General features: G+C 71.0%; 108 protein-coding genes, 2 tRNA genes and 1 riboswitch (1 of these 111 cut by a window edge). Of the genes, 36 read left to right on the top strand and 74 right to left on the bottom strand.

The window, feature by feature from the left end; genetic code table 11:
* The 4 genes in view from KBX71_RS24215 to KBX71_RS24200 are tightly spaced (at most 52 nt apart) and all read right to left on the bottom strand, a layout consistent with a single transcriptional unit that may run on beyond the window.
* Nucleotides 1–705, bottom strand: partial view of a cytochrome c biogenesis CcdA family protein gene (locus KBX71_RS24215; RefSeq protein WP_307847279.1) — the 5' portion only. 198 nt of this gene lie to the left of the window's left edge; the window shows 705 of its 903 coding nt (coding positions 1–705); it begins with the start codon at nt 703–705; the stop codon falls past the left edge of the window.
* Nucleotides 702–1319, bottom strand: coding sequence for a redoxin domain-containing protein (locus tag KBX71_RS24210; RefSeq protein WP_247684021.1), 618 nt, complete (start codon nt 1317–1319; stop codon nt 702–704). The genes KBX71_RS24215 and KBX71_RS24210 overlap by 4 nt, the downstream gene beginning before the upstream one ends.
* A 52-nt stretch (nt 1320–1371) precedes the next feature.
* Nucleotides 1372–2835: an NADH-quinone oxidoreductase subunit NuoF family protein gene (locus KBX71_RS24205; protein WP_210820196.1), complete on the bottom strand. Its 1464-nt coding sequence runs from the start codon at nt 2833–2835 to the stop codon at nt 1372–1374.
* Nucleotides 2835–4481 (bottom strand): ferric reductase-like transmembrane domain-containing protein, encoded by a 1647-nt coding sequence (locus KBX71_RS24200; protein WP_307847278.1) that lies wholly within the window; start codon nt 4479–4481, stop codon nt 2835–2837. The genes KBX71_RS24205 and KBX71_RS24200 overlap by 1 nt, the downstream gene beginning before the upstream one ends.
* 190 nt (nt 4482–4671) lie before the next feature.
* On the opposite strand from KBX71_RS24200, the gene KBX71_RS24195 reads away from it, so the two are divergent.
* Entirely contained in the window at nt 4672–5583 is a 912-nt protein-coding gene (locus tag KBX71_RS24195) for a L,D-transpeptidase (protein WP_210820195.1), read from the top strand.
* 17 nt (nt 5584–5600) lie between these two features.
* On the opposite strand, the gene KBX71_RS24190 is transcribed toward KBX71_RS24195, so the two are convergent.
* The 4 genes from KBX71_RS24190 to KBX71_RS24175 are packed head-to-tail and all read right to left on the bottom strand — an operon-like array spanning nt 5601 to nt 9088.
* A complete protein-coding gene (locus KBX71_RS24190) occupies nt 5601–6233 on the bottom strand; it encodes a response regulator (protein ID WP_196925200.1) in 633 nt (210 codons plus the stop codon).
* Nucleotides 6230–7360 carry a sensor histidine kinase gene (locus KBX71_RS24185; RefSeq protein WP_210820194.1) on the bottom strand — a complete coding sequence of 377 codons (1131 nt, stop codon included), beginning with the start codon at nt 7358–7360 and terminating at the stop codon, nt 6230–6232. The genes KBX71_RS24190 and KBX71_RS24185 overlap by 4 nt, the downstream gene beginning before the upstream one ends.
* 26 nt (nt 7361–7386) lie before the next feature.
* Nucleotides 7387–8187 carry an ABC transporter permease gene (locus KBX71_RS24180; RefSeq protein WP_210820193.1) on the bottom strand — a complete coding sequence of 267 codons (801 nt, stop codon included), beginning with the start codon at nt 8185–8187 and terminating at the stop codon, nt 7387–7389.
* A gap of 1 nt (nt 8188) precedes the next feature.
* On the bottom strand, nt 8189–9088 hold the full coding sequence (locus KBX71_RS24175; RefSeq protein WP_210820192.1) for an ABC transporter ATP-binding protein: 900 nt from the start codon (nt 9086–9088) through the stop codon (nt 8189–8191).
* A gap of 151 nt (nt 9089–9239) precedes the next feature.
* On the opposite strand from KBX71_RS24175, the gene KBX71_RS24170 reads away from it, so the two are divergent.
* Together KBX71_RS24170 and KBX71_RS24165 are read left to right on the top strand one after the other, a co-directional pair.
* Nucleotides 9240–10094 (top strand): alpha/beta hydrolase, encoded by an 855-nt coding sequence (locus KBX71_RS24170; RefSeq protein WP_210820191.1) that lies wholly within the window; start codon nt 9240–9242, stop codon nt 10092–10094.
* Between the two features lie 444 nt (nt 10095–10538).
* Nucleotides 10539–11684 (top strand): site-2 protease family protein, encoded by a 1146-nt coding sequence (locus KBX71_RS24165; RefSeq protein ID WP_210820190.1) that lies wholly within the window; start codon nt 10539–10541, stop codon nt 11682–11684.
* On the opposite strand, the gene KBX71_RS24160 is transcribed toward KBX71_RS24165, so the two are convergent.
* Together KBX71_RS24160 and KBX71_RS24155 are read right to left on the bottom strand one after the other, a co-directional pair.
* Nucleotides 11669–12940 (bottom strand): FAD-binding protein, encoded by a 1272-nt coding sequence (locus KBX71_RS24160; protein WP_210820189.1) that lies wholly within the window; start codon nt 12938–12940, stop codon nt 11669–11671. The genes KBX71_RS24165 and KBX71_RS24160 overlap by 16 nt on opposite strands.
* Nucleotides 12937–13623, bottom strand: a complete 687-nt coding sequence (locus KBX71_RS24155; protein WP_210820188.1) for a hypothetical protein — start codon at nt 13621–13623, stop codon at nt 12937–12939. The genes KBX71_RS24160 and KBX71_RS24155 overlap by 4 nt, the downstream gene beginning before the upstream one ends.
* 186 nt (nt 13624–13809) lie before the next feature.
* Between KBX71_RS24155 and KBX71_RS24150 the strand changes: the two genes are divergently transcribed.
* Nucleotides 13810–14232: a hypothetical protein gene (locus KBX71_RS24150; RefSeq protein WP_124818691.1), complete on the top strand. Its 423-nt coding sequence runs from the start codon at nt 13810–13812 to the stop codon at nt 14230–14232.
* 17 nt (nt 14233–14249) lie between these two features.
* Here the strand turns inward: KBX71_RS24150 and KBX71_RS24145 are convergent, their stop codons facing one another.
* Nucleotides 14250–15179 (bottom strand): LLM class F420-dependent oxidoreductase, encoded by a 930-nt coding sequence (locus tag KBX71_RS24145; protein ID WP_210820187.1) that lies wholly within the window; start codon nt 15177–15179, stop codon nt 14250–14252.
* Nucleotides 15180–15277: 98 nt separating this feature from the next.
* Between KBX71_RS24145 and KBX71_RS24140 the strand changes: the two genes are divergently transcribed.
* Nucleotides 15278–15589 carry a helix-turn-helix transcriptional regulator gene (locus KBX71_RS24140; protein ID WP_210820186.1) on the top strand — a complete coding sequence of 104 codons (312 nt, stop codon included), beginning with the start codon at nt 15278–15280 and terminating at the stop codon, nt 15587–15589.
* A complete protein-coding gene (locus KBX71_RS24135; protein WP_210820185.1) occupies nt 15590–16120 on the top strand; it encodes an SRPBCC family protein in 531 nt (176 codons plus the stop codon).
* 47 nt (nt 16121–16167) lie between these two features.
* On the opposite strand, the gene KBX71_RS24130 is transcribed toward KBX71_RS24135, so the two are convergent.
* The 4 genes from KBX71_RS24130 to KBX71_RS24115 all read right to left on the bottom strand — a co-directional run bounded on the left by KBX71_RS24130 (nt 16168) and on the right by KBX71_RS24115 (nt 19620).
* On the bottom strand, nt 16168–17205 hold the full coding sequence (locus KBX71_RS24130) for a hypothetical protein (RefSeq protein WP_210820184.1): 1038 nt from the start codon (nt 17203–17205) through the stop codon (nt 16168–16170).
* Nucleotides 17205–17474: a hypothetical protein gene (locus tag KBX71_RS24125; RefSeq protein ID WP_210820183.1), complete on the bottom strand. Its 270-nt coding sequence runs from the start codon at nt 17472–17474 to the stop codon at nt 17205–17207. Before KBX71_RS24125 ends, KBX71_RS24130 begins: the two co-directional genes overlap by 1 nt.
* Before the next feature lie 523 nt (nt 17475–17997).
* Nucleotides 17998–18552 carry a Uma2 family endonuclease gene (locus KBX71_RS24120; RefSeq protein WP_210820182.1) on the bottom strand — a complete coding sequence of 185 codons (555 nt, stop codon included), beginning with the start codon at nt 18550–18552 and terminating at the stop codon, nt 17998–18000.
* Nucleotides 18553–18600: 48 nt separating this feature from the next.
* Nucleotides 18601–19620 (bottom strand): aldo/keto reductase, encoded by a 1020-nt coding sequence (locus tag KBX71_RS24115; RefSeq protein WP_210820181.1) that lies wholly within the window; start codon nt 19618–19620, stop codon nt 18601–18603.
* A gap of 138 nt (nt 19621–19758) precedes the next feature.
* Between KBX71_RS24115 and KBX71_RS24110 the strand changes: the two genes are divergently transcribed.
* The 3 genes from KBX71_RS24110 (at nt 19759) to KBX71_RS24100 (ending at nt 22289) form a co-directional block, all read left to right on the top strand.
* The gene (locus KBX71_RS24110; protein ID WP_210820180.1) at nt 19759–20361 is read left to right on the top strand and encodes a TetR/AcrR family transcriptional regulator; all 603 of its coding nucleotides are present in this window, start codon (nt 19759–19761) and stop codon (nt 20359–20361) included.
* A 152-nt stretch (nt 20362–20513) separates the two neighbouring features.
* Nucleotides 20514–20993, top strand: a complete 480-nt coding sequence (locus KBX71_RS24105) for a hypothetical protein (protein WP_210820179.1) — start codon at nt 20514–20516, stop codon at nt 20991–20993.
* 75 nt (nt 20994–21068) lie between these two features.
* Nucleotides 21069–22289: an MFS transporter gene (locus tag KBX71_RS24100; protein WP_210820178.1), complete on the top strand. Its 1221-nt coding sequence runs from the start codon at nt 21069–21071 to the stop codon at nt 22287–22289.
* Between the two features lie 6 nt (nt 22290–22295).
* Here KBX71_RS24100 and KBX71_RS24095 read toward each other — a convergent pair whose 3' ends face one another.
* Nucleotides 22296–22889, bottom strand: a complete 594-nt coding sequence (locus tag KBX71_RS24095) for an HD domain-containing protein (RefSeq protein WP_210820177.1) — start codon at nt 22887–22889, stop codon at nt 22296–22298.
* Between the two features lie 168 nt (nt 22890–23057).
* On the opposite strand from KBX71_RS24095, the gene KBX71_RS24090 reads away from it, so the two are divergent.
* The 3 genes from KBX71_RS24090 (at nt 23058) to KBX71_RS24080 (ending at nt 25888) form a co-directional block, all read left to right on the top strand.
* Nucleotides 23058–24002, top strand: a complete 945-nt coding sequence (locus KBX71_RS24090; RefSeq protein ID WP_210820176.1) for an RNA polymerase sigma-70 factor — start codon at nt 23058–23060, stop codon at nt 24000–24002.
* A gap of 83 nt (nt 24003–24085) precedes the next feature.
* Nucleotides 24086–25273: an NAD(P)/FAD-dependent oxidoreductase gene (locus KBX71_RS24085; RefSeq protein WP_210820175.1), complete on the top strand. Its 1188-nt coding sequence runs from the start codon at nt 24086–24088 to the stop codon at nt 25271–25273.
* Nucleotides 25274–25303: 30 nt separating this feature from the next.
* Nucleotides 25304–25888, top strand: a complete 585-nt coding sequence (locus KBX71_RS24080; protein WP_210820174.1) for a hypothetical protein — start codon at nt 25304–25306, stop codon at nt 25886–25888.
* Nucleotides 25889–26037: 149 nt separating this feature from the next.
* On the opposite strand, the gene KBX71_RS24075 is transcribed toward KBX71_RS24080, so the two are convergent.
* Both KBX71_RS24075 and KBX71_RS34645 read right to left on the bottom strand, forming a co-directional pair.
* The gene (locus KBX71_RS24075; RefSeq protein WP_210820173.1) at nt 26038–27255 is read right to left on the bottom strand and encodes an Imm21 family immunity protein; all 1218 of its coding nucleotides are present in this window, start codon (nt 27253–27255) and stop codon (nt 26038–26040) included.
* Nucleotides 27256–27323: 68 nt separating this feature from the next.
* Nucleotides 27324–28298 carry an AraC family transcriptional regulator gene (locus KBX71_RS34645; RefSeq protein ID WP_210820172.1) on the bottom strand — a complete coding sequence of 325 codons (975 nt, stop codon included), beginning with the start codon at nt 28296–28298 and terminating at the stop codon, nt 27324–27326.
* 673 nt (nt 28299–28971) lie between these two features.
* On the opposite strand from KBX71_RS34645, the gene KBX71_RS24065 reads away from it, so the two are divergent.
* Nucleotides 28972–29955 carry an AraC family transcriptional regulator gene (locus tag KBX71_RS24065; protein ID WP_210820171.1) on the top strand — a complete coding sequence of 328 codons (984 nt, stop codon included), beginning with the start codon at nt 28972–28974 and terminating at the stop codon, nt 29953–29955.
* Between the two features lie 83 nt (nt 29956–30038).
* Here KBX71_RS24065 and KBX71_RS24060 read toward each other — a convergent pair whose 3' ends face one another.
* The 10 genes from KBX71_RS24060 to KBX71_RS24015 form a co-directional block, all read right to left on the bottom strand.
* The gene (locus tag KBX71_RS24060) at nt 30039–31469 is read right to left on the bottom strand and encodes a hypothetical protein (RefSeq protein WP_210820170.1); all 1431 of its coding nucleotides are present in this window, start codon (nt 31467–31469) and stop codon (nt 30039–30041) included.
* Nucleotides 31466–31996: a SigE family RNA polymerase sigma factor gene (locus KBX71_RS24055; RefSeq protein WP_210820169.1), complete on the bottom strand. Its 531-nt coding sequence runs from the start codon at nt 31994–31996 to the stop codon at nt 31466–31468. The genes KBX71_RS24060 and KBX71_RS24055 overlap by 4 nt, the downstream gene beginning before the upstream one ends.
* Nucleotides 31997–32114: 118 nt before the next feature.
* Nucleotides 32115–32306 (bottom strand): hypothetical protein, encoded by a 192-nt coding sequence (locus KBX71_RS24050; protein ID WP_210820168.1) that lies wholly within the window; start codon nt 32304–32306, stop codon nt 32115–32117.
* Nucleotides 32307–32368: 62 nt separating this feature from the next.
* Nucleotides 32369–32677 carry a hypothetical protein gene (locus tag KBX71_RS24045; RefSeq protein ID WP_210820167.1) on the bottom strand — a complete coding sequence of 103 codons (309 nt, stop codon included), beginning with the start codon at nt 32675–32677 and terminating at the stop codon, nt 32369–32371.
* Nucleotides 32678–32849: 172 nt separating this feature from the next.
* A complete protein-coding gene (locus KBX71_RS24040; protein WP_210820166.1) occupies nt 32850–33260 on the bottom strand; it encodes a hypothetical protein in 411 nt (136 codons plus the stop codon).
* A gap of 49 nt (nt 33261–33309) precedes the next feature.
* On the bottom strand, nt 33310–33702 hold the full coding sequence (locus KBX71_RS24035; RefSeq protein WP_124818652.1) for a hypothetical protein: 393 nt from the start codon (nt 33700–33702) through the stop codon (nt 33310–33312).
* A 119-nt stretch (nt 33703–33821) separates the two neighbouring features.
* On the bottom strand, nt 33822–34709 hold the full coding sequence (locus KBX71_RS24030) for a hypothetical protein (protein ID WP_210820165.1): 888 nt from the start codon (nt 34707–34709) through the stop codon (nt 33822–33824).
* A gap of 38 nt (nt 34710–34747) precedes the next feature.
* Nucleotides 34748–35467 (bottom strand): hypothetical protein, encoded by a 720-nt coding sequence (locus KBX71_RS24025; RefSeq protein ID WP_210820164.1) that lies wholly within the window; start codon nt 35465–35467, stop codon nt 34748–34750.
* Between the two features lie 98 nt (nt 35468–35565).
* Nucleotides 35566–38343: a BTAD domain-containing putative transcriptional regulator gene (locus KBX71_RS24020; protein WP_210820163.1), complete on the bottom strand. Its 2778-nt coding sequence runs from the start codon at nt 38341–38343 to the stop codon at nt 35566–35568.
* Nucleotides 38344–38465: 122 nt separating this feature from the next.
* Nucleotides 38466–39260: a hypothetical protein gene (locus KBX71_RS24015; RefSeq protein WP_210820162.1), complete on the bottom strand. Its 795-nt coding sequence runs from the start codon at nt 39258–39260 to the stop codon at nt 38466–38468.
* 213 nt (nt 39261–39473) lie between these two features.
* Here KBX71_RS24015 and KBX71_RS24010 point away from each other — a divergent pair, with 213 nt between their 5' ends.
* Genes KBX71_RS24010 through KBX71_RS24000 form a run of 3 tightly spaced genes read left to right on the top strand, consistent with a single transcriptional unit; the run spans nt 39474 to nt 43670 of the window.
* Nucleotides 39474–42542 (top strand): BTAD domain-containing putative transcriptional regulator, encoded by a 3069-nt coding sequence (locus KBX71_RS24010; protein ID WP_210820161.1) that lies wholly within the window; start codon nt 39474–39476, stop codon nt 42540–42542.
* Between the two features lie 38 nt (nt 42543–42580).
* Complete coding sequence (locus tag KBX71_RS24005) at nt 42581–43201, top strand: dihydrofolate reductase family protein (protein WP_210820160.1); 621 nt, start codon at nt 42581–42583, stop codon at nt 43199–43201.
* Between the two features lie 16 nt (nt 43202–43217).
* Nucleotides 43218–43670 (top strand): hypothetical protein, encoded by a 453-nt coding sequence (locus tag KBX71_RS24000; protein WP_210820159.1) that lies wholly within the window; start codon nt 43218–43220, stop codon nt 43668–43670.
* 20 nt (nt 43671–43690) lie between these two features.
* Here the strand turns inward: KBX71_RS24000 and KBX71_RS23995 are convergent, their stop codons facing one another.
* The 4 genes from KBX71_RS23995 to KBX71_RS23980 form a co-directional block, all read right to left on the bottom strand.
* Entirely contained in the window at nt 43691–44146 is a 456-nt protein-coding gene (locus tag KBX71_RS23995) for a hypothetical protein (RefSeq protein ID WP_210820158.1), read from the bottom strand.
* 579 nt (nt 44147–44725) lie between these two features.
* Nucleotides 44726–45436: a cytidylate kinase family protein gene (locus tag KBX71_RS23990; RefSeq protein ID WP_210820157.1), complete on the bottom strand. Its 711-nt coding sequence runs from the start codon at nt 45434–45436 to the stop codon at nt 44726–44728.
* A gap of 17 nt (nt 45437–45453) precedes the next feature.
* Nucleotides 45454–45642 carry a DUF397 domain-containing protein gene (locus KBX71_RS23985; protein WP_196925155.1) on the bottom strand — a complete coding sequence of 63 codons (189 nt, stop codon included), beginning with the start codon at nt 45640–45642 and terminating at the stop codon, nt 45454–45456.
* Nucleotides 45632–46480 carry a helix-turn-helix transcriptional regulator gene (locus KBX71_RS23980; RefSeq protein ID WP_210820156.1) on the bottom strand — a complete coding sequence of 283 codons (849 nt, stop codon included), beginning with the start codon at nt 46478–46480 and terminating at the stop codon, nt 45632–45634. Before KBX71_RS23980 ends, KBX71_RS23985 begins: the two co-directional genes overlap by 11 nt.
* A 344-nt stretch (nt 46481–46824) precedes the next feature.
* On the opposite strand from KBX71_RS23980, the gene KBX71_RS23975 reads away from it, so the two are divergent.
* The 3 genes from KBX71_RS23975 (at nt 46825) to KBX71_RS23965 (ending at nt 49113) form a co-directional block, all read left to right on the top strand.
* The gene (locus KBX71_RS23975) at nt 46825–48012 is read left to right on the top strand and encodes a helix-turn-helix domain-containing protein (protein ID WP_210820155.1); all 1188 of its coding nucleotides are present in this window, start codon (nt 46825–46827) and stop codon (nt 48010–48012) included.
* 478 nt (nt 48013–48490) lie between these two features.
* On the top strand, nt 48491–48835 hold the full coding sequence (locus KBX71_RS23970) for a hypothetical protein (protein WP_210820154.1): 345 nt from the start codon (nt 48491–48493) through the stop codon (nt 48833–48835).
* 71 nt (nt 48836–48906) lie between these two features.
* The gene (locus tag KBX71_RS23965; protein ID WP_210820153.1) at nt 48907–49113 is read left to right on the top strand and encodes a DUF2795 domain-containing protein; all 207 of its coding nucleotides are present in this window, start codon (nt 48907–48909) and stop codon (nt 49111–49113) included.
* Between the two features lie 50 nt (nt 49114–49163).
* Here the strand turns inward: KBX71_RS23965 and KBX71_RS23960 are convergent.
* From KBX71_RS23960 to KBX71_RS23945, 4 genes are all read right to left on the bottom strand, one after another.
* A tRNA-Ile gene (locus KBX71_RS23960) sits at nt 49164–49240 on the bottom strand.
* Nucleotides 49241–49361: 121 nt separating this feature from the next.
* The gene (locus KBX71_RS23955; RefSeq protein WP_210820152.1) at nt 49362–50600 is read right to left on the bottom strand and encodes an FAD-dependent oxidoreductase; all 1239 of its coding nucleotides are present in this window, start codon (nt 50598–50600) and stop codon (nt 49362–49364) included.
* Complete coding sequence (locus tag KBX71_RS23950; RefSeq protein ID WP_210820151.1) at nt 50590–52707, bottom strand: MMPL family transporter; 2118 nt, start codon at nt 52705–52707, stop codon at nt 50590–50592. Before KBX71_RS23950 ends, KBX71_RS23955 begins: the two co-directional genes overlap by 11 nt.
* Nucleotides 52708–52814: 107 nt before the next feature.
* A tRNA-Asn gene (locus KBX71_RS23945) sits at nt 52815–52887 on the bottom strand.
* Between the two features lie 262 nt (nt 52888–53149).
* Here KBX71_RS23945 and KBX71_RS23940 point away from each other — a divergent pair.
* The gene (locus tag KBX71_RS23940; RefSeq protein ID WP_124818602.1) at nt 53150–53554 is read left to right on the top strand and encodes a hypothetical protein; all 405 of its coding nucleotides are present in this window, start codon (nt 53150–53152) and stop codon (nt 53552–53554) included.
* 64 nt (nt 53555–53618) lie between these two features.
* Here KBX71_RS23940 and KBX71_RS23935 read toward each other — a convergent pair whose 3' ends face one another.
* The 22 genes from KBX71_RS23935 to KBX71_RS23830 form a co-directional block, all read right to left on the bottom strand.
* On the bottom strand, nt 53619–54626 hold the full coding sequence (locus tag KBX71_RS23935) for a sugar phosphate isomerase/epimerase (protein WP_124818600.1): 1008 nt from the start codon (nt 54624–54626) through the stop codon (nt 53619–53621).
* A 214-nt stretch (nt 54627–54840) separates the two neighbouring features.
* Nucleotides 54841–55341, bottom strand: coding sequence for a sensor histidine kinase (locus KBX71_RS23930; RefSeq protein ID WP_210820150.1), 501 nt, complete (start codon nt 55339–55341; stop codon nt 54841–54843).
* A gap of 194 nt (nt 55342–55535) precedes the next feature.
* Nucleotides 55536–57638, bottom strand: a complete 2103-nt coding sequence (locus tag KBX71_RS23925) for a ThuA domain-containing protein (protein ID WP_210820149.1) — start codon at nt 57636–57638, stop codon at nt 55536–55538.
* A 75-nt stretch (nt 57639–57713) separates the two neighbouring features.
* On the bottom strand, nt 57714–60569 hold the full coding sequence (locus tag KBX71_RS23920; protein ID WP_210820148.1) for a PQQ-dependent sugar dehydrogenase: 2856 nt from the start codon (nt 60567–60569) through the stop codon (nt 57714–57716).
* 217 nt (nt 60570–60786) lie between these two features.
* On the bottom strand, nt 60787–61854 hold the full coding sequence (locus tag KBX71_RS23915) for a polyprenyl synthetase family protein (protein ID WP_210820147.1): 1068 nt from the start codon (nt 61852–61854) through the stop codon (nt 60787–60789).
* Nucleotides 61851–63266 carry an alkaline phosphatase family protein gene (locus KBX71_RS23910; RefSeq protein WP_210820146.1) on the bottom strand — a complete coding sequence of 472 codons (1416 nt, stop codon included), beginning with the start codon at nt 63264–63266 and terminating at the stop codon, nt 61851–61853. The genes KBX71_RS23915 and KBX71_RS23910 overlap by 4 nt, the downstream gene beginning before the upstream one ends.
* Nucleotides 63263–64462 (bottom strand): metabolite traffic protein EboE, encoded by a 1200-nt coding sequence (eboE, locus tag KBX71_RS23905; protein WP_210820145.1) that lies wholly within the window; start codon nt 64460–64462, stop codon nt 63263–63265. Before eboE ends, KBX71_RS23910 begins: the two co-directional genes overlap by 4 nt.
* Entirely contained in the window at nt 64462–65319 is an 858-nt protein-coding gene (locus tag KBX71_RS23900) for a TatD family hydrolase (protein ID WP_124818589.1), read from the bottom strand. Before KBX71_RS23900 ends, eboE begins: the two co-directional genes overlap by 1 nt.
* Nucleotides 65320–65928: an EboA domain-containing protein gene (locus tag KBX71_RS23895; RefSeq protein WP_210820144.1), complete on the bottom strand. Its 609-nt coding sequence runs from the start codon at nt 65926–65928 to the stop codon at nt 65320–65322. It lies immediately after the preceding gene.
* 55 nt (nt 65929–65983) lie between these two features.
* The gene (locus KBX71_RS23890) at nt 65984–66937 is read right to left on the bottom strand and encodes a sugar phosphate isomerase/epimerase (protein ID WP_210820143.1); all 954 of its coding nucleotides are present in this window, start codon (nt 66935–66937) and stop codon (nt 65984–65986) included.
* Nucleotides 66934–67788, bottom strand: a complete 855-nt coding sequence (locus KBX71_RS23885) for an SCO3242 family prenyltransferase (protein ID WP_210820142.1) — start codon at nt 67786–67788, stop codon at nt 66934–66936. Before KBX71_RS23885 ends, KBX71_RS23890 begins: the two co-directional genes overlap by 4 nt.
* Nucleotides 67772–68938 carry an inositol-3-phosphate synthase gene (locus KBX71_RS23880; RefSeq protein ID WP_210820141.1) on the bottom strand — a complete coding sequence of 389 codons (1167 nt, stop codon included), beginning with the start codon at nt 68936–68938 and terminating at the stop codon, nt 67772–67774. Before KBX71_RS23880 ends, KBX71_RS23885 begins: the two co-directional genes overlap by 17 nt.
* Before the next feature lie 543 nt (nt 68939–69481).
* On the bottom strand, nt 69482–70657 hold the full coding sequence (locus KBX71_RS23875) for a Gfo/Idh/MocA family protein (RefSeq protein ID WP_374102635.1): 1176 nt from the start codon (nt 70655–70657) through the stop codon (nt 69482–69484).
* A 54-nt stretch (nt 70658–70711) separates the two neighbouring features.
* On the bottom strand, nt 70712–71764 hold the full coding sequence (locus KBX71_RS23870; RefSeq protein ID WP_210820139.1) for a substrate-binding domain-containing protein: 1053 nt from the start codon (nt 71762–71764) through the stop codon (nt 70712–70714).
* Nucleotides 71765–71862: 98 nt separating this feature from the next.
* Nucleotides 71863–72990: an ABC transporter permease gene (locus tag KBX71_RS23865; protein WP_210820138.1), complete on the bottom strand. Its 1128-nt coding sequence runs from the start codon at nt 72988–72990 to the stop codon at nt 71863–71865.
* Nucleotides 72987–74495 (bottom strand): sugar ABC transporter ATP-binding protein, encoded by a 1509-nt coding sequence (locus tag KBX71_RS23860; RefSeq protein ID WP_210820201.1) that lies wholly within the window; start codon nt 74493–74495, stop codon nt 72987–72989. The genes KBX71_RS23865 and KBX71_RS23860 overlap by 4 nt, the downstream gene beginning before the upstream one ends.
* A 193-nt stretch (nt 74496–74688) precedes the next feature.
* A complete protein-coding gene (locus KBX71_RS23855) occupies nt 74689–75867 on the bottom strand; it encodes an ROK family protein (protein ID WP_196925128.1) in 1179 nt (392 codons plus the stop codon).
* 261 nt (nt 75868–76128) lie between these two features.
* Complete coding sequence (locus tag KBX71_RS23850) at nt 76129–77148, bottom strand: YihY/virulence factor BrkB family protein (RefSeq protein ID WP_210820137.1); 1020 nt, start codon at nt 77146–77148, stop codon at nt 76129–76131.
* A 64-nt stretch (nt 77149–77212) separates the two neighbouring features.
* Nucleotides 77213–78022 (bottom strand): ABC transporter permease, encoded by an 810-nt coding sequence (locus tag KBX71_RS23845; protein WP_210820136.1) that lies wholly within the window; start codon nt 78020–78022, stop codon nt 77213–77215.
* Between the two features lie 52 nt (nt 78023–78074).
* Nucleotides 78075–78863, bottom strand: coding sequence for an ABC transporter permease (locus KBX71_RS23840; protein ID WP_210820135.1), 789 nt, complete (start codon nt 78861–78863; stop codon nt 78075–78077).
* A 240-nt stretch (nt 78864–79103) separates the two neighbouring features.
* Nucleotides 79104–79295: a DUF397 domain-containing protein gene (locus KBX71_RS23835; RefSeq protein ID WP_210820134.1), complete on the bottom strand. Its 192-nt coding sequence runs from the start codon at nt 79293–79295 to the stop codon at nt 79104–79106.
* Nucleotides 79286–80089: a helix-turn-helix transcriptional regulator gene (locus tag KBX71_RS23830; RefSeq protein ID WP_307847274.1), complete on the bottom strand. Its 804-nt coding sequence runs from the start codon at nt 80087–80089 to the stop codon at nt 79286–79288. Before KBX71_RS23830 ends, KBX71_RS23835 begins: the two co-directional genes overlap by 10 nt.
* Before the next feature lie 272 nt (nt 80090–80361).
* On the opposite strand from KBX71_RS23830, the gene KBX71_RS23825 reads away from it, so the two are divergent.
* Nucleotides 80362–80568: a flavin reductase gene (locus KBX71_RS23825; protein ID WP_307847273.1), complete on the top strand. Its 207-nt coding sequence runs from the start codon at nt 80362–80364 to the stop codon at nt 80566–80568.
* A 169-nt stretch (nt 80569–80737) separates the two neighbouring features.
* Here KBX71_RS23825 and KBX71_RS23820 read toward each other — a convergent pair whose 3' ends face one another.
* Entirely contained in the window at nt 80738–81670 is a 933-nt protein-coding gene (locus KBX71_RS23820; RefSeq protein ID WP_210820132.1) for an ABC transporter ATP-binding protein, read from the bottom strand.
* 144 nt (nt 81671–81814) lie between these two features.
* Between KBX71_RS23820 and KBX71_RS23815 the strand changes: the two genes are divergently transcribed.
* Complete coding sequence (locus KBX71_RS23815) at nt 81815–84019, top strand: TRAP transporter fused permease subunit (protein ID WP_210820131.1); 2205 nt, start codon at nt 81815–81817, stop codon at nt 84017–84019.
* Nucleotides 84016–85035, top strand: a complete 1020-nt coding sequence (locus KBX71_RS23810) for a TAXI family TRAP transporter solute-binding subunit (RefSeq protein ID WP_210820130.1) — start codon at nt 84016–84018, stop codon at nt 85033–85035. Before KBX71_RS23815 ends, KBX71_RS23810 begins: the two co-directional genes overlap by 4 nt.
* Nucleotides 85036–85044: 9 nt before the next feature.
* Here the strand turns inward: KBX71_RS23810 and KBX71_RS23805 are convergent, their stop codons facing one another.
* On the bottom strand, nt 85045–85581 hold the full coding sequence (locus KBX71_RS23805) for a hypothetical protein (RefSeq protein WP_210820129.1): 537 nt from the start codon (nt 85579–85581) through the stop codon (nt 85045–85047).
* Nucleotides 85582–87471 (bottom strand): DNA primase, encoded by a 1890-nt coding sequence (gene dnaG / locus KBX71_RS23800; RefSeq protein WP_210820128.1) that lies wholly within the window; start codon nt 87469–87471, stop codon nt 85582–85584.
* A 135-nt stretch (nt 87472–87606) separates the two neighbouring features.
* On the opposite strand from dnaG, the gene KBX71_RS23795 reads away from it, so the two are divergent.
* On the top strand, nt 87607–88812 hold the full coding sequence (locus tag KBX71_RS23795) for a low temperature requirement protein A (RefSeq protein WP_210820127.1): 1206 nt from the start codon (nt 87607–87609) through the stop codon (nt 88810–88812).
* A gap of 7 nt (nt 88813–88819) precedes the next feature.
* Here the strand turns inward: KBX71_RS23795 and KBX71_RS23790 are convergent, their stop codons facing one another.
* From KBX71_RS23790 to KBX71_RS23780, 3 genes are read right to left on the bottom strand one after another with little or no spacing between them, the layout of a single operon-like run.
* Nucleotides 88820–89656: a siderophore-interacting protein gene (locus tag KBX71_RS23790; RefSeq protein ID WP_210820126.1), complete on the bottom strand. Its 837-nt coding sequence runs from the start codon at nt 89654–89656 to the stop codon at nt 88820–88822.
* Nucleotides 89657–89680: 24 nt separating this feature from the next.
* Nucleotides 89681–90943 (bottom strand): deoxyguanosinetriphosphate triphosphohydrolase, encoded by a 1263-nt coding sequence (locus KBX71_RS23785; protein WP_307847272.1) that lies wholly within the window; start codon nt 90941–90943, stop codon nt 89681–89683.
* 42 nt (nt 90944–90985) lie between these two features.
* Complete coding sequence (locus KBX71_RS23780; RefSeq protein WP_124819690.1) at nt 90986–91339, bottom strand: VOC family protein; 354 nt, start codon at nt 91337–91339, stop codon at nt 90986–90988.
* Between the two features lie 252 nt (nt 91340–91591).
* On the opposite strand from KBX71_RS23780, the gene KBX71_RS23775 reads away from it, so the two are divergent.
* Nucleotides 91592–92092: a roadblock/LC7 domain-containing protein gene (locus KBX71_RS23775; RefSeq protein ID WP_210820125.1), complete on the top strand. Its 501-nt coding sequence runs from the start codon at nt 91592–91594 to the stop codon at nt 92090–92092.
* A 42-nt stretch (nt 92093–92134) separates the two neighbouring features.
* Here the strand turns inward: KBX71_RS23775 and ppdK are convergent, their stop codons facing one another.
* On the bottom strand, nt 92135–94870 hold the full coding sequence (gene ppdK / locus KBX71_RS23770; protein WP_210820124.1) for a pyruvate, phosphate dikinase: 2736 nt from the start codon (nt 94868–94870) through the stop codon (nt 92135–92137).
* A 317-nt stretch (nt 94871–95187) separates the two neighbouring features.
* Between ppdK and KBX71_RS23765 the strand changes: the two genes are divergently transcribed.
* A complete protein-coding gene (locus tag KBX71_RS23765) occupies nt 95188–96855 on the top strand; it encodes a beta-N-acetylhexosaminidase (protein WP_374102633.1) in 1668 nt (555 codons plus the stop codon).
* A 693-nt stretch (nt 96856–97548) separates the two neighbouring features.
* Nucleotides 97549–98208, top strand: a complete 660-nt coding sequence (locus KBX71_RS23760) for a C39 family peptidase (protein WP_210820123.1) — start codon at nt 97549–97551, stop codon at nt 98206–98208.
* A 588-nt stretch (nt 98209–98796) separates the two neighbouring features.
* Here KBX71_RS23760 and dusB read toward each other — a convergent pair.
* From dusB to KBX71_RS23740, 4 genes are all read right to left on the bottom strand, one after another.
* Nucleotides 98797–99969: a tRNA dihydrouridine synthase DusB gene (gene dusB, locus KBX71_RS23755; RefSeq protein ID WP_210820122.1), complete on the bottom strand. Its 1173-nt coding sequence runs from the start codon at nt 99967–99969 to the stop codon at nt 98797–98799.
* A gap of 64 nt (nt 99970–100033) precedes the next feature.
* Complete coding sequence (locus KBX71_RS23750) at nt 100034–101413, bottom strand: glycine--tRNA ligase (protein WP_210820121.1); 1380 nt, start codon at nt 101411–101413, stop codon at nt 100034–100036.
* A 114-nt stretch (nt 101414–101527) separates the two neighbouring features.
* On the bottom strand, nt 101528–102007 hold the full coding sequence (locus KBX71_RS23745) for a hypothetical protein (protein ID WP_124823385.1): 480 nt from the start codon (nt 102005–102007) through the stop codon (nt 101528–101530).
* Between the two features lie 24 nt (nt 102008–102031).
* Entirely contained in the window at nt 102032–102373 is a 342-nt protein-coding gene (locus KBX71_RS23740) for an antibiotic biosynthesis monooxygenase (RefSeq protein WP_124823386.1), read from the bottom strand.
* 29 nt (nt 102374–102402) lie between these two features.
* On the opposite strand from KBX71_RS23740, the gene KBX71_RS23735 reads away from it, so the two are divergent.
* The 8 genes from KBX71_RS23735 (at nt 102403) to KBX71_RS23700 (ending at nt 107104) form a co-directional block, all read left to right on the top strand.
* Nucleotides 102403–102660: a hypothetical protein gene (locus KBX71_RS23735; protein WP_124823388.1), complete on the top strand. Its 258-nt coding sequence runs from the start codon at nt 102403–102405 to the stop codon at nt 102658–102660.
* A gap of 54 nt (nt 102661–102714) precedes the next feature.
* Nucleotides 102715–103662, top strand: a complete 948-nt coding sequence (locus KBX71_RS23730; RefSeq protein WP_210820120.1) for a metal ABC transporter substrate-binding protein — start codon at nt 102715–102717, stop codon at nt 103660–103662.
* A complete protein-coding gene (locus KBX71_RS23725; protein ID WP_196929961.1) occupies nt 103659–104420 on the top strand; it encodes a metal ABC transporter ATP-binding protein in 762 nt (253 codons plus the stop codon). The genes KBX71_RS23730 and KBX71_RS23725 overlap by 4 nt, the downstream gene beginning before the upstream one ends.
* A 3-nt stretch (nt 104421–104423) precedes the next feature.
* Complete coding sequence (locus tag KBX71_RS23720; protein WP_210820119.1) at nt 104424–105290, top strand: metal ABC transporter permease; 867 nt, start codon at nt 104424–104426, stop codon at nt 105288–105290.
* Nucleotides 105291–105333: 43 nt separating this feature from the next.
* Entirely contained in the window at nt 105334–105633 is a 300-nt protein-coding gene (locus KBX71_RS23715) for a metalloregulator ArsR/SmtB family transcription factor (protein WP_030338189.1), read from the top strand.
* On the top strand, nt 105630–106028 hold the full coding sequence (locus KBX71_RS23710) for a Fur family transcriptional regulator (RefSeq protein ID WP_210820118.1): 399 nt from the start codon (nt 105630–105632) through the stop codon (nt 106026–106028). The genes KBX71_RS23715 and KBX71_RS23710 overlap by 4 nt, the downstream gene beginning before the upstream one ends.
* 79 nt (nt 106029–106107) lie before the next feature.
* On the top strand, nt 106108–106716 hold the full coding sequence (locus KBX71_RS23705; RefSeq protein ID WP_210820117.1) for a hypothetical protein: 609 nt from the start codon (nt 106108–106110) through the stop codon (nt 106714–106716).
* Nucleotides 106717–106936: 220 nt separating this feature from the next.
* On the top strand, nt 106937–107104 hold the full coding sequence (locus tag KBX71_RS23700; RefSeq protein WP_167337361.1) for a hypothetical protein: 168 nt from the start codon (nt 106937–106939) through the stop codon (nt 107102–107104).
* A 9-nt stretch (nt 107105–107113) separates the two neighbouring features.
* Here the strand turns inward: KBX71_RS23700 and KBX71_RS23695 are convergent, their stop codons facing one another.
* From KBX71_RS23695 to KBX71_RS23675, 5 genes are all read right to left on the bottom strand, one after another.
* Nucleotides 107114–109102, bottom strand: coding sequence for an acyl-CoA dehydrogenase family protein (locus tag KBX71_RS23695; RefSeq protein WP_374102632.1), 1989 nt, complete (start codon nt 109100–109102; stop codon nt 107114–107116).
* 104 nt (nt 109103–109206) lie between these two features.
* On the bottom strand, nt 109207–109710 hold the full coding sequence (locus KBX71_RS23690; protein WP_210820115.1) for a DUF6328 family protein: 504 nt from the start codon (nt 109708–109710) through the stop codon (nt 109207–109209).
* 139 nt (nt 109711–109849) lie between these two features.
* On the bottom strand, nt 109850–110599 hold the full coding sequence (locus KBX71_RS23685; RefSeq protein WP_210820114.1) for a sugar isomerase domain-containing protein: 750 nt from the start codon (nt 110597–110599) through the stop codon (nt 109850–109852).
* Nucleotides 110596–111402: an AAC(3) family N-acetyltransferase gene (locus KBX71_RS23680; RefSeq protein WP_307847270.1), complete on the bottom strand. Its 807-nt coding sequence runs from the start codon at nt 111400–111402 to the stop codon at nt 110596–110598. The genes KBX71_RS23685 and KBX71_RS23680 overlap by 4 nt, the downstream gene beginning before the upstream one ends.
* Nucleotides 111403–112233 (bottom strand): alpha/beta fold hydrolase, encoded by an 831-nt coding sequence (locus KBX71_RS23675; RefSeq protein ID WP_210820113.1) that lies wholly within the window; start codon nt 112231–112233, stop codon nt 111403–111405.
* A gap of 107 nt (nt 112234–112340) precedes the next feature.
* Nucleotides 112341–112445: riboswitch (TPP riboswitch) on the top strand.
* A 75-nt stretch (nt 112446–112520) separates the two neighbouring features.
* Here KBX71_RS23675 and KBX71_RS23670 point away from each other — a divergent pair.
* Nucleotides 112521–113108 (top strand): ECF transporter S component, encoded by a 588-nt coding sequence (locus KBX71_RS23670; RefSeq protein WP_210820112.1) that lies wholly within the window; start codon nt 112521–112523, stop codon nt 113106–113108.
* Nucleotides 113109–113179: the final 71 nt, after the last annotated feature.

Here is a 113179-nt window from a genome sequence, read left to right as displayed (position 1 = left end):
GATTACCGGGTCTTTGAGGGCGTCGCGGGGGTTGGCAGCGAGGCGTAGCTCGTACCAGCCGTACCAGGCGACGTAGCCGCCGGCGAGCAGCAGCACCAGGCCACTGAGGCGGGGCACCAGCGCCCCGGCGACGCGCAGCCGGGCCACCAGACCGTCGCGCAGCAGCGCCACCCCGAGCGCGGCAACCGCGACCACCAGACCCATCCCGAGGGCGTACGCGCCGAACAGCGCCAACCCCTGACCGGTCGAGCCGGCCTGGAGGCTGGTCACCACGATGGCCAGGAACGGTGCGATGGCGCAGCCGAGCGACGCCAACGCGTACGCCGCGCCGAACAGCGCCATCGACGGCCAGGTCCGGGTCAGCCGGGGTGCGCGGGCGGACCAGCCGGGGGCGGGCAGCCGACGGCCGGCGAGCAACCAGCAGCCCGCCACGACCAGCAGCACACCGAGCGCCACTGTCAGCCACGGCAGCCGGGGCCGCAGCCAGCCGGCCAGCGGCGCGAGCGCCAGGCCGAATGCGCCGAACACCAGCACGTACCCCACTGTCAGCCCGGCCGCCGCGGTGAGCGCGCGGCCGACCGCGCCGCGGGTGTCCGACTTCCCGGCGACCAACAGCGAGAGGTACGCGGGCAGCAACGCGAAGCCGCACGGGTTGACCGCGCCGAGCATGCCGGCGGTCAGCGCGAGCAGCAGTGTGGCACTCACGCCCCGGCCAGTGCGGCGACCTTGGCGGTGAGCGCCTCACCGTCCAGGAAGCCCTCGTGGACGACAGTGCCGCTCCGGTCGATGATCACGAAGATGCTCTGCTCGGTCACCTTGAACCGCTTCCAGAGCGCGCCCTTGCTGTCCTCGATCTGCGGCGTGCCGCCGAGGTCGAACTCGGTGACGAACTCCTTCATCGCCTTCCGCTCGCCCAGCCCGGCGACGCCGACGATCGGCACGGTGTCCCGATACTTGGGTGCGATCTCGGCAACCGTCCAGGCCTGGCTGGCGCAGGTCGCGCACCACGGCGCCCAGAACCACAGCACCACCGGTTTGCCGGCGAGCTGTGCCGCGTCGAACGCGGCCCCGCCGAGGGTGGTCCCGGTGAAGCGGAGCACGTCCGGGACCTGCGCCGGGGCGGCGGGTGGCCCGCCGGTCGCCGATCCGGTCGGGGCGGGCGGGGCGCCGGTCGAGGCGGGGGCCGATCCGGCGGCGACGGGCCCACCCGGCGCGGTGCCGGTGCAGGCGGCAACGCCGAACAGGGCCACCACGAGCGCCCCGGCGGTCGCCGCGCGGCGTAGTCGCCCGGCCCCTGTCCACGCCATGCCGATCCGCATCCGCTTCTCCGTTTCCGGTCCGGAAGGGACCCTTGCTGGACCTGAGGCTTCGCTACTCGGCCTTGGCCAGCCGCAGCGCCAGCTCCGGGCAGACCTTGACCGCCTTCAGCGCGCCCTCCCGCAGCCAGGTCGGCACCGGGGTGGCGGGAAAGGCGGGATATCCGTTCGCGTCGAGCCGGATGAAGTCCGGTACGACGTGCGCGCACAGGCCGTGCCCGTCGCAGCGCGACCAGTCCAGGGTGAGCTTCTGCGGGTTCGCGTCGGGTGCGCCGGGCAGCCCCATAACGCCCTTGACCCGTCGGCCACAACCGTCGCCGGTGCTGTGCAGCCGCAGGTCCTCGGTGAAGACCTCGATCGCGGAGAGCGCGAACCTGGCGGTGCCGTCCGGATGGCTGCACGCGCCCCGGCCCTTCACCTCGCCGGCGGCAGCGCGCACCACGTCGGCCGGTTGGCTGCCGGCGACGGCCAGGTCCACCGCGCGGGCCAGGTCCGGCAGCCCCATCTTGCACGGGCCGCACTGACCGGCGGACTCGCCGGCCAGGTAGCGCACCACCTGGGCGGCCTCACCGAGCGGGCAGGTGTCGACACCGAGCGGGACGATGATGCCCGCACCGAGGGTGCCGCCGACAGCGGCCAGGCCCTTGCGGGAGACCTCGGCCTTCTCCGCCGCCTCCGGGGTGATCCACTTGCCGTGGTAGCCGCCCATCAGGATGCCCTGGACGTCCGGCACCTCGCAGAGATCGAGGACGTCACGCAGCGGCATGCCGGCGGTGCACTCCACAACGGCCGGTCGGCCCGCCACGCCGGTCACGGTGAGCAGCACGGTGCCCGGCTCGTCGTCGGTGCCGAGCGCCGCGTACTCGTACGGGCCCAGTCGGGCGCCGACGGCGAGCTGGGCGTACGTCTCGGCGTTGGACAGCAGGGTGGGCAGGCCGCTGACCCCGGAGTCGCTGGAACGCTTCTTGGTGCCCGGCGGGATGTGCGGCAGCCCGTTGATCCCGTTGACAAGTGCGCCACCCTCACCGGAGATGAACCGGTGCGGCACTGTGACGATCGTCGTCTGCACCGGCATCCGGCGCTCTTCGAGGGCCTCCATCAGCGAGTCCCGGCCGACCCCGTCGTCCGCCACACCGATCACGATCTCGTCGGCGTCCAGCGCGTACGCGGCGAGCGCCGCGCCGTCCAGGATCAGGTGCGGGGCGCGGGTCAGCAGCACCTTGTCCTTCCAGCTGGCCGGCTCCCCCTCGGTGGCGTTGACCACCACCACGGCCGCGAGGTCCTGCCGCTTGCAGGACTCCAGCACCGCGCGCAGTTTGCGGGCGAACGGGAACCCCGCCCCGCCCTTGCCCTTGAGCTGCATGCCCTCGGCGAGTTGGAGCAGCTGTGCCGGTTCCATCGGGCCGATGGGTCCGTGCACCTCCTCGTGCGCGAGCAGGTCGAGTCGGCCGTACTCGGCGAAGCCGGCGGTGAGCCGCGGCTCGCCCACGCAGGCGACCGGTGGCACGGCGGTCCGCATCACTTCGCCTCACCCCGCAGTCCGGCCCAGTACGCCCCGTCCACCGCGTCGGCGCTGGCCTTGCGGCGCTTGGACTTGCCCTCGCCGGCTGCCCGTCGAGCACGGCGGGACGCCAGGTCGACAAGGGTCGGGGTGTCGTCGACGGGCGGCGGCACCTCGTCCGGCACGTACCGGGCCGGCGGGCGCCAGTAGTCCGGCTCCTCGGGCAGGTCGTCCTCGACGCTGTGTCGGCCGCTGCCGCTGCGCGGCGCCGACGAGATCGGGCTGCTGGAGACCGGGCCGGCCGAGATCGGCTCGACGGAGATCGGGCCGGCGGAGATGGGGTCGTCGGCCTGCCAGCGACGCGGGCTGTCCCACGGCTCCTCGGGCTCGGCGAGGGTCGGCTGCGGCGGTGCCGAGTAACGACTGCCCTCGTCCTCGCTGCGGGACCGGCGACGGGACCGCTCGGCGGCCGGCTCGTCGGCGCGTCGCCGCCCGGTCGGAACAGCCTCGTCGCGGGTGCGGGAGCCGCGCCGCCGGGTCACCGGCTCCAACTCCTCCTCGTCGCGCCTGAACGTGCCGGTGTCCTCCACGCTGCGGCGGGCCGATCGGCTGGTAGTGGTCTCCTCGGTACGCCGGCTGCGCGAGGACCGTTCGGTGTCGCGGCGGGCCGCCGGCTCCTCCTCCCGTCGACGTCGGCTCGGCCGGGTCGGCTCGACGAGGGAGCCGGGCTCGGGCACCACGGGGACGGTGAACCGTTCGGGGTCACGCCGCGCGGCCGGCGCGGCCCAGGTGGCGGTGGTGGTCTCCGCCCAGGCGGGACGCTTGTCGGCGGCCTTGCTGCGCCGACCCAACCCGGCCAGGAGCGATCGGGCGGTCTTCGCCTCCTCGGCCCGGCCTACCATCACCGCGTTGCGCACCGCAGCCTGGTGTTGCTCACGGCTGCGCCGACCGATGGTGACCGAGAACCGGACCAGCAGGGCCAGCACCACCAGCAAGATGCAGCCGAGGTAGCTGAACATCACCCAGGGCGCTGCGGCCCGACCGGCGTTGAGGCCGTGAAAGACAGCGAACGGCCAGGCCAGGTACGCGGCGGAGTGCAGCGTGCGCCACAGCCACTTCGGACCGACGTCGGCGAAGCGGGCCCGGACGATGCCGGTCCAGATCACGCTGACCATCAGCAGTGCGGCCACCGTGCCGAGCCCGACGTAGAGCCCTCGGCCGCCGACGAACGGCACAAGCGCGTCGGTCGCGGCCGCCCGCCCGGTGGCGATCTTGGTGAGGACGTGGAAACCGAGCCCGGCCACGCCCAGCACGCCGGTGGCGCGGTGCGCCGACTGCATCAGCACCCGGTGCGAGATGCGCAGCACCAGCCGGTCGGTGGCGAGCAGACCGAGCATCACGGTGAGGCTCAGCGTCACCAGGGAGACAACCCCGGCGAAGAACTCGGTGAAGAAGAAGCCGTACGCGTACGCCGTCTGACCGGCGCCGGTCAGCATGACCGCCGCCCAGAGCGCGGCGAGCAGCGACGCGATCAGCAGGGTGCCCGCCGACCGGGACGGGGTCCGCACCCCCCGACTGCTGGCGCTGGTCCGGACGGTCGCCGCCTTGTTGTCCTGCTGTGCCCGGGCCATCTGCTCCTCGATCGTCTCGCGGCGGCGTACCACCGGCCGACCCCTGCTCCCCCATCCAGTACGGACCGGCGGGGCGCGCGGATCACCCGCCGACGGAAATTTCTCTGCCGAATTCGAACCGAGGGGCGCAGCCGTGCGTTGTGCCCGCTCCCACCCACCGATTTGGACCACGGGTCTCGCCGAACCGGGGGCCCCGAAGCATCCGCCACCATAGAGTGGTTTCGTGCAGTTTGACCGAAAGACTCCGTCCCGTCGTCGCGGCGTCTGGGTGGCCGCCGCCATCGGCGTACCCGCGCTGCTGGTGACCGCGCTGCTGGTCGGCCAGGCCCTCACCCCGAGTTCGACGGCCCCCGACGACCGCAACGTGGTGGCCGCCGACCCGACTCCGAGCAGTGTGGAGCAGAGCCCGGAGGAGTCGATCCCCCCGGCCGCGCCCGCCCCGGACGGCCTGGCCGTGGTCGACTACGACCCCGCGCCCGGTGGGTTCCCCGCCGATCCGGCCAGCATGGACGTCACGCCGCTGACCGAGGGCGCGCACCCGATCAGACGCATCGCCGCGTACGACGCGCCCGGCGGTCGTCCGCGCGCCTTCCTCGAACCGACGATCCGCGGTGTCGAGCTGACCATGCCGATCGCCCAACGGCGTGCCGGCTGGACCGCCGTCCTGCTGCCCTCGGCCAACCGACGACTCGCCTGGCTGCCTCCCGGCGGGTTCGAGACGGTGCCGCTGCGCGACCAGATCGTGGTCGAACGCAAGGTCCACCGGCTCACCTGGTACCGGGCCGGCAAGGCGGTGCGCTCCTGGGAGGTCAGCCTCGGCCAGTCGGGCCAGGAGACTCCACTCGGGCGGACCTTCATCCTGGGCCGCACCCCACCGCCGGAGGAGGTCTACGGCGGAGTGGACATCTACGCTCTCGGTTCGGTGCCCGACGACCCGGAGTCGGTGCCGTCCGGACTGCAGGGCGCGCACATCGGGGTGCACACCTGGCAGCACGACGGCGAGTTGGGCGAGAACACCACGAACGGCTGTATCCGGCTGACCCGCAGCGGTCAGCGGGAACTGCTCGCCGAGGTCCGCCCCGGCAGCAGCGTCGTCGTGGTCGACCAACTGGCCGCCCCGCCGCCGACCGCCTGAGCGCCGACGCTGCGCGGTCACTCGCCGAGCAGCCAGCCGTTCTGCTCGGCGACCCGGATCGCGTCGGCCCGGTTACGGGCACCGGTCTTGCCGATCGCCGCGGACAGGTGGTTGCGTACCGTCCCCTCGGACAGGTGCAGCGCCCGGGCCAGGTCGGCGACCGTGCCGCCGCCGCGCGCGGTCCGCAGCACCTCGGTCTCCCGCTCGGTCAGCGGACTGACCCCGGCGGCGAGGGTCTCCGCGGCCAGCGTCGGGTCGACCACCCGCAGGCCGGCGTGCACCCGGCGGACCGCGTCGGCGAGCTGTCGGGCCGGGGTGTCCTTGACCACGAAACCGCTCGCTCCGGCCTCCATCGCCCGCCGCAGGTAACCGGGTCGACCGAAGGTGGTCACCACAAGCACCCGGCAGGTCGGCAGCGCGGCCCGCAACGCCGCGGTGGCGGCGATCCCGTCCAGGCCGGGCATCTCCACATCCAGCAGGGCGACGTCGGGGGCGCTGCGTCGGGCCTCGGGCACCACCTCGTCGCCCCGGCCGACCTCGGCGACAACTGTCAGGTCCTCCTCCAGCGAGAGCAGGGCGGCCAGCGCACCCCGGACCAGCGCCTGGTCATCGGCGAGCAGCAGCCGGATCGGCGTGGGCAACGCGCTCACCGGGCCTCCCCCGGCGCGTGCACCCGCAGCAGAAAACCGCCGCCCGCCGGTCGACTACCGACGGTCACCACCGCGTCCAGCCGCCGCGCCCGCTCCCGCAGGCCGACCAGCCCGTGCCCGCTCGCATCGGGAGTGGACGGGCCACGACCGTCGTCACTGATCTCGACCTGATCCCTGTGCACCCGGATCAGGCAGCACCGCGCCCCGCTGTGCCGGACCACGTTCGTCACGCCCTCCCGTACCGTCCAGCCGAACAACCTGTCCCACTCCTCCGGCAGGTCCGGCACCTCGGTCGACACGTCGGCCGCGATGCCCGCCGCGGCCAGCGCCGAGCGGGCGCCGGCCAGCTCCGCGGCGAGACTGACCTCGCGGTACGCGCCGGCCGTCTTTCGTACGTCGGCCAGCGCGGCCCGAGCCAACGCCTCCACCTCGGCAATCTCGGCGGCGGCCCGTTCCCGGTCGACCTCGATCAGACGTCCGGCCAACTCGGCCTTGATCGCCACCACGGTCAGCGAGTGCCCGAGGATGTCGTGCAGGTCGCGGGCCGCGCGGGCCCGCTCCTCGGCGACCGCGAGCCGACCGATCTCCTGCTGGGCGGCCCGGAGTTCGCTGTTGCGCTGGGCCAGCCGGGACACCCCGAACATGGCGAACGAGGCGAGCAGCACCGCGAAGACGATGCCGTTCTCCGCCTCCCACCCCGGCACCAGCCAGGACGCCAGCGCGGGCGTCACGGCGCAGAGCACCACGGCGGCCAACGACTCCCACGGCGGCAGCAGGAACACCGCGGCCGCGGCCACGTAGACCAGGGTGGCCAGCCAGTCCCCGCTGGTGCCCGGGAGACTGGCCAGGCCCACCGCGAGCAGCAGCGCCAACCCGGCCCGCGCCCGGCCCGCCGGGATCGGCAGCAGGGCCTGGCGCAGCTTGCGGGCCCACTGGAACAGCAGCACGTACCCGACGCCGAAGACGACAATGGCCACCACGCCGAGGACCCGCCGCCACAGCTCCGGCTGGTGCAGGGCGGTGGCGAGCGGCACGTTGAGGAAGAACAGCCAGACGGCGGCCAGCAGCCAGCCGATGAACCGCCAGTGGCGGCTCACCGGCCAGGGTTGCCCCGTCGACAGGTCCATCGGGATCACGCTATCGGCCCGGCCGGTCAGACCCGCGCGGTGTCCCGGCGGAACAGCCGGGCCGCGCCGACGCCGAAGAGCAGCGCCCAGACGACGAGGTTGGCCACCGCCGCCATGCTCACTCCGTCACCGGTCAGTGGGGCGCGGGCCAGCACACCCATGCCGTACACCGGGGTGAACTTCGCGACCTGCTGGAGCACGTCCGGCAGCACCTCGACCGGGACGAACAGCCCGCCGAACATGGCCAGCACCGCCAGCACCGGGCCGATGATCTGCATGACGTTCTCCGCCGGCGCCAGGTAGCCGATGAAGAGACCGAACGCGGCGAAGACCAGCGAGCCGACCCAGGCGGCGAGCCCGGACAGCAGCCAGACGTACGCCGGGACGCGGACGCCGGCCACGGCACCCACCAGGAACTCGACGACGACCGCGAACAGACCGAGGCTCATCGCGGTGATCAGCTTCGTCGCCACGTACGCCGCCGGGCGTAGCGGGGTGAGCCGCAGCTGCCGGCTCCAACCCAGCGCCCGCTCGGTGGCCACCGCACCACCGACGCTGGTGGTCGCCACCATGGCCGCGTACACGGCCAGGCTGACCATGACGTACGCCGTCACCGGCCGACCGTTGTCCAGTGACTGCCCGCCCTGCGGCAGGCCGAAGATGAGGAAGAAGACGCCCGGCATGATCAGCGTGAAGGCGAGGGTGCGGCGGTTGCGCAGCACCCGGCGCAGCTCGATGAGCAGGGCGCCCGGGGCGAACCCGCCCAGCGCGGGCAGCCGACGGTCCGGCGCGGGGGCACCGGCGCGGGTGGGGGTGGAGGTGGTCATCTCAGGCTCCGGTCTGCGCGGTGGTCAGGGCGAGGAAGGCGTCCTCGAGGTTGCGGGAGGTGATCTCGACGTCCCGGGCGGCGGTCCTGGTCAGCAGGTGCCGGGCGATCGCGTCCGAGTCGCCGGTCCGCACCAGCACGCTGTCGCCGCGCACCTCCACGGCGTCCACCCCGGGCAGCGCGGCGAGGGCGGCCTGGTCGGCGCCGGGCAGGGTGGCCCGCACCGTACGGCCGGCGGCCAGGTTCTTGATCTCGGCGGTGGTGCCGTCGGCGACGATGCGCCCCTGCCGGACCAGCACGATCCGGTCGGCGTACGCGTCCGCCTCGTCCAGGTAGTGGGTGGCGAAGATGACCGTCCGCCCGCCCCGAGCGTCGCGGCGTAGGGCCTGCCAGAAGTCCCGCCGACCCTCGACGTCCATGCCTGTGGTCGGCTCGTCGAGCACCATCAGGTCCGGGTCGGGCAGCAGGGCCAACGCGAAGCGCAGTCGCTGCTGCTGACCACCCGAGCAGCGCCCGACCACCCGGTCGGCGATGTCGGTGATACCGGCTCGCTCCAGCACCTCCGCCGCCGGGCGGGTGTGCCGGTAGAAGTAGGCGGTCATCCGCACCGTCTCGCCCACTGTCAGGTCCTTGAGCAGCCCACCGGTCTGGAGCACGGCCGCGATCCGACCTCGGGCCACCGCGTCGTCCGGGGTGCCGCCGAGGACCCGAACGGTGCCGGTGTCCGGGCGGGACAGCCCGAGCAGCATGTCGATGGTGGTGGTCTTGCCCGCGCCGTTCGGGCCGAGGAACGCCACCACCTCGCCGGGCTGTACCCGTAGGCTCAACCCGTCGACAGCGGTGACAGCGCCGAAGCTCTTGGTGAGGCCGTCCAACTCGACGGCCGGATGCGTACTGGTCATGTCACTGATGCTCCGGCAGCGCGTACCCCGATGCCCGGAGCGGTCGTCACGCCCCGACCGTGACATTTGTCAGGGGGCCGTTTCCCGGAGGGTTTCCCGGCCCGACAGCGGGTAACCGCCGGGCCGAACGCCGCGACACCGGGAGGACGCGATGGGTGCCACGCCGCAGGGTCAGGTCGACACGGTCGTGCTGATCCACGGACTCTGGATGACGCCACGCAGCTGGGAGGGTTGGGCCCAGCGGTACACCGAGCGCGGCATGCACGTCATCGCCCCTGCCTGGCCCGGCATGGACCGGTCCGTGGAGCAGCTGCGCGACGACCCCGGCCCGATCGCCGAGCAGAGCATGGCCACGATCGTCGCGCACTACGACAAGATCATCCGGGCGCTGCCGCGACCGCCGATCATCATGGGGCACTCGTTCGGCGGTCTGTTCGCCCAGGTCCTCGCCGACCGGGGTCTCGGCGCGGCGGTGGTGGGAGTGCACCCCGCAGCGATCAAGGGGGTGCTCAAGGTGCCGCTGAGTCAGCTGCGCTCCGGCTTCCCGATCCTGCGCAGCCCCGCCAACCGGAACAAGGCCGTCCCGTTCACCCCGGACGACTTCGCCTACGCCTTCGGCAACACGATGAGCCGCGAGGACTCCGACCGGGCCTGGCAGCGCTACGCCGTCCCCGGCGCCGGACGGGTCTTCTTCGAGGGCGCTTTCGCCAACCTCGACCCGCGCTCGCCGGCCCGGGTCGACTTCGGGCGCAACGACCGGGCACCGCTGCTCCTGATGGCCGGCGAGGTCGACCACGTGGTGCCGGCGTCGGTGGTCCGCGCCAACGCCGGGCTCTACCAGAAGTCCCGGGCCCTCACCGCGTACGAGCAGTTCGCCGGCCGGTCACACTTCACCGTCGGCCAGGACGGCTGGGAGCAGATCGCCGACTACGCGCTGGACTGGGCGCTGCGCGCGGCGGCCCTACCTCGGGAGATGACCATCGCCAGCGAGACCCCCCGCCGCTGAACGCATTACCAAGCGTTCGCTCATCGGGCCTGGCACCGCTCGTTGCGGGCGCGGGCCTGCGCCGACTGCCACCGGCGCAGCGCTTCCTTGACGATCACGTACTCGGGGTGCCTCTTAGCTGATGATTTGCCAGCTATCGTCGCCCTCCGCAACTCCGTGATCGACGGGTCAGGGGGCGGAGGGCGGCGGCTGAGGAGGACCGGAGCTGAGGAGAGGGGTGCCAACGAGCGTGATGACTCTGAGGCATCAATATGCCTCAGAGTCATCACGCTCAAAGTGAAGCTGGCGTCAGTTGCCGAACGTCAACGCCGGTCAGGTGCGGCGGCTTCGAGCCCGATGTAGAGCTGGAAGCAGCGCGGTAGGCCAGAGCCGATGATCGCCTACCTGAGAAGGCGGCTCAGCCGGGTTTGGCATGGGCGGGCCCGCCTGGGGTATCTCGGTGGGATGAGGGCCAGTTTCCGGCTTGGCCGGGTCGCGGGGGTTCCGGTAGGCGTCAACTGGAGCGTGCTGGTCATCTTCGCGTTGATCGCGTGGGGGTTGGCCGCGAACCAGTTCCCCCGCTCGTACCCCGACCGCTCGTCAGTGGCGTACACGGTCGCCGGGCTGGCCGCGGCGGTGGTCTTCTTCGTCGGCCTGCTCGCCCACGAGGTCTCGCACGCGATCGTCGCCAAACGCAACGGGCTGGAGGTCGACGGCATCACGCTGTGGCTGTTCGGTGGCGTCGCCGAGCTGCGGGGTGAGCCGCGTGACCCGGGCGCGGAGTTGCGGATCGCGGGCGTCGGCCCGTTGGTCAGCCTGCTGATCGGGGCGTTCTTCGGTGCCATCGCGGCGTTGCTCGCGCTGGCCGGGCAGGACGGGCTGCTGTTCGGGGCGGTGGCCTGGCTGGCGGGGATCAACGTGCTGCTGGCCGTCTTCAACGTGCTGCCGGCCGCGCCCCTGGACGGTGGCCGGTTGCTGCGTGCCGCGGTCTGGAAGGCGACCGGCGACCGGACCCGGGCATCAGTGGTCGCCGCCCGGGCTGGCTGGGTGCTGGGTGTGCTGCTGATCGGCCTGGGGCTGTGGCAGTTCCTGTCCGGCGTCGGTTTCGGTGGGCTCTGGCTGGCGTTGATCGGCTGGTTCCTGATCGGCGCGGCCGGGATGGAGGAACGGCAGGCCCGCACCGGCAACGCGCTGCGCGGGATACGGGTGGGCGACGTGATGACCTCGCAACCGCAGACCGCCTCGGCGGAGATGACTGTCGCGGACTTCGTCGACAACTACCTGTTCGCGTACCGGCATTCGGCGCTGCCGCTGACCGAGGACGGCCGGCCGACCGGCCTGGTCACCGTCGACCGGGTGCGGGGCGTACCGCCGGAGCGGCGGGCCTCGACCACGCTGGCCGAGGTGGCCTGCCGGGCCGACGAACTGGTGCTGGCCCAGCCCGGCGAACAACTCAACGACCTACTCCCCCGGCTCACCGAGTGCGCCGACGGCCGAGCCCTCGTCATAACCGAGGACGGCCACCTGACCGGCATAGTCTCCCCCAGCGACATCAGCCGAGCCGTCCAACGCAGCACCCTGGTTGGCCAGGGCGGTCAGCGGGGGAAGTAGCGGTCCAGGGCGTCGGTGCGGAAGGTGCCCTTGGGGTCCAGGTCGGCCAGGAGGGCGGCGAAGTCGGCGTACCTCGGGTAGCGGGTGGACAACTCGGCCGGGTCGGTGACGAAGACCTTGCCCCAGTGTGGGCGGGGCGCGAAGGGCGCCAGCCGCTCCTCCACCGCGGCCACCACCGGCAGCACCGCCGCGGTGTCGTCGACCCAGGTGAAGTGCAGCACGAAGCTGTCCCGCCGGTAGTTCGGGCTGAGCCACAGCTCGTCGGCCGCCACGGTACGCAGCTCGGACACCAGCAGCACCGGGGCGATCAGGTCCGCCACGTCGTCCAGCGCGGCGAGCGCGTCGGCCGCCGCCGTACGCGCGACGTGGTACTCGGACTGCAGTTCGTCGCCACTGCTCGGGGTGAAGCCGAGCTTGAAGTGCGGCAGCCGCTCGTGCCACGGGCCCGGCTCGCCGAGCTGCGGGGTGCAGTTCTCCGCCGGCATCCCGAGCACCGGGTGCCGGGGCTGGTCGGCGGCGGTGGTGCCCAGCCAGTCCTCCGGGGGTGGCGGCTGATCCGCCAGCTGTTTGCGCCACACCTCACGCAACCGGGGCGTACGGAAGTCGGTGAAGACACTCACGCTGTACGCCGAGCCGAGCGCCTCGTCCAGCGCCGTCCGGTCGAGGTCGAGGCGTACGTACTGGCGCAGCGCGAACGTCGGCACGACGTCCAGTGTGACGCGGGTGACCAGGCCGAGCGCGCCGAGCCCGACCACCATGCCGGCGAACGTGTCGGTGTCGCGGTCGACCCGGAGCAGATCGCCGTCGGCGGTGACCAGCTCCAGGCCGGCGACAGCGCTGGCCAGGTTGCCGTGGGTCTGGCCGGAGCCGTGGGTGGCGGTGGCCACCGCTCCGGCCACCGAGATGTGCGGCAGTGAGGCGAGGTTCGCCAGCGCGTACCCCTGGGTGTGCAACTGTCGGGCGACGTCGCCGTAGCGCAGCGCGCCGCTCACGGTGACCTGCCCCCGCTCGTGGTCCACCTCGATGACCGGGGGCAGCCCGGCGAGGCTGACCAGGTCGCCGTCGGTGTCACCGAGACGGTTGAAGGAGTGCCCACTGCCCACCGCCCGGATCCGGCTGCTGCCGTCGACGAGCCGACGCAGTTCGTCGACGGAGGTGGGCCGGTGGAACGCCTTCGCGGCGTACCGCACGTTGCCGGCCCAGTTGCGGCGCGGAACGTCAGTGGTCGACGCGGCGTGCGATCCCTGCGCGGTCATGTGGCGGTCTCCCGATCGGTGCTCTGGTGGTCGGCCAACGCGGTGACGAGGGCGTCCAGAACCGTATCCGTCTGGAAGGTGCTGTAACCACGTTGGGCGATCGGCAGACCGGCAGCGGTGGCGCGTTCGATCTCCCCCCGGGCCGCCTGCCGGGCCGACGCGTCCCCGGACATCAGCGCGTCCTGGCCGCGTCGGATCAACCGGTCGACCCGGTCCATCTGGTAGCCGCGCAGGCCGACCGTGAGCTCGGGGGCCTCGAAGGCGGCGCGACGCAGCGCGACCAGGTCGACGAACCGGTCTCCGGCATGGCGGGCGAGCGCGGCGGACACCTGCTCGGGCTGCTCGCGGACCTGGTCGAGGACGAGCAGCTCGATGGCGGGGCGGCCGTCGAGCGGGTGGCGGGCGGTCACCAGCTCACGCGGCACACCCTGCGCCGGCACCAGCAACAGTCGTGGTGGTTTCGCGTAACCGTCGCGTCGCGGCGGCTCGTCGAGGACCAGCGTGGCGACCTCGGCCCACCGGATCTCCCGACGCAGGCCGGGCCGCCGGATGCTGAGCCCGTCCGCGTGGATCCCGAACCGGAACGGCCGCAAAGCGCTGACCAGCACCACAACGCCGAGCGCGATCGCCCCCACCGCGATGATCGTTCGTAACAGGGCGCCGTCGCTGGGATAGACCAACAAGAGCACTCCACCGAGTACGCACACCAGGGCGAGCGCACGGGCCCCCCGATTCCGGCGCAATTCCACGCTCGGACCCCCGTTTCATGACCGTGGCGTCGGTCCCGACATCTTCCGCCAGACCGGGCACCAAGGACACCGGTCGATCGGGCACGGTTGTTCTCGTCGTCGTCGGGGAACCCTACGCCCATGAGCAGCTACCGCGATCCGGCCGCACGAGGTGACGTCTTCCCCTCCGAGGAGGAGCTGGACCCGACCGGCACCGAGGTCGAGCAGGCCAGCGGGCCGCCGGCCGGCGGGTTTCCGAGCCACCCGTCGCCCACTCCCGGCCCTCGACCGACACCGGCACCCGCGCCCGCTCCGACGCCGGTGCCGGCGCCCGGCCCGCCACCGCGCGCTCCGGGCGCGCAGTCGATAGTGACCCGCCACCTGGACGGCTCGGTGGAGGTGGTCACCGACCTCGACGGTGACGGTGTCGCCGACGTCGTCCAGATCGACGTGGACGGCGACGGCATCCCGGACATCACCTATGTGGACACTGACCACGACGGGCGTCTGGACACCGTGCTGGGCGATCCGAACGCGGTCGGGACGGGCGTCCACCGCGCCTGACCGGAGGCGCGGTCGCCTCAGAGCTTCGCCATCACCTCGCTGGCGACCAGCTCCAGGTGCTCCAGGTCGCTGAGGTCCAGCACCTGGAGGTAGAGCCGCTCGCTGCCGATCTCCGCGTACCGGCCGATGGTGTCCAGCACCTCGGCGGGTGTCCCCGCCAGACCGTTGGCCCGCAGCTCGTCCGGCTCGCGGCCGATGGCGGCGGCCCGGCGGGCCACCTCGGCGTCGTCGCGCCCGCAGCAGAGCACCAGGGCGTTGGACCACACCATCTCGGCCGGGTCCCGACCGATCTCGACGCAGGCCGCGCGGACCCGGTCGAACTGCGCAGCCGTGTCCGGCACCGAGGCGAACGGCAGGTTGAACTCGTCGGCGTAGCGGGCGGCCAGCCGAGGGGTGCGCTTCGGGCCCGTCCCGCCGAGCAGGATCGGTGGACGCGGCTGCTGCACGGGCTTGGGCAGGGCGGGCGAGTCACGGACCGGGTAGTACCGGCCGTCGTGGTCGAACCGCTCCCCCGGCGGCGTGGACCAGAGCCCGGTGATGACGGCGAGCTGCTCCTCCAGCCGGTCGAACCGCTCGGCCAGCGGCGGGAACGGGATGCCGTACGCGCTGTGCTCCTCGGCGTACCAGCCGGTGCCGATGCCCAACTCCACCCGGCCGCCGCTCATCTGGTCGACCTGCGCCACGGTGATCGCCAGCGGGCCGGGCAGCCGGAAGGTGGCGGCGGTCATCAACGTGCCGAGCCGGATACGGCTGGTGTCCCGGGCCAGGCCGGCGAGCGAGGTCCACGCGTCGGTGGGGCCGGGTTCGCCGCTCACGTCACCCATCATCAGGTAGTGGTCGGACCGGAAGAACGCGCCGTAGCCGGCGTCCTCGGCGCAGCGGGCGACGGCGAGCAACTGGTCGTAGCTGGCGCCCTGCTGGGGCTCGGTGAAGATCCGAAGTTCCATGATCCGAGCATAGGGAGCCGGTCGGCGGTGCCGCGCCGGGACGGCGCCGACAGTCGTATGCTTTGACAGTCATATGAACGAGGAGGCATATTGGGGAGGTGTCCACCGACGTCTTCACCGTCCTCGCCGAGCCCACCCGACGCAGGATTCTCGACCAGCTCCGCGACGCCGAACGCAGCGTCGGCGAGCTGGTCGACGGGCTCGGGGTCAGCCAGCCAGCCGTCTCCAAACACCTGCGGGTGCTTCGCGACGCCGGCTTCGTCACCTGCCGAACGGCCGCTCGACAGCGGATCTACCGCCTCGACCCGGGCCCGCTGCGGGACGTCGACAGCTGGCTCGACCCGTACCGGCGGCTCTGGACCCGACACCTGGACGCCCTGGAACGACACCTCGACAGTCAGGAGCAGTGAATGGACCGCGACGCGTTCCGCCCGAGCCCACCCGCCGATGTGCGCGCCGAGCCCGTCGACGACGGCGCGACACTGGTCTTCGTCCGCGACCTGCGGCATCCGCCAGCCACCGTCTGGGCGGCACTGACCGACCCGGCGCAGCTCGCGCAGTGGGCGCCGTTCCTCGCCGACCGCGATCTCGGCAAATCCGGCGCCGCCGTGCTCACCCTCGTCGACGGCGAGACCACCCAGGAGGACCCGGCGACGGTACGCCGGGCCGAGCCGCCGCACCTGTTGGAGTACACCTGGGGCGACGACCTGCTGCGCTGGGAGCTGAGCCCGCAGGGCAGCGGCACCCGGCTCACCCTGCGGCACACCCTCGCCGACCGGGGCATGCTGCCGATGGTCGCGGCCGGCTGGCACCTCTGCCTCGACGTGGCCGACCGGCTGCTCGACGGCGACCCGGTCGGCCCGATCCGCGGCGCGGAGGCCAAGGACTTCGGCTGGCCCGAGCTGCGCGACGCGTACGCCGAACAGCTCGGTGAGGGCTGACCGGTACAGTCCCGGCGGCCCCGGAGCCCGGAGCCGCCGGAACCCGGTCAGACGTACGGCCGCTTGGCGTACGCCTCGCGGAGCGCTGTCAACCCGACCGCCTTCGGCGTCAGGGTGCCCCACCCGGAGTTGAAGTAGTTGGTTCGCACGATCCGTGGCCCCCGCTCGGCGTTGAGCTGGGCGATCGCCGGCGGCACGGTGGCGATCCAGGCCGCCTGGTTCGGGATCTCGGCCGACCTGACCCCCCACTCGGCGATGATCACGGGCCGGGACAGCGCCACCGGCCCGAGATCCGCCACCGCCCAGTCCTTGGTGCGACGGAACCGGGCCAGCGCGGTGTGGCTGGCGTTGGTGGCGTACGCGTTCCACTGGAGATAGTCGAGGCGGGACATCAGCGACTCCGGGTGGGTGCGCTGGAAGCAGGCCCGGTCGAAGCCGCCCAGCCCCACCGAGAAGGTCGTCCCGGCCGGCAGCGTCCGTGCCTTGAACCACGTCAGGATGTAGTTCATCGCCTGCACCGCCCGGGCGTCCGACTCGGCCCAGGTGTACGCCTTGCCGTCCTCGGTGGTGCCGAACTCGTGATCGGTGTCCAACTCCGAGGCGAGCTGGATGTTCACCCCGAAACCGAGCAGCCGATACTGCGCCAGGGCGCGGTGGAGGAGCCCGTCACACTGGCCCTTGAGCACCTGGCCGTACCCGTACGCCTTCGGCCAGGTGGTGCCGGGACGCTGCTGGATGGTCATCGACGGCGCCGGCACTGTGTAGTTGGTGACGTCCACTGTGAAGGTCTGCGGCCCCTGGTTCGGGGCGCCGTAGTGCTTCAGCTCAAGGACCATGTTCATCTGCACCCCGGCCCTGCCCAGGCTGACCAGCCAGGGCCGGTTGTAGCCGGGGAAGATGTAGCCGTCGGCGAAGCTGCGGTACTGGGTGAGGGACCGGAAGTTGCCGCCGGCCATGTCAGCGGTCGGATCGGCGCCGCCGGAGAGGTAGTAGCCGCCGAGCACGGGTTGGCCCAGGCTGTAGTCGGCGGCGGCCGTCGCGGTGTTGCCGGAGGCGTCACGGACCTGGACGGTGACCCGGGCCATCACGCCACCGACCGATACACGGCCACGGAGCCGTTGTCGGAAACCCGGGTCCAGACACGCCCGGAGTTGTCGGTGACGGTCACGGTGAGCGGGTCGATGACCGCCGCGACCTTGACCGGCGCGCTGCTGTTGCCCTGCGCGTCGGTGACCACGATGGTGACGGTCAGCGGTTTGGTGTCGGCGTCTGAGTAGGTGACGGTCAGCAGCATCTGCTCACCCGGCGTGAAGACGGATGCGTTCAAGGCTGCGGTCACGGTGGGAGCGGCCATGTCGGGCCCTTTCTGGCTCGGTCGCCAGGGCTCGGCGCGCGAATGAGCGACGCCGGACCCGGGCGGGGTCCACAGTGCGAAAGGCCGGTGGGGCACGGGGACGGATGGCACGGCCGGTGGGCGGCGTCGCCTGACTGCCGGCGGTGCTGACGTCCTTGTCCCGGTGGGCGGAGGCACCGCTGCGGGCGCCCGCAGGGGTGTCGGTGGCAGCAACGGCCTGTCGTACGTGCGATCGGTACGGCAGCTGTGCCGCGACCGCCACGGCTTCGAGGCCGGGCTGGGTGAGGGCGGCACCGGTGGGGACGATGTTGTCCCCACCGGGCCGGAAGATCGGGATGTGGCCCGCCACCCGTCTACCTCCACCTGCCCCAAGGGTGCTCTACCAGGGGCTTTACCGTCTTGTCCGGATTGCGACAGCGCCCGGCGAGGCTCGCGGGACGCCGGAACGATGTCGACAGATCCGGCCGCTTCACGGGTTCACCGACGGCCCGACCAGCGCCGTCGGAGGCGGCGGCGCTGGCGTTCAGTCGAGATGGTCGGCGGGTGCGGTCTGGAGCAGCCAGGCCAGCGGCATCCGCGCCCGCGTCTCGTAGCTGCCGTCCCCGCTCAGCCGGTGCAGGGTGACCGTTTGCGCACCGTCCCGATCGACGACCCAGTACTGCGGGATCCCCGCCGAGGCGTACTCGCGGACCTTGGTCACCGAGTCCATCGCCTCCGAGCCCGGCGAGACGATCTCCACGACGAGTACGACGTCGGCGACCGCGGCCCAGACGCTGCGGGACGGCGGCTTACGCCAGACACTCACATCGGGGATGCGGCCACCGTCACCGTCCGGTCCGGAGATGCGCACACCAACTGCCTGAAGCACCTGCTCGGCGGGCCAACCCGCCACGATCAACCAGGCGAAGAGGCGACTGGCGATCGTGGCGTGTTCCGAATCGGTCAGCGGCATGACCGACAGGACCCCCTCGGGGCTGGTCTCGTAGCGGTGACCGTTCGGATCTGCGGCGTTCATCGCTGCCACGTCGTCGAGCGTCACAACGGCGGGCATGTGCATGCCGACAGCCTCAGCGCTCATGAGTCTGACCCTAGGTGACCAGCGGCGTCGAGCACCGCACCCGAAGGCTCAGCGACGCCGCCGCGCCGGGTCGAGGAGGGCGGGCGGGGTGTCGAACTTCTCGTGTGCGGCAAGGTCTACCCCCGGCGCGACGATGGCGTCGATCGCGTCGAGCACGTCGTCGGGGAGCACGGTGTCCGCGGCGGCGAGCTGGGCGTGCAGGTGCTCCATGGTGCGGGGGCCGATGATCGCGCTGGTCACGGCCGGGTGGGCGGTGACGAACCCGAGCGCGAGTTGGATCATGCTGAGCCCTGCCTCGTCGGCGACGGTGGCCAGCCGCTCGACGGCGTCGAGCCGAGCCTGGTTGGCCGGGACGCTGAGGTCGAAGCGGGCGGGCAGGAGCACCGAGCGGCTGGTGGTGATCTCCCGGCCGGCACGGATCGCACCGGACAGCCAGCCCGAGGCGAGCGGGCTCCAGGCGAGCACGCCGAGCCCGTACTGCTCGGTGACGGGCAGGACGTGGGCCTCGATTCCTCGTTGCAGGATCGAGTAGCTGGGCTGCTCCGTCACGTAGCGGCTCAGGTGGTGCTCCCGGGCGGCCCACTCGGCCTGCACGATGCGGTACGCGGGGAAGGTCGAGGAACCGAAGTAGCGGATCTTTCCCGCCCGTTGCAGGTCGGTCAACGCCGACAGGGTCTCCTCGTCGCTGGTGGTCGGATCCCACCTGTGGATCTGGTAGAGGTCGACGTGGTCGACGCCGAGACGGCGCAGGCTGTTGTCCAACTCGGTGACCAGCCAGCGGCGCGAGCTGCTCCGCTGATTACGCTCGTCGCCCATCGGCATGCCGGCCTTCGTGGCCAGCACGATGTCGTCCCGGCGGCCGGCGATGGCCTTGCCGACCATCTCCTCCGATTGGCCCTGGCTGTACATGTCGGCGGTGTCGATCAGGTTGATTCCGGCCTCCAGGGCGGCGTCGACGATCGCCGTCGCCTCGTCCTGGGTGGTCTGCCCCAGCTTGCCGAAGTTCATCGCGCCGAGCGCGAGGGTGCTGACCTGGACGCCGGTGCGCCCCAAAGTGCGGTACTGCATGGCTGCTCCTCCACGGAAGGGTGAGGTGGCACTGGCCCCACCCGCTCTGGCATCCTGAGCAAGTGGAACCACGTTCCGCTAAGAACAATACGGAACAGCGTTCCGTTTGCCAAGCCGAGTGATGGGGGTAACGGCACGGTGGCCGACATCGACAGCGGATCAGGACGCTCGACCCCGCGGAAGCGGGCCGACGCCCGGCGCAACGAGGCGACACTGCTGGAAGCCGCCGCCTCGGCCTTCGTCACCTCGGGCGTGGACGCGCCGGTACGCGACATCGCCGCCCGAGCCGGCGTCGGTGTGGGCACGATCTACCGCCACTTCCCGACCCGCGCCGACCTCATCGTGGCCGTCTACCGGCACCAGGTCGAGGCATGCGCGGAGGCCGGCCCGGCGCTGCTGGCCGCCAGCGGCACACCGCACGCCGCCCTCGCCCAATGGATCAACCTCTTCGTCGACTTCCTGGTCACGAAGCACGGCCTCGCCGAGGCGCTCCAGTCCGACAACGCGGCCTTCGAGACCCTGCACGCCTACTTCCTGGACCGCCTCGTGCCGGTGTGCGCCCAACTGATCGACGCCGCCATCGCGGCCGGTGAGATCCGGCCCGACGTGACCGCCTTCGAGTTGCTGCGCGGTGTCGGCAATCTCTGCATCGGCGCCGGCGAACCCCGCTACGACGCGCGTCGCATGGTCGAACTCCTCGTCGCGGGGCTGCGCCAACGCCAGGGCGCCGGGCCGCGATAGCTTATTGATCATGGCGGACTGGGAGCTTCGGCCGGCCTCGGCGGCGGACGTCGAGGCGGTGGCCGAGTTGCGGTCAGGTGGATGTGTTCATGGTCCGCGCGCCCGGGACGATCACCGTCGAGGCTCGGACAATGTCAATGTAACGTTGACAGATGACGTCGGAGCTGGCCCGGTTGGCGGAGGTTCGCGCTACCCGCGTTCGCCTGGACGAGCAGGAGCTGGAGATCATCGACCGCGCGCGCCAGGACGGCGCGACGTGGGCGCAGATCGCGACGGCACTCGGCCTCGGCAGCCGGCAGGCCGCCGAACAGCGTCGACAGCGGCTGGTGGCGGCGGGGTGGTCGCGGCGGCAGCAACGTGACCTCCGACTGCCTCCGCAGATTGCGGCGCTGCGGACGGCGGTGGCCGACCTCGGCCGGTGGATCGGTGCCGACCAGCGGTGGGACGACCGATTTCGTCGAGCGGCACTCGTGCGCAGCACTGTCGACGCCGCCCTGGATGCCGCCCCGGGCTCGCTGTACGCGTTGGCCCTACACCTGGCCGCCGATCTCGCCGAAGCGGGCGAGCGACTGCCCGCGCCCGCTCGAACCGTCGCGACCAAGATCGACGCCGCCTTGTCAACCTCCCGTTGACAAGGCGCAGCAGCATTGCCCAGGCCGACCTCAAGCTTGAGGATGTGAGTCACCTCGACTCAACTCGGAGTGCTCATGCGTCGCAACGCGGGCCTGTTCGTGGCCATCTCAGTGCTGTCCGGCTTCGGCAGCAGCGCCATGTCCCTGGTCGCCGGCATCTGGATCCTGGACCTCAGCGGCTCCACCGGCCTCGCCGCCCTCGCCGGGCTCTGCGTGTACGCCCCGGTGCTCGCCGGCCCGTGGCTGGGCGGCCTGCTCGACCGGGCGCCCCGACGGCCCCTGGTCATCGCCGTCAACCTCATGTTGGCCGCCGCCCTGCTGGCACTCCTCGCGGTGCGCGGGCCGGGGCAGACCTGGCTCATCTTCGCCGTCTCGTGCGCCTACGGCGTCAGCTACGTGCTGATCGACGCCGGCGAGACGGCGCTGCTGCCGTCGGCAGTGGCACCGACCGAACTCGGAGACGTCAACGGGTGGCGCTCCAGCGCGCAGGAGGGCATGAAGCTCGTCGCTCCCCTGGCCGGGGCCGGCCTCTACGCGTGGCGCGGCGGCCACGCGGCCGCCGTCCTCAGCGCGGCCATGCCGGTCCTGGTCGCCATCCTGTACGCGGTGCTCCGCCTGAGCCGGACGCCTCCCGACCAGCACACCGAACGCGCCGGCGGCCCGCGTACCGGATTGGTGGTCCTGTTCGGACAGCGAGCGACACGTCTGCCGATCGTGCTCGCCGCGGTGTCGATCGCCATGTCCGGCTTCACGACGGCCGGGATCTACGCGATCGTCGTGACCGAGCTGCGTCTGCCGACGACGTTCCTGGGTGTGCTGGCCAGCGCGCAGGGCGCCGGTTCCGTTCTCGGTGGCCTGATCGTCGGGCGGCTCATCGGGGCGAGAGGCGCCAATGCCGTCGGTGTCGCCGGTACGACGCTGTTCGCCGTCGGCTGCCTGGCCCGTTGTCTGCCGTGGTGGCCGGCCACTGTCGTCGGAGCGGTGGTCATCGGCGTCGGCCTGCCCTGGGCCCTGGTCGCGGCGGTGACCGCCGTACAGACCCACACGCCGTCGGCGCTGCTGGGACGCGTCTCCGCGACAGCCAACACCACGATGTTCGGGCCCCTCGTCGTGGCGATCCCCCTCGGCTCCGCGGCCGTGCACCTCGGCGCCCGCCCGCCGCTCATCGGCGCCACGGCGATCTGCCTGACCGCCGTGGTGGCGGCCACGCTCCACCACCGGTCGACGCCGTCCGACGAGACGTCGACCGCGCCGGCGCCGCGCCGAACGGCGGGAACGGGTCCGGCGAGCCGCTGACCGGGTTCACCCGCGTACCGGATGGGTTGCCTGGAAGGCGAGCCGACGGTCCGCGTCGGCGGCGATCTGGTCGAGGATCTCGTCCAGGTCGAGGAAGACCGACCACCGCTCGCGGCCGGTGACGTCGGCCAGCCGGTCCACGAGCAACTCCTCCAGGTCGGTGACCCGCTTCCCCTTCCACACCTTGTCGGCCACGCTGACCAGCAGGTCGTCGACGCCGACGCCGTCCCGGCGCCAGGACGCGTGGTCGCGCGCGAACCGGGCCGACGACTCGGCGACGCCGTGCTGGAGCAGCAGCTCGTATCCGGCGGGCTCGTGTGCGGAACCGGGCCCGGACAGCTCCTCCGGGTGCCGAACCTTGCCGATGTCGTGGGTGGCGGCGCCGAAGAGCACCGCCTCGCTGTCGAACGGGAGCTGCGGGAACCGGTGCGCCATCGCATCGGTGAGCTGTGCGGCCACGTCGTGCACGGCCCGCAGGTGCGCGGCGAGGCGCGGCGGCGCGTGCAGCGCCTCCAGCAGGGCCACGACCTGGTCGGGCAACGGCCGGAGCGGCGGGTCCGCGGGGGCGGTGAGCGCGCGGCGCAACGAATCGGACGTCACCGCGGCAAGGGTACGACCACCTCGCGCTCCCCGCCCCTCTCGCGGGGCAGCCAGAGCGGGTTCGTCTTGGCTACGCTCCCCCGCACCAGGGAAGGGGTTCCATCGGGTCTCCGGCCCCGCACGAGCCAACCCTGACCCGTCCGCCGTCCGCCTGGATACTGTCTAGTCATGCCGCTCAGTCCGGACGAGGTCGAGGTGTTCGAGCACTCCAGGGCCCGCCTGGAGGCGATCGCCTATCGCCTGCTGGGCTCGGCCAGCGACGCGGAGGACGCCGTCCAGGACACCTTCCTGCGCTGGCAGGGCGCCCACCGGGAGCACGTCGAGACGCCGGAGGCGTGGCTGACGAAGGTCCTCACCAACGTGTGCCTGAACCAGCTGACGTCGGCGCGGGCCAGGCGGGAGACCTATGTGGGCACGTGGCTGCCCGAACCGGTCCTCGCCGGGGACCGGATGCTCGGTCCGCTCGACACCGCCGAGCAGCGCGAGTCGGTCTCGATGGCGGTGCTCACCCTGCTGGAGCGGTTGTCGCCCAACGAGCGCGCGGTGTACGTGCTACGGGAGGCCTTCGACTACTCGCACGGTGAGATCGCCGAGATCCTCGGCATCACCGAGTCGAACTGCCAGCAGACCTACCACCGCGCCAAGCAGCACGTCACCGCGGAGCGGGCCCGCGCCGAGGTCGACCAGGCCGCCGCTCGGAAGATCGTCGCGGAGTTCCTCACTGCCGCCAACAACGGCGAGATCCAGCGGCTGGTGGAGCTGTTGACCGACAACGCGACGAGCCTCGGCGACGGCGGCGGCAAGATCCCGGCCCGGACCACACCGATCGTCGGCGCACTGGCGGTGGCTAAGTTCCTGCGTGGCCTGTTCAAGCCCGCCGACATCAAACGGGACCTGGTCGGAGGCAGCCCCGCCGTGCACATCACCACCGCAAACGGCGCTCCGGCGATGGTGGTCGTGATCGACGACCGGGTCATCGGCGTGATGTCGCTGGAGATGACGCCCGAGGGTGTCACGGCCATCCACAACCAGGTCAACCCCGACAAGCTCGTCCGCGCCAGCCGGCAGTGGTCCGCCTCCGAACACGAGGAACCCACCCTCCACGTCTGGTGACCCAGGTCATAGCCAACTCCTGTCAGGAATCGCGTCGCTGTCCGGTTCAGGAAGCGACCACCCACCGAGACAGGAGTGCCACCATGAAGCACCGCATCGTCGTCCTCGGATCGGGCTACGCCGGAGCCATGGCCGCCGGGCGCCTCGCCAAGCGGCTACACCCGCACGACACCGAGATCACCGTCGTCAACGCCGACGCCGACTTCGTCGAGCGGGTCCGCATGCACCAACTCGCCGCCGGGCAGGACCTCAAACCACGCCCACTGAGCGAGATCTACGCCGGCACCGCCGTCAAGCCTCGGCTGGCCCGGGTCACCGCCGTCGACGCCGACCCCAGGACCGTCGCGCTCGCCGACGACCACGGCACCGACGAGATCGCCTACGACACGCTCGTCTACGCCCTCGGCAGCGCAACCGCCGACCACGGCGTCCCCGGGGTCGCCGAGCACGCGTACGACATCGCCGGCAGGCCCTCGGCGCTGCGGTTGCGCGACCGCCTCGCCCACCTCGCGGCCGGCGGGACGGTGCTCGTCGTCGGCGGGGGCCTCACCGGCCTCGAAGCGGTCACCGAGATCGCGGAGGCCCGGCCGGACCTCGACGTCGCGCTCGCCGCCCGCGGCGGTCTCGGCGACTGGCTCACCGGCAAGGCGCAGCAGCACCTGCGCGGCGTCTGCGGCCGGCTCGGCATCACCGTCCACGAGCACACCGACATCGCGCGGGTCGAGGCGGCCGGTGCGGTCACCCGCGACGGTCGGGAAATCCCGGCCCAGGTGACCGTCTGGACGACCGGCTTCGCCGTCCACCCCATCGCCGCCGCCACGACCCTGGCCGTCGCGGAGACCGGGCAGATCATCGTCGACGACTCGATGCGGTCGGTATCCCACCCCGAGGTGTACGCCGTTGGCGACGCCGCCATCGCCGGAGGCCCGGCCGGCAAGCCACTGCGGATGTCCTGCGCCTCGGGTATCCCGATGGCCTGGCAGGCCGCCGACGCCATCGCCGCACGCCTGACCGGTCGGGCGAAATTTTCCAAGGCTCCGCTGCGCTACTTCAACCAGTGCATCAGCCTCGGCCGGCACGACGGCATCATCCAGTACGTGACCGCCGACGACCGGGCCAAGCCGTCCCTCCTCACCGGAAAGCTCGCGGCACTCTACAAGGAGTTCGTCTGCATGGGCGCGGCCTGGAGCATGGCGCACCCGGTCCTGTACCCGGTCCGCCGCCACCGGATCGTCCCGACCCGAACGGAGATCCGTACAGCCGCGTCCTGACCGTCCCTGCACCAGCCCTAGGCTGTCGCAATGGCGGCGGAGCATGTGGTGATCGACCTCGACGAAAACGGTCACGAGCCGGCCGAACGGAGCGGCATCACCCAGGCGATCGTCGCGAACAGGCGGAAGATGCTCCTTCAACTCGTCGTCGTCTTCGTGATCGGTGCGGTGCTCGGCGGTGTCGGTGTCGGTGAGTTGCGAGACTCTCGTACACAGCGCGAGCGATCCACTGTTGTCGCTCTCGTGGCCCTAACCGAGTCGGGCTATTTGGGAGGCTCGAACTCCAGGGGAACCGTCCAGCTGAACGGGCAGCTGACACTGGTCAACACCGGCCCCGCGCCGATCACGATCCGCGCCATCCAAGCGGAGAGGCCGGGCGTCCAGGTACGCGGTATGGGTCAGGCTCGGCTGATACGCGCGGGCGGCACGGGCCAGATCCTCGTCGATCTGCAATTGGAGTGCTCGACCGCGTTCCAGCCGGAGCCGTTGTCGGTGCGGTTCTCCGTCGAAACCGAGGACAAGCGGCTCAGAGAGGTGCGCTACCCGGTCGCTCTCGTCGGAAGCGCCTGGCAGGAGGATGCCCTGCGCATGTGCGAGCTCCCGCTCGACTCATAGCTGGGGCGGCGGCGGTCGGGCGGGCCGGAATCCCGCTGGGGCGGCCCGCCCGCATTCGCCCCGGAGTCGATTACCAGCCGTGGCCCCAACCGGCCTGAGCTGGCGCGGCCATCCAGGTGACCGCCTCCTGTTCGGACCTGTTCGGCCACTCAAACGGGCTGCGTCTGCTCGACCAGTTGCACCAGCACCAGAGCCGTCCTCCTGTCCGGTTGCACAGAGGCGGTGCGGATCAGGTAGGTGCCGGCAGCCACGTCCACAGTGAGGTGGGTGGTGTGCTCCAGCCCGTCGCCCGTATAGCCGGAGTCGAACAACTGGGCTGGCCCGCTGGTCGTCCACGTGCCGGCGTCCTCCCAGTCGGCGATCTTGAGCGCTCGGGGAACGAGGCGGAGGACATCCGCCTCGGAGTTGGCGTAGATCCACCGTACGAAGATCCGCCGGTCCGGGAGGTACGTGGTGGAAGCCGGCTCGTCAGCCAGAACAAGCGCCTGGTCGGCACCGACATCCAGCACTCCGATGTAACCGTCGACCTGGCAGGCCCGGTCGTAGTCACCCCAGGAATCACCGTCGTCCATCGACGCGCCCGTCCACTCGCCGAGCGCTGACGTCGGCACGGCGATGAGCGGCCCGCCACCCGAATCAACCCACGGCAGCTGGCTGACCGGCCTGCGCGTACGAGCGAGGACGCCGGCCAGGTCGGTCATGTCGGTCACGATCGCGTCGGCACCGGCGGCGGCGAGACGTTCGGCCTTGCCGGGCTTGTTGGCGTACCCGACACAGGCGACACCGGCTGCTCGGGCGGCTGCGACGTCGGTGGCGGAGTCACCGACCAGAACAGCGGCATCGGGTGCGACCTTCAACGCTCGCAGGGCCTGCACAACGGGTGCCGGGTTGGGCTTCAGCAGATCGGGATGCTCGCCTCGGCCGACGACGGCGGCGAAATAGCGGGCACGGTCGCGGCGCCCGAGGTAGGCGTCGATGGCGGCGGCCGAGTTGTTGCTGACGATGGCGAGCGGGCGCCCGGTCGCCCGGCACGCCGCGACCATGTCGAAGGCTCCGATCGTCGTCTCCGCGGACGCCGCTGCCTCGACCTCCGCCGCCTCCAGGGCCGCACCGACAACGCCTACCAACTCGGGTGCGAACACAGCTGTCGCGCGGAACAGCTCCAGCGGGTCGTTTCCGTCGCGCAGCTCATCGGGCAGGACGACGCCCCGGCTGAGGATCAGCTGACGCAGGTCGGCGGCGACGCGCGGCGCGGCCTTGCTCCCGAACAGGCGGCAGATCGGACCGTCGAAGTCGACGAGTACGACTTCGGCCCGCTCGGCGATGTCAGCGAGCCGGTCGGGTGGCCGTTCTGCCTCGATCGTCACCATGCGCTCCAGTAGGCCGCCTTCGCCGTCAAGGCTGTCGATACTAGAGCCGGCGACGCAGCTCCGGTTCAGCGGTCCTGCTCTGCCGGTGCCGATACTCCCGTTGCCCGCAGGGTGTCGTAGGGATGGCGGCCGTAGGTCTCGCGGTACGCCTGGGCAAACCGCCCGGGGTGGGTCCAACCCCAGCGTCGGGCCGTCTCCGCCACGGTCTGCCCCGGCTTGGGGTGTTGCAGGTCCCAGTGCGCCTGGCGTAATCGGACGGCACGCAGGAAGGCCATCGGACCCTGACCGTGGTGACGCTGGAACGCGACCTGTAACGCGCGCTGGCTCACCTCGCAGGCTTCGGCTATTCGGCCCACTGTCAACGGGACCGCGGCATGCGCCTCGATGAACTCGGCGGCCCGGCGTACGATCGCGCGGCCCACGCCGGACTGTCCGGGCAGGTAGTTGATGGTCATCGTGGTGTTCGGGAACACCGCGACGGCGGTGCTCGCCACCAGGTCCACCAGGCCGGCCCGGGCCAGTGGGCTGGCGACCACCGCGTTGATGGCGAGTTGTCGCCGCGCGAACGTCGTCACCGACTGCCAGAGCAGCGCCATGGCCGGCGAGAGGGGTGCCAGCGTGGTGAACCGGAAGTTCGCGGCGGGTAGGCCGGTGCGGGCGTGAGCGCCCGCCGCGATCCGTTGCATCGGTAGCCGGACAACTGTGGACGCCATGTCATCGACGAGGTGGAGTGCGCCCACCTCGGGGTAGCGGCCAGTCGTGCCGGGGCCGAGGCGCAGTTCCTCGTCGGCGGCGCGGACGGCGTACCGGCCGTGCGTCAAGGTCACCGCGGCGAACTCGGGATAGGGCAACGACTCGATGCGGCTGCGCATCGTGTAGCGGGTCTCCCCGATCTCCAGTTCGTCGACCCGCAGCGTGACTCGCCGGTAGCGGAACCGAGCGGGTGGCCCGGAGATCCGGACCCGGTGTTCTCCGAATCTGAGTGCGATCAGATGGTGCGCTCGTTCTGGGTCGTCGGTCTCGACGACATCTCGGGTCACAGGCTCCAGCCCGTCAGGGTTCCCCGTCCACGGCATTGGCCGTCACCTCCGTTGGGCCGCTAATCCGGCCCGAACTGATTGAACGTGATAGTTGGTGGTTCGCAACGGCCTGTCGGTGACTTACGGACGACGGCAGTAACGTTCGCTGTCGACGTGACACGCCCGATCTCGTGATCCGATCCGCTTCCCGTAACCGGCTGGCCGTTTCGCGAACGAGGGATCGCGCGAGGGTTCTCCAGCAGGCCACAATCGAGACGGATCAGGTCGCACGCCAGGGCCCCACTGCTGCGGTCTTCCGTGCGAGCGGGATGACTGTGGCTTTGTGGTTACACGTTTCTCGTGACGAACTTGTCGGGTTCTTGACTCTCCAGCAGATGCAGCGGTCTCGTTCACCAGCCCTAGCCTCTGCGTGTCCGAGCCACTCACCCTGGCCCGGCCCATTCGGCCGGCCGATCGGGGTCCGCGACGATGCGACCCCGGTCGGCCGGTCCCGCGCCTGTCGGAGCTTCGAATCGGCATCGGTACCGACGAGACCACCCTGACCACGTCTGCCGAGGCCCTGCATCGTTAAGGGTAGGGACAGCCTCATCACATCTCAGCCGCCCGGCCACCGCAGGTCGCCGAGCGGACGCATCCGTCGGACGCCGCCCCGCTTGGCAGCGAGGGAGCCGGGATGCGACAGGGCGTCGAGGCGTGGACTCCAGCCAGTCGGCACAGGTACGTCACCCACGATGTGTCGCAGGCACACGACGTGATCCGGCAGAGATGCGCGGGGCTGGAGCTCTGGTCGCACAGCGTCGCCGACCCGTTCACCTACCGCGAGGAGATAATCGACGTCGGGTCGATCCTGGCGACCCGGGTGCAATGCGCCATGGACGTCGAGATACATCTTGAGCCGTTGGCTGACCTGCTGATCATTGCGATGGTGAGCGGGCGGGCCGAGGCACGGGATGGCCGGAACGAGGCACGGGCAGGCCCCGGCCAGGTGCTCCTGCAGAAGCCCGGCCGTCCCCTCGTCAACATTGGCCAGCACTTCGATCTCTACAGCATCAACCTGGACTTGGCCATGGTGACCGAGGCGGCCACCGAGCGGACAGGAATCGACCCCGGCGACTTCCGATTCGAGGCGATGACGCCCGTGTCGGACGAGTTGGGCCAGTTCTGGCACCACACCGCGGCCCATATCTATCGCCTCTTCACGGGCCCTGCGGAGCCGCTACGAAGCCCGCTTGTGATCCGTGCCGCCACCGACCTGGCCGCCTCCGCCGCTCTCGCCGCCTTTCCGAACACCGCGATGACGCTGTCCTACCGGTTGGACGCCAGCCCGTTAGCGACCGGCCCGGTACGCCGCGCCGTGTCGTTCATCGAGACACATGCCGGCGAAGCGATCACCGCCACCCAGATCGCCGACGCCGCCCGCGTCACGCCCCGCGCCCTGCAAACGGCGTTCCGCCGCCACCTGGGCACCACTCCGATGGCGTACCTTCGCCGGACCCGGCTGGACCGGTCCCACCAGGACCTGCTCGACGCCGATCCGACGCAGGGGGACACGGTGACCGCGATTGCGAACCGCTGGGGCTACGTGCACGCGGGCCGGTTCGCGGCCGACTATCGGGCGGCGTACGGCCGTTCTCCCACTGTCACCCTGCACGCCTGATCCGGCCCGGGCCTGGCCCGCCTGGCCACCATGCTCGGCGCAGCCGAGCCGCCCTCGGACGGCTCGGCCCGCTCGTCGCCACGTCAGGGTGTCACCCGGGTGGCCGGGCTGTCGCCCGGCAGACCTCCCGCGTCGCGGTCCGACTCCACCGGCGGCAACGGGGTGGTCCCGAGGACACCGCCGTCCCTGGAGTACGCGGTGAGAGTGGCCGCCTGGTCCGCTGGTACCCGGGTGGTGCCGGCGTTCGACGCGTCGAGGACGACAGTGGCCGAGGGTGCGCCTCCGACCGTCACCGTGACGCGGGCCGCGTCCGGCGGGGCGATCACCCGCACCTCGCCCGTGGGGGGCCGGGCGCCGTCCTCGGTCCGGACCCGCCAGCCGATCGGTCGCCTGTCGACGCCGTCGGCCGGCAACAGCAGCCGCAGGTCGGTCCACCAGCCGGTCCGATCGTCGCCGTGCATGGCGTACGCGATCACTCCCCCGCCCGTCGGCTGCACGGTGAGCAGCGCGGCGGCCTGGCCGTGTACGCGCCCCGACCACCGCATCCGCACGGTCGTGCCGGCGGCCGGGAGGTGACTGTCCTGGAGTGCCGTCTGGACGAAGTTGCGGAGGTTGGCGTCGTCGAGCGGCGTGCCTTGGGCGGGTCGGCGAACGGCGCTGACCAGGGATTCCATCTCCGGCCCGGTCGGATCGAGTCCGACGTACGGGCCGCCGCCCAGACCGCCCTGGAAGAACACCTGGTCGTCTCGGCTGACCCGGACAACGGGTTCCTGCGACAGCGGCTCGGGAGGCAGGACGGCGAACCCGACTCCTCCTCCGTCCGCCCTGGCGATGTCCTGGTACTCCACAGTCCCCCTCGACGTGTATCGAGGGTCGCCGCTGATCGTCACTGTGGATTCCGCCGGACCGACGACGACCGCGAACCCGGCCTGGCCGGGGTATGCCTGCATCAGCGTCATCACCGGCTCGTCGTCGCCCTCGCTGTGGCCGCCGTACCGCATCTGCTGGGCATCGGCACCGGCCGGACCCACGTACCAAACAAGTGCCTCCCTGGTCAGCAGGCCGAAGCGCAGCGGCACCGCGACCAGCGCGACCCGGTGGCCCGGCTGGTCACTGCCGTAGACCAGCCGGATCCGGTCACGGTCGCCGACCTTCCATTCACCCAACGGCGCGTCGATTCTCACCGGCGAATCAGCGCTGATCCGCGCCCGGAGCGCGTCCAGCCAGGCCCGGTCCCCGGCCAGCGCGCCCCGGGGTGGCGCGTCGAGCAGCGCCCTCGGAGTGGCGGCGACCGCGAGGCCAGGTGCCCATCCGGGCAGGCGAACCACGTTGGTCTGGACCCCGACGAGCGCGACCCCGACCGCGGCGGCCAAGGCCGTCCGGATCAGCCGCGTCCGCTGGTGCCGTCGCTCGCGGCGCGCGAACCCGGGCCATGGATCCTCGGGTACGTCGACTCCGTGCGCGGCCTCCCGCAGGGCGGGACTGAGCGTCGAATTGGCGAAGTTTCCGGTCATGCCAGTTCCTCCTCGAGCCGTGCCGGGGACTGTGCGGCGGGTGGGGCGAAATCGCTTCGCAGTCGGGCCAACCCGCGCGACGCCTGGCTCTTCACCGCGCCCACGGAGCAGCCGAGAACCTTTGCGGTGTCCGCCTCGCTTAGGTCCTCGAAGTAACGCAGCACCAGCACCGCCTGCGTCCTGGGCGGTAACCGCCGTAACGCGGCGAGGAGCAGTTGCCGCTGTTCCACCTGCACGTACGCGTCATGCGTCGGCTTGCTGTCGCCGGTCAGCAGCGGCACCTCCAACGGCCGCCGTCGACGCCGCCAGGAGATCGCCGTGTTGACCATCGCCCGGCGTACGTAGACCTCGGGCGCGTCCCTGCGCAGCACCCGCCCCCAGCGCCGGTGGGTCTTCTCCAACGCCGACTGCGTCAGGTCCTCGGCTGTCCCCCGGTCACCGGTCAGCAGGTACGCCGTGCGGAGCAGCGATCCCCACTGTCGTTGGACGAACAGCCGGAACTCTTCGTCGTCCTCGTGCCGACTCACTCCACCTCCAGGTCGCGTCCACCTCGCGTCCAACTGCGGACGCAGAGTGAGACGCCACCTGCGGCCTCCGGGGTTGAGTGGAAGATCGCACGCCAGGCAGATCCGGGTCTGTCGGTGGCTACCCGGGTGGGGCGAAGATCTGGGCGCCGATCATGGTGAACGTGCCCACCGCCATGATGATCGACCCGAGCGCGGTGTGGACCGTCAGGGCCAGCACCAGCCCTACCAGCGCGACGCAGGCACCGACCACGAAAATGGCCCGCTGCCTCCGAGTCATCCGGAACCAGGTCCGTTCGCTCCTCCTCGCCATGCCAGCAGCGTTTCACGATTCACAGCACAACGCCGCGCTCGCAAGGTGTTCAAGCGGAAGGCTCAGTCCTCTGGTTGTTGACCCGTAGACGGCCCGTTTGACTCAGCCTGGCGCTCGGCCTGCCAGATGGCGTGTCCCTTGAGCAGGTATCCGATCCAGTAGATCGTGAAAAGGATCAGGAAGCAGGCGAAGAACATTCCCGAGATGATGCTCGCGAGAACGAGCGCTCCCTGGCCGTCGCTCAGCCCGTAGATCACGAAGGCGACGAGGCCCAGAAGGAAGAACAAGACCATGTAGAGCGGCAGTGTCGAACTGTCTGCCGGGTGGGACGCGCGAGGCGGCCAAGAGACGCGAGGGTCGTTGCTGATCACCTGACGAGTATCAGGGGCTCACTTGGTCGACACCAGCGATCTTCTCGTCGGGCAGGCATGCCTCTCCTGACCCCCAGCCGGGGGTCAGGAGGCCGCAGACCGCCCGCTCGGTGACGGCTGGCCACTACTGCTGGTCGGGGACGTGTGGTCGATTGGAAGCCCGATGACATCATTACCGACCATCGAACACGTCATCGAGCACGAGTCTCGCCCGCCCTGGAACATCCTCGTCCGGAAAGATCTCCGCACAGAGACTGAGGACTTGCGCCGAACTGGTCAGACCAAGGCGCTCGACCAGGAAGCGGATGTCTTCGGCATCCCGTCGACGCGCGGCGAGCACCTTCATAGCTAACAGGTGCTCCGGCGACGCCGCCAACACCCGCAGGCCCGGGTGGTCGAAGACGCGAGGAGCCATCGCGTCGCCGCCCGGCGCGACGTAGGCGCTCGCCTGCTCATTGAGCCACCAGTATGGGAGGCCAAGTTCATCGGCGACGGCCCTCGCTTCGTCGAGCACGACGCCGTGCGGCTGGAAGACAGCATCGATGTCCCGGGTCGCGCGGCGCGCGTCGTAGGCCAGCGCCATCGCAAGGCATCTTCGATCGCACTACGGTCCAGCAGCGGGTCATCGGCGCTCACGCGACGTTCAACTCCTGGGCCGCTACATAAATGCCGCGACGCCGGAACGCCGCTGGCGCGTGCACCACCGCGTCGACACGTGCGGCACGCGTGTTGAAGGGGAACCAGAACTGCCGCAGCGAGCGCGTCGCAACCCACGGCGGCGCGCCTCGCCCATCTTTTGCCGCCAAATGCTCCGCCAACGCCGCCAGGAAGACGTCCCAGTGCTCGTCACCGACTAGAGCCGGTTCCGCGTCTAGCAGACCAGCACGGTCGCCGGCCGGTTCCCATCGGTACTCCTCCAGGAACTCCGCCACCAACCGCCACCGTCGCGTCTCGTCAACCCCGACAAGCAGGGCACCAAGTCGCTCCACCGTCAGGGGCTCATAAGCCGCAGCACGATCCTTCACACCTGTGACGCTAGTACACCCGCAGGTAGATCCAGGCTCAGCCACTGCACAAGCGCGGAATCCCGCTCCACGTCGACAGCTGAGGTCGACGCGGAACGGGACCGTCGGCGGACTACCCGTCAGAACCCGTCCCATTGGCGGGCCGAGCATTTCCAGGTCTTTCCGCCATCCTGCGAGATACAGACCACGAGGATCTTGCCGAGGATGGGCAGGTTGAGGGTGAAGATGTGAGCCTTGGTCTTCGCGTACACGACGCCGGAGTTCTCGGCGATGTCGGCCAGCGCCCACCCGGGGTCCGGTCGGTCCACTGTCGCCACCCGGTGCATCGACTCGATGTCCTTGCCGTCGAGGAGCGTCCTGATCTCGTCCGCCGAGGGCTCACCGTCGCCGACCAGCGTGTCCACGGTGTACGGGCCGTCGACGGCGACGCCGTTGGCCTTCTCGAAGGCGGCCTTCGTACCGCCCACCGTGGTGCTGCCGGCGAGGTCGAGGGTGAGGATCGGCCCGCCCGTCAGGCGCGACAGCAGGCACTCCCAGATCGTTTTGCCCGAGGCGACGCACATGGTCAGGCACCACTCCCGGCCGTCGGGGGTGGACGAGGCGAAGAGCAGGGAGGTCGCCGTCCCACTGTCACCTTTGCCGTCGTACGCCCCGTCGGCGAGGTCGGCCATGGTGGCGCCGAGGACGTCCCGACTGCCCGGAATCGTGCCGACGACCTTCACACCGTCGACCTCCTTTCCGGCGGCGAGCGCTTCGAGTTGGTCGCCTGTGAGGTTCCGGCCGCCGGTGTCGACAGCCAGCACCGTGTCCAGGTCGCCGACGGGCCGGCCGGTCAGGTCCTCGAACTGTTGCAGCATCGTCCCCGGCGCGCCGGGGTGGTCGGTGACCGTCGTCCGGGCCTCACCACCCTCGGCGGCCTGAGACGGGGCGTACGACGCGGTCAGCCCGACGATCAGGGCGGTCGTGACGATGGTGGCGCGCCTGGCGATGTCCCGCAGAGTTGTCATCCTGTCCTCATCTCGGTGATCGGTGTCGGCGGGGTGGGCTACCAGCGACACGTGACGATGTCGCCGAAGTCGTTGGGGGACCCCACGTCGCAGTGGTCGTCGATCCACTCACCGATGTCGCCGAGGGTGTCCACGATCCAGGCGATCGCCGCCTTGATCGCGCCCCAGATGCTGAAGTAGACGACTGTCGTTTCGGGGGTGCCGCCGGCCTCGTCGATGACGTCCTTCGTCGACATGGCGGCATTCGGCTTCTCGATGATGTCCAGCACCCGTACCCCTGTGGTGTCCTTGCCGGCCAGCAGCGCCGCGACCTGCTCCGGGGTCCGCTCCTTGCCGTCGTCGACAGCCACGATCGCGCGGTCGATCAGCACCTCACGGCTGCCGCTGACGGCCTGGGCGATGCGGGTCATCTCGCCCACCGTGAGGTCGTTGCCGAGCGCGGGACCGGTGAACCGCCGGACCGAGGCGGTGCCGGCCGGGTTGATCTGGATCTCGTCGGCCGTGATCATGTCGTCCGCCCCGAAGGGCGCCCAGGCGAACGTCCACTTCCCGGCGACGCAGCGGAACTGGCCGTACTCCCGGCCCTCGGGCGCGGTCTCGGTGCGGAGGATCTTGCCGTGCTCGTCGACGTGCTGGACCACGCAGTCGGCGCCCTTCTGCGGCGGCTTCTCGGTCTGGGCCACGGCGGCGGAGGACATGGCCAGCACCGTCCCGCTGACCACCCCGATCACCGCGAGGCGGTGTGCCAAACGACTCATCGAACGCTCCATTCCCGATGCGGAAGAAACTGGTGTCCGAAGAGTGGCGGGCCGCGCTGAAGCGGCCCGGAAACGGCGCTGAAAGCGGGGTACGACGCTCAGTGCAGCCGCGTGGCGTCGAGCTGTTCGAGGTCGGCGCGGATCGAGTCGGCGTCGGCATCACCGAGTTCGTCGAGGATGGTCAGGGCTCGACTCCAGGCGGCACGGGTGGCGCCGAGGTCGGCGAGGGCCCGGTGGCTGCCGCCGAGATTGACGTACGTGCTCGCCTCGGCGTACCTGTCGTGGACCTGGGTGAAGAGTTCGAGGGCGTGCTCGTAGCAGGCGATCGCCCGCCGGTCGTCCCCGAGTTGGTGATGAGCGTGGCCGAGGCTGTCCCAGGTGTCGGCCTGCCCCTGGACGTCGTCGACCTCCTGCAACATCCGCAGCGCCTCGCCGCACGAGGCGAGGGCACTGTGGTAGTCGCCGAGCAACGCCTCCTGCCACCCGACCGCGTTGAGGGTGTACCCCTGCCCGGCCCGGTTTCCCGTCCCCCGGAACAGGGTCAGTGCCCGCCGGGAGTGGCGCAGCGCCTGCCGGTGCTGGCCCTGCCGCTCGGCCAGTTGACCAAGGTTGAGGCAGGTGTGCGCGCGGCCGGCGTCGTCGCCGACGTCGCTGAACAGGTCGAGTGCGCGCCGCAGGTGGTCGTCGGCCTCGTCGTACCGTCGGAGCCGGGAGCAGGCGAGACCGAGGCTGCGGTGCGCGTGGCCCTGCCCCGCCTGGTCCCCGATGCGGGACGCGGCGGCCAGCGCGATCTGTTGCGTGCCGAGCCAGTCCTGCCAGTGCCCCTGCCGGTGCAGGAAGCCGGCAAGGGTCCAGGCGAGTCGCCAGGCGTGTCCCTCGAACCCGGACCGCGCCGCGAGCGGTACCGCGGCGAGCAGGACGGGGACCTCGGCGGTGAACCAGGCCGCGGCGGCCGACCGGCTCCTGGGGCGTTCCGGCGTCACACCCGCCCGGGGTGGCGGGAGGCTGATCGCGCTGAAGTGCGGGTGCAGTGCGAGGTCGGCGGCGTGGGCGGTGTGCAGGCAGTGGTCGAGCAGCCGGTGCACGGCGTCCCGACGCTCGGCCGGCGGCTCGGTCTCGTCGGCGAGGTCGGCGGCGTACGCGCGCAGCAGGTCGTGGAACGCGTAGCGCCCGTACGTGTGCTCGGTGAAGAGGTTCGCCCGGGTCAGCTCGGTCAGCAGGGGACCGGTCGTCTGCCCGTCGGCGCCGGCCAGGCTGGCCACGGCCGGGGCGGCGACGTCCGGGCCGGGATGCAGGCTCAGCAGCCGGAACAGCCGGGCCGCTGGTGGGCTGAGCGTGCGGCACGACCAGGAGAAGACCGCCCGGACGTCGGTGGCCTCGTCGCCTGCGCGGAAGGCGTCCAGGTCGCCCAGTTCGCCGGCGACGGCGGCCAACGAGAAGTGCCGGTTGGTGGCGGCTCTGGCCGCGACGATGGCCAGGGCGATGGGCAGCCGCGCGCACCTGTCGGCGATGTCGTCGACCGCTGCGGGTTCGGCGGCGACCTGGCGCTCCCCGAGGCGGCGGACCAGCATGTCGCGGGCTTCGCCAGGGCTCAGCAGGTCGAGGGGCACCGGTTGGGCGCTTTCGGTGACGACCAACGGGATGAGCTGGTCGCGGCTGGTGACGATCGCGAGGCAGTCCGGCGAGCCGGGCAGCAACGGCCGGACCTGTTCCGCGTCGCGCGCGTTGTCGAGCACCACCAGCAGACGCTTACCGGCCACAGTCGTGCGGTACAGGCTCACCATCGTGTCCGGGTCGCTGGGCATCCGCGCCGCCGGAACGCCGAGTGCCTCCAGGAATCCGTGCAGCGCCCGCGCCGGTTCGGTAGGTGTGGCCGCCGGGTCGAAGCCGCGCAGGTTGACGTAGAGCTGCCCGTCGGGGAAGCGCGCGGCCGCGCGGTGCGCCCAGTGCACGGCAAACGCGGTCTTGCCGACGCCGGCGGTCCCGGACACCACGACCGCGCCGCCCCGGTCGACGAGCGCGTCGAGGGCGGCGATCTCCGCGTCACGTCCGGTGAACGTGGGTACGGGCGGAGGCAGTTGCGCCGCGACCGGCACCGCCGCGGCCGCAGCCGGGGCCGGGGCGGCGATCGCGGTGTCCTGGCGCAGGATGGCGCACTCCAGATCCCGTAGCCGCGGACCCGGGTCGATGCCGAGGTTCTCCCGCAGGTTGTCGCGCAGCCGCCGGTACGTGGCGACCGCCTCGCCCTGGCGGCCGTCGCGATACAGGGCGAGCATCAGTTGCGCGTGCAGGTGCTCGTCGAGGGGGTGCTGTCGGACGAGCCGTTCCAATCCGGGGACGAGCCCGGCGTGCTCACCGACGGACAACCGGGCCTCGGCGAGGGATCGTTCGGCCTCCAAGCGCAGGCGGGCCAGGTGTTCCGCCTGCTCCTCAAGCCAGGCGGACCCGGCCACGTCGGCCAACGGTGGGCCCCGCCACAGCGCCACAGCGGCCGTCAGGTGCTTCACCTGCTCGTTGGGGTCCGTCGAGCGCCGGGCCAGCTCGATGAGGCGCTCGGCGGCCTGGACATCAGTGGAATCCGGCCCGGTGCCGAGCAGATAACCGGGCTGGCGCGCCACTATCGATCCGGGCTCGCCGAGCACCCCGCGCAGGTAGGAGACGTGGCGTTGCAACGTGTTCGCCGCGGTGGCCGGTAGCTGGTCGCCCCAGACCACGTCGATGAGCCGGTCGACGCTGACCACCCGGCCCGCGTGCAGCGCCAACGTCGCCAGCACCGCCTTGCGGCGCAGGCCGTTCACCGCCTGCGGACTGCCGGCGACGACCACCTCCACCGGCCCGAGCAGCCTGACGCGCACGCCCGTGCCAGCGATTGACATCACCGAATCAAACTAACGTCCCCAGCCCAGCAAACTCGATCTATTCGTCGCGTAATGGACACGATCCACGGGCACGCCGGGTGACGGTGGGCGTGACGCAGGGCCCACCGCCACCGACGCCGCTAGCCGGTGTACTTGCCGTTGCGGGTGTCCCCCTCCGCGCTGTCGTAGGACACCTTGCGGTAGCGGTGCACCGAACCCTTCTTGACCGCCTGCCAGTGGTACGCCGCCACCTCGTAGTCGTGGTGCTTGTAGTAGTCACCGAACGACTTGTAGTAGATCCGGTGCCGGGCATACCCGCCGCAGTTGGCGAGGTAGCTGTAGGAGTACATCTTCATCCCGCCGAAGTCGGACGAGTAGTACGTCTTCGACGGATGCCACACCGAGCCCGGGTTCGGGTAGCCGGGCAGCTCGGCCCAGTTGTACGAGTTCCAGTACAGGTCCCAGCAGGTCATCACCGCCGCCGCGGCCATGCCACCCGACGTCGGCACGGCGAGATCGTCGGCGACGACCACCGACGCGGCGATGGTCCGGTTGGCCAGCTCCGGTGGTGTGGGCGTGCCGGCCGGCGGCTCCGACAGCAGCTCCCGCGGCACCGGCACGGACCGGGGCGTGATGGTCAGGTAGGTCTTCAGGATGCCCTGCTTGTCGTCGTACGCCAGGGGCGCGTTGCGGCCCATCGCCCCGTCCTGACGAATGCCCCAGTCGCCGGACTCCGCGTCACGGGAGAACACCACCCGTACACCGTTCTGGTAGCCCAGCCGCGCCAGCTCGATCTCGCGGTCCACGGGCTCGTCGTCGTACACCGCTGAACTCGGCCCCCCGGCGGCGCTGGCCGGCGCGGCGTTCCACGCGGCCACCGTCGGCAGGACGACCAGCACTGCGAGCAGTGCCCGTCCCGACAGCATTCTTGCCATCACAACTCCTCATCCGATCGATCCCGAGACGCGGACCCGGACGGATCGCGTCTCTGTGTGCCGTCGCCATCCTTCGAGGCGAGGTTCAGAGCGCCGTCAAGGTGGCGTCAATCGCGCCCCTGTTTCGGTGTCGTAACGGCGACGTTCGGGTGCGCAGGCCCGCCGGGGCAGCGCCAAATGAGACATGGACCGGCTTCGACTGGAAGGCAGCCGATGAGCGCGACAGCGGATCACGGGTTGAGCCGGCGGTGCACGCTCGTGGTGGCCGCGGCCGGGTACGGCAAGACGTTCGCCGTACGAGACTGGCTGGGTGACCGCCCGGCGCGCTGGTGCGACGCGGCGGACCTCGCAGCCCTGGCGACAGCCGGGCCGGAACACCTTCTCTCGCTGAGCGCCCGGTCCTCGCCGGACCTGCCCGTCGACGAGCCGAGCTGGCTCGTCCTCGACGACGTGCCGCGACTCCCCCGCCGCCGGCTACAGGCGCTGCTGGACAGCCTCGAACACCTTCCGCCGCAGCTCAGGGTGGTTCTGGTGACCCGCCACCCGCCAACACTCTCCCGCCGGCAGTCGGGGCTGCTCGCCGAGCACGGCCCGCCGGACCTCCGGCTCTCACTCGACCAGGTGGCGTCCCTCCTCGCCGACCACGGTCTGACCGACCCGGCACTCGCGGCCCGGATCCACGCCGCGACCACCGGTTGGCCGGCACTGGTCACCCTGGCCGCACGGACGGCCGCTGCCGCCGGCACGGACTGGGATGACCTGACCGAGCCGGGTACGCCGCTGGAGTCCTGTCTGGTGCGCGACGTGTTCGCGGAGTTGGCGCCCGAGGTCCAGCGGCTGCTGCGCGACGCGGCGCACCTCGACCCGTTCCACAGGGACCTGGCCCGCGTGCTCGGGCACCGACACGGAGTTCACTGGCTGGACCAGCTGACCCGCGCCGGCATCCTCCTCCCCACGACGACCGACGGGCACGAATACCGGATGGTGCCGGTCGTCGCCAGCGTCGCCCGCCGCCGGTTCCCGTTGACCCCGGCGGGGACGCAACGCCTGCACGCGAGAGCGGCACAGTGGTACGCCGAGCACGGGTTCCTCGTCGCGGCCCTGCGGTCGTACCAGGAATCGGGTGTCACCGAGGCCGCGGCGCGGATCCTCGCCGACCACGGCGCGGCGCTGCTCGCCGCGGGCGGCGCCGAGGCCGTCGTCGACGCCTTCCAGTCCCTGCCCGAGCACGCCCGGTCCGACGACCTGCGGCTGCTCTACGGAGAGGCACAGCAGATGCGCGGCGACTTCGAGCCCGCACTCGCCGCGTACGCCATGCTGGCCGACCGTCAGGAGTCCCTCGCTGCCGGGCTGGCCTGGCGGTACGGCCTCGTGCACTACCTGCGCGGCGAACCGCACTCCGCCCTGGAGGTCTTCCAACGCGGTGTGCTCGACGCGCACCCGTCCACCGACAACGCCCGACTGCTCGCCTGGACGGCCGCGGCCCAGTGGACCAGCGGAAACGCCGCGGCGTGCCAGGACAACGCCGAACGGGCCCTCGCCGCGGCGACGGCGATCGGCGGTGACGCGGCGCTCGCCGCCGCCCACACCGCGCTCGCCCTGGACGCCAAGCTTCGTGGTGACCGACCGGCAGCCGACGAGCATCACGAGAAGGCGCTGCACGCCGCCGAGGCGGCACGCGACACCGTCCAGGTGACCCGCATCCGCGCCAACCGCGCGTCCGCCCTGGTGGGCGAGGGCCGATACCTCGAAGCACTGGCGGAGGTGCGGCCCGCTGTGGAGTTGGCCCAGACCAACGGGTACGCCGCGATGCTCGCGCTGGCCCTCTGCAACGAGGGCTCGGCGCACTTCCACCTCGGTCAGCTCGCCGAGGCCACCGCGTGTTACGAACGTGCCGTACCGCTGCTTCAGCGGATGGGATCCCGCAAGGTGGCGTACCCGTTGGTGGGTATCGGCGATATCCACGCCCTGCGCGGCCGTACCAACCTGGCCCGCGCGGCGTACGAGGAGGCGTTGCGCGCCAGCGAACCCGTCAACGATCTCCAGATCCAGGTGCCGGCGCTCGCCGGACTGGCCCGCGTGCTGGCCGCCGAGGACGGCGACACCGCGTTCGCCCTGGCCCAACGCGCCGTCGAACTGGAACGCGGCCCGGACTCGGCGACCGCCCGACTCGCGCTCGGCTGGGTGGCGCTGGAGATCGGCGACCGCGCACAGGCCGCGGAGGTGGCGCTGACGGCGTCCGCAGCCGCCCGCCGGCATCGTGACCGTGCGGCGCTCGCCGAGGCGCTGGAGCTTCGCGGGGCCGCCGCCACCGACACCGACGACACCCGACGCGCCTGGCGGGAGGCGGCGGCGACCCTGCGCGACATCACGTCGGTCGTGGCCGCGGACCGACTCACGGTGCTGCTGAGCCGGCTGCCCGGGGCGGATCCTCAGGAGCGCGTCGACGCCCGGTTGGCCGCCGAACGGCTGGCCAGCGCCGGGGTGCCGCCGCCGACGCTCAGCCGGCAGGGCCCCCGCCGCCCCGCGCAGGTCACCGTCCGCACCCTCGGACGCTTCGAGGTGTACGTGGACGGCACGCAGGTGGTGGCGGCGGCCTGGCAGTCACGTAAGGCCCGCGACCTCCTCCGCATCCTCGCCGCCCGGCGTGGTCGCGCGGTGCCCCGGGAACAACTCGGCGAGATGCTGTGGCCCGCCCAGGACCCGGCCCGGGTCAGTCACCGGCTGTCCGTGGCGCTGTCCACCCTCCGCGGCGTGCTCGATCCGCAGCGCCGCAGCCCGACGGACCACTTCGTCATCGCCGCGCACCCGAGCCTCGCCCTCGACGTCGGTCACGTCGAACTCGACGTCGAGGAGTTCCGCACCGAATCGGCACACGGCCTCCGGCTGGCCGAGCAGGGCGAAACCGAAGACGCCCGCGCCGCGCTGCTCCTCGCCGAGCAGCGCTACCGGGGAGACTTCCTGGAGGACGAGCCGTACGACGACTGGTCCCGACCGACCCGCGAGGAGGCACGCCGGGTCTACCTGCGCGTGGTACGCAAGCTGGCCTCGCTCGCCCGCGACGACGGCGACATCGACGAGACCATCCGGCACCTCGGCCGCGCCCTCGAACTGGAACCCCACGACGAGGGTGTGCACGGTGAGTTCATCCGGACGCTCACCGCTGCGGGCCGGCACGGCGAGGCCGCACAGGCGTACCGACGCTACGGGGAGGCGATGTCCGCCATCGGCGTACCGGCTCGGGCGCGAGGCAGGCTGTGCGACGCACAGGGGTGGTCGTAGGCTGATGTCTCGCCCACGCGTCGTCAATGGGGAGCGCTGTGACCACACGTATCGGCACGGTGATCGTCGACCAGACCATCTCTGTCGACGGGTACTCAGCCGGGCACAACCAGACCGAGGAACGCCCGTTCGGCGACGACGGCGGTGACGGCTGGGGCCGAGGGCTGCACGCCTGGATGTTCGACGCCGCCGACGAGAACCAGGCCGAGCTCGACCTGATCAAAGCCGCCTCGGCGGTCGTCATGGGGCGCAACATGTTCGGCCCCGTGCGTGGCCCCTGGGATCGGCAGTGGAATGGCTGGTGGGGTGAGGACCCCCCGTTCCACAAGCCGGTGTTCGTGCTCACGCATCACGCGCGCGAGCCGCAGCCGATGGAGGGCGGCACGACCTTCCACTTCGTCACCGACGGAATCGAGTCGGCGCTCGCGCAGGCGCGCGCGGCGGCCGGTGACGGCGACATCCTCATCCACGGCGGCGCGACCACCATCAACCAGTACCTCGCCGCCGGCCTGGTCGACGAGCTGCGGCTGCACATCGTGCCCCTCACCCTCGGCTCCGGCGTGCGGCTGTTCGACGGTGTCCCGCCGCAGAAGCTCGAACAGGTGACGTCGCGCGCGGCAAGCTCGGTCCTGCACGTCACCTACCGCGTGCTCTCCTGAACCGACGGAGGATGCGTTGTCTGCTATCGCGTCACTGACACTGGTCCCCAGGGACAGCATCACCGAACTGGCCCGCCTGGCCCGCACATCGCCGTCGTCGTTCCACACGTACCTGGCGGAACACGGGGGCAAGGCACGGCAGGAGTACGACTGGTCCGGGTACTGCATGCTCTACGTCCTGACCTATCTGGAGGAACGTGGCATCGACCTGGAGCAGCCGGAGCTCAATGCCGAGTCGGAGGCCATCAACAGCGCCTACGGCCTGACCACGCTCGTCGCTCCCGCCCGGCGGTTGGTGGAGCAGCTCGATCCCAGCGCGCACCGCGAGGACGAGTTGGTCGCCCATTTCGAGGAGATGGGGGTGGCCTTCGAGGAGAGCGGCGTGGCCGGTCTGGACACGCTGCGGATGTTGCGCGACACCATCTCCGAACTCCGCGACGACCAGATCCTGCTGATCAACATCGGCTGAGACCGACTGGGCTCATGCCATCAGTCGAGGCAGCGGACATGGACGGCGATGTGCTGTGGCTGACCGCCGGTGTCGCGGTGCAGGACCTCGAGCTCGACCCGGTGTCGGTCCGTTGAAACGGGATCGTCCTTCTCGCCGGCCAGGCAGGTCGGGTACGTACCGCCGTGATGCAGTGTCCCGCCCACGTCCTGCCAGCTCTCGGCGATCACCGAGTAGATCGTGTCGCCGTCAAGAGGGCGGCGAGCGGTCTCGTCTTCCTCGAAGGCGACCAACCTGGTCTGCTCGTTCGACCAGGTGACCACCCCGACGAGCAGCTCCGGCCGGGCGGTGTGCGGGTCGTCGGCAAGCTTGGCCGCCCCGAAGCCGCCGACCAGCCCTACGGTGACCAGCGCCAGGGAAAGTGCGATCGTTGCGAGGCGACGACGTGGCGCGAGAACGCCCGTGCGTCGTAGCACGTCAGCGGGTGCCAGTGGCATGCCCGCAAGGTACGCGATCGGCGCCCGCCGGGCTGACCCAGAAGATCAATGGGTTGGCAGGTCTTGGCAATGGTGTGGCAGGGTGCTCGTCATGACTCAGTTCCGAAAGGTCCATGGCGCGTAGGTCGCCGGGTGCGCTGCGCGCACCGTTGAAGTCAGCCGGGCGGAATGCGGGCAAGCTCCGCCCCATCGATGGTCTGTCGAAAGGCGCGAACGCGGCGATCGTCAGGCTCGAAGGCACCCATCCGGGTTTCCTTCCAGTAGCGACCGCGCTGGACGGCTACCGTAGCGCCATTCGACGCTCGGGACGGTGGCTGGATCTAGGGGATGACTGTTCCTGTCCGGGTTGCGATGTGTTGTACCAGCGAGACGTCCTGGGCGACGCGATGCGCCGACTGCCAACGGCCGCCTCCCGCGAGTTGCGGCGTGTCGTCGACCCGTTGGACGAGGAGTTTCGCCGGAAGACTCTGCCTGACCCCCGAGCTGCCGAGTTGAGCGCGTGGCACGCGCAGGCGTGGTGGCGGCAACGGATAAGGGAACGGTGACGGCAGTAGGGTGCGCGCCGTGGGATAAGCGCGGTCACTCACCGGCCGTCAGGGCTTCGGAAAGTTGGTCTTCTCGTCGGGCGGTCTCCCAAACCGGGCGCTGGGGCTCGTCGTTGTGCACGAGGATGTCGGCGTGCCGGGTCGGGCGGGCCGTAGCGAAGTAGAGCTGCTGCGAGGGGATGTAACGCTCGCGCCAGCGTCGTTCGACGTCGGCCCGAGATGACACCCGGCGCTCTCGGATCACGGCACGATCCACTGTCTCCTCCAGTGCCGTCGACACGAAGACGCGCAGGTTCCACCGATCAAGCAGTTCCGGGCGCAGGAGGAAGACACCGTCGAAGACGAGAACGGCGTTGGCCGGGGCAGTCGTGACCGGCGGAGACAGCACGGCATCCGCGGTGCGGTCGTAGACAGCGGGTTGGAAGAGTCGATCTCCGCCCGGCCCGAGCGGATCGAGCAGGACCCGGTTCAGCGCGTCGTTGTCGTGGGTGTCGTAGTAGCAGCCTTCGGCCGAGTACTCGCCGCGCGCGTAGCGCTGCGCCCGGGGAAGGAGGAAATCGTCGATCGTGGCGCGGATGACGTCGCGCCCCTGTTCACGCAGGACGGCGGCCAACTCGTCGGCGAGGGTGGTCTTGCCGGAGGCGGGCGGTCCGTCGATGGCGACCCGCGTCGGGTGGGCGACCGTAACGGAGTCAACCGCCTCAGCCAAGCGTTCGAGCAGCTCGTCACGCGTGCCCTGGACCATGTCACCGTCCTGCCGGGTCAGGGGCGGCCGGCGTTTGTCTTGATCGTGTCGACGAACGCGTCCCAGGCGGCGGGCGCGAAGCTCAGCATTCCGGCATCGGGCGCCTTGGAGTCGCGAACGTCGACCTGGACGCGCCGGTCGCGCACCTCCACGCACTGGCCATTGCTGCCGGAACGGCTCGACGTGCGCCAGGCGTTACGTTCCATGCTTGCTCAGCTCCTTGATGAACTTGATCGACTCGGCGGGTGACATCGCCAGCGTCTTCAGATTGTCGTACGCCGCCGCCAGCCGCGCCAGGTCGCGGCTCGACTCAAGGAACAGCTCGCCAGCCAGGGTCTCGATGTAGCCCAGTGGCGGCTCGTCGCGCTCGAAGCTGAGCAGGGCGAAGCCGCTGCTGTCCGCCAAGTGGGAGCCGGCCTCGAAGCGCAGCACCTGGATCGTCACGTTCGGCAGCCGACTCAGCATGACCAGGTGATCCAGTTGCTCACGCAGCACGTCCGGGCCGCCGACCTCGGTACGTACCGACGCCTCGGACAGGATGGCGTGCATCCGCAACGGCGTGGGCTTCCGACGCAGCACCTCCTGCCGGGTCATTCGCGCGGAAACCCGCTGCTCGACGGTCTCCGGGTCGGTCTCGCGGCCGATGACGTTGACTTCGCGGGCATAGCTCTCGGTCTGCAGTAGACCGGGCACGAGCATCGGCTCAAAGTTCTTCAGCTCCACGGCCTCGATCTCGTACGCGATGTAGGTGGCGTACTTGCCACCAAGGCGCTGCCACCAGCCGTCCTCACGCAGGCCGCGCGCCTGATCGAGCAGCGAGGTCCCCGGTTCCTCGTCAATCTTGACGCCGTACGCGACCAGCAGCTCCATCACGTCGCCGACGCGAGGTCTGATCTCTCCCGACTCGATCCGGCTGATTCGAGACGGTGAGCAGGTGACGGTGTCCGCCACTCCCTCACCGGTCAGGCCCTTCGCTTCGCGGAGCTTGCGTAGCTCCCGGCCCAGTCGCCGGGAGCGCGGTGTCGCGGGCGTAAATCGAGGCATGTCATGATTCTGCACCGCGCCGCGCTCTTCGGCCCGCCCTGACTCACGTGCCCGGCGTGTCGATCATGTACATCTTCTTGCTTTGCATCACATGATGCGCAAGTCTGATGACTGTCAGCAATGAAGCGTCGTCACAGCGTGAGTCACCGGCGCGCGGCAAACTCCCGGTCCCGGCGTCGCCAGAAAGCGAGCGTGCGAATGGTTTCCGAAGTCGTATCGATCGTGTTCGGCGGCCTGGTGCCCGGGTTCCTGTGCGGGCTCCTCGCCTTCCGGGTCAAGTCGCGATGGTGCCCGCGCTGCGGGGAGTCCACCGATGCCATCCAGCCATCGCCGGAGCGGGAGCAATGAACCAGCCCAGCCGCCGCAACGGCAACGAGCCGCCAATCGGGCGGCGGATGGCAGAGCTACGCGCACGTCGGGGCATGAGCCAGCAGGTCTTCGCCGACCGGATCCGCAAGTCGAAGAGCTGGGTGGACAAGGTCGAGCGAGGAGTGCGTACCCTCGATCGGCTCTCGGTGATCGAGACGGTCGCCGCAGCCCTCGGCGTCGCCCCAGAGGTCCTGCTCGCGGGCAAGGCCCCGCGCCAGCAACTCCCCGACACCGGCGGCGACGTGGAACGACTCCGCGCGGCGCTGGCCCGCTACGACCTACCCGCCGGCGGCAAGCCAGCGCCGTCGTTGGCTCAGCTCGATGCCCAGGCGGGGTACGCGTGGAGCGCGTACCGCAACGGCCACCACCCCCAGGTGCTGCGTCTGCTGCCCGACCTGCTCTGCGATAGCCGCACGCGGGCGGGAGACACCGCGGATTTGCTGGTACGGGTGTACCGGCTCGCCGCCCAGGTGCTGGTCAAACTCGGCGAGGCGGATCTCGCCTGGCTGGCCGCCGATCGGGCGATGAGCGCCGCCTCCGGTGACCCCTGGCGCACCGGCCTCGCGGCGATCTCTCTCGCGCAGGCGCTGCGAGCCCTGCGACGAGGCCGGCTGGCGATGACGGCCGCCGTCGACGCCGTAGGCCAGTTGGATTTGGCACCGTCCCACGTCCGCCGGCCCGGCGTGATGGGGACCCTGTTGATCGAAGCGGCGCTCGGTGCCGCAGTCAGCGGGGACGCCAGCGCGGCAGGCGAAATCACCGAGCGCGCGGCTCGCCTCGCCGACGGCCAGCGTCAGCACGACTGCGACGGCATCGGGTTCGGTCCCACACCTGTCGACCTCGCCCACGCCCTGATCGCGATGTGGTTCGGTGACCACCAATCCGCCGTGAGCACTCACCAACGCGCCACCAGCGGTAACGCCTGGCATCTGCTCCCCGCCGAACACCGGGCCGCCCACCTGATCGACATCACCCACGCCTATCTGGACCTCGGCGACGTGCGTTCCGCCGGCCGGGCGCTGGTCGCCGCCGACCGCATCGCCACCTGGGAGACACGAATCCGCCCCGTGGCCCGGGCGGCGCTGACCGCTGTGTTCCGCGCCGGACCGACGGCGGCCGACGTGACTCGGTTAGCCGCCACGATGCGACTGACCCCGCAGTGAGCTTTACGCGACTGGCAGGCGGTAGCGAATCGCGCTCAGTCGGCCCGGACCGCAGGGTCTGGCCCTGCCCCATCCTGAGTCGCGCGCTGCCGTCGCCGCAGCAACACGGCTGACACCAGGTAGCCCACACCGACGACCGCCCACAGTGCGGCAAATACCCAACGCCACGGCTTGGGGTCTCCGAGGGCCACGGCCGCCCACCCAACGGCCACGAGAAGCCAGACACCTCCCCTGACGAAACTCTGCTTCGGCGTCTTGGCTGTCTGCCACCACGGGTTCTTGGCTGGCTTCATATCGGAGATCTTCGCATTCATCACGGGACCACGCCTCCCTGACCAGCCTCGGGATAGAAGATCGGTGATGACTGGTCCGGTAGCTGTTTCCCCGGTCAGCACGCCTGCCGTTGTCGGGTGGCGTCGGCGTCAGCGGGTGCTCTTGGCTGTGGTCCACGGCGAGGCCGACGATTATCGTTCCGGCTATGAACGAGCCGGCGGAGGTGACGATGCCCGTGCGCGTCCTCTCGTGGCTTGGGGTCGCGGCGGCCACCGTCATAGCGGCGGCTGCCGCGGCGGGCTTCTGGTGGTTGGCCGTGCCGCGCTTTGACGTCTGCGCGGCCGTCCTGCCCGCGCGTGCCGGCTGCCGGATCGCCGGTCGGGTGTCCACCGCGACACTCTGGACGGCTGTCGTCGTGGTGTTTTATGTGGCGACCGTCGTCGTCGCCCTCGCCCGCCCGCGTGGTCGCTGGTGGCCGTTGGCGGTGGGGATCGCGCTGCTGATCGTCGCGGCGTTGTGGGGCTACCGGGCGGTGCTGTACCAAACCTGACCCGCGGGCGGACTTCTCAGCGAGCGATAGCCGACCAGTTTGGGCCGAATTGCCTCGGGTATGCGCAGGTCATGGACATGAAGATGATGCAGCAGCAGATGATGCAGATGCTCGAAGGAATGAGCTTTCCGGCGAGCAAGCAGCAGATCATGAATCAGATGATGCAGCGTGGTGCCAGCAATGATCAGATGGAGATGATGAAGAAGATGCCAATGGACAACTTCAACTCCATGGACGACCTTATGGCCGCAGCCAGCAAGATGATGAAGATGAGTTGACCGGGTCCTCGCCGGCTTGTCGGCGAGCGTTCTACCGTAGGTCACGAACGTGGTGGGGCGGGCGGGACTCGAACCCGCGACCGAGGGATTATGAGTCCCCTGCTCTAACCGGCTGAGCTACCGCCCCGAACACCGCGCCGGATCTTATCCCGCTAGGCGGTCAGCAGCCAGCATCGAGCCGGCCGGCGCCCACGCGTGCACCAGCACGATGGGCAACAGGAATATAACAGCGTGCTCGGGTACGCCTGTCAGCCGGCGCGCAGCTCGTCCAGGACGGCGCCGGCGGCGCGCCAGCCGCTGGTGAGGGCGCCCTGGATCGATGGGCTGTCCCGGTGGTCGCCGGCCACGAACAGGCCCTCCCCCAACGCCACCGGCTTGCGCAGCCGTCCCTGCGGCGGCGGTGCGGCGGGTAGCGCCCGCGGAACGGCCACGGTGGTGAGGTGGGTCCAGTCGGCGGTGGAGCGGCCGTACAGCCGGGTCAGCTCGGCCCGGATGGTCGGCTCGGGTGGGGCATTCGGACCGACCACCGAGGTGGCGATCAGGTGCCGTCCGGCCGGCGCGTACGTCGGGGCGGCGTTGCTGAGCACCACAGTGTTGGCGACGAGTTCGCGTCGGTCGCCGTCGACGAGCAGGATCGGTTCGGTGAGCGGCGGCTCGGGGGCGCTGTGGTAGTAGGTGGTGTAGCTGTGCATGCGTACCGTCGCCAGGGCCGGCAGCAGCGCGGACGCGGCGGGCGGGTCGACGGCGACCACGACGGCCCGGCAGCGGATGTCGCCGGCCTGGGTGCGGACCCGGCCCGGGGTGACCTCCGCGACCGGGGTGTCCAGGTCGAGCAGGTCGGCGGGCAGCGGTGCGGCGATGGCCCGGGGCAGCGCGGCCATCCCTTCGGCGGGCAGGCCGATCCGGCCGCGGGCGAAGGAGCGCAGCACCATCGCCAGTACGTGGCTGGAGGTGGAGAGTTCCCGTTCGATGAACACACCGGACAGGAACGGTCGCAGCAGCTCCTCGATGATGGCGTCGGAGAGGCCGGCGCGGCGCAGCGCCGTCTCGGTGCTGGTTTCCGGCGCGGCGAGCAACCGGGATGCGGGCAGTGTGGCGCAGCCGGTGGCGAGCGCGGCGAAACGTAGCCGGTCGAGCAGGGAGCCGACGCCGGCGAGCGCGGTGCCGGGCCCACCGGTCGGTTCGCGCAGCGGGTTGACCAGCCGCAGCAGCTTGTCGCCCTTGCGGACCAGCACACCGGAGGTGAAGTACCCGAGGTTGAGCTGGTCGGTGTCGAGCAGCGTGCCGAGCCGGGGGTAGGCGGTGTTGAGCACCTGGAAGCCCCGGTCGATGAGGTGACCGTCGACCACCTCGGTGGCGACCCGGCCGCCGAGCCGACCCTCGGCCTCCACCAGCCGCCACGGCACGCCGGCGCGGTGCAGCCGGCGGGCGGCGGCGAGGCCGGCCAGGCCGCCGCCGACGATGACCACATCGGTTTCAGCCAGCACCGCGCGCCTCCCGCTCACCGTTCGCCCGGGACAACCGGCCCGGCCACCAGATCTTCGGCCCGATGTCGTACGCGAGTGCGGGCACCAGCAGCGACCGGACGATGATGGTGTCGATCAGTACCCCGATCGCGACCGCCGTACCCAACTCGACGAGCACCACGAGTGGCAGGACGGCGAGGGCGGAGAACGTCGCGGCGAGCACGATGCCGGCGGAGGTGATCACCCCGCCGGTGACGGCGAGGCCGGCGAGCACCCCGGCGCGGGTGCCTCGCTCGACCGATTCCTCGCGGACCCGGCTCATCAGGAAGATGTTGTAGTCGATGCCGAGCGCGACCAGGAAGACGAACGCGAACAGCGGGAACGACGAGTCCACGCCGGGGAAGTCGAAGACGTGCCGGAACAGCAGCGCGCAGAGGCCGAGGGTCGCCGCGAAGCTGAGCAGCACTGTGGCGATCAGCAGCAGCGGGGCGAGCAGCGCGCGCAGCAACAGGGCCAGGATGACAGCGATGACCACAAGCACCACCGGGATGATGACGTTCTGGTCGCGCTTCGCGGCGTCCGAGGTGTCCACGTTGATCGCGGTGAAGCCACCGACCACCGCGTCCGCGCCGGGCACCTGGTGTACGGCCACCCGCAGCTCGCGGATGGTCCGCTCGGCGCCGTCGCTGTCGGGTGAGTCGGTCAGGGTCGCTTCCAGCTGCACCCGCCCGTCGACGACCTTAGGGGCGGCGTTCTCCTCGGGTGGGCCGGTCTGCGGTCCGGCCGGAAGGGGGCGGACATCGGCGACGCCGGGCACGTCCTTCGCCACCTGGGCGACCTGCCGGGCGGTCTGCTCGGTGGTGAAGATGGTGGCCGGGCTGCCGGTGCCGGCCGGGTAGTGCCGGGAGATCACCTCCTGACCGTCGACCGAGTCGGTGCGCTGGGTGAACAGGTCGGACTGGCCGAGCGTGGTGGCGCCGAGCTGGGTGAGGCCGAGCGTCAGCAGGGCCAGCACGACGGCGGTGGTCAGCCAGATCGGCCGGGCGTGCCGGGCCACGAAGCCGGCGACACGGCTCCAGATGCCGTGTTCGGCCCGCGGGTCGGCCTGGTCGGCGCGGGGCCGTCGGGGCCAGAACGCCCACCGTCCGCCGAGCACCAGCAGCGCGGGCAGGAAGGTGAGCATCACCAGCAGGGTCGCGGCGATGCCGATGGCGGCGACCGGGCCGAGCGCCCGGTTGGAGTTGAGGCTGGACAGCAGCAGGCAGAGCAGGCTGACGATGACAGTGCCGCCGGACGCGATGATGGCCGGCGCGGCGCCCCTCCAGGCGGTCTTCATGGCGTCCCAGGGGCGGTCGTGCCGGTGCAGCTCCTCCCGGTAGCGAGCGATCAGCAGCAACGCGTAGTCGGTGCCGGCGCCGAAGACCAGCACGGTGAGGATGCCCTGGGCCTGCCCGTTGAGCTTGACCACGTCCGCGTCGGCGAGCAGGTAGACGAAGACCGAGGCGAGGGCGTACGACATCCCGGCGGCGAGCAGCGGGAAGATCCAGAGGACCGGGCTGCGGTAGACGATCAGCAGGATGACGAGCACCACGACCAGGGTGACAAGCAGCAGTGGCCCGTCGATGGCGGAGAAGACCTCGATCAGGTCGGCGAGCAGGCCGGCCGGGCCGGAGACGTCCACGGTGAGGCCGTCCCGGTCGCCGCCGGTGATGTCGCGGAGTTGCTCGACGACAGTGCCGATCTCCTCGCCCTCGGCGTCGTCCACAGGTACGACGACCTGGAGTGCCTGGCCGTCGTCGCTCGGGATGGGCGGGGGCAGCGGGGTGACCACGCCGGGGATCTGGGCGAAGCGGGCGGCGTCGGCGCGCACCCGTTGCCGGTCCGCGTCGGTGATTCCGGAGGGGCGCTCGTAGACGACCAGAGCCGGGATGGTCTGCCTGTCGACGAACTCGCCGGCGAGGTCCTGGGCGCGGGTCGCCTCGGCGTCGGTGGGCAGGAAGGCCGCGTTGTCGTTGGTGGCGACCTCGCTGAGGCGCCCGGCGTACGGGCCGGCCACGCCGCCGATCACCAACCAGGCCAGCACGACCGCCACCGCGATCAGCGTGGCCTTGCCGCCTCGTCCGGACATTCGCACTCGCCCCATCCTGCCGGGCAAGCAGGTCGAGGGTGGGGTGAAACGGGATCACACACACGAAAACGCCCGCCGGCCGGTGGCTGACGGGCGTACGTGGAAAGCTCCCCCGATTGGACTCGAACCAATAACCTGCCGGTTAACAGCCGGCTGCTCTGCCAATTGAGCTACAGGGGATCGTGCTCCGCGCGGCTTCGGATCTCCCCGACGCCGTGCGACGGGACAAGAGTACAGGACATCCCGGGGTGGCGGTCCAGTGGGTTCCCGCCCCGCCGTCGCATTGACAAAAGGGGTAAATCGCCATCCGGGCACAAGCATGCTTGAGCGGAGAGCAGGATGGGTAGTTAGCTGCGGACAGAGGACGCAGGCGCGAACAGGTCGCCTTCCGACGGGGCAACTCGCCGGGGGTGACGGCGCGTCAGGTACGGAAGGAGCCGCCATGCGCGGAAAGATCATGTTTCTTGGCGGGCTGGCTGCGGGATTCGTCCTGGGCGCCCGTGCCGGCCGGGAAAAGTACGAAGAGCTCGTGGTCCGGGGCCGCAAGGTGCTCGACCACCCGACCGTCCAGGAGGCGGCCGGGGTCGCGCAGGCCCAGGCCAACAAGCTCTACAGCGAGGGCAAGGACAAGCTCGGCCAGACCAAACTGGGCGAGAAGCTGGGCACCGGCAACGGCAGCACCGGCACGCAGGAGCTGACCGCCGCCGACGACGCGTTCGCCGGCACGCCCGCCACAGTGGGCGCCAAGGCGGGCACCAGCACGGTCGGCACGACCTCCGGGTCGCCGTCGTCCACCAACCCCCGCACCAAGCCGTCCGGCTCGGGCACGAACGCCAGCACGCTCTGACCAATCGCACGTACACGGGCCGGTCGCCGCAGGGCGACCGGCCCGTGGTCTGTCCGGGGTGCGGTCAGTCCTTGCTGCTGAACGCCGCGTCGAAGGCAGCGCTCGGTGCGTCGAAGGCGAGCCGGCGGACGAACTCCAACGCCTCCGGGGCGCCGAGCAGCCGGTCCATCCCGGCGTCCTCCCACTCGACCGAGATAGGGCCGGTGTAGCCGATCGCGTTCAACGCGCGGAAGCAGTCCTCCCAGGGCACGTCGCCGTGGCCCGTGGAGACGAAGTCCCACCCGCGCCGCAGGTCGGCCCAGGGCAGGTGCGAGGCGAGCCGGCCACGCCGGCCATCCCCGGTACGCACCTTCGCGTCCTTGCAGTCCACGTGGTAGATCCGGTCGGCGAAGTCGAAGATGAAGTTCACCGGGTCCAGTTCCTGCCACACGAAGTGCGACGGGTCCCAGTTCAGCCCGAACGCGGGCCGGTTGCCGATCGCCTCCAGCGTCCGCTTCGTCGTCCAGTAGTCGTACGCGATCTCACTCGGGTGCACCTCGTGCGCGAACCGCACCCCCACCTCGTCGAACACGTCGAGGATGGGGTTCCACCGGTCGGCGAAGTCCTGGTAGCCGCGCTCGATCATCGCCGGCGGCACCGGCGGGAACATCGCGAGGGTGTGCCAGATCGACGAACCGGTGAAGCCGACGACGGTCTTCACTCCGAGCTTTGCCGCCGCCCGCGCCGTGTCCTTGATCTCCTCGGCAGCCCGCTGACGAACCCCCTCGGGCTCCCCGTCGCCCCAGATGCGGCCGGGCAGGATGTCCTGGTGCCGCTCGTCGATCGGGTGGTCGCAGACCGCCTGACCAACGAGGTGGTTGGAGATCGTGAAGACCTCAAGGTTGTGCTTCGCGAGGGTCTCGCGCTTGCGCTCGACGTACGAGTCGTCGGCGAGTGCCTTGTCGACCTCGAAGTGGTCGCCCCAGCAGGCGATCTCCAGACCGTCGTAGCCCCACTCGGAGGCGAGCCGGCAGACCTCCTCGAACGGAAGGTCGGCCCACTGGCCGGTGAAGAGCGTGATGGGTCGCGCCATTGTCCTTCTCCCCTTTGTGATGGGGATTCCATGTGCGGACCGGGGCGAGGGTGACCGGACGTACGCGGCACTCGTGCGGTCACCGGTGGGTGCGGAGCACACCTGAGCCCGGCGGGTTGCGCCTCCCACCGGGTCACCGGCCACCAACACGGTCGCCGACCCCCACCCTATTTCCGCGCCACCCCATCGGGGAAGCCCTGCGGTGGGCCGATCGTCAGACCATTTCCTCGGGGGCGGGCAGGACAGCCCGCACGGTGAAGCCGCCACCGGCGCGCGGGCCGGCCGAGAACGTGCCGCCGAGCCGCTCGGCGCGCCTGCGTACCCCGAGCAGACCCCGGCCGGCGGCCTGGGTGCCGCCGCCGGACGGAGCGGGACCGGCGCCCTCGTCGCGGACCTCGATGGTGATGCCCGCGGCGTCGTAGCGCAGGCGGACCCCGACCGGAGCGCCCGGCGCGTGCCGGCAGGCGTTGGTCAGCGCTTCCTCAATGATCCGGTACGCCACCACGTCGACCGGGCCGGGCAGCGGCCGGGGTTGCCCGGCCACGGTCCACCGCACCGGTTGGCCGGCGGTGAAGCCCTCCACCAACGCGTCGAGACGGTTCAGGCTGGGCGTCGGCCCGGACGGGTCGTCGGGCTCCTCGGCCCGGCCCAGCGCACCGAGCAGCTGATGACCTCGCGCCAGCACCGTCCCACGCCACTGCGCGAACAACCCCATGCAGGTCAAGGTACGGCAGCCAGCTGTACGCCGGTCGGCGGCGTCCACGCACACCCGCAACCCGCCACACCCGCCGACCCGGCCGACGAAGCGGTGCGAGCGTGATGTCTGTGGGTCATCAAGATGATTCACAGACATCACGCTCGTTGGAGACACCGCGTCGCGCTTTGCCGCGGCCCCTCCGGGTCAGTCGGTCAGGGCAGGGTCCACTTCTGGTTGGCCGCGTTCAGGCAGGTCCAGAGGTGCACGACGGTGCTGTCGGCGGAGTTGTTGCCGGAGACGTCCAGGCACTTGCCCGACGACGGGTTGCGCAGGGTGCCGTCGGACGCCGCCGCCCAGTTCTGCGCGCCGCTGCCGTTGCAGGTCCAGAGCTGGATCTTGGTGCCGTTGGCGGTGCCACCACCGGAGACGTCCAGGCACTTGCCCAGCGCCTTGAGGGTCGAGCCGGACACCGTCCAGCTCTGCGCCGTGCCGCCGTTGCAGGTGTAGAGCTGGATCTGGGTGCCGTCGGCGGTCCCGCCGCTGCGCACGTCCAGGCACTTGCCGGCCAGACCCTTGATCGGGCCGACCCCGGTGCCGCCGCCGCCCTTGACCAGGGTGAAGTCGTCCAGGTCGAAGAGCCCCGTTCCGCTACCGGTGAAGGTGAGGTAGAGGTTCTGGGTGCCGGACGGGACGTTGGACAGCGCCGTGGTGACGTTGGCGTAGGTCGCCCAACTGCCGGTGTTGGGCACGGCGACCGAGCCGAGCACCGGGCCGGTGGCCGAGCCGGTGCGCACCTGGATGGTGCCACCCGCCCCGCCGGAGACGACCCGGGCCGTGAACGAGGTGACCCCGGTCAGGTTGACCCCGTTGTACGCGGCCCAGTCACCCGGCTCGATGTAGCCGAGGGTCTGCCCACCGTTGGCGCCCTCCTTGGTGAACGCGGAGACGCCGTTGGCCGAGCTGAACGCCTCGGCCTGGATCGTGCCGGTGGGCGGTGGGGTGGTGCCCAGCTCCTTGATCCGGATGTTGCGGAAGAGGGCGTCGTCACCGGTGCCGTGGTTCTGGATGCCGATGTGGCCGGCCAGCGAGCGGACCGGGTCGGTGTTGGTGAAATCGTTGATCTTCGCCCCGTTGAGGAAGATCTGCAGCCGCTCGCCCTCGACCAGCAGCTCGTAGGTGTTCCACTCCCCCGGCGCGTTCAACGCCGCGTCGCGGGCGGCGATGTCGGCGGACTTGTAGGTGTAGACCGCGCCGGTGGTGCGGTCGGCCGCGTCGGTGGCGTCGATCTGGATCTCGTAGCCGTTGTCCACCGCCGACCACGGGTCACTCGACGGTGGGAACCCGATGAAGATGCCGGAGTTGTCGTCACCGGCCAGCTTCCAGTCCAGCTTCAGCGAGTAGTTGGTGAACTGCTTCGTGTTGTACCAGTACAGCCCCATGCCGCCGACCGAGGTCAGGGTGGCGTCCGAGTTGGTGAAGTTGCCCGGGCCGGCCTGTGACCAACCGGCGGTCGAACCGTTGAACAGCGGGGTGTAGCCGGTCTCGGGCCGGCAGTCGGCCTTGCTCCGACCGGAGGCGTACCGGATGCCGCCGAGTAGGTGGTTCCGGAACCCCGACTCCGCGTACGAAGCCTGGGTGTGCCCCGCGCCGGTGTAGAAGGACCGGCCACCGCTGTAGCTCTTGCACCAGCTCAGCGGGTGGTCGGCGCCCATCCCGCCGCCGGAGTACGACGACTCGTCAAGCGTGGCCAGCACGTGGGCGGTCGAACGCGGGTTGGTGCGGTAGTTGTACCACTCGTCGGTGCGGGTCCAGGTCTGCGGCAGGTGCCCGGTGGCCGCGTGACCCCGGTCCTCCACCTTCATGTTGGCCTGCTGGATCGCGGGGTGCGAGGAGAACCACGCCCCCACGAGGTTGCCGTAGAACGGCCAGTCGTACTCGGTGTCGGCGGCGGCGTGCACACCCACGTACCCGCGGCCGGAGCCGATGTACGACTCGAAGGCGGTCTGCTGGCTGGCGTTGAGCACGTCGCCTGTGGTGTTGAGGAAGACGACAGCCTCGTACTGGTTGAGGTTGCTCGTGGTGAACGCGGCGGCGTCCTCGGTCGCGGTGACTGTGAAGTTGTTCGCCGCACCCAGGTCGCGGATGGTCTGGATGCCGACCGGGATCGCGTCGTGCCGGAAACCGGCGGTCTTGGAGAAGACCAGTACGTCGTACGGGGCGTCGGCGGCGCTGGCCGGGGTGGCCGGGGTGGTGCAGGCGATGACGGCGAGTGCGGCCATGGCCGCACCGAGGACGGGTCGCAGGCGTCTGCGCATATCGCTCTCCTAATTGCGGTTAGGAGGGGCCCCTCGCACCACTCTAGGCGTTGTCGAAGGGCCCCTCCCGCCAGCTCAGGGCAGGGTCCACTTTTGGTTGGCGGCGGCGGTGCAGGTCCACAGGTGGACCACCGTGCTGTCGGCGGAGCTGCTACCGGAGACGTCGAGGCACTTGCCCGACGACGTGTTGCGGAGCGTGCCGTCGGCCTGGGCGGCCCAGTTCTGGGCGCCACTGCCGTTGCAGGTCCAGAGCTGGATCTTGGTGCCGTCGGCGGTGGCAGCACCCGAGACGTCCAGGCACTTGCCCAACGACTTGATCGTCGAGTTCGGCGTCACGGCCCAGGTCTGCGCCGTACTGCCGTTGCAGGTGTAGATCTGGATCTGCGTGCCGTCGGCGGTGGCGGCGCTCCGCACGTCCAGGCACTTGCCACCGAGGCCCTTGATCGCCCCAGCCCCACCGGCCGGGGGCGTCCCGGTGACGAGGGAGAAGGCGTCCAGGTCGTAGAGCGCCCCGGTGCCCGACCCGGCGAAGGTCAGGTAGAGCGTGGTCGTGCCGGTCGGCGGGTTGGTGATCGTCCCGGTGACCGTGGCGAAGGTTTCCCAGCCGCCGGTCACGGGGACCGTGGCCGAGCCGAGCACCGTGCCGGTGGCCGAGCCGGCCCGGACCTGGAGGGTGCCACCGGCGCCCGCCGAGGAGACCCGGGCATTGAACGATGTCACGTTGCCCAGCCGGTACGGCTGGAACGCGATCCAGTCGCCGTTGTTGATGTCACCGACGGTCTTGCCGCCCTCGGCCGGGGTCTTGCTGAACACGTTGATCCCCGACGAGGTGCCGTAGAACTCGGCCTGGCGGTGCCGCGGCGGCAGCGTGTGCTGGGTGTGCGTGGTCAGTCCACCGGCGTCGGTGTACTCGGCGTCGAAGATCGCGAAGATGTTCGCCGCGTCGTCGTGCTCGCCGTCGACCGGGATGGTGATCGAGCCCGAGCAACCGGTCTTCGAGGTGATCTGGTGCCCGTGCTGGTCGTGCCCGAGCACGTAGGTCATCTTGACCTTCGTGCAGTCGATGGTGCCGTCCTCCGGGTCGGTCACCGTGATGCTGTACGGCACGGTGTCCCCGAAGCTGAACAGCTGACCGTTGCCCGGGTTGTTGATCGTGACAGTGGGCGCGGTGTTGCCGACGCTGATCTGCACGCTGCTGCTGCCGGTGGCGCCCTGCGGGTCCCGCACGGTCAGCGTGGCGGTGTAGGTGCCGTTGGCGCTGTAGGTCTTCGTCGGGTTGGCGGCGGTCGAGGTGGTCCCGTCACCGAACGCCCACGAGTAGGTCAACGTGCCGCCCTCGGGGTCGGACGAGCCGGCCGAGGAGAAGGTCACCGCGAGCGGGGCTGCCCCGGAGGTGCGGTTGGCGGTGGCTTTCGCGGTGGGCGCCCGGTTGCCGCCGCCGACGTAGTCGAAGCGGTAGAGCGCCGAGTTGGCGTCACCGTTGAAGTAACCGGTGCCGTAGTCGAGCACGTAGTACGCGCCGTCCGGGCCGAACGCCGAGTCCATCACCTGCTTGCCGACCCAGGGGAACGTGTCGATGGTGCCCCGGGAGCCGTCGGAGTTGACGTGGATCGGCTTGATCCAGCCGCGGCCGAACTCGGTGGCGAAGAACTGACCGTCGAACGACTGCGGGAACTTGGTGGTGGAGGTCGACGAGGCGTTGTACCGGTAGACCGGGCCGCCCATCGGCGACTCTGAGCCGCCGCCGAACTCGGTCGGAGTGCCGGCGTCGCCGGCGTACCGGATCCAGGCCGGCTGGGCGGGCGGCAGGGTGGTCAGGCCGGTGTTGCGGAACGAGTTGTTCGTCGGTCCGCCGGTGCAGTTGTACTTGGAGCCGCTGGCGCTGGTGGCGAAGTCGAACTCGTTGTACGTCTCCGTGCTGGTGTTGGTGCCGGTGCAGTACGGCCAGCCGTAGTTGCCGGGCGCGGCGACCCGGTTGAACTCCACCTGGCCGGACGGCCCGCGGGTGGAGCTGGTGGAGCCGGCGTCCGGCCCGTAGTCACCGACGTAGACCACACCGGTGGCCTTGTCCACGCTGATCCGGAACGGGTTGCGGAACCCCATCGCGTAGATCTCCGGCCGAGTCTTGGCCGTGCCGGGGGCGAACAGGTTGCCCGACGGGATGGAGTACGTGCCGTTGGCGTTCACCTTGATCCGCAGGACCTTGCCGCGCAGGTCGTTGGTGTTGCCGGCGCTGCGCTGCGCGTCGTACGCGGGGTTGCGGTTGGTCCGCTCGTCCAGCGGCGAGTAGCCGGACGACTCGAACGGGTTGGTGTCGTCGCCGGTGGACAGGTAGAGGTTGCCGGCGGCGTCGAAGTCGATGTCCCCACCGACGTGGCAGCACACGCCACGGCTGGCCGGGACGTCGAGCACGTCGACCTTGCTGGACTGGTTGAGCGTGAAGTCCGAGTTGAGGGTGAACCGGGAGAGCCGGTTGACACCGTCCCAGGCGGAGAAGTCGCTGCCGGTGGCCGGCGCGTCCCCGCCAGGGGTGGAGAGCGGCGGGGCGTAGTAGAGGTAGATGTACCGGTTGGAGGCGAAGCCCGGGTCGACCCCGACGCCCTGCAACCCCTCCTCGTCGTGGTTGTACACCGACAGGGTGCCGATCGCGGTGGTGGTGCCGTTGGAATCGGTGCGGCGCAGGGTGCCGTTGCGGGCCGTGTGCAGGACCGAGCGGTCCGGCAGCACCGCCAGTGACATCGGCTCACCCATGTCGGTCACGCCGCGGGCCAGCTCGACCTGCTGGAAGTCGCTGGCGACGATCGTGTGCGCCTGCGCGGGGGCCGAGCCGGCGGCGAATGTGACAGTGCCGGCGGCGACCGCCAGCAGCAGCGCTGATCCGGCGGAGAACCATCGTCGGGACCGTTGTCTGGGAGCGTCCTTCATGGACATCTGTGCTGTCCCTTCCTGACGAATGACTGCCAGGCCGGGCGCGCGCCGTCGCGCCGGATGCCGTAGCGGTGAGGGGGGTCGATGGGTTACCGCGCCGCCGGTTCACCTCGACGAAACATGTTCGTGTTGGTCACGACACTAAGTCGCACGTGTCGATGTGTCCATACCTTCCGGCGATTCAGCATCAACTTTTGTCGATTTGATCGAAAGTCGCCGGTCAGGCGCGTCGGTCGATCGCCTGCCCGGCCAGCGCGACCAGGGCCACGCGGGCCTCGTCGGCCACCATCGCGCTCTGCAGGGCGGAGAGCGCGGCCTCGGTCCGGACCCGGATCATCTGCTCGATCCGCTCCCGGGCGCCGGTCGCCTCGATGATGTCGCGCAGCTCCGCCGCGCCCTCGGCGTCCAACGCCGGGTTGCCGAACAGCTCCCGCAGCCGGATGGTCTGCGGCCGGTCGGCGGCGCTGCGGGCCAGCGCCATCATGACAGTGGGCTTGCCCTCACGCAGGTCGTCCAGGACCGATTTCCCGGTGACCGCCGGGTCGCCGAACACGCCAAGGACGTCGTCGCGGAGCTGGAACGCGTCACCAAGCGGGTCACCGAACTCGCCCAGCGCGGCGATCAGCTCGGGCTCCGCGCCGGCCAGGGCCGCGCCGATCTGCAACGGGCGGGTGACCGTGTACCTGGCGGCCTTCATCCGGATCACGGTGAGCGCGCTGGCCACCGAGCCGTCACCCACGCCCGAGACCAGGTCCAGGTACTCCCCCGCGATCACCTCGGTCCGCATCAGCGCGAACACGCTGTACCCCCGGTGCACCTCCTCGGTGCTCAGCCCGCACTCGTGGAACATCTGATCCGACCAGGCCGCGCAGAGGTCCCCGCAGAGCAGCGCGGTGTTGCGGCCGTACGCCTCGGGGTCACCGCGCCACGACGAGCGGGCGTGCAGGTCGGCGAAGAGCCGGTGCACCGACGGCTCACCCCGACGGCGGTCGCTGCCGTCCAGGATGTCGTCGTGGATCAACGCGAACGCGTGGAACAGCTCCAGGGCCGCCGCGGCCACCACGATCGGGGTGCCGTCCGCGGCCCCCGCGCCGCGCCAGCCCCAGTAGCAGAAGAGCGGTCGTAACCGCTTGCCACCGGCCAGCACGAACCGTTGGAGCGCGGTGAACACGCCGCGCGGCGCGCCATCCGGCCAGTCCGGGCCCTGCCGGCTGAGAAACCCGGCCAGCTCCGCGTCGAAGCGCGCCCGCAGTTCGCTGGCGTCGGTGGGCGCGACAGTGACAGTCATGAGCCCTCCCCCGACCCGCCCGCACCGCCGGGGCTCAGCCCGGCCAGCTCCAGCAGCAACGCCTTGACCTCGGTGGCCGCGATCTTGTCCCGGGCCGCGGTCGGGTCGGAGCAGAGCAGCACCGGGCCGTCCGCCGGGTCGTCCGGCAGCCGCCCGTGCGAGCCGCGCACCGCCTGCGCGCCGGCGTCCAGGCCGACCGCGCTCATCAGGTACCGCATGCCGAGCTTCTTGCGGGCCAGCGCCACCCCGGCGCGGGCCTTCGCGGCACCGGGGTTGGCCGGGTCGAAGAACAGCTCCGCCGGGTCGTACCCCGGCTTGCGGTGGATTTCCACCAGCCGGGCGAAGTCCGGTGCCTGGGCGTCGTCCAGCCAGTAGTAGTAGGTGAACCAGGCGTCCGGTTCGGCCACCAGCACCAGCTCACCGGCGCGCGGATGGTCCAGGCCGTGTGCGGCCTTGCCCTCGGCGTCCAGCACCTCGGCCACCCCGGGCAGGCCGGCGCAGAGCTTCGCCACCGCAGGCACGTCGGCCGGATCCTTCACGTAGACGTGCGCGATCTGGTGGTCGGCGACCGCGAACGCCTTCGACGTCCACGGGTCGAGATACTCCATGCCCGCCTGGGTGTGCACGTGCAACAGGCCCTCGGCGCGCAGCAACCGGTTGACGTCCACCGGCCGGGACACGTCGGTGATGCCGTACTCCGACAGCACCACCACAGTGGCGTCCCTGGCCCGGGCGGCGTCCAGGAGCGGGCCGAGCACCGTGTCCAGCTCCGCTGCCGCCGCGGCGGCCTGGGCCGACGAGGGACCGAAGCGTTGCAGGTCGTAGTCCAGGTGCGGCACGTAGACGAGCGTCAGGTCGGGTGACACGTCGGCGAGGATCTGCTCGGCCGCCTGGCAGATCCACCGCGACGACGGCAGCCCGGCCGTCGGCCCCCAGTAGGTGAAGAGCGGGAACGTGCCCAGCCGCCCGGTGAGCGCGTCGTGCAGCTCCGGCGGGTCGGTGTAGCAGTCCGGCTCCTTGCGCCCGTCGGCGTAGTAGACCGGGCGGGGCGTCACCGTCCAGTTGACGTCCGCGCCCATGGCGTACCACCAGCAGACGTTGGCGACTGTGTAGCCGGGCTCGGCCCGACGGGCGGCCTGCCACAGCTTGTCCCCTCCGACCAGCGCGTTGTGCTGCCGCCACAGCAACACCTCGCCCAGGTCCCGGAAATACCACCCGTTGCCGACGATGCCGTGCCCGCTGGGCTGCTCGCCGGTGAGGAAGGTGGACTGCACCGAGCAGGTCACGGCGGGCAGCACGGTGCCCAGCTCGGCCCGGAAGCCGCCGTCGGCGACACCCCGCAGTCGAGGCATGTGCGCCAGTAGTCGTGGTGTCAACCCCACCACGTCGAGGACCACCAGTCGCCTGCTCATCGCGTCACCCCCATGCTCACGGTTCGCTCGGTGGTCAGGCCGAGGCCGACCAGTTCGTCTCGGGCGAAGGCCAGCTCCGCGGCGATGCCGGCGGCCAGCTCCGCGGCGGTGCCGGGCCGTCGTGCGGCCGGCAGCACCCCCCAGGTGTACGTCTCGACGTCGAGGTGGTCGCAGCCCGCGGTCGGGTCGTCGAAGAGCGCTCTCAGGGCCGCGCGGAGGACCGGCAGGGTCGAGCCGAGCGGTTCCTCGGGTGGGGCGTGCAGGGGCACGTGGTAGTGCACCCGCCACGGGCCGGGTAGCTCCTTGTCCAGTGCCTCGTCCAGGTCGTCGGCCGCGTACGTCGGGTCGGCCGGGTCGGCCAGACCGGCGCAACCGGCGCCCCGGGTCTGGTGCAGGAAGCGGGGCTCCACCCAGCGGCGCAACGCCTCGGCCCCACCCTCCGGGTCGGCGGCCTCGACGGCGGCCGACACCTGCACCTTCACCACGGGCAGCCCGGCCGTCCGCAGTCGTTCCAGCGCCTCGGCCGGCTCCTCCCAGGCGCAGGCCAGGTGGGCCAGGTCAAGGCAGATGCCCAGCCGGTCGGTGTCCATCCCGGACAGCAGCTCGGCCGCCTGGCCGGTGCTCTCCACGACACAGCCGGGCTCCGGCTCGAAGGCGACTCGCACCTCACGGCCGGTGTCCCGCTGCACCGTGGCCAGGCCGGCGGCCAGCTGGTCCAGCCGGCGTCGGGCCGCATCGGCCCGGTCGGTGTCCCACGGTTGCCGCCAGGCCAGCGGCAGGGTGGAGATCGAACCCCGGGCGGCGTCGTCGGGCAGCAGGTCGGCGAGCACCCGGGCCAGGTTCAGCGTGTACGTCAGGCGCTGCTCGGTGGTCCAGTCCGGGTGGTACACGTCCTGCTTGACCACCGGCGCCTGGAAGGCCGCGTACGGGAAGCCGTTGAGGGTGACCACCTCCAGCCCGCGTGCGTCCAGCTCGGTGCGCAACCGGCGGCGGAGCGTCGGGTCGGCGGCCAGCTCGGCGGCGACCGGGGCGGCCAGCCACAGGCCGAGCCCGAGCAGGTCGCTGCCGAGCGCCTCACGGACCGGCACCGCGTAGGTGTCCAGTTGACCGAGGATGCCGGCGAGGTCCTCGGCGGGGTGCACGTTGGTGCAGTAGCCGAGGTGGACGGTCTCGCCGCCGGCATGTCGCAGCCGCATCAGCTGCCGCCGCGCAGGATCGAGTTGCCGGTCTGCGGGTCCACGGCGGCGGCGACGTCCAGGTCGCTGAGGTCGAGCCGCCCCGACTGCCCGTAGAACTCCACCGGGTTTCGCCACAGCACCTTGTCGACGTCGTCGTCGCTGAAGCCGGCCGCGAGCATCGCCTCGCCGGTGGCCCGGGTCAGCAGCGGGTCGGAGCGTCCCCAGTCGGCTGCCGAGTTGACCAGCATCCGTTCCGTGCCGTACTCCCGCAGCAGCTCCACCATCCGCTGCGGCGTCATCTTGGTGTCCGGGTAGATGGAGAAGCCCAGCCAGCAGCCGCTGTCGCGGACCAGCTTCACTGTCACCTCGTTGAGGTGGTCGACCACCACCCGACCCGCGTCGATGCCGGACTCGGCGACCACGGCGAGGGTCCGTTCGCAGCCGCGCGCCTTGTCCCGGTGCGGGGTGTGCACCAGCGCCGGCAGCTCGTACGCCACAGCGAGGGCGAGTTGGGCAGCGAACGCCTCGTCCTCCTCGGGCGTCATCGAGTCGTACCCGATCTCGCCGACCGCCACCACCGCGTCCTTGTCCAGGTAGCGGGGCAGCAGGTCGAGGACCGGACGGCAGCGCGGGTCGTTGGCCTCCTTCGGGTTCAGCGCGATGGTGGCGAAGTGGCGCACCCCGAACTGCCCGGCCCGGAACGGTTCCCAGCCGATCAGCGAGTCGAAGTAGTCGGTGAACGAGGCGGCGCTTGTGCGTGGCTGACCCAGCCAGAACGCCGGCTCCACCACAGCGCGTACCCCGGCGGCGGCCATCCGTTCGTAGTCGTCGGTGGTGCGTGAGGTCATGTGGATGTGGGGGTCGAAGATGCGCATTCACGCCTCCCGGGGCAGTGCGGCGGTGAGCCGGTCGAGCAGGTCGGTGGCGTCGGCGGGCAACTCCCGGCCGGCGGCGTGCCGTTCGGCGGCCAGCGCGGCCAGCATCGCGGCCAGTTCCCCGTCGGCCCGGGTGTCCAGGTCGGCCACGTTGGCCAGGGGGACGCCGCTGAACACGCACTTGAGCACCGCCTGACGCCAGGCGGCCGGGTCGAGGTGCCGCGCGTACGGGCCGAGCGCGGCGGCGACCAGCCGGGTGTCGTTGGTCCGGATCGCGTCGTGCAGCAACGGAACCGCCTCGGCGTCGATCGGCAGCAGCGGCAGGGCCCGCAGCACGGCTCGTCGCTCGGCCGCGTCACCGTGCTCGTAGAGGCGCTCGGCGTACGCCGCGTGGTCGCCGGGCAGGCTGGTGAGCAGCAGCACCCGGGCCGCGTCGTCGGCGGTCCAGCCGGGGGCGTCGGGCAGCGCGGCCCGCCCGCAGCGTCGGCCGACGGCGGGAAAGAGCCGGGCGATAGCGGTGGGCTCGGCCGTGACCCGGCGCAGCGCCGTGTCCAGCCAATCGGGATCGGGTACGCCTCCCAGCGCGGCCCGTAGTGAATCCGGTGTCATCCCGTCTCCTCCCCTTGTGCTGCTCCCCGATGCCCCGCCAGCCTTTGCTCTGCACCTACATATGCACCGGGGCCTCTTCGGCGGGTGTCGCCTCGGCGGGTGCAGAGCAAAGGGTGTGGGCGGGGTGGCTGTCGGTGGCCGCGGCGGCACGCAGGAACTCGATGGACCTGGCGGCCACGGCGGGCGCGGCGTGCGAGTCGCGGGGCAACTCCACAGCGACCAGCCCCCGGTAGCCGGCCGCCGCCAGCGTGGCCAGCACCGGCGGAAAGTCGATCTCGCCGACACCGAACTCCAGGTGCTCGTGCACGCCCCGGCGCATGTCGTCGATCTGCACGTTGACCAGGTGGTCGGCCACCTCGGCGACGCACTGCGGCACCGGCCAGGGCTCCAGGCACCGGCAGTGGCCGATGTCGAGGGTGATGCCGAAGCGGGCCGGGTTGTCGAGCGCGGCGTGCAGCCGACGCCAGTCGGCGATGTCCTGCACCAACATGCCCGGTTCCGGTTCGAAGCCGACTGTGACGCCGGCGGTGTCGGCCGCGTCGACCACTGTGGCGCAGCCGGCCACCAGCCGGTCCCACGCGCACTGCTGTGACACCGTCTCGGGTCGGACACCGGCCCAGAACGACACCGCCTCCGCGCCCAGGTCGGCGCCGATCCGCACGGCCCGGCGCAGGAACTCGATGCGCCGGGTCGGGTCGTCGTGCAGCAACGTGGGGGCGTGCTTCTGCCACGGGTCGAGCAGGTAGCGGGCCCCGGTCTCGATGACCACCGCCAGGCCCAGCGACTCCAACCGTCGACCGACAGCCGCGACCCGGCGGGTGAGCCCGGGCGCGAACGGGTCCAGGTGGTCGTGGTCCAGGGTAAGCGCCACCCCGTCGTAGCCGAGATCGGCGATGACGGCGAGCGCGTCGTTGAGCCGGTGGTTGGCGAAGCCGTTCGTGCCGTAGCCGAGTCGCAGCGTCGTGGCGTCGGCGGCCGACGCGCCGGGCCGGGGCTCGGGGACGCTCATGTCGGAGAGACCTTCCGGGCCAGCCGTCGACCCAGCGGCGCGGCCGCCGCGACGGCCACCCCGAGCAGACCTGCTCCACCCCGCGCGGTCAGCGCCCCCTGGAGGGCCGGCAACCCGGTGATCCCGGCGCCGACGGCCGCGCGGACCCGTCCGGCCGACGGGTCCCGGACCACCTCGGCCTGGGCGGCGCCGTACCGGGCGGCGTACCAGCCGGCCAGCACGGCGGGCAGCACCCCAACCCGCCGAGGCGCGGCGACGGCGGCGCTGGCGGCGACCAACGCGGTGCCCGCGAGGGTACGCATCGGCAGGGTGGCGTCTGCGCCGGTGACCTCCCGACGGGACAGCGCGGTGACCGTCCAGGTGTGCGCGGCGACGGTCGCCGCCGCCGGCAACGCCCGGGTCATCCGGCCGCCGGACGCGCCGAGTAGCACGTCCAGCCCCCGGCAGGCCGCCATCACGGCCGGGCCGGCGGCGGTGTTCTTGGCCAGCAGGTCGTACCCCCAGATGGTGGCGGCCAGCGGCACGGCGAGCGCGGCGGCGCGGCGACCGCCCACGGCGGCGGCCAGGCCCACGCCGGCGGCCGTGAGGCCCGCCGCGAGACCGACAGCGGCGGCCGGGGAGACGCGCCCGCTCGGAATCGGCCGCTCGGGCCGTTCCTCGGCGTCCAGGCGTCGGTCGGCCCAGTCGTTGGCGGCCATACCGGCCCAGTAGAGCAGCACCGACGCGCCGGCCAGGGCAGGGGTACGCGGGCTCAACGCGCCGGCCGCCGCGGCTCCGGCGATCACGTCACCGGGCACCGAGAGAGCCGCCGGTGCCCGGACCAACTCGGCGAGATCAGCCAACGTTGTCATGGGCACTGTCCTCGCCGTCGTGCAGGTGCCGCGTGAAGGCGGTCAGCCGGGCCCACTGCTCGCCCAGCGAGTGGGTGGGCGAGCCCAGCGGATCCTTGAAGAAGAAGCCCAGGTCGGCGAGCGGCCCCACCTGCCCGGCGGCGTGCGCGGCGGCGGTGAGTCGGGCCAGGTCCAGCACCAGCGGCGCCGCCAGCGCGGAGTCGCAGCCGTGCCAGGTGAACTCCATCCGCATGCCGGTGCCGAGGAAACCGCTGAAGGTGATCAGATCCCAGGCGGTCTTGAAGTCGCCCAGGTCCTCGACGTACTCGATGCGGGTGCCGCCCTGCGGAACGTAGCCCAACGTCTCGCCGAGCACGCGCTGCTTGCTCTGCACCTTCGCCGCGTTCGCGGCCGGGTCGGCGAGGGTCGCGCCGTCGCCACCACCGAGCAGGTTGACCCCGGACCAGGAGCGCACGTCCAGGTTGCGCATCGCGAACATCGGCGCGAGCACCGACTTGACCAGGGTCTCCCCGGTCTTGCCGTCGTGCCCGGCGTACGGCAGTCGGGCCTCCTCGGCCAGCGCGGCCAACGCCGGCAGCCGCAGCCCGGTGGACGGGGTGAAGTCGACGTACGGGCAGCCGGCGAGCACCGCCGCGTACGCGTAGAGGGAGCTGACCGGCAGCACCTCGTCCGGCCCGTCGAGGGCGGCGCGCAGCGCGGCCGGGTCGGCGTGCCCGGGGTGCGGCAGGGGGGCCGGCTCGGTGGCGGAGACGTTGACCACCACCACCCGGTCCAGCTCGTGCCGCTCGCGGAAGCTGGTCAGGTCGCGGACCACGGCGGCGGCCCGCTCGGCCTGGGTCTCGCCGACCGGCGCGGGGCGCAGCTCCTGGTCGACAACGCCCAGCTCGTCGCGGAGCGCGGCGACCAGCCGCCAGGGGATGACACCGGCGTCAGCGAGGGCCTCGGCGCGCTTGCACAGGGGGGTGGTGGCCAGGTCGTGCCCGCCGAAGACCAGATCGGCGAAGGCCGGAAGGGCTGGGCCACGCAGCTCGGGAAGCTCGGTGACGCAGCCGGTCGGCCCGGCCAGGCCGGCCCGCAGCGCGAGCCCCCCGACGATGCTGGTGGTCGCGACGGAACCGCGCGCTCCTACCAGCCAGACACCTGTTCGCATGGTGCTCCTTCCCCAATCACGAGGAACCGTCGGTACCGCCAAATATAGGAATATCAGAATATGTTTCGGAAAGATACGGCCCGGTTTCGGAAAACTTTCGGGCCGGCTGGATGGCCCCGTCCGCCCGCCCACACCGGAACAGCACCGGCTTCCGACGTCGGCGTCGGCGGCGACGACACCGGACCGGATCCCGGCAGGTGCGAGCAGACGGGGCTGGTAGGCAGGGTCGGGTCGGCGTCTCGACCCTGCCTCCCCCGCATCCGACCGGTCGGGGCGTTGGCACGCCCCGGCCGGACGTCTCAGGCCGCCGGATCTCACCGGCGGTGGCGGTCCTCCGGTGCGGCCGGGGAATCCCGGTCCGGTCGCACCGGACGACCGTCCTGCTCGTGCGCCACCGGGCCGTACGGCCCGGCTGCACGCTCTCCGATTCCGACCTCTGTCCCGGCCACGGGGCGCAATCCGTGGCTGGTCCCTCGCCGGTCGGCTTCGGAAAGCCGGTCGGGCGATGACGGCGCGAACACCGCCATCGCGGATGGTCAATGGTCAGACAGCCGCCGCGGTCAGCGTCGGTTCCACCTCGGCCCACGAGGAGCCGAGCTCCGCCGAGCGGGCCACCGCGTCCAGCACCAGCTGGACCTGCAACGCGTCGGCGAAGGAGGGAGTCGGGTCCACGCCGGTGGCGACCGCCTCGATGAAGTCGCGCATCTCGTGCGTGAACGAGTGCTCGTAGCCGATGATGTGGCCCGGGGGCCACCACGCCGACATGTACGGGTGCTCGCCCTCGGTCACCAGGATGCGAGTGAAGCCCTGCTCCACGGCCGGGCGGGTCGCGTCGTAGAACTCCAGCTCGTTGAGTCGCTCCAGGTCGAAGACCACACTGCCCAACGAGCCGTTGATCTCGACACGCAGCGCGTTCTTACGGCCTGTCGCGAACCGGCTCGCCTCGTACGTGGCCAGGGCGCCACCGTCGAGCCGGGCCACGAAGACCGCGGCGTCGTCGACGGTGACCGGCCCGGTGGGTGCCGTGTGGCCGTCCACCGTGGCCGCCAGACCGCTCGACTCGGCCGGCAACGGCCGCTCCTTGACGAAGGTCTCGGTGACCGCGCTGACGCCGCTGATCCGCTGACCCGTGACGAACTGGGTCAGGTCGATGATGTGCGCACCGATGTCACCGAGCGCGCCGGAGCCCGCCCTGTCCTTCTGCAACCGCCAGACCAGCGGGAACTGCGGGTCCACGATCCAGTCCTGCAGGTACGTCGCACGGACGTGTCGAATCACCCCGAGCCGTCCGTCGGCGACCAACTGGCGCATCATCGTGACCGCGGGGACCCGGCGGTAGTTGAACCCGCACATCGACCGCACTCCGGCGGCCCGGGCGACATCCGCCGCAGCGGTCATCGCCCGTGCCTCCTCCACCGAGTTGGCCAACGGCTTTTCGCACAGAACGTGCTTGCCTGCGGCCAACGCGGCGAGAGCGATCTCGGCGTGACTGTCGCCCGGGGTGCAGATGTCGACGACGTCGATGTCGTCCCGGTTGATCAGGTCACGCCAGTCGGTGGTGTACGCGTCCCAGCCGAGTGTGTCGGCGGCGTCAGCCACCTTCGCTGTGTCTCGGCCGCAGATCAACGCCATCCGGGCCCGCGCCGGCAGGTCGAACACGCGGTTCACGGTGCGCCACGCCTGTGAGTGCGCGGCGCCCATGAACGCGTAGCCGACCATGCCGACCCGCAGTTCTTTGTCTGTCGTGGACAAGGTGGGTCTCCCCCCGGTATGTCAGAACCCGAGCTTGTCGTAGCTGCTCGCGTTCTCCTTGGTGATCGTCTCCGAGGCCAGGGTCACTTCCTTCGGCACCTGCAGCTCCGTCAGGTCGCCCAGGCCCCGACCCTGCGCGACGAGCCGCGCGAGCGAGACGGCCGAGGAGGCCATCGACGGGTTGTAGGTGACAGTGGCCTTGAGCACGGTGTTGTCGGCCTTGATCGCGTCGATCGCGAGCTTGGAGCCAGCGCCGCCGACCATGAAGAACTCCGACCGGTTGGCCTGCTTGATGGCCGCGAGCACACCGATGCCCTGGTCGTCGTCGTGGTTCCAGATGGCGTCGATCTTCGGCAGCGCCTGGAGCAGCTGGGACGCCTCGCGCTGGCCGCTGTCCGAGGTGAACTCCGCCGAGCGGCGGTTGTTCACCTTGAAGCCGTAGGTCGCCAGGGCGGCCTTGAAGCCTTCGCTGCGCTCGACGGTCAGCGGGATCTCCAGACCGGCGATCTCACCGATGATCGGGTTGGCGACGCCCTTGTCCTTGAGCATCTTGCCGATGTAGTGCCCGGCCGAGACGCCCATGCCGTAGTTGTCGCCCTTGATGACCAGCCGCGAGGCCAGCGCGTCGGGGAACGCCCGGTCGAGGTTCACGATCGGGATGCCCGCCTGCATCGCCTGGAGGGCAACGGCGTTGACCTCCTTGCCGTCGTGCGGCAGCACGACGATGATGTCCGGCTTCTGGGCGATCAGCGTGCCGAGCGTGGAGCGCTGGGCTTCGGAGTTCGACCCACCGTCGACCTCCTTGAACTCCACGTCCGAGTAGGCCGCGGCCTGGGCCTTGGCGTTCGCGTGGATCGCGCCCATCCAGCCGTGGTCGGCGGCCGGGGCGGAGAAGCCGATGACGACCTTCTTGCCCGGGGCGTTGTTGCCTTCGCTGTCTCCGGCGGCCTTGGTCTGGGTGCTGGCGGCCGGGGTGTCGTTGCTGGTGCAGGCGGTGAGGAGGGTGGCAGCGCCCACTGCGGCTCCACCGAAGAGCAACCGGCGGCGCGACAGGTCGCGACTGTGCTGGGTCATTAATGACCTCCTGGGAGCGGGATTTGACTTATTGAGGGTGTGCGAGGCCCGGCCAGCGTCGACATGTCTCGACGTCGCCAGGACAACGGTGCGGTGCGTCAGGTTGCGGTGGTGACCCTGTTCCGCGCGAGGAGCCGAGTGACGGACTTGAACTGGAACTGCTGGACCAGGACGGCGGCGACGATGATGCCGCCCTTGACCATGTTCTGTGCCTCGATGGAGAGGCCGTTGATGGCGAAGAGGTTCGTGATCGTGGCGAAGATGATGACGCCGAGCAGCGAGCCGACGATCGTGCCCCGGCCACCGCTGAGCAACGTCCCACCGATGATCGCCGCGGCGATAGCGTCCAACTCGTACAGGTTGGCCATCGCCGCCTGTGCCGAGGTGGCCTGCGAGGTGAGCATGATGGCCGCGATTCCGCAGCACAGACCGGAGAGCGCGTAGAGCAGCATGGTGTGTCGCCGGACGTTGATGCCGGCCAGCCGGGCCGCCTCCGGGTTACCGCCGACGGCGATGGTCCGCCGGCCGAAGGTCGTGCGGTTGAGCACTACCCAACCGGCCAGCACGACCGCGCCGAGGATGTAGACGAGGATCGGGATCCCGATCACCTTGCGCGCCGCGATGTCGTTGATGAAGGTGCTGCTCGACACCTGGGTCTGCTTGTTGGAGATCGATGCCGCGAGCCCACGCGCGGCCACCAGCATCGCGAGCGTCGCGATGAAGGGGACCAGCCGCCCGTACGAGATGAGCACACCGTTGACGAGGCCGACGCAGATGCCGACCGCGAGGGCGGTGAAGATCATGCCGGCGGCGCCGTAGCTCTGGGTGGCCACAGTGGTGCACCAGACCCCGGCCAGCGCGACGATCGCGCCGACCGACAGGTCGATACCACCACCGATGATCACGAAGGTCATCCCGACCGTGACCACGCCGACGACCGAGGCCAACTGGAGGATGGCCAGGACGTTGTTCCAGACCCAGTTCGGGTCGCCGTACAGGTCGGGCTTGGTGACCGCGCCGACCACGATGAGCGCGGCCAGCACCCCGATCAGACCGAGGTTGCGCTTGGCGCCGTCGCCACCGTCACCCCGCCACCAGGAGAGCCTGCCCCCAGAACCTGACTTGTTGCTGGCCACCGCCGTCTCCGCCGGATCCACCGGCGGCGACTGCGCCGGAAGCTGCGGGCGCTCCGGTGTCGCGGTGGGAGTGGGAGTCGCGTCGCTCATGCCGGTGCGCCTTCCATCAAGGACCCCGCCATAACGAGGTCAAGCACAGTGTTCTCGTCGAGTTCGCCGGCCGCGGCTTCGCGGACGACCCGTCCTTCCCGCATCACCAGCACCCGGTCGGCCAGACCCAGCACCTCGGGCACCTCGCTGGAGACCAGCAGCACCCCCACGCCCTGAGCGGCCAATGCCCGGATGACCTGGTAGAGCTCGGCCCGAGCGCCCACGTCCACGCCCCGGGTCGGCTCGTCGAGAAGCAGCAACTTGGTGCCGCCGAGCAGCCAACGCCCGACCACCACCTTCTGCTGGTTGCCGCCGGACAGCGTGCGTACCGGCCGGTCGACGTCCCGGGGCCGCAGCTCCAGGGTCTCCGCGATCCGGTCCGCCTCGGCGCGTTCCTTGGCGGCGTTCGTGAAGCCGAGTCGCGCGTACCGGCCGAAGGTGGCCAGCGTGACGTTGCGGTAGATCGGCTCGCCGAGCAGCAGCGCCTGACTCTTGCGTTCCTCCGGGGCCATCCCCATGCCGGCGCGAACCGCCGCGCCGACGCCGGGACGCAGGACCTTCCCGTCCATCTGCACCGTGCCGGCCTCCGGGAGGCGTGCACCGTAGATCGTCTCCAGCAGTTCGGAACGACCGGAGCCGACCAGCCCCGCGATGCCCACGATCTCCCCGGCACGCACGCTCAGCGAGACGTCGGCGAACTCGCCCGGACGGGTCAGCCCCTCCACCTGGAGCAGGTCGGCGCCGGCGGGGTCCTCGGTCGGCCGGTCCGGGAAGACGTACTCGATGGTGCGGCCGGTCATCCGGCTCACCAGGTCGTGGGTCGGGGTGTCGCGCGCCGGCAGGTTCGCCGCCGTGGTCCGGCCGTCCTTGAGTACGGTGACCCGGTCGCCGATCTCGCGGATCTCCTCCAACCGGTGGGAGATGTAGATGACGGCGATGCCCTGCGCGGTCAGCTCACGGATGATCCGGAACAGGTTGCCGACCTCGTCGTGGGCCAGCACCGCGCTCGGCTCGTCCATGATGATCAGTCGGGCCTCGTGCGACAGCGCTCGCGCCATGCTGACGATCTGCTTGCCCGCCGCCGGCAGTGACCGGACCATCCGCCCCGGCGGAATCTCACCGTGGCCGAGCCGGCCGAGGATCTGCCGGGTGTGCCGTGCCATCCGGCCGCGCCGGACGAACCCGAAGTTGCGGTACTCGTGCCCGAGGAACGCGTTCTCCGCCACCGACAGGTCCTCGACGAGGTCGAGCTCCTGGTAGATCGTGGCGATGCCGGCCTTCATGGCGGCCTGCGGGTTGGCGAACGTGGCCGGCTCGCCGCGCCACTCCACCTGGCCGGAATCCGGTTGGTGCACTCCGGCGAGCACCTTGATGAGGGTGGACTTGCCGGCGCCGTTCTGCCCGAGCAGGCAGTGCACCTCGCCGGCACGCACCTCCAGCTGCACGCCGTCGAGCGCGCGTACGCCGGGGAAGGTCTTCACCACATCGGTGAGGCGCAGGACCACCTCGCCCGCGACGGTGTCGGCGGGAGCCTCGACCAGCGGCGCCTCGGCGACGGCCTCGGCCGACGCGGTGGCGGGGTCATCCTCGGGCAGAGCCACAGTCTCCTCCTCGCTCACGACGGAATCTCGAACAGCTTCACGGTGCCGGCCTTTGTTCGCGACTGCGGGGCTCGCAAACCCGGCTCACTCCTCGCGCTCACGACGCTTCCCCGAAGGCGACGTCACTCGCGAGCACCGCCGCGCCTGTGACACCGGCACGGCCGCCCAACTCGGACAGGACGACGGGAAGGTTGCCGGTGGCCAGCGGCAGCGACCGGCGGTAGACCACACTGCGGATCTCGGCGAGCAGGATGTGGCCCAGCTGGGCCAGCCCGCCGCCGATCACGATCATCGACGGGTTGGTGAAGCTGACCAGGCCGGCGAGCACTCCGCCGACCCGCCGTCCGCCGTCCCGGATCAACTGGATGCAGGTCACGTCGCCCTCGACGGCGCCCTCGGCGACGTCCAGCGCGGTCACCACACCGCGCAGGGCCAACCGCTCGGCCAGTGCCGGCGACGTCCCGCTGCGGGCGGCGGCGGCAGCGTCCTTGGCCAGCGCGGCGCCGCTGAACAGCGCTTCCAGGCAGCCGACGTTGCCGCAGGAACACATCGGACCGTGCGAGTCGACCTGGATGTGGCCGATGTCGCCGGCGCAGCCGTCGGTGCCCCGGTAGACCTCGCCGGTGAGGTAGATGCCGCACCCGATGCCGGTGCCGATCTTCACGAAGAGGAAGTCGTCCACCGAGTGGGCGACCCCGCCGTGGCGCTCACCGATGGCCATGATGTTGACGTCGTTGTCGACCACCGCTGGGCAGCCGTGCTCCCGGCTGAGCAGCTCACGCACGGGGAACCGGTCCCAGCCCGGCATGATCGGCGGTGAGACCGGAACGCCGTCGCGGAAGCTGACCGGGCCGGGCACTCCGATGCCGACCGCGTCCAGGCGCTCGTACGCGCCGTCGACCCGGGCCTTGTGCAGCAGCTCGTTGACCCGTTGCAGGGTCACCTTCGGGCCGTTGCGGATGTCGGCCGCCTCGGCGTAGTGGGCCACCGGTTCGAGGCGGCCGTTGACAACCTCGACGTCCATCGAGCTGGCGCCGAGGTCGACGGCGGCGAAGCGCAGCTTCGGGTTCAACTCGACAAGTGTCGAGCGACGCCCGCCTCGGGATGCGGCGAGCCCGGCCTCGGCGACGTAACCCAGCGCCACCAGGCGATCAAGCTCGGCCAGCATGCGGGGACGCGGCATCTGGAGGCGGTCGCCCAGCTCGGCCCGAGACACGGCGCCCTCGTCGCGAAGCAGCCGTAACAGGCGCACGTGTAGGGGGTCGACGGTCCGCACCGGGAGCCCCCTCTTCATTGGCAGCGTTCACATCGACGCAATGTCGATGTGTTGTGTCCGACACAGTAAGAGCGTTCCACGCCGCCTGTCCAGAGCTTCAACCGTTCCGAGACCAACTTTTGTCCGAAAGAACAAAAGCTACTAGTCGATCAAGGAAAGGATCACGGACGGCCCGCGTCCCCTCGCCCGCAGTTCCATCGACGGACACGCAAACGCCCCGCCAGCCGATCCTCGGCGGCAGGGCGTTTCAAGGCGGGATCGTCAGCGGCGACCCGCGGCGTTGCGCTTCTTGCGGAGCTTGCGATCGTCGCGCAACTCGACGTACGGCTCGTCGTCCACCGCGTGCCCGGCCGATATCGCGCGGCCACGCTCCAACTCCGCGTCGAACTCCGCACCCAGCAGGATCGCGATGTTGCTCAGCCACAGCCAGACCAGGAAGATGATCACCCCGGCCAGCGTCCCGTACGTCTTGTCGTACGAACCGAAGTTGCTCACGTAGAAGGCGAACAGGCCGGAGATCACCAGCCAGATCACCACGGCCAGCACGCCACCCGGGCTGATCCAGCGGAAGCCGCCGTGCCGCGCGTTCGGTGAGGCCCAGTAGAGGATCGCGAACATCAGGCTGACCAGGATCAGCAGCACCGGCCACTTCGCGATGTCCCACACCGTGACGGCCGTGGAGCCGACCCCGATCACGTCACCGACCGATTCGGCGAGGCGGCCGGTGAAGACCACGATCACCGCGCACACCAGCAGCAGCACGCCGATCACCGCGGTCACGCCGGCCCGGATCGGCAGCGTCTTCCAGATCGGCCGGCCTTCCGGCACGTCGTAGATGGTGTTGGACGCGCGCATGAACGCACCGACGTAGCCGGACGCGGACCAGAACGCGGCCAACAGACCGATGATCGCCGCGATGCTGGCCAGGCCGCCGTTCTGCTGGGCGGTGTTGATCGCGCCCTCGATGATCTCCTGGATGCTGTCGTTCGGCACCGCCTGGTTGACAGTGTCCTTGACGCCCTCGGTGGCGCTCTCGCCGAGCAGGCCGAGCAGGGAGATCAGCACCAGCAGGCCGGGGAAGATGGACAGCACCCCGTAGTAGGTCAGCGCGGCGGCCCAGTCGGTGAGGCTGTCGTCCTGGAATTCGGTGATCGTCCGGCGCATCGCCGCCTTCCAGCCGCTGCCGGGCAGGTCGGTGGGGCTGTCCGGGCCCGCCTCGGGCCCGACCGGCGTGGTGGCCGGATCACCCTCACGCTGGGCGGAAGACTCGTCCGAGGCCATCGCCCCTCCTCCTGGTCGGCAGTGTCACCTCCGGACATGCCCCGTGGACGGGCGCGGATAACCCCTACTTGTAGAGCAACCTCGCCATTCGGCGGGAAGCCACCAGCAGACCGACAGCCATCATCGCCAGCAGGTAGAGCACGTCGAGCAGCCAGAGCCAGCCGTCACCGCCCAGCGCGAGCCCGCGGATCAGGTGCACCGACCGGTACAGCGGGGTGATCTCGACGAGCCAGTGCAGCACCATCGGGTAGGCCTGCGCCGGAACGAAGGTGCCGGAGAAGAGGAACAGCGTGAACTGCGCGGAGGCCATCAGGTCGAAATCCTGCCAACTGCGCATGAAGGTGGAGATCGCCATGCCGAGCGCCCCGAACGCGAACCCGACAAGCACAGCGGCCGGGAAGGCGGTCAGCGCGCGGGTGACGCTTGTCAACTCCAGCGCGACCATCACACCGAGGAACGCCGCCGAGTAGGCGCTCCCCCGCAGCATCGCCCAACCCAACTCGCCCACGGCGATCTCGAACGGCCGTACCGGGGTGGCGATCACCCCGTCGTACAGCTTCATGTACTTCATCTTGCCGAAGAAGTTGAATGTGGTCTCCGAGAGCGCCCCGGTCATCGCCGAGGAGGCGAGCATCGCCGGGGCCACGAACTCGGCGTACGAGACCAGCCGCCCGTCCGGCAACGGCAGGTCGCCGACCAGCGCGCCGACGCCCACCCCGATGGACAGCAGGTAGAGCAGCGGCTCCACGAAGCCGGAGAGCAGCAGCAGCCAGTAGACCGGCTTCAGCGCCGCGACGTTGCGCTCGACCACCGAAGCCGACCGCCGGGACGCGGCGGAGACGTCGACCAGCCGGGGCAGGATCAGCGTGACCACGACAGCCTCTCTGCTTGCTCTTCGGGTTGCTGTTCAGACGACGGGTTGCTGTTCAGACGACGAGCTTGCTACGGAACGCGCGGACCGCCAGCAACCAGCCGGCGACCGCCCAGGCGGCCAGGTAGAGCAGGTGCCCGACGATCGACCACTGTGGGGCGACGCCGAGCGTGGCCGCGCGGCACAGGTCCACGGCGTGCCACAACGGCGTCACGTACGCCAGCCACCGCAGCGCTTCGGGCAACGACTCGACAGGGAAGAACACCCCGGCGAAGAGCGTCATCGGGATGACCGCGAACCGGAACAGCATCGCGAGCCAACTGTCGCTCGACACCGACGCGGCGTACGCGAAGGTCGGCGCGGCGACGGCCAGCCCGAGCAACGCCACCACCGGCAGGGTGACCACCGCCCACGGCGAGCGCAACGCCCCGAACAACCCGGTGACCAGCAGGAACGCCGCGATCGTGGTGAGCACCCGGAACAGCACGAAGGCCAGGTGCCCGGCCACGATGTCACCCACTCGCAGCGGCGACGCGCCCTGCGCGAAGTAGGTCTTGACCCACTGGAAGTTGCTGAACACCGGCCAGGTCGAGTCACCGACCGTCACCTGGAGGGCTGTCGAGGCGATCAGCCCGGGGACCAGCCAGTCGAGGTAACGCACCCCGCCGACGCCCTGGTCGATGTAGGCGCCGACGCCGAACCCGAAGCCGAGGACCGTCAGCACCGGCAGCAGGAACGAGGAGAACACCCCGGCCCGCCAGGTGCGTCGAAGCCCCACCAGGTAGTGCTCGAACACCGCAAACGCCGGCACCCATGGGAACCGCGCCGACCCCGCCGCACTCACCCGACCACCCCGCCCACCGCGCCGACCACCACGACCTGTCTACCCCCGGGGTACGACAGACCGCCGGTCACCCTACGACGACCCCGCCGACGTGTCGCCCGGGTTTCGCGGCGTCGCCCTGGGCCCCGCGTCGCCTCGTCGTCCTTGATCGACTCGGCTTCCTGAAAGTCGGGGTGTCAAAGCGACCTCAATGCCCCGACTTCCTGAAAGCCGAGTGGATCTAGGTGGCGTGGCCGCTGACTACCGGCCAACAGAGTCGGAGTCGACGAACGCGCGCCATGCGTCGGGCGGGAAGACGAGCACCGGGCCGGCCGGGTCCTTGGAGTCGCGGACGGCCACCAGCCCGGGCAGGTTGGCCGCAACCTCCACACAGGCACCGCCGCTGCCGTTGCTGCGGGTGCTCTTGCGCCAGCGGGCGCCGGTCAGCTCCATGTCTCCGCCACTTCCGCGATCAGATCGAGGGACTGCTGCTGCGATAGTGCCTCACCCCGGATCGACTCCCACACCTCGACCATCTGCCGGACGTACTCGACGCGGTCGATCACCTGGCCGTGGCGCTGCCCGTCCAGGAAGACGACATCCTCACCGGTGGCGGCGGTGGCGATCACGAAGGGACCATCGAGCCCAGCGTACGCACCGGCAGACAGCGGCACGACCTGGATTCGGACCCGGGGCAGGGCCGAGCCGAGCTTCACCAGGTGACGCAACTGCTCGCGCATCACCTCCGGCCCGCCGATGTGGCGGCGCAGCACGTACTCATCGACGACCACGCTGAGCAGCGGCGGCCGGTCCCGGGTGAGCACGCCCTGCCGATCGAGCCGGGCGGTCACCTGCTGCTCGACCTCGTCCGCCGCGAAGAGCCCGGCGCCGGCCAGGATGGCGCGGGCGTAATCCTCGGTCTGCACCAGGCCCGGCACGTAGAGCGGCTCGAACCACCGCAGTGCGGTGGTCTCCTGCTCGATGCCGGCCCAGTCGCGGAACCACGGCACCACGGCCTCGCGGCTGATCCGCCGCTGGATGCGCTCGAACCGACCGTCGGCTGAGAACACGGCGTCGCACCGGCGGGCGAAGTCCAGGCTCGGGCGGCGCTCGGATGTCTCCACCTTCGCGACCAGCGCCCCGGAATAGCTCAACGCCTCGGCCAGCGCGGCCTGTGACATCCCGTTGGCGGCCCGAGCCAGCCGCAGTTCCTCGGCGAAGTGCTCCAGCATGGACGAACTCTCCACGGACAGCCTCCGTACATCCTCGTACCGTGCCGGGCCGATCGCCGTACGCGCTGGTCGTCGGCGTGCGGAACCTCCCACCGTAGTCGGATCCTCACCAGACTGTCACGCAGCGGAACCGCTCACGGGATCCAGACGGCGGGCGGAACCAGGCCGGGAGCGCCCCGTGACCCCCGATCCGGGGCGCTCCCACCCACCCGATGGAGGTTCCTCGTGCGACTCGCCTGGTCGGCTCACCACAGCGGCGGGCTCTGATGCCGCGGTACCGCCCACACGTGGCGGCACGCCCGTCCTGGCGCTGCCGGGTCTGCGGTGCCGCATGGCCCTGCTCGCCGGCCCGCCTGGCGCTGCTGGGCGAGTACCGCGAGGACCGGATCGGCCTGCTCGTCTACCTCGCCACGTTGCACTACGAGGCGGCCGGGGACCTCGCCGGCCACGACCGGCTGACCGACCGATTCATCACCTGGGCCAGAGCCCGGTGATCATGGCAGCTCCCCTGCAGATCGCCTGCGACATGAGCAGATCTTGGACACTTTCCGTTAGCTGTTAACGGAAAGTGTCCAAGATCTGCGGATCGAGTGGCGGGCACTGGCACGTTGCGACCGCCGGCAGATCAACCGTGCGACGCTGCCAACGATCGCTCGCGGGCGGTCAGTCGACCAGGGTGCGGCCGGTCAGGTGCAGGAAGACGTCCTCCAGGCCGCTGCGCCGCACCAGCACGTTCGCCGGCTGGAGACCCAACGCGGTGACCTCGGCGACCGCCGCGTCGCCGTCGGGCACGTAGAGCAGGACCCGGTCGGGCAGCACCTCGACCCGCTCCCCCAGCCCGTCGAGCTTGCCGGCGAACGGCTCCTGCGACTCGGCGGCGAAGCGCAACTCGACCACCTCGCGGGTCGAGTGCTGCTCGATCAACGCCCGGGGCGAGCCCTCCGCGACGATCCGGCCGCCGTCCATCACCACCAGGCGGTCACAGAGCTGCTCGGCCTCGTCCATGTAGTGCGTGGTGAGCACCAGCGTGACGCCCTGCTGCTTGAGCCGGAACAGCCGCTCCCACACCAGGTGCCGGGCCTGCGGGTCGAGCCCGGTGGTCGGCTCGTCGAGCAGCACGATCTCCGGATCGTTGACAAGCGCGCGGGCGATGGTCAGCCGACGCTTCATCCCACCGGACAACGGCTCGACCAAGCTGTCGGCCCGCTCGGTGAGCTGGACGAAGTCGAGCAGCTCGGCGGCGCGCTCCCGGGCCGCCCGGCGGGAGATGCCGAAGTAGCGGGCGTAGACGGTCAGGTTTTCCCGGACGGTCAGCTCCGGGTCGAGATTGTCCAGCTGGGGGCACACACCGAGGCGCGCCCGGATCGCCGGCCCGTCAGCCACCGGGTCCATGTCGAGAATGCGCAGCTCACCCGCGCTGGGTGGGGAGATGCAGCCGACCATCCGCATGGTGGACGACTTGCCCGCGCCGTTGGGCCCGAGGAAGCCGAACGCCTCACCCGGACGCACGTCGACATCGATGCCGTCCACGGCGGTGAAATCGCCGAACCGCTTCACCAGCCCGCGAGCCCGAATCAGTGGTCGCCCCGAAGTCACCGCCCGACCCTAACCGCCGGACCCGACAACCCTCCACGCCAATACGCGCCGACGACCGGCCGATCACCCCGGCGTCCGTACCACCGGCGGCGAAACGCCAATCGACGCCCCACCCGTCAGCCAATCGACGTGTATCGTCCTTTCGTGTCGCCCATCAGCGCGCCCGATGGTTCGTCGTCAGCTGCCCGACCAGCCAACTCTCCCACCGGTGGGCCCGAGGCGAGCCCTGGTGGCGCGCCACCCAGACCACGACCGGGAGCCGAGCCGACGGAGCCCGGCGTCGCCGAGCGGGCGACCCGGGACCTGGCCGCCCAGTTCGAGGACGAGAAACCGGGCCGGGTGCTCTCCGGGCCGGCGGGTCTGCTCCTCACCTCGGCGGCGCTGGCGGTCGGCGCTCTCGCCCTGTGGCAGGTGTTCCGCCCTCTGTCGCAGGGCAGCAAGTACTACCTGATCATCTTCTTGGCCGGCGTACTCCCGCTGGTCTTCCTCGCCTACCCGGCCGACCTGCGGCTGCCGGCCCGCCTCCGCGCCCGGCGACGACGCGCCGACAACGCCGACAAGACCGCGACGCGGCCCACGGTGACCGACTGGGTTCTGGTCGCGCTGACTGTCGCGGCCTGTCTCTACCCCGTCCTGCCGATCCGGATCGGCAGCGGTGGCGGCGGCTACAACGCGTTCCTCGACCGGCAGGGCCTGCTCGCGCCGACGGATCTGGTGCTGGGCACCGTCCTGCTGCTCCTGCTGCTCGAAGCGTGTCGACGTACCACCGGATGGATCCTGCCCGCTGTCTGCCTGCTGTTCCTCGGCTACGGCTACTACGGCGGGTTGCTGCCGCAGTCCTGGCCGGTCGCGCACGCCGGGCTCGACTTCAGTCAACTGGTCGACGCGTTCCACAACTCCGACAGCGGCTTCTACGGCACGCCACTCGACGTGGCCGCCTCGTACATCGTGTTGTTCACGATCTACGGCGCGGCGCTGGAGTTGTCCGGGGCCGGGCGGTTCTTCGTCGAACTGTCGGCCGCGGCGTTCCGGCGCTCGCGTACCGCCGCCGGTCGGACGGCGGTGGCCTCGGGCTTCCTGCTCGGCACCGTCTCCGGCTCCGGCGCGGCGACGACGGTGAGCATCGGCGCGGTCACCTGGCCGCTGTTGCGCCGCGCCGGCTACCCGCCGGAGCGGGCCGGCGGCATGCTGGCCGCGGCCGGGGTGGGCGCCATCCTCTCCCCGCCCACACTGGGCGCGGCGGCGTTCATCATCGCCGAGTACCTGGGCGTCTCGTACCTCCAGGTGCTGGGCTGGGCAACCGTGCCGACGGTGCTCTACTACCTCGGCATCCTGCTCGCCGTGGAGATCGACGCGCGCCGCTCCGGCGTACGCCCCGTGGTGATCGAGGTCGGCTCACCCTGGCGTCTGCTGGCCCGGTTCGGCTACCACTTCGCCTCGCTGATCGCCATCATCGTGTTCCTCGCGGTAGGCGTGTCCGCGACGAGGGCCGTCGTCTTCGCCATTCTGCTCACCGTCGCGTTGTCGTTCCTGGACCGTACCCACCGGCTCACCCCGGGCCGGCTGGTGACAGCGCTCGTCACCGGCGTACGCGGCATCCTCGCCGTCACCGCGGTCTGCGCCGCCGCCGGCATCATCACGGCGACCACCACGAAGACCGGCCTCGGGCCGCAGGCGGCGGCGCTGCTGATCGGCGGGGCGCAGGCGGCCACGTCGGACCCGACGCTGGTGCTGGTGCTCACCGCGCTGCTCGCCGCCGTCGCGCTCAGCCTGTTGGGGCTGGCCGTGCCGGTCACCGCGTCGTTCGTGATCGGGTGGGTGATCGTCGGTCCGGCCCTGCTCGACCTGGGCGTCACCGCGCCGGCGGCGGCCATGTTCGTCTTCTACTTCGCGGTGCTGTCCGAGGTGTCCCCACCGACCGCACTCGCCGCGGTGGCCGCCGCCGCGGTCACCGGCGGCCGGCTGGTGCCGACCATGTGGCAGACCCTGCGGTACGCGCTGCCGGCGTACCTGACCCCTGTCGCGTTCGTCATCACGCCGGCCGGGCTCGGTCTGCTCGGCATCGGTGGTGTCCAGCGGATCGCCTTCGCGGCCGTGGTCGTCGCGCTCAGCGTGGCGGTGCTCGCCGTCGCCGCCGGTGGCTGGCTGCCCGGCGTGGGCCCCGCCGGCGCCCCGGAACGCATCATCGGCGCCGTCGCCGGCGTCACACTGCTCTGGCTCGAACCCGTACCGGTCACCGTCGGCGCGACGCTGGCCGCCGTCGCGGCGGCCGGTGTGTTCGCCCGACGGAGATCCGCCGGCCGGCCATCGTCCGGATCACCAGCCGACCCTGTGGAGGAACAACTGTGAGACGAATCGACGTACGACTCGCGGCGGGCCTGAGCGTGCTCGCCCTCGTCACGGTCGGTGCCGCGGGTTGCGGAGGTCAGCAGGGCGGCGCGGCCACCGACGACGCGGCCAGCGAGGTCACCTGCGAGGTGACCCGGGAGACCCGCGTCGGCATCGCCACCGGCAACGCGACGGGCGTCTACTACGTGGTCGGCAACGCCCTGGCCGGGCAGTTGTCCGGGGCGACCGGCGGCAAGCTCACCGGCACCGCCGCCGAGACCGGCGCCTCGGTGCAGAACGTCGAGCAACTGGTCGCTGGCCAGTACGACGTGGCGTTCTCGCTGTTCGACACGGCTGTCAACGCGGTCGAGGGCATGGGCAGCTTCACCGCGCCGCAGCCGGTGCAGGCGCTGGCCCGCATCTACGACAACTACACCCAGGTGGTGGTCCGCAACGATTCCGGGATCACCTCGGTGGCCGACATGCGGGGCAAGCGGATCTCCACCGGCTCGCCGAAGTCCGGCACGGAGGTCATCGCCAACCGACTGTTGGAGGCCGCCGGCCTCGACCCGGCCACTGACATCCGGGCGCAGCGACTGGACCTGACCAAGACCGTCGAGGGGATCAAGGACGGCGGCGTCGACGGCTTCTTCTGGTCCGGGGGTCTGCCCACCGGGGGCCTCACCGACCTGTTCACCACGGCCGGCGACTCGGTGAGGTTCGTCGACATCTCTCCGCTGCTGCCGAAGCTGACCGCGCTGAGCCCCGGCTACCAGGAAGGCACGATCGGACGGGACGCGTACCGGACGGCGACCGACACCAAGACCATCGTCGTGCCCAACGTGCTGCTGGTCCGCAAGGACCTGGACGCCAACGTGGCCTGCGCGATCACCCGGACGGTGTTCGACAAGCGCGACGCCCTGGCCCAGGCCAACCCGGCGGCCAAGGGGATCTCGCTGGAGAAGGCCCGCAGGACCCTGCCGGTGCCGCTGCATCGCGGTGCCGAGAAGGCGCTGAAGGACCTCGGCGCGAACTGACCCGGTCGGTCAGGAGTCGGCCGGCGCGGTGGCGGCGCGGGCCACGCCGACCAGCCGGTCGGTCTCGGCGAGCACTGCCTCGTCGTCCGCCGGAGTGCCGGGGTCGAGTCGGACCGTCCAGGTCAGACCGTCGACCCCGGCCACGCGCCGGGCCGCGACCCGCGCGGCGCCGCCGGGCACCGGCTGGTGCTCGGTGTACGCGACCGAGCGGGTCACCCGGGCCCGCACCTGGTGGGGCAGCTCCCTCGGGTCGAGCAGCAGGTACGTCTCGGCCGGACCGTCGGCGACCATCGTGTAGCCGTCCCGCTCGACGACGGGCTCGGCGGGTGTGACGGTCAGCTCCCGCCCGGACCAGACCGCCTTGAGGAGGGTGTGCCAGCCGAGCCGCTGCCCTCGACCGGGCAGCCACAACCCGAGGTTGGTGGCGACCACCACCCCGTCGCCCTCGCCGTTGCCGGCGGCGGCCCAGGCCAACACCCGCTCGTCGGCGGTCAGCGGCGGCCGGTCAGCCGGCGGTAGTTTCGGCTTGCGGCTGAACAGTCCCATCTAGAGGCCTCCCGCAGCCTGCTCGCGCAGCGCCCGGGCGTGCTGCTCCAGGGACAGCAGCTCACCGAAGGCGGCGAAGTACTCGTCCTTGTTGTTCACCGGGTTGATCCGCTGGATGCGCGACTTGAGGTCCCGGACCCGGGCGGTCACCGACCCGAACTGCACCCGGGCCATGGTGATCGACACGTAGCGCGGGTCCGGTTCGCCGTCGATCCGCAGTGGTTCGACGGCCAACTCACCGACCAGCGCCGCGGACGCCAGGTCGTCGCAGGCGTCCCGGACCGACTCGATCCAGACCGCGCCGCCGGTCGCCGACGCGGCACCACCGGCCGCCGCGATGGCCGTACGCACCGCGATGTGCACCGGGTGGCGGTATTCGGTGGCCTCGACCGCGTCGAGCATCGGCCCGGCCAGGACCGGCTGCTGGAGTGCGAGTTTGAGCGCCTCCCGCTCGACCATCGACTGCGGGCTGTCCAGTGCCGGCTCGGGGCGGGCCGAGGCCGGCCGAGCGGCGGGGGTGGCGTCGCGGGTGTGGCGGGTGCCGGGCGGCGGAGCGTTGCCGGCGGCGAGCACCGCCCGCTGCACCGGCTCGATCTCCATGCCGAGGTCCATGGCGAGCTTGCGGACGTACTCTGGGCGCTTTTCCCGGTCCTTCAGTCGCGCGACCAACGGCGCGGCGTGGCGCATCGCCTCCACCCGGCCGTCGACGGTGTCCAGGTCGAAGCGGCTGATCACGTGTCGCAGCGCGAAGTCGACGAGCGGCTCGCGGCGGGCGACCAGATCACGCACCGCCAGGTCGCCCTTGGCCAGCCGCAGGTCGCACGGGTCCATGTTGTCCGGGCTGACCGCGATGAACGTGCGCCCGACGAAGCGCTGATCGTCTTCGAAGGCGCGCAGCGCGGCCTTCTGCCCGGCGGCGTCGCCGTCGAAGGTGAAGATGATCTCGCCGGCCACCTCGTCGCTGTCGAACAGCAGCCGACGCAGGACCGAGATGTGGTCCGCGGCGAAGGCGGTGCCGCAGGTCGCCACCGCCGTGGTCACCCCGGCGAGATGGCAGGCCATCACGTCGGTGTAACCCTCGACGATCACCGCTCGACCCTGCTTGGCGATCTCCCGTTTGGCCTGGTCGATGCCGTAGAGCACGTGCGACTTCTTGTAGATCGGCGTCTCGGGGGTGTTCAGGTACTTCGGGCCGTCGTCGTCGTCGAAGAGCTTGCGCGCGCCGAAGCCGATCACGTCACCGGCGAGGTCGCGGATCGGCCAGAGCAGCCGGCGACGGAACCTGTCGATCAGGGTGCCGGAGCGGGACTCCCGGGACAGCCCGGCGGTGACCAGCTCCTGGTGGGTGAAACCCTGCTGGCGCAGGTGCTTGGTGAGCAGGTCCCAACCCTCCGGCGCGAAGCCACAGCCGTAGCGCTCGGCGGCGGCCCGGTCGAAGCCGCGTCGCGCCAGGAACTCCCGTGCCGGCCGGGCGCCGGCGGTGCTCAGTTGCGCGCGGTAGAACTCGACGGCGGCGGCGTGCGCGGCGACCAGGCGCTGCCGCTGACCCTGCTGCGGGCGGGGGCGCGGGGTGCCCTTGTCGTCCTCGATGTAGCGCAGCTGGATGCCGGCGCGGCCGGCCAGCCGCTCGACGGACTCCACGAAGCTGAGGTGGTCGGCGTCCATCAGGAACTTGATCGCGTCGCCGCCGGCCCCGCAACCGAAGCAGTACCAGACGTTGCGGGCCGGGGACACGTTGAACGACGGACTCTTCTCGTCGTGGAACGGGCACAGACCCTTGAGGTTGCCGCCGCCGGCGGACTTCAGGGTGACCGTCTCGGAGATCACATCCCCGATCGAGGTGCGTTCCCGGACCAGTGCGATGTCCTCGTCCCGGATCCGCCCAGCCATGCGCCACCCCCTCGCCGTACATCCTGCCCTGCCGGACCGACGCCACGCCGGCCGGGGGACGCCGGTGTGGCGGCGGCCGCTGCCGGCTGGGCGATTCCGGCCCGGGAGCCGGGCCCGCGCGGGGACCATGACCAGATGCGCAGGGTACGGACCGACGGCCCGCACGTGCCGCGATGGTTCGGCGCGTGGTTGGGGCTACGCGGCCAGGCCCCGGGGACGGACGAGGCCGGCCACCGGCACGCCACCTGGCTGGAACTCTTCCTCGACCTCATCTTCGTGTACGCGCTGGCGGCGGTGGTGGCCAGACTGGGCAGCGACCCGACCCCGTCGCCGACGGAAGTGCTGGCGGTGATCGGGCTCTTCGTGGTGATCCAGTGGGCCTGGGTGGGGCAGGTCTTCTACGACACCCGGTTCGACCCGGACGACGCGCTGCACCGGCTGCTGGTGCTTGTCGCGTTGGTCGGCGCGGGCGCGATGACGCTCGGGGTCGACGAGGTGCCGGAGAGCGTGCTCCTGCCCATCGGGTACCTGATCGTGCGGGGTGTGCTGCTCCTGCTGTACCTGCGTGCCCGGCCGACCAGCCCGATGGCCCGCCTGGTGACGACCATCTACCTGATCGGCTTCGGGTCGGGCTGGTTGATCTGGTTCGTGTCGCTGACCTTCCCCGCCGAGCGGCGCCCGACGCTGTGGGTGGTCGCGATGGTCATCGAACTGGCCACGCCCTGGGTCGGGGCGCGCTGGCTCAACCGCTGGCCGGTGGACAACCGGCACCTGCCCGAACGGATCGGCCAGTTCACCATCATCGTGCTGGGTAGCGCGCTGGCCAGCCTGCTCTTCGCCGTGCCGGACCACCCACCGCCACACATGATCCTCACTGCCGCGTTGGCCTTCCTGATCCCGGCGGCCGTCTGGTGGGTCTACACCACATTCGTCACCACCCGACTCCTCCAGAGCCGGCTGCGCGGAGGGCAGGCGTACAGCTACCTGCACATCCCGCTCGGCGGTGCGCTGCTGCTGCTCGGCTGGGCACTCGGGCAGGTGGTCCGGCTGGTCGACGACAACGCGAACCACCTGCCGCTGGAGTTGCGGCTGCTGCTTGGCGCATCGATGGTGATCTGGACGCTCTGTGGTCTTGCCCTGTACTGGCTGTGGACACGGCCGAGCGGCGCCCGGTTTGCGATCGCCGTCTACGGGGTGGTCTCGGTCTCGCTGATCACCGCGACGGTGCACCAACCGAGACTGATGCTGTCGCTGCTCTCCCTGGCGGTAGTCGGGTACGCCATCCTGGTCAGCCGGCGACTGGCCAAGGCCGGCGAGGCAAACCAGACGCCCGAGGGATGACCGGAGCTCAGGCCGCCGCGACAGTTACCTCCTCGGCCGCCACCTGCTGGTTCCAGTCGGCCTTGGTGGAGCGCCAACCCTCGTCGTCCATGCCGCGCCGCCAGTAGCCGGAGATGGAGAGCTGGCCGAGCGGAATGCCGCGCTCGCCGCGCAACAGCCGGCGCAACTCCCGGACGAAGGCGGCCTCGCCGTGCACGAACGCGTGCACCTGGCCAGCAGGGAACTCCAACGCCCGCACCGCCGCGACCAGCGCCTCGCCCACCGGGCGATCGCCGCGATGCAGCCAGGTCAACTCCACAGCCCCGGGGCTGAGCAGCTTCTGCTCCTCGGCCGGGTCGGCGATCTCCACGAAGACGTGGGCCCGGGCGCCCAGCGGCAGGCGCTCCAAGGCGGCGGCGATCGCCGGCAGGGCACTCTCGTCACCGACCAGCAGATGCCAGTCCGCGTCCGGGCTCGGGGCGTACGCGCCGCCGGGTCCGACGAAGTGCACCGGATCGCCGGGGCGCAGCGCGGCGGCCCACGGGCCGGCCAACCCCTCGTCGCCGTGGTGCACCACGTCGACGGTCAGCTCCCCGGCCAACGGATCCCAGCGGCGCACCGTGTACGCGCGCAGCCGGGGCCACTGCTCCCTGGGCAGGTCCCGGCGGATCGCGGCGAGGTCCAACGGCTGCGGGTACGCGACACCCGGCTGCGGGAACACCACCTTGATGTAGTGGTCGGTGAACTCGCCCACCGGCAGACCGACCAGCTCGTCCCCACCGAGGACGAGCCGGATCAGGTGCGGGGTGGGCCGCTCGGTGCGCAGCACCTGGGCCAAGGTGACGTTCCTGGGGCGTTCCGTCATGTCAGTTAGGCTAGCCTAAGCTAGCTAGTTGTCCGTCAGGGGTGTCCCCTTGCCGACCAAGCGGGTGTGCCAGGTCACCGCCGCCGGGTCCGTGAGCGACGCCACCTGGTCGATCACCACCCGCAGCCTGGCCGTGTCGTCCGGTGCGGCCCGCCACAGCGGGGCGAAGATCGGATCGAGCCCCTCCGGGGCGCGCCGGACCAGCGCGGCGACCACCTCGGCCAGCATCGTGCGCTGCCGCTCGTAGCGACCCCGGAAGCCACTGCGACGCATCACGTACCGCAGCGCGATGCCCTTGAGCAGGGCGCACTGCGCCCGGACCAGTCGGGGCACCACCAAGTCGGCGCCGTAGCGGCGGTGCGGGCCCGGACCGAAACGCTCCTCCGTGGCAGCCACCGCCGCGGACACGAACAACCCGGTCACCCCACTGGTGGTGGCCTTCAACGCGACCTGCGCGCGATGACTGCCGTCGTACCCGGCGAACGGCGCGAGCAGCGGACCGGTCAGCAGGTCGACAAGGACCTCGGCCAGGTCCGACGCGGACTCCCCGGAGTAGGCGGAGGCCACGTCGGCGCAGAGCGCGGCCCGCTCGTCGGCGTCGGTGAGCAGCGGACGCAACGTGACGTAGCCACCGTGGATGCCGTCCTCCACGTCGTGCACCGAGTACGCGACATCGTCCGCCCAGTCCATCACCTGGGCCTCCAGGCAGCGCCGGTCGCCGGGCGCGCCGTCCCGGATCCAGTCGAAGACGGCCGCGTCGTCGGCGTACACCCCGAACTTGCGTTCCCCCGGCCGGCGCGGCCAGGGATACTTGCCGATCGCGTCGAGCGACGCCCGGGTCAGGTTCAACCCCGCGGACGAGCCGTCCGGGGCGAGCACCTTCGCCTCCAGGCGGGTCAGCACCCGCAGGGTCTGCGCGTTGCCCTCAAAACCGCCGCACGGCGTGGCGAGCAGGTCCAGGGCAGCCTCACCGTTGTGCCCGAACGGCGGGTGCCCCAGGTCGTGCGCGAGCCCCGCGACGTCCACCACATCCGGGTCGCAACCCAGCCGGGCACCCATCTCCCGCGCGATCTGAGCCACCTCCAGCGAGTGGGTCAGCCGCGTACGCAGGAAGTCGTCAGTGCCGGCGGTGTGTACCTGGGTCTTGGTGGCCAGCCGACGAAACGCCGCCGAGTGCAGCACCCGGGCCCGGTCGCGCTCGTACGGCGACCGGCGATGCCCGGTGTCCTTGGGCGGCTCCTCGACCAACCGAGCGTCCGCCGCCCACGGCTCACTCCTCGCGTTCACAAGGCTTCTGGTGTTCGCGACTGCGGGGCTCGCAAAACCGGCTCACTCCTCGCGCTCACGCAACACGCAGAACTCGTTGCCCTCCGGATCACTCAGCACCGTCCAGTCGACCTCACCCTGACCGATGTCGACGTGCCGCGCGCCCATGTCGACGAGGCGCTCGACCTCGGCTTCCTGGTTGGCGGGGCGCAGGTCGAGGTGCAGCCGGTTCTTGCGCTCCTTGCCGTCGGCCACCGGGCCGAAGAACAGGGCGGGCGCCTGGTCCGGGGACTGGCGGATCTCCACGCCACTCGGAGTCTCGGTGACGACCTGATAGCCGAGCGCCTCGGCCCACCAACGAGCCAGCCGGGCCGGATCGCGGGCGTCGACAGTCAGGCTCTCCCAGACACTCGTCATGCAATCACCTCTTCCCGTTCGACGCGGCGCCCAATCGGCCGTGTACGAGCGAGCCAAGATTACGCCCGCCGCCGTTGCGCGACCCGCTCACGACGCATCGACGAAGGGCACAACCACCGATTGGCCCGCAGTTGCCAACCGATTGCCGAGGGTTACGGGCTCGCGGTCGGAAGTGGCCACCGGTAGCGTTCCCAGCGCGGAACGTGACCATCCGACTGACACGCAGAGCCCGACCGGTGAGGGGTAACGCTCGTGGACGCAGACACGGTGATGGGAACGGAGCTACGTGGGCTGCGTCGGCGCCGACCCGACATCGCCGGGACGGTGCTGGCCGCCACCGACGGGATGCTCATCTCCAGCGATCTGCCCAGCACCGACGCCACCCATCTCGCCGCGCTCGCCGCCGCGAGTTTCGGGCTCGGTCACCGGGTGGCCGACACCGTCCGGCAGGGTGAGTTCCGGGAGTCGGTCGTGTGCACCACCGCCGGCTGCGTGGTGACCTACCCGGCCGGGCGCAGCGCCCTGCTGACCCTCGTCACCGCGTCGGCTCCGGGCGATCTGGACGCGCTGCACGAGGAGGCGCGGGCGGTGGCCCGTCGGGCGGGCTCGTTCCTGGACGTTCGCGGCGGAGGCATCGGCGCGACAGCCGTGCCGGACGCGCACGCCCCGCTGGCCACGCGTACCCCGATGGCGACCCTGCCGGCGCAGTTGCGCCGCTCGTCCCGACCCACCTGGCGTCGTCCGCCGATCTGAGCGCCGGCGGCGGCCGGGTGACCGGGCCGCCGCCGACGTGCGTCACCGGCTGTCCGACCCGCCGCTCTCCACGACCGCCCGACCGGCCTCCAGCCGCGCGACCGGCACCCGGAACGGCGAGCAGGACACGTAGTCCAGGCCGACCTCGTGGAAGAAGTGCACCGAGTCCGGGTCGCCACCGTGCTCACCGCAGATGCCGAGCTTCAGCCCGGGACGGGCGGCCCGGCCCTCCTCGGCGGCGATCCGCACGAGCCGACCGACGCCGTCGCGGTCGATCGACTCGAACGGCGAGATGCCGAAGATACCCAGTTCCAGGTAACGCCAGAAGAACGCGCCCTCGACGTCGTCGCGGGAGAAGCCCCAGCCCATCTGGGTCAGGTCGTTCGTGCCGAAGGAGAAGAACTCGGCGGCCTCGGCGATCTGCCCGGCGGTCAGCGCCGCCCGGGGCACCTCGATCATGGTGCCGATCAGCACCTCGACACCGCTGTCCCCGACCACCTCGGCAATGATCTTCTCGGCCTCGGCGCGGACCGTCTCCAGCTCCTGCACCGCCCCGACCAGCGGGACCATGATCTCCGGCTTCGCCACGCCACCGTTACGGGCGCAACTGACCGCCGCCTCGGCGATGGCCCGGACCTGCATGGCGAACAGGCCGGGAATGACCAGGCCGAGGCGGACGCCCCGCAGCCCGAGCATCGGGTTCTCCTCGTGCATCCGCCGAACGGCGGCGAGCAGCGCCTCCTCCTTGGCCACGTCCTCGCCGCGTTCCTGGGCGACCGCCACGTTGACGGCGAGCTGCTCCAGCGGCGGCAGGAACTCGTGCAACGGCGGGTCGATGAGCCGGACGGTGACCGGCAGCCCGTCCATCTCGCGGAAGATCTCCTCGAAGTCGGCCCGCTGCAACGGCAGCAACGCCTCCAGCGCCGCCTCCCGCTCGTCCGCGGCGCGCGCCAGGATCAGCCGCTCGACCAGCTCCCGCCGGTCGCCGAGGAACATGTGCTCGGTGCGGCACAGCCCGATGCCCTCGGCGCCGAAACGCCGGGCACGGGCGGCGTCCGCACCGGTGTCGGCGTTCGTCCGGACCGCCAGCCGCCGCTTCCCGTCGGCGTGCGTCATGATCCGGTGTACGGCCCGGACCAGCGCGTTGTCGATGTGCTCCGGGTCGACGCTGCCCTCGAAGTACTGCACGACCTCGGAGGGCATGACCGGCACCTCGCCGAGGTAGACCTTGCCGGTGGTGCCGTCGATGGACACCACATCGCCCTCGTTGACGGTCTGCCCGGCCACGGTGAACCGCTTCGCCGGCACGTTCACCTCGATCTCGTCGGCGCCGGAGACGCAGGTCTTGCCCATGCCCCGGGCCACCACCGCGGCGTGGCTGGTCTTGCCACCACGCGAGGTGAGGATGCCCTGCGCGGCGATCATGCCGTTCAGGTCGTCCGGGTTGGTCTCCCTGCGGACCAGGATCACCGACTTACCCTCGGCGGCCAGCTCGACGGCGCGGGCGGAGGTGAAGACCACAGTGCCGGACGCCGCCCCGGGCGAGGCGCCGATGCCCTTGGCGACCGGCTGGAACTCGTGGTCGAGTTGGAAGCGCGGGAACATCAGCTGGGCCAGTTGCGCGCCGTTGACCCGGTGCAGCGCCTCGTCCAGGTCGATCAGGCCCTCGTCGACGAGTTGCCCGGCGATGACGAACGCGGCGGCGGCGGTGCGTTTGCCGACCCGGGTCTGCAACATCCACAGCTTGCCACGCTCGATGGTGAACTCGATGTCACACAGGTCCTTGTAGTGCTCCTCCAGCCGGGCCATGATGCCGAGCAGCTCGTCGTAGGAGGTCTTGTCGAGCTGCTCCAACTCCTGCAACGGCACTGTGTTGCGGATGCCGGCGACCACGTCCTCGCCCTGGGCGTTGGCCAGGTAGTCGCCGTAGATGCCCTGGGCGCCGCTGCCCGGGTCGCGGGTGAACGCGACCCCGGTGCCGGAGTCGGGCCCGAGGTTGCCGAAGACCATTGTCACCACGTTGACCGCGGTGCCGAGGTCGGCCGGGATGCGCTCCTGGCGGCGGTAGAGCACCGCGCGCTCGGCGTTCCACGACTCGAAGACCGCGCGGATGGCCAGGTCGAGCTGTTCGCGTGGCTGCTGCGGGAACTCCCGACCGGTGTGCTTCAAGAAGATCTTCTTGTACGCGTCGACAAGCCCACGCAGGTCGTCGGCGTCCAGATCCAGGTCGTTGTGGGTGCCCTTGGCGTTCTTGGCCTCGTCGAGCGCGTGCTCGAACTCCTCGCCCGGCACCTCGCAGACGGTCTTGCCGAACATCTGGATGAGTCGCCGGTAGGAGTCCCAGGCGAACCTGTCGTTGCCGCCGGAGGCGGCCGGGCCAGCCGAGCCGCCCGCCTGTCGTGCGAGTCCTTCCACGCTCTGGTCGTTGAGACCGACGTTGAGGACGGTTTCCATCATGCCGGGCATGGAGAACTTGGCACCGGAGCGGACGGACACCAGCAGGGGGTCCTGCGGGTCACCGAGGCGTTTGCCCATCGCGCGCTCCAGCGCTTCCAGGTGCGCCTCGATCTGACCGGCGAGCCCGTCCGGCTCCTGTCCCGTCGCGAGGTACGCCTGGCACGCCTCGGTGGTGATGGTGAAGCCGGGCGGGACGGGAAGGCCGAGGTTGGTCATCTCGGCGAGGTTCGCCCCCTTGCCGCCGAGCAGTTCCTTGAGATCCTTGTTGCCTTCGGAGAAGTCGTAGACGTACTTGTGATCGACGGTCTCTTGCGCTGCCACCAGAGCCTCCACAACACACGCGCCGGATTGACACTTAACGAAGGTTCAGTTTTCTTCTTCCCCGGGACGGACCGCCGGTAATCCCGGGGTCAACGTCGATCGGTGGGCGAAGGTTAAGCGAACATCGAGTGACCTGGGACCGTTCGGTGACAATTGGCACAGCCATCACGACTATCCGTGTTCGTACCGGTTTTTGGGAACGCTTCCATGCGCACCATCACGCATCCCGGCCGAGCGTCGTACGCTTGACGGCACGCCAGCCGGTGAACCTCACTTTTGCCATAACCGACGCGAATACACCCCCCGGAGTCGCCGCCGTGTCGACCATCCCCTCCCCCGGCCCCACCGCCGTCCCCGCGCCGCTGTCGGCGGAGGAACCGGACGCGGCCACACTGGCCCAGGCAGCCGAACGGGCGGCGGGCGAGTTGCTCGCCCCGTCGGCCCCGCACCGGCTGGCCAACGTCGTGCCCGCCCCCCAGCAGGTCCAGCCGGACCCGACCGCCGACTGGGTGCTCTCGGCCGAATCGGTCATCGTGGCCAGCACCGACCCGGCCGCGCTGGCGGTCGCCGAGCAGCTCGCCCAGTTCCTGCGCCCGGCCACCGGCTACCCGCTGCCGGTCACCGACGCCACCAGGCCGGAGCCCGCCGGTGGCATCGCGCTGGCGCTGGACGGCAGCGCCGACCTCGGCGCGGAGGGCTACCGCCTCGACATCACCACCGACGGGGTACGCGTCACCGCCACCACCGCCGCCGGCCTCTTCTACGGCGTACAGACGCTGCGCCAGCTACTGCCGGCGGCCATCGAGAGCCCCACCCCGGTCACCGAACGTTGGGCGCTGCCCGGCGGGACGATCACCGACGCGCCCCGGTTCCCCTACCGGGGCGCGATGCTCGACGTCGCGCGGCACTTCTTCGCCGTCGAGGACGTGCTGCGGGTGGTCGACCACCTGGCCCGCTACAAGCTCAACCACCTGCACCTGCACCTCACCGACGACCAGGGTTGGCGGATCACCGTCGACTCCTGGCCGAACCTGACCACCGTCGGCGGAACGACCGAGGTCGGCGGCGGCCCCGGCGGGCACTACACGAAGGCCGACTACGCGCGGATCGTCTCCTATGCGGCCACCCGCCACATCACAGTCGTCCCGGAGATCGACCTCCCGGGGCACACCAACTCGGCGCTTGTCGCGTACCCGGAGCTGGCACCAGACAAGGTCGCACCACCGCCGTACACCGGCACCGAGGTCGGCTTCAGCTACGTCGACCCGGCCGACGAGCGGACGTACGACTTCGTCGCTGACGTGTTGGGCGAGGTGGCCGCGCTCACCCCCGGCCCCTGGCTGCACATCGGCGGCGACGAGGCGTTCAAGGTCAAGGGCGAGGTCTACACCGGTTTCGTCGAGCGGGTCCAGCGCATCGTGGCCGACCTCGGCAAGACCGTCGTCGGCTGGCACCAGCTCGCGCCCGCCGCCCACCTCGACGGGCGGGTCCTGCAGTGGTGGGGCACGAACGACGAAGACCCCACCACAGTCGACGCCGTACGCCGCGGCGCCCGGCTGATCGTCTCCCCCGGCAACCACGCCTACCTGGACATGAAGTACGCCCCGGACACCCCCATCGGGCACGACTGGGCCGGCCTCATCGACGTGCGCAAGGCGTACGACTGGGATCCGGGCACGCACGTCGCCGGCGTACCCGCCGAGGCTGTGCTCGGTGTGGAGGCCCCACTCTGGACCGAATCGGTCACCTCGCTGGCCGACATCGAACTCCTGCTCCTGCCCCGCCTCCCGGCCATCGCCGAACTGGGCTGGTCACCCCGGGCAAGCCACGACTGGGCAGGCTTCCGCGACCGCCTGGCCGGCCAGGGCCCCCGCTGGACGACGGCCGGGATCACCTTCCACCGCGCGCCCGAGATCCCCTGGTCGACCACACCGACCGTCCCGGCCCAGCGCAACGTGCCACAAACCGAAACCGCCACCCCCTGATCCACGGCTGCGGCCCGGTCCGCCCGGCGCTCAGCCGACCGTTCACGCTGGCCGTCCTCCGTCGCCCCTTGATGGGCGTTCCGTACAGCGCTGCGCCTGTCCGGGCCAGCCCGCAGGAGCATCGCATCGGACCGGTCCTGGGCGCGCGAACGGCGCAGACCGGCATGATCCACTCGGCTTTCATGATGTCGGGGTATCCCCGACGCCCGGACACCGCGACTTCCGTGAACCCGAGTCGATCACCCCGCCTCGTCCGCCGCGTCCGGATCGCTAGACCGGGCAGGGTGGGTTGTTTGTCGGGTTTGGTGTCGGGTGTCGGGTGGTCGGGGCCACCCCGACGGCGGAATCGGCGGCCGGCCGGGGTCGTTATACCTGGCAGACCACCGCAACAGCCCGGGTCACGGTGCGCCGGCCCCGCCGGAAAATAGCCGCCAGGCCCTCCAGGCGGGGGCAGCCGCCGGGAACACCGGCCAGGCCGCCTCGGTTACATCCCCCGCACGGCCGAGCCCCACCACGGCCGGCCCCCCGCAGGTAGGCGGAATGATCCGCCACCGGCACCCGTTACACCCTGTCCCGACGCCGACCCCCTCGTTGCGGGTCACCGGGCAGAACCCCCCGAACTTCCCCCGCACGGTCGTACTGCCCCCCGTTGAGTGCCGTGCGGGCACCCCCGATGCAGAGGAGCACGCCACCATGCGTACCGATCTGATCCGTAAGACCGCCCTCACCGCCGCTGGTCTCGCCTTCACCGGCGGCGCCATCGCCGGCCCCGTCACCACCGCCTTCGCCGCCCCCAGCGGCAAGCCGGCCACCCAGACCCAGACCGACCGCAAGGGCCACGGCGACCGGGAACTCGGCGTGCGCTACGAAGCCCAGCCGAACTTCTACTACTGCGGCCCCGCCGCCACCCGAAACGCCCTGTCCGTGCAGGGCAAGAACATCAACGTCGACGACATGGCCAAGGAAATGGGCACCACCGAAGCCGGCACCAACTCCATCAACGACATCACCCCCGTCCTGAACAAGGAAACCGGCAAGACTGACGCCTACCGGTCCGTAGAAATCAGCACCCCCGACGCCGACGCGAAGCAGACCGACACCCTGCGCGCCGACATCGTCCGCACCGTCGACGACGGTAGGGCCGTGGTCGCGAACATCGCCGGCACCAGCACCGACACCGTCGGCACCACCCACTCCTACCAGGGCGGGCACTACATCAGCGTCGTCGGCTACCACGACAACGGCAACACCGTCACCATCGCCGACTCCGCCGACCCCAACCAAGCCGCCTACCAGATCACCGTCGAGCACCTCGCCGACTGGATCGCCACCCGCGGCTACGCCACCAGCTGACACCCGCACCACCACACACGAAGCGAAGGGCCGGACCCCACCACAGGGGCCCGGCCCTTCGGCATGAGCGGTTGCTGACCAGGCGCCCTCGTCAGGCGCCGACGGAATCATGGGGCCATCCGAGCTGACCAGGCCGCCCACCCCGACGTGCCGCCCACCCGGCAAGCCGTTCACCCGGCCAAGCCGTCCCAATCACAGCAGGCCGCCCACCCCGGCAGGCCACCCAACCCGGGCAGGCCACCCCACTGACTGTGCCACGGGTCCTTTGGAGCTGATGTCGTAGACGAATCAGGCGCGCACGTTGGAGCTGACGCCGTCGACGAACCAGAAGCGCACCCTGAAGCTAACGCCGTAGACGAGTCAGGGGCGCACGGCCGACGAAGCCGAGCTGATGATTCGTTCACGACATCAGCTCCAAAGGACGCCGAATTCAGCTGCCAGCCTCTGCGCGGAGCGTCGAGAAAAGACGGAGCGCCACGACCCGAGGGCTCCGGGGGGTGACCGGCGAGCCGACACGGACCCTACTGGGAGCCGCGTTCCCGAGGGATGGTCGCGGGGCGTCTCCGCCCAACCCGCCAGGTGCGGGGCTCAGCCGCCGGAGTCGTCCATCTCGGCGCCCTCGGGGACCGTGTCGTCGTCTCGGCTGGCCAGCCAGCCCTCCGGCAGGAAGACCTTGCCCGGGGAGTTGGTACGCCCGCGCGGCTGCCCGAGGGCGGTCAGCGGGAACGGCTCCGCCGGGTCGAGCTTGCCGAGCAGGTCGTCGAGCTGGGCCAGGCTTTCGATCATCGCCAGCGAGCGACGCAGCTCGCCGCCGACCGGGAAGCCCTTGAGGTACCAGGCGACGTGCTTGCGGAAGTCGGTACAGCCGTCCCGTTCGCCTCGGGCCGGGTTGCGGGCGCCGGCCGTGAACTGGTCGACAAGCAGTTCGGCGTGCCGGCGCATGGTCAACGCCACCTCGCCGAGATTGGGAAGCCGCCGCTCGGGCCGACCGTTGAAGGCGGCCTCCAGGTCGGCGAAGAGCCACGGTCGGCCCAGGCAGCCGCGCCCGATGACCACGCCGTCGACGCCGGTGTGGGCCACCATCCGCAGCGCGTCGTCGGCCTCCCAGATGTCGCCGTTGCCGAGCACCGGCACGTCCAGGGCCTGCTTCAGGGTGGCGATCGCGTCCCAGTCGGCGGTGCCCGAGTAGCGCTGCGACGCCGTGCGCCCGTGCAGGGCCACCGCGGCCACGCCGGCGTCCTGGGCGGCGAGCCCGGCTTCGACGTACGTCAGATGGTCGTCGTCGATGCCCTTGCGCATCTTGACGGTGACCGGCACGCCGGACGGTGACGCGGCGGCCACCGCGGCCCGCACCAGTCGCGCGAAGAGCCGGCGCCGCCACGGCAGCGCCGCGCCGCCGCCACGCCGGGTGACCTTGGGTACGGGGCAGCCGAAGTTGAGGTCGATGTGGTCGGCCACGTTGCGCTCGACGACGATCCGCACGGCGGCGGCGGTGATCTCCGGATCGGTGCCGTAGAGCTGGAGGCTGCGGGGCTTCTCGTCGTCGCCGAACGCGATCATGCGCAGCGTCTTCGGGTTGCGCTCGACCAGCGCCCGGGTGGTGATCATCTCGCAGACGTAGATGCCGCCGCCCTGCTCGCGACAGAGCCGACGGAACCCGATGTTGGTGATCCCGGCCATCGGCGCGAGCACGACCGGCGGCCACACCTGGTGCTGCCCGAGAGTCAGCGGGCGCAGCGCGGGCACGGTCGAGGCAGTCACCGGACAAGTGTACGGGGCCCCGACCGGCGCTTATCGCGTCGGCCGAGGCCCCGTGCGCAGAGTCTCAGCAGCCGGGCAGACGCTCGATCAGGTAGCGCTCGACCTGGTCCAGGGAGACGCGCTCCTGGGCCATGGTGTCCCGGTTGCGCACCGTCACCGCGTTGTCGTCCAGGGTGTCGAAGTCGACAGTCACGCAGAACGGGGTGCCGATCTCGTCCTGCCGGCGGTAGCGGCGCCCGATCGCCTGCGAGTCGTCGAACTCCACCACCCAGCGCTTACGCAGCAGCGCCGCGAGGTCCTTGGCCTTGGGCGACAGCGCCTCGTTGCGGGACAGCGGCAGCACCGCCACCTTGACCGGGGCGAGCCGCGGGTCGAACCGCATCACGGTGCGCTTGTCCACGCCGCCCTTGGTGTTCGGCGCCTCGTCCTCGTCGTACGCCTCCAGCAGGAAGGCGAGCACCGCGCGGGTCAGACCCGCGGCCGGCTCGATGACGTACGGCATCCAGCGCTCACTCTTGCTCTGGTCGAAGTACGACAGGTCGACGCCGGAGTGCTTGCTGTGCGTGGAGAGGTCGAAGTCGGTGCGGTTGGCGACACCCTCCAGCTCGGCGAACTCGGTGCCACCGAACTGGAAGCGGTACTCGATGTCCACCGTCCGCTTCGAGTAGTGCGACAGCTTCTCCTTGGGGTGCTCGAACAGGCGCAGATTGTCCGCCGACAGGCCGAGGTCGAGGTACCAGTTCCAGCGCTCCTGGAGCCAGTACTCGTGCCACTGCTCGTCGCTGCCCGGCTCGACGAAGAACTCCATCTCCATCTGCTCGAACTCGCGGGTCCGGAAGATGAAGTTGCCCGGGGTGATCTCGTTGCGGAACGACTTGCCGGTCTGCGCGATGCCGAACGGGGGCTTCTTGCGGGCGACCGTCTCGACGTTCTTGTAGTTGACGAAGATGCCCTGCGCGGTCTCCGGGCGCAGGTAGTGCAGCCCCTCGTCGCTCTCCACCGGGCCCAGGTAGGTCTTCATGAGGCCGTTGAACATCTTCGGCTCGGTGAAGGTGCCCTTGTTGCCACAGTTGGGGCAGTTCAGCTCGGCCAGTGAGGTGAGCGGCTTGCCGTGCTTCTCGGCGTACGCCTCCTCGAGGTGGTCGGCGCGGAACCGCTTGTGACAGAACTGGCACTCGGTGAGCGGGTCGACGAACTCGGCGATGTGGCCGGACGCCTCCCACACCTTGCGGGACAGGATCACCGCGGAGTCCAGGCCGACGACGTCGTCGCGCTGCTGGACCATGGTCTTCCACCACTGCCGGCGGACGTTCTCCTTGAGTTCCACGCCGAGCGGGCCGTAGTCCCACGCCGATCGGGTGCCCCCATAGATCTCACTGGAGGGGAAGACGAAGCCTCGGCGCTTGGCGAGGCTGACGACGGCGTCGATACGGTCGGCTGGCATGTTTCCTCCTACGCCGGCTGGCGGTCGGCGGGGGCGAGATGTGGATGGAACGGTCGGTTCGGGGACAACGGTACGACCACCGTCCCCCCGAGCCCAGCAGAATACCGGGGCGGGTCAGCTGACCTCGCAGACCTCCACACCGCCGGTCTGCCCGTCCTGGCCGAGGCTGACCTGTTGACGGTCCCGGTCGCCGCCGTCGAGGGTCACGTCGACCGGCACGGTCAGGTAGGTGGTGTCCACCTCACCCACCCGGAACGCGGTCACCTGCGGTTCGGCGGCGGCGCGCCGCTCGAACTCCGGCCGGGACTCACGCCGCTGCGCGTCGTCGCAGAGCTGGTCGTACGCCCGCCCGTAGTTCCGCTCGACCAACGCCTGGTAGTAGTCGCCGGTCACGGTGCGGGCCTGTTCCCGGATCGCCTGGACTCCACTGACGGCCAGGCCGACGACGGCGGTGCCACCTCCGCCGCAGCAGAGCACCACGGCGAGCGCGCCGACGCCGAGGCCGATCCAGAGCCGGGTCCGGCGGCCCTCGGTGGGCGGCGCGGCGAACGGCGGAGCCACGCCGGGACCGGGTGGCGGGGCGGGTGCGGTCATAGGAGCAGCGTAGTGTCCGGCGGCTCAGCGGTAAGGACCCGCAGCCCGATCACTCTCGGCGACGACCACGGCCCCGCCGGGGGCGGCGGTGGCGAGCGCCTCGTAGGCGGAGGGCTCGTCGACGGACTCGGCGAGCAGCGGCACGGCGCTGACCTTGACCTCGAAGGCGCCGAGCGCCCGCCGGTACGTGCCGACCGACTCCCATTCGGTGACCAGTGACCAGTGCCGGGGGTCGTCCAGCGCCCGGACCAGTTGGCCGCGCAGGTAGCCGGGCCGGCCGGCCAGCGCGGTGAGGGCGGCGTGCGCCCGTTCGGTGAAGCCGTCGGCGGTCTCGACGTCGACCACGAACCGGTTGGTCACCAGCACCGGGGGTTCCTCCTCGTAGAGTCTGTGGGATGCAGCGTACGCAGCGCCCTCTGCTCGCCCGTTTGGCCGGGGCCAACCCGACGTCGGTGTTCCTGCTCACCCTGGTGGTGGTGCTGGTGGCGTTCTTCACGCCCGGGGTGATCGGCGGGCTGCTGACGCTCTCGCTCGCCGGGGTCCTGATCGCCCTGTTGGCGACGACCTGGGCGATTCAGGCGCCGCAGACCCGGCTGATCCGACTGCTGATGCTGACCCTGCTGGTGACTGTGGGCCTCGCGAAGCTCCTCTGACATGCAATCATGCGTTTTTGACAATCATTATCGTTGCCACGGACAGTTGACGACATGACCAACCGCGCCACGTACCGTGTCCTGGCCGCCGCGACCGCCCTGCTCGCCCTGGGCGCCGGGGCCGGCTGCTCCACAGGTGGTGCCGCCGGCGCCGACCCCCAGCGAGTCGACGTGGTGGCCGCCTTCTACCCCCTCCAGTTTCTGGCCGAGCGGATCGGCGGCGACGCGGTCCGGGTGACCAACCTGGCCAAGCCGGGTGCCGAGCCACACGACCTGGAGCTCAACCCGAGCCAGGTCGGCCAGGTCAGCGACGCGGAGCTGATCGTCTACCTCAAGGGGTTCCAGCCTGCGGTCGACGACGCCGTGGCCCAGAACGGCGGCGACCGGGCGTTCGACGTGACAAGCGTGCAGCCGCTGTTGGACGCGTCCGCCGGCGGGCACAACCACGAGGGCGAGGAGGGGCACGCCGAGGAGGGCAACGGCGGCAAGGACCCGCACGTCTGGCTCGACCCGACCCGGCTGGCCGGCATCGGCGACCAGCTCGCCCAGCGGCTCGGCAAGGCCGACCCGGACCACGCCGCCGACTACACCGCCCGGTCGGCCGCCCTGCGCGCCGACCTGACGACCCTGGACGGCGAGTTCAAGAACGGTCTGGCGACCTGCCAGCGGCGGGAGATCGTGACCAGCCACGCCGCGTTCGGCTACCTCGCCGACCGCTACCAGCTCGACCAGGTCGGCATCACCGGGCTGAGCCCGGACGTCGAGCCCTCGCCGCAGCGCCTCGCGCACGTGATCGAGGAGGCGAAGGAGCACCAGGCCACCACGATCTTCTTCGAGACCCTGGTCAGCCCGAAGGTGGCCGAGACCATCGCCGGTCAGGTCGGCGCGAAGACCGCCGTGCTCGACCCGATCGAAGGGCTCGCCGCGGGCAGCGACGGGGACTACCTTTCGGTGATGCGCACCAACCTGCGGACCCTGCAGACGGCCTTGAGCTGCTCGTGACCTCACCTGTCATCACCGTCGAGCACGGGGTGGTCGGCTACGACGGCCGCCCCGTGCTCCGGGACATCTCGCTCACCGTGACCGCCGGCGAGGTGGTCGCGATCCTCGGCGCCAACGGCTCCGGCAAGTCCACCCTGATCCGCGCCGTGCTCGGGCTGGTGCCGATCAGCGCCGGCTCGGTCACCCTCTTCGACCGGCCGTTGCGCCGATTCCGGCAGTGGGCGCGCATCGGGTACGTCCCGCAGCGCCTGGGCGCCGGCGGCGGCGTGCCGGCCACCGTCCGCGAGGTGGTGGCCTCCGGCCGGCTGGCCCGTCGGGGGGTGCTGCGTCCGCCGGGTCGAGCCGACCGGTCCGCCGTCGACACCGCGCTGCGCGCGGTCGGGCTCGCCGACCGGGCCGGTGACCCGGTGTCCACGCTCTCCGGCGGCCAACAGCAGCGCACCCTGATCGCCCGCGCCCTGGCCGGCCAGCCGGAGCTGCTGGTTCTCGACGAGCCCACCGCCGGGGTGGACGCGGCCAGCCAGGAGGCGTTCGCGGGCGCGCTGCGCGACTTCGTCGCCGACGGCGGGACGGTGCTGCTCGTCGCCCACGAGCTGGGCCCGCTGCGTCCGGTGATCAGCCGGGCTGTCGTCGTCCACGAGGGTCGCATCGCCCACGACGGCGCGGTGCCGGACCCGGCCGGCCATCACGCGGAGCCCGACCACGACCACGTGCACCCGCACTGCTACGACGAGCCCGCCGGGCTGTGGAGCAACTGACCCATGGAACTCTTCCAGTACCCCTACATGCAGCGGGCCCTGATCGGCGCGCTGGTGATCGGCCTGGCCGCGCCGGCGCTCGGCATCTACCTGGTGCAGCGCCGGCTGGCGTTGATCGGCGACGGTGTGGGGCACGTGGCGCTGACCGGCGTCGGGGCGGGTCTGCTGCTCAACCGCTCACCGGTGCTGGTCGCGGTGATCGCCGCCACCATCGGCGCGATCGCCATCGAGATCGTCCGCGCTCGCGGGCGTACCTCAGGTGATCTGGCCCTGGCCCTGCTCTTCTACGGCGGCATCGCGGGCGGCGTACTCCTGGTTGGCCTCTCGGACGCGACGAGCGCGAACCTCAACGCCTACCTGTTCGGGTCGCTGACCACCATCTCGCCCGCCGACCTGACCACCATCGCGGTGCTCGGCGCGGCGATCCTGGTCACGATGATCGCGTTGCGGCCGGCGCTCTTCGCGGTCAGTCACGACGAGGAGTACGCCCGGGTCTCCGGCCTGCCGGTCCGCACGCTGAACCTGCTGATCGCGGTCGCCACGGCGGTCACCGTGACCATCGCCATGCGGGCCGTCGGAGTGCTGCTGATCAGCGCGTTGATGGTGGTGCCGGTCGCCACCGCCCAGCAGGTCACCCGGGGCTTCCGCAGCACGATGGGCGCCGCGATGGCGCTCGGGCTCTTCGCCGCCGGCTCGGGTGTCTGGGTGGCGGCCACGGCGGACACCGCGCCGGGCGCCTCGGTGGTGCTGGTGGCGATCGCCTCGTTCCTGGTGGTGGCCGTGGCCGGCGGTGTCTGGCGGGCCGTGCGCCGCCGGACGACGCCGACCGCCGCGCCGGCGCCGGAACCCCACGAGGTCGTGCTGAGCTGAGCCTGCTCAGCGGGACGTCGCTGGTATTGGTTACCGTTGCAGGATGACCAGTGCGACGGGCTACGACGGGTTCGACGGGGCCAGCGAGTTGCTCCGTGCCCTGTCCGCGCCCATTCGGCTGGCCATCGTCAGTGAGCTGGCCGGCGGCGAGCGGTGCGTGCACGAGTTGGTGGAGAAGCTCGGTGCGGCGCAACCACTGGTCTCCCAGCACCTGCGGGTGTTACGCGGAGCGGGCGTGGTGCGCGGCTCCCGCCGGGGCCGGGAGATCGCCTACAGCCTGGTCGACGAGCACGTCGCGCACATCGTGGCGGACGCGGTCAGCCACGCCGGGGAGGGATCATGACCGAGAGCAGCGCCGCGGTGCGCAACACCCGGCAGCGTTCGGCGGTGAGCGCGCTGCTGGGCGAGATGGAGGGCTTCCACAGCGCCCAGGACCTGCACGCGATGCTGCGGCAGCGCGGCGAGCGGGTCGGCCTGACCACCGTCTACCGCACCCTGCAGGGGCTCGCCGACGCCGGTGAGATCGACGTGATGCGTCCGCCGGGCGGCGAGCACCTCTACCGCCGGTGCAGCGAGGGGCACCACCACCACCTGGTCTGCCGGGTGTGCGGGCGTACGGTCGAGGTGGCCGGCCCGGCCGTGGAGAGCTGGGCCGATCGGGTCGCCGCCCAACACGGCTACGCCGACGTCAGCCACACCCTGGAGATCTTCGGCACCTGCCCGACCTGCGTCCGCTGACCAGCAGCGCCCGGCCGGTCGCGACCCTGGCTCACTTCATGGCTACACCGAGCGGGGCGTTCGTGGCACGCTGGCCGGCGTGAAAATCTATGCTGATCGGTTCCCGACCGCCGCCCGTCAGTTGCTCACCGACCTGCTCGTCGTCGCCTGGGTGTACGTGGCGATCCGCGGCGCGCTGTGGCTGCACGACCTGGTGCAGAAGCTCGCCGTGCCGGGGCAGAAGCTGGAGGGCGCCGGCACCGGGCTCGCCGACAACCTGGGCGACGCCGGCAGCAAGGTCGGCCGGGTGCCACTGGTCGGCGACGAACTCACCGCACCGTTCCAGCGCGCCGCCGACGCCGCCCGATCGCTCGCAGACGCCGGGCGCGACCAGCAGCAGTTGGTCGACCAACTCGCCCTGGCCCTCGCCATCGCCGTGCTGATCTTCCCGCTCGGCATCGTGCTGTTCGGCTGGCTGCCGCTGCGGGTCCGCTGGATGCGCCGGGCCGGATCGGCGACGAAGCTCGCTGCCGGGCCAGCCGGCCGGGACCTGCTTGCCCTGCGCGCGCTGGCCACCCAGCCACTGGGCAAACTGACCCGGATCGGTCCGGACGTCGGCGAGGCGTGGCGGCGCGGGGACGACGCGACAGTCGACGCGCTGGCCGCCCTGGAGCTGCGCCAACTCGGCCTACGCGGCCAGGCCCGCTAAGGTCGCACCAATGCGTCAGCGGTCCGGCTCCCCGGTCGTAGGTCTCCGGTCACGGGTCGCCGACCGCCGGCCGCGACATGCCCCGCAGCCACTCTTGCCTTGATCAAGTGATGAAAAGTAGGTCAAGCCCGCTTCTGGAACCTACTTTTCATCATTTGATCACCGCTGCCGCCCACCGACCGCAGCCCTGACGCCAGAACGGGGCCGCTAAGGTCGTCGGGTGTTCTACTTCCTTGTCGTCATCGCCGTCCTGCTGCTCGGCTACGCCGCTGTCCTGGTCTCCTTCGTACGCCGGGGCAAGAAGATCCCACCCGCGGCGTACCTGGCGCTGGCCGGGCTCAACGGTCTGATCCTGGCGGGGGTGCTGGCCTGGGCGGTCTCCCGCTGACCCGCCGGTCTACGGCTTCGGGGGGATGCGGCGGCGGACGTCCTCGGCGGTGGACGGGCCGGGCGACCAGCGGGCCACCCAGGGCAGCTCGTCGGACGGGGTGAGCACACCCTCCTCCAGGCCCGCGTAGCGGCCGGCGAGGATGCGCTTCGCGGCGGCGGTGTCGACCGAGTCGGTGTTGTCCCAGAGTGCGGCGAACAGGGCGTCCACCCGGACCCGCGCCTGCCGGCAGAACAGGTCGGCCAGCTCGACGTTCTCCGGTCGGCTGTCCCGTTCGGCGGTGGCCCGGACGCAGACCGCGGACATCGCGAACAACTCGGCGCCGATGTCCACGATCCGGCCGAGGAACGCCTGCTTACGTTCCATCTTTCCCTGCCAGCGGGACATCGCGTAGAACGTCGACCGGGCCAGCTTGCGTGACGAACGTTCCACCTGTCGCAGGTGCGCGGCGAGTGGGCCGAACTCGGCGTACGCCGAAGGGCTCTGCCCCCGGCCCACGGCGAGGGTCGGCAGCCACTTCGCGTAGAAGGCGCCCGCTCGCGCGCCGGCTCGGACCTTGCGGCCCAGCCCCGCGTCCGGGTCGATGATGTCGCCCGCCACCGACAGGTGGGCGTCGACCGCCTCCCGCGCGATCAGCAGGTGCATGATCTCGGTGGCGCCCTCGAAGATCCGGTTGATCCGCAGGTCGCGCAGCATCTGCTCGACGGCGGCCGGGCGCTCTCCGCGGGCGGCCAGTGAGTCGGCCGTCTCGTAGCCGCGCCCGCCCCGGATCTGGATCAGCTCGTCGGCGATCTTCCAGGCCATCTCGCTGGCGTACAGCTTGACCAGTGCCGCTTCGATCCGGATGTCGTTGCGATCGTCGTCGGCGAGCAGGCAGCAGAGGTCAAGCATGGTCTCCATGCCGTACGTGGTGGCTGCGATGAAGGAGAGCTTCTGCGCGACGGCCTCGTGCTCGCCCACCGGCCGTCCCCACTGGACCCGGTCGGCGGCCCACCCCCGGGCGACGTTCAACGCCCACTTGCCGGCACCCACGCACATGGCCGGCAGCGAGAGCCGGCCGGTGTTCAGAGTGGTGAGGGCAATCTTCAGCCCCTTGCCCTCGCCGCCGATGATGTTCTCGGCGGGGACGATCACGTCGTGGAACCGGGTCAGGCTGTTCTCCAGGCCGCGCAGGCCGATGAACTCGTTGCGCCGCTCGACGGTGATCCCCGGGCTGTCGCCGTCCACCACGAACGCGGTGATTCCGCCCCGACGTCCCTCCGTGGCCGGCACCCGGGCCATCACCACCAGCAGGGTGGCCACGATGCCGTTGGTGGCCCAGAGCTTCACCCCGTTGAGGCGGTAACCCGTGCCGTCCTCGGTCGGCTCGGCGATGGTGGCCAGCCGGGCCGGGTCGGAGCCGACGTCGGGCTCGGTGAGCAGGAACGCGGACACCTCGCCGGCGGCGAGCCGGGGCAGGAAGCGTTGCTTCTGCTCGGCGGTGCCGAACATCTTCAGTGGCTGCGGCACACCGATCGACTGGTGCGCCGAGAGCAGCGCGCCGATGGCCGGGCTCACCGAGCCGGCCAGCATGAGGGCCCGGCAGTAGTGCAGGTTGCTCAGCCCGAGCCCGCCGTACTTCCTGTCGATCTTCATGCCGAACGCGCCGAGGTCGGCCAGGCCGTGGAACACCGAGTCGGGTATGGACGCGTCCCGTTCGATGGCCGCGCCGTCCACCTCGGAGGTCAGGAAGGCGCGGAACCGACCAAGGAACTCCTCGGCGCGAGCCACGTCGTCCGGGTCGGATCGGGGCCACGGGTCGATCAGGTCGAGCCGGAACCGGCCGAGGAACAGCTCCTTGCCGAAGCTGGGCCGGTCCCAGGTGGACTCGCGGGCGGCCTCGGCGACCTGCCGGGCCTCCTTCTCGGTGACCTGCCCGGCTTCCGCGGGCAGCGGCGCGGCGGCACCGGCGGAGTCGGGGCCGTCCGGTGCCGGTCGGCCGTTCTGCGTCGTGGTCACGGCTGCCCCCTCGAAGCTCGGTGCGGCTGCGTCGACGTGCGCGACTACCGCCACGCTACCCCCGGTTGTTACCCAGGGGTAGCGCTGCGTGAAGATCGGCGCGGTCAGCTGCCGTTGGTCGTGTCCGGGTCGTCGTCATCGTCGTCGATGTCGTCCTCACCCCAGTTGCGTCGGGCGAACGGCAGAGCCACCCAGAACGCGAGGAACCAGATGCCGGCCAAAGAGCTGAGCACGAAGGCGATCGGCCGGTCCAGCACGAAGTCGGTGATCAGCAGCACCGCGCTGACCATCGCGATCAGCATGAAGGCGAGGCCGCCGGTGGCCATCCGGTGCGCGAAGCGGACCAGCTCCGGCTTGCGCCCCTGCCGGAACAGCGCCCGGTGGAACGCCACCGGCGAGATGATCAACGCGGTGGCGGCGGCCGCCGCGAGCAACGCCACGATGTAGACGTCGCGTTGGAACTCAGTGGTCTCGGTGAACCCGTTACTGAACGGCAGGGTGAGCAGGAAGGCGAAGAGGATCTGCACGCCGGTCTGGGCGACCCGCAACTCTTGGAGCAGGTCGGCGAAGTTGCGCTGCCAGCGCTGCTTCTCGGTCTCCTTGGACACGCACTACCTCCGGTGAGACGCTACTGCCGGCGGTCCCGGCCGCCGGCAGCAACGCCAATGCCCCACCCGGCCGAGCGCGAAACAGGTTCACGACATCTGCCGTTCATCTCGGCGACGCAGGTCGGCCCCCAGCACCGTGTCAGGACCCGCGTCGGATACGGCCCGCGTACCGAGCCTCCAACTCGTTGTTGTGCGCGTCGCCGTCCGGGATGTTCGCCGACAGGTAGACCGGAGGTTGCTCCCCCGCCGCCAGCAACCGCGCCACCACCTCCACGGTCACCTGCTGGGCCAACAGCGCCGCGGTGATCGAGGAGACCGCGCCGACCGCGCCGCCACCGGGCAGGGGCAGCGTGGCGTCGCCGTACGGCGCGCCGTTGTCGAGCACCACGTCGGCGACGTCGCTCAGCTTGCGCCCGGACGGGTGCCGGGAGGCCATCCGGCCGGAGTGCTGCGCCGAGGTGATCGCCACCAGCCCGTGACCGCGTTCCTTCACCAGCGTGGCGAACTCCACCATCGCGCCGTTGACCCCGGAGTTCGAGGCGAGCACGAAGACGTCGGTGGGGCGCACCGGGGCCAGCTCGTAGAGGCGGTGTGCGACGGCCGGGTCCCGTTCCAGCAGCGGGCCGAGCCGTTCGGCCGGTTCGCCGCCGAGCAGCACCAGGTCGCGTAGCGCGATCCGGTTGGTCGGCACCAGACCGCCGGCCCGGCCGGCGATCTCCATCGCGAGGGCCTCCGAGTGCCCGGTGCCGAACGCGTGCACCACGCCGTCGGCTCGGACGGCCTCGGCGATCAGGTCGGCGGCCCGACCCACCGCCTCCCGCTGACTGACGGCCACCCGGCCGATCGTCTCGGTCACCACGGCCAGGTAGTCCTCGGCGCTCACCGTCATACGTCCTCCGTCGTTCGATTGCGGGCCAGCCAGCGGACCGCGAAGTCGACAGCCGCCCGCTGGCGCATCAACCTGCCGGTCCCGGTGCCCACCGGTCCGGTGCGTACCGCCCCGGTGGCCTCCAGGTCGTCGCCCAACACGGCGAAGTCGTCAGCGTCGAGCCGTACGTCCTGCCACCACGCCCAGTCCCGGCCACCGTCGGCGGTACGCACGGCGGCACCGAGCCGCTCCCGGGGCGCGCCGGGGCAGCGGTATTCGGCCAGGTGCAGCGAGGTGCTCACCGAGTGGTCCACGCCGAGCAGCAACACGTCGGCGTCCAGGTCGTAGAGGCGGGCCAGCGGGGAGCCCTCGCCGAGCATGTCCGCCAGGGTGTGCCCGGCGACCACCTGCTCGGCGGCCGGGCCGAGCGCGGCGAACGACACGTGCGGATGGGAGCTGCGCAGCGCACCGGGCCAGCCGCGGACCGTCTCGGCGAGCGCACCCATGAACCGGCTCGGTGTGACCGCCGGGTCGAAGCCCGGCATCTCCGAGCGGATCAGCGGCCACCAGTCCGCCGGCACCGGCGGCCTGCGCCACTGCGCCGGGTCGCTGTTGTCGGGCGTGTGGGTGGGCACGACGATGGTGCCGTCCGGGCCGAGCGCGTCGCGCAGGGCGAGGACCACCGCGTGCGGGCCGCCGCTGACGAAGCCCAGCGGACGCAACGCGGCGTGTACCAGCAGTGTCGCGCCGGGGCGTACGCCCAGCACGCGGAGCTGCGCGGCGATCGAGCGACGGCTGCCCGGCCCGTTGGAGTCCACCACCACTCAGGCCGTCCCGCCGACTCGGGCCAGGATCGCCTCGGCGAGCGCGCCCGGCGCCGCGTCCGGGATCCAGTGACTCACCCCGGGCAACTGCACGAAGCGGTAGTCCCCTGTGACGTTCGCCGCGCACGCCTCGGCGGCGGTCCGGCCGATGGCGACGTCCTTGTCACTCCAGACGTACGTGGTGGGCACCGTGACCGGGCCGACGCCGGCCAGGTCGGCGCGGGACATCGCCCGGTACCAGTTCAGCGCGGCAGTGAGCGCCCCCGGCTCACGCATCGGGTCGGCGTACCGGTTCACCCGGGACGTGTCGCCCACCCCGCCGAGCAGCTTGCGCAGCGCTGTGGCGTGCCACGCCAGCAGCACCTTCTCCGCCTTGTCCGGCTTGCGGAACAGCGCGATGTACGACGAGCGGGCCTTCTGTTGGGCGTCGGTGCTCAGGGCGTGCGCCATGGCCGCCGGATGCGGTACGGACACCGCGGTCAGCGTGTGCACCCGCTCGGGGTGCCGGGCGGCGACCGCCCAAGCCACGATCGCGCCCCAGTCGTGGCCGACCAGGTGTACGGCGTCCAGCCCGAGCGCGTCGAGCACCGCCACCACGTCGGTGACGAGCTCGGGGATCCGGTAGTCGGCGACCGGCGTGGGCCGGGCGCCGGGCGAGTAACCACGCTGGTCCAGCGCGTACGTGCGCAGCCCGCCCGCGTGCAGCGTCGGCACCACGTCGTCCCACTCGCCGCTGTGCTGGGGGAAACCGTGCAGCAACAGGACGGGTACGCCGTCCGGTGGGCCGCCCACGGTCACCTCGAACGTGAAGCCTCGCGCGTCAACCCGCATGATCGGAAGCGTACCCAGAGGGTGGCGGGCCGGTCGCTCCCGCAGGTCAGGCGGATGCCCTGCTGGGCCCGCGACACTGGTCGGTGTTAGCGTCAGCGAGACAACTTCATATCCGACAGGGGAGCGCACAGCGCTGAGAGTGCGGGCACGCCCGCAGACCCTCGAACCTGATCTGGGTAATGCCAGCGCAGGGAGTTCGGTCGACCTCCAGCCGCGCCGCAGTCCGGTGCCACCGGACGCGGCGTGCGTCTTCTCCTGGTTCTCTTCACTTGAACTGGGAGCAAACCATGGACAACACCACCAACCGTTGGCGCACCATCGACATCGTGGTCGCCTCGGTGATCGCTGTCGCCTTCGGCGTCATCTTCTGGGCCTGGGGCCTGGTCTGGAGCGCCACCGAGGGCGCGTTCGCCTTCTTCCCGCCGGCGCAGACGCTGCTCTACGGCGTCTGGCTGATGCCGGCGGTGATCGGTGGGCTGGTCATCCGCAAGCCCGGCGCCGCGCTCTACTGCGAGACCGTGGCCGCGGTCCTGTCCGCGCTGCTGGGCAGCCAGTGGGCCGGCACGGTGATCCCGCAGGGCATCGTGCAGGGCATCGGCGCCGAGTTGGCCTTCGCCGCCTTCCGGTACCGGTCGTTCCGGCTGCCGACCGCGGTGTTCGCCGGCGCGCTGACCGGCCTCAGCGCCGCGCTGTTCGACTTCTTCGTCTGGAACGTCGACTACGCGCTGACCGACTACCGCATCCCGTACGCGCTGCTCACCATCGTCAGCGCCACCGTGATCGCCGGCGCCGGCGGCTGGCTGCTCACGAAGGCCCTGGCCAACACCGGCGTCCTGGACCGCTTCCCCGCAGGCCGAAACCGCGCCCTGATCTAACCCCACCCACTCGCGTCGATCATGAGGTTGACGGGCGGATGGATCTTCATAACCACCGTCAACCTCATGAT

The sequence above is a fragment of the Micromonospora sp. D93 genome (assembly GCF_018070365.1).
GTDB classification, from domain to species: domain Bacteria; phylum Actinomycetota; class Actinomycetes; order Mycobacteriales; family Micromonosporaceae; genus Micromonospora; species Micromonospora ureilytica.
This window is presented reverse-complemented; position numbering and strand designations above follow the sequence as displayed.

Excerpts from the sequence above, each read along its gene's own strand:
- KBX71_RS24210 (WP_247684021.1), bottom strand. The coding sequence starts at position 1,319 with ATGCGGATCGGCATGGCGTGGACAGGGGCCGGGCGACTACGCCGCGCG.
- KBX71_RS24205 (WP_210820196.1), bottom strand. The coding sequence starts at position 2,835 with ATGCGGACCGCCGTGCCACCGGTCGCCTGCGTGGGCGAGCCGCGGCTC.
- KBX71_RS24185 (WP_210820194.1), bottom strand. The coding sequence starts at position 7,360 with ATGGACCTGTCGACGGGGCAACCCTGGCCGGTGAGCCGCCACTGGCGG.
- KBX71_RS24180 (WP_210820193.1), bottom strand. The coding sequence starts at position 8,187 with ATGACCACCTCCACCCCCACCCGCGCCGGTGCCCCCGCGCCGGACCGT.
- KBX71_RS24175 (WP_210820192.1), bottom strand. The coding sequence starts at position 9,088 with ATGACCAGTACGCATCCGGCCGTCGAGTTGGACGGCCTCACCAAGAGC.
- KBX71_RS24170 (WP_210820191.1), top strand. The coding sequence starts at position 9,240 with ATGGGTGCCACGCCGCAGGGTCAGGTCGACACGGTCGTGCTGATCCAC.
- KBX71_RS24165 (WP_210820190.1), top strand. The coding sequence starts at position 10,539 with ATGAGGGCCAGTTTCCGGCTTGGCCGGGTCGCGGGGGTTCCGGTAGGC.
- KBX71_RS24160 (WP_210820189.1), bottom strand. The coding sequence starts at position 12,940 with ATGACCGCGCAGGGATCGCACGCCGCGTCGACCACTGACGTTCCGCGC.
- KBX71_RS24150 (WP_124818691.1), top strand. The coding sequence starts at position 13,810 with ATGAGCAGCTACCGCGATCCGGCCGCACGAGGTGACGTCTTCCCCTCC.
- KBX71_RS24145 (WP_210820187.1), bottom strand. The coding sequence starts at position 15,179 with ATGGAACTTCGGATCTTCACCGAGCCCCAGCAGGGCGCCAGCTACGAC.
- KBX71_RS24135 (WP_210820185.1), top strand. The coding sequence starts at position 15,590 with ATGGACCGCGACGCGTTCCGCCCGAGCCCACCCGCCGATGTGCGCGCC.
- KBX71_RS24130 (WP_210820184.1), bottom strand. The coding sequence starts at position 17,205 with ATGGCCCGGGTCACCGTCCAGGTCCGTGACGCCTCCGGCAACACCGCG.
- KBX71_RS24125 (WP_210820183.1), bottom strand. The coding sequence starts at position 17,474 with ATGGCCGCTCCCACCGTGACCGCAGCCTTGAACGCATCCGTCTTCACG.
- KBX71_RS24120 (WP_210820182.1), bottom strand. The coding sequence starts at position 18,552 with ATGAGCGCTGAGGCTGTCGGCATGCACATGCCCGCCGTTGTGACGCTC.
- KBX71_RS24115 (WP_210820181.1), bottom strand. The coding sequence starts at position 19,620 with ATGCAGTACCGCACTTTGGGGCGCACCGGCGTCCAGGTCAGCACCCTC.
- KBX71_RS24105 (WP_210820179.1), top strand. The coding sequence starts at position 20,514 with ATGACGTCGGAGCTGGCCCGGTTGGCGGAGGTTCGCGCTACCCGCGTT.
- KBX71_RS24100 (WP_210820178.1), top strand. The coding sequence starts at position 21,069 with ATGCGTCGCAACGCGGGCCTGTTCGTGGCCATCTCAGTGCTGTCCGGC.
- KBX71_RS24090 (WP_210820176.1), top strand. The coding sequence starts at position 23,058 with ATGCCGCTCAGTCCGGACGAGGTCGAGGTGTTCGAGCACTCCAGGGCC.
- KBX71_RS24085 (WP_210820175.1), top strand. The coding sequence starts at position 24,086 with ATGAAGCACCGCATCGTCGTCCTCGGATCGGGCTACGCCGGAGCCATG.
- KBX71_RS24080 (WP_210820174.1), top strand. The coding sequence starts at position 25,304 with ATGGCGGCGGAGCATGTGGTGATCGACCTCGACGAAAACGGTCACGAG.
- KBX71_RS24065 (WP_210820171.1), top strand. The coding sequence starts at position 28,972 with ATGCGACAGGGCGTCGAGGCGTGGACTCCAGCCAGTCGGCACAGGTAC.
- KBX71_RS24060 (WP_210820170.1), bottom strand. The coding sequence starts at position 31,469 with ATGACCGGAAACTTCGCCAATTCGACGCTCAGTCCCGCCCTGCGGGAG.
- KBX71_RS24050 (WP_210820168.1), bottom strand. The coding sequence starts at position 32,306 with ATGGCGAGGAGGAGCGAACGGACCTGGTTCCGGATGACTCGGAGGCAG.
- KBX71_RS24040 (WP_210820166.1), bottom strand. The coding sequence starts at position 33,260 with ATGGCGCTGGCCTACGACGCGCGCCGCGCGACCCGGGACATCGATGCT.
- KBX71_RS24030 (WP_210820165.1), bottom strand. The coding sequence starts at position 34,709 with ATGACAACTCTGCGGGACATCGCCAGGCGCGCCACCATCGTCACGACC.
- KBX71_RS24025 (WP_210820164.1), bottom strand. The coding sequence starts at position 35,467 with ATGAGTCGTTTGGCACACCGCCTCGCGGTGATCGGGGTGGTCAGCGGG.
- KBX71_RS24020 (WP_210820163.1), bottom strand. The coding sequence starts at position 38,343 with ATGTCAATCGCTGGCACGGGCGTGCGCGTCAGGCTGCTCGGGCCGGTG.
- KBX71_RS24015 (WP_210820162.1), bottom strand. The coding sequence starts at position 39,260 with ATGGCAAGAATGCTGTCGGGACGGGCACTGCTCGCAGTGCTGGTCGTC.
- KBX71_RS24010 (WP_210820161.1), top strand. The coding sequence starts at position 39,474 with ATGAGCGCGACAGCGGATCACGGGTTGAGCCGGCGGTGCACGCTCGTG.
- KBX71_RS23995 (WP_210820158.1), bottom strand. The coding sequence starts at position 44,146 with ATGCCACTGGCACCCGCTGACGTGCTACGACGCACGGGCGTTCTCGCG.
- KBX71_RS23990 (WP_210820157.1), bottom strand. The coding sequence starts at position 45,436 with ATGGTCCAGGGCACGCGTGACGAGCTGCTCGAACGCTTGGCTGAGGCG.
- KBX71_RS23985 (WP_196925155.1), bottom strand. The coding sequence starts at position 45,642 with ATGGAACGTAACGCCTGGCGCACGTCGAGCCGTTCCGGCAGCAATGGC.
- KBX71_RS23980 (WP_210820156.1), bottom strand. The coding sequence starts at position 46,480 with ATGCCTCGATTTACGCCCGCGACACCGCGCTCCCGGCGACTGGGCCGG.
- KBX71_RS23975 (WP_210820155.1), top strand. The coding sequence starts at position 46,825 with ATGAACCAGCCCAGCCGCCGCAACGGCAACGAGCCGCCAATCGGGCGG.
- KBX71_RS23970 (WP_210820154.1), top strand. The coding sequence starts at position 48,491 with ATGAACGAGCCGGCGGAGGTGACGATGCCCGTGCGCGTCCTCTCGTGG.
- KBX71_RS23965 (WP_210820153.1), top strand. The coding sequence starts at position 48,907 with ATGGACATGAAGATGATGCAGCAGCAGATGATGCAGATGCTCGAAGGA.
- KBX71_RS23950 (WP_210820151.1), bottom strand. The coding sequence starts at position 52,707 with ATGTCCGGACGAGGCGGCAAGGCCACGCTGATCGCGGTGGCGGTCGTG.
- KBX71_RS23940 (WP_124818602.1), top strand. The coding sequence starts at position 53,150 with ATGCGCGGAAAGATCATGTTTCTTGGCGGGCTGGCTGCGGGATTCGTC.
- KBX71_RS23935 (WP_124818600.1), bottom strand. The coding sequence starts at position 54,626 with ATGGCGCGACCCATCACGCTCTTCACCGGCCAGTGGGCCGACCTTCCG.
- KBX71_RS23930 (WP_210820150.1), bottom strand. The coding sequence starts at position 55,341 with ATGGGGTTGTTCGCGCAGTGGCGTGGGACGGTGCTGGCGCGAGGTCAT.
- KBX71_RS23925 (WP_210820149.1), bottom strand. The coding sequence starts at position 57,638 with ATGCGCAGACGCCTGCGACCCGTCCTCGGTGCGGCCATGGCCGCACTC.
- KBX71_RS23920 (WP_210820148.1), bottom strand. The coding sequence starts at position 60,569 with ATGTCCATGAAGGACGCTCCCAGACAACGGTCCCGACGATGGTTCTCC.
- KBX71_RS23915 (WP_210820147.1), bottom strand. The coding sequence starts at position 61,854 with ATGACTGTCACTGTCGCGCCCACCGACGCCAGCGAACTGCGGGCGCGC.
- KBX71_RS23910 (WP_210820146.1), bottom strand. The coding sequence starts at position 63,266 with ATGAGCAGGCGACTGGTGGTCCTCGACGTGGTGGGGTTGACACCACGA.
- eboE (WP_210820145.1), bottom strand. The coding sequence starts at position 64,462 with ATGCGGCTGCGACATGCCGGCGGCGAGACCGTCCACCTCGGCTACTGC.
- KBX71_RS23900 (WP_124818589.1), bottom strand. The coding sequence starts at position 65,319 with ATGCGCATCTTCGACCCCCACATCCACATGACCTCACGCACCACCGAC.
- KBX71_RS23895 (WP_210820144.1), bottom strand. The coding sequence starts at position 65,928 with ATGACACCGGATTCACTACGGGCCGCGCTGGGAGGCGTACCCGATCCC.
- KBX71_RS23890 (WP_210820143.1), bottom strand. The coding sequence starts at position 66,937 with ATGAGCGTCCCCGAGCCCCGGCCCGGCGCGTCGGCCGCCGACGCCACG.
- KBX71_RS23885 (WP_210820142.1), bottom strand. The coding sequence starts at position 67,788 with ATGACAACGTTGGCTGATCTCGCCGAGTTGGTCCGGGCACCGGCGGCT.
- KBX71_RS23880 (WP_210820141.1), bottom strand. The coding sequence starts at position 68,938 with ATGCGAACAGGTGTCTGGCTGGTAGGAGCGCGCGGTTCCGTCGCGACC.
- KBX71_RS23875 (WP_374102635.1), bottom strand. The coding sequence starts at position 70,657 with ATGGTCGGCTACGCGTTCATGGGCGCCGCGCACTCACAGGCGTGGCGC.
- KBX71_RS23870 (WP_210820139.1), bottom strand. The coding sequence starts at position 71,764 with ATGACCCAGCACAGTCGCGACCTGTCGCGCCGCCGGTTGCTCTTCGGT.
- KBX71_RS23865 (WP_210820138.1), bottom strand. The coding sequence starts at position 72,990 with ATGAGCGACGCGACTCCCACTCCCACCGCGACACCGGAGCGCCCGCAG.
- KBX71_RS23850 (WP_210820137.1), bottom strand. The coding sequence starts at position 77,148 with ATGGCCTCGGACGAGTCTTCCGCCCAGCGTGAGGGTGATCCGGCCACC.
- KBX71_RS23835 (WP_210820134.1), bottom strand. The coding sequence starts at position 79,295 with ATGGAGCTGACCGGCGCCCGCTGGCGCAAGAGCACCCGCAGCAACGGC.
- KBX71_RS23805 (WP_210820129.1), bottom strand. The coding sequence starts at position 85,581 with ATGGGACTGTTCAGCCGCAAGCCGAAACTACCGCCGGCTGACCGGCCG.
- dnaG (WP_210820128.1), bottom strand. The coding sequence starts at position 87,471 with ATGGCTGGGCGGATCCGGGACGAGGACATCGCACTGGTCCGGGAACGC.
- KBX71_RS23795 (WP_210820127.1), top strand. The coding sequence starts at position 87,607 with ATGCGCAGGGTACGGACCGACGGCCCGCACGTGCCGCGATGGTTCGGC.
- KBX71_RS23790 (WP_210820126.1), bottom strand. The coding sequence starts at position 89,656 with ATGACGGAACGCCCCAGGAACGTCACCTTGGCCCAGGTGCTGCGCACC.
- KBX71_RS23780 (WP_124819690.1), bottom strand. The coding sequence starts at position 91,339 with ATGACGAGTGTCTGGGAGAGCCTGACTGTCGACGCCCGCGATCCGGCC.
- KBX71_RS23760 (WP_210820123.1), top strand. The coding sequence starts at position 97,549 with ATGCGTACCGATCTGATCCGTAAGACCGCCCTCACCGCCGCTGGTCTC.
- KBX71_RS23750 (WP_210820121.1), bottom strand. The coding sequence starts at position 101,413 with ATGCCAGCCGACCGTATCGACGCCGTCGTCAGCCTCGCCAAGCGCCGA.
- KBX71_RS23745 (WP_124823385.1), bottom strand. The coding sequence starts at position 102,007 with ATGACCGCACCCGCCCCGCCACCCGGTCCCGGCGTGGCTCCGCCGTTC.
- KBX71_RS23735 (WP_124823388.1), top strand. The coding sequence starts at position 102,403 with ATGCAGCGTACGCAGCGCCCTCTGCTCGCCCGTTTGGCCGGGGCCAAC.
- KBX71_RS23730 (WP_210820120.1), top strand. The coding sequence starts at position 102,715 with ATGACCAACCGCGCCACGTACCGTGTCCTGGCCGCCGCGACCGCCCTG.
- KBX71_RS23720 (WP_210820119.1), top strand. The coding sequence starts at position 104,424 with ATGGAACTCTTCCAGTACCCCTACATGCAGCGGGCCCTGATCGGCGCG.
- KBX71_RS23715 (WP_030338189.1), top strand. The coding sequence starts at position 105,334 with ATGACCAGTGCGACGGGCTACGACGGGTTCGACGGGGCCAGCGAGTTG.
- KBX71_RS23710 (WP_210820118.1), top strand. The coding sequence starts at position 105,630 with ATGACCGAGAGCAGCGCCGCGGTGCGCAACACCCGGCAGCGTTCGGCG.
- KBX71_RS23685 (WP_210820114.1), bottom strand. The coding sequence starts at position 110,599 with ATGACGGTGAGCGCCGAGGACTACCTGGCCGTGGTGACCGAGACGATC.
- KBX71_RS23675 (WP_210820113.1), bottom strand. The coding sequence starts at position 112,233 with ATGCGGGTTGACGCGCGAGGCTTCACGTTCGAGGTGACCGTGGGCGGC.
- KBX71_RS23670 (WP_210820112.1), top strand. The coding sequence starts at position 112,521 with ATGGACAACACCACCAACCGTTGGCGCACCATCGACATCGTGGTCGCC.